This window comes from Mammaliicoccus sp. P-M58 (assembly GCF_022386165.1).
GTDB classification, from domain to species: Bacteria; Bacillota; Bacilli; order Staphylococcales; family Staphylococcaceae; genus Mammaliicoccus; species Mammaliicoccus sciuri.
Genome location: NZ_JAJNJI010000003.1, coordinates 115,343 through 230,685, shown reverse-complemented (window position 1 = coordinate 230,685; position 115,343 = coordinate 115,343). Strand labels below are relative to the sequence as shown.

The window sequence follows — 115,343 nt, the reverse complement described above, 5'->3', positions numbered from 1 at the left end:
TTTGAAGTCTTTAGCTGAGTTTTCCATGATTTTTCTACCAGTTGGACCTGAACCCGTAAATGACATCATACGTACATCAGGATGTGAACTTAATGGATCACCAACACTTTGGCCATCACCATTTACTAAGTTAAACACACCTTTAGGCACGCCAGCTTTTTCAAATATTTCAGCTAAAATAATCGCAGCAAATGGTGTTTCTTCAGATGGTTTTAAGACTACAGGTGAACCTGCAGCAAATGCACCAGCTAATTTTAATGATGTTTGGTTAGTTGGGAAGTTCCATGGCGTTACTAATCCAGAAACACCGATAGCTTCTTTAATAACTAAATCATCACCACGACGTTCTTCAAATTGAATTGAATCGATCGCTTTACTTGCTTCTCTAAAATGATTTAAGCCCATTTGAAAATGAACAGATTCTGATTTTTCAATTGGTGAGCCAAGCTCATCCGTCATAACATCTATTAAATCTTTTTTTCTATTTTCGTATTCATCTGCAATTCTTTCTAGTAAAGCTTTTCTTTCTTCTAAAGAAGTATTTCTAAATTTCACGTACACTTTTTTAGCGGCAGCTACAGCGTCATCAACATCTTGTTTGTTACCTGCAGCGATTTTACCCATTACTTCTTCTGTAGCAGGGTTTATAACATCTAATGTTTGTCCACTATGACTTTCAACCCATTCGCCATTTATATATTGCTTGATATCTTGTCTCATGAATTATCTACTCCTTTATATATGTTACATTGGTTATTATAGTATGGATGATAGTCATAATTAAAATAATCTGTTTGGGAATTGAATAATTTAAATTTTAAACAAATAAAATACCCGCCAACGAAATGAGTTTAATCGCATTGACGGGTACTTTATAATATTCAATTCGTTTAGGAATGATTTTCTTGCAATTCCACATTTTTTTGTGCCCACTCTTCTAATGGTACAAGCGCTTGTGCTAATTCGTATCCTTTAGTTGTTAAATGATATTCAACTGATAGAGGCGTTGTTGTAACAACTTTCTTCTCAACTAATCCCCAATCACTTAATTCAGTTAATTTAAGAGATAATGCTCTAGGTGTAATACGTCTTAAGTCTCTTTTCATATCAGAAAAATGAGCCGAACGTTCATCACAACGTGACAAATAATTAAGTATTAAACCATTCCAACTGCGTCCTATTACTTTAAAAGTTTCTTCCAAATAAGGACATACTTCCATGTTACTCACCTCTTTAACTTCTATATTGCCATTATACTACACTTTATATACAAAGTATATATTTTATACTTGTTATACGGTTTCAGTCCAAATATCAGCACCGAGTGCTTTTAATTTTTCAACAATACCGCTATATCCTCTATAAATATGCTTAACATTGTAAACAGTTGTGACACCTTCAGAGATTAAACCAGCAATTAATAAAGATGCACCTGCTCTTAAATCACTTGCTGCTACACTTGCGCCTGTCAATTTAGATGGGTAATAAATAGCTGTGCCGTTTTCTAAATTCACATTAGCACCCATTCTAATCAATTCATCAACATGTTTAAATCTTGCTGGATAAATCGTTTCTGTTATTTTACTTTGACCATTTGCTTTTAATAATAAAGGTGTAAATGGTTGTTGTAAATCTGTTGCAAATCCAGGATAAACAGCAGTTTGTATATCAACTGGTTTATATTCATCTTTACCTTTAATGACAACTGAATCTTCACCTAAATCGATTTCAGTACCCATTTCTCTTAATTTAGCGATTAATGGTTCTAAATGTAATGGAATGATATTTTCGATGTACACTTCTTCACCCATGGCTGCTGCTGCACACATGTATGTACCTGCTTCTATTCTATCAGGAATAATTGTATGTTTTGTACCGTGCAAGGATTCTACACCTTCAATTTTCAATGTATCTGTACCTGCACCTCTAATTTTAGCGCCCATATTATTTAATAATGTCGCAACATCAACAATTTCTGGTTCTTTCGCTGCGTTTTCTATTACTGTTTTACCTTTTGCTAAAGAAGCTGCCAACATTATATTGATCGTTGCACCAACACTCACAACATCCATAAATATTTTAGCGCCAACTAATTCTTCAGCAATTAAATACATTGCACCTTGTTCGTTTGTTACTTTTGCACCGAGTGCTTCAAAACCTTTAATATGTTGGTCAATTGGTCTAGGGCCTAAAGGACAACCACCTGGTAAACCAATCACACATTTTTTAAAACGTCCGAGCATAGCACCCATCATATAATAAGATGCTCTTAAAGATTGTACTTTATTGTTAGGTAAAGGTAGATTCACTGCATCGCTTGAATCAACGACAAGCTGATCACCATTTAATTCTGTTTTTATATTTAAATCACCAAGTAGGCTCATTAAAGTTTTGACATCTGAAATATCTGGTAGTCCATCTAATGTCACAACATCATTCGCCATTAAACTTGCTGGAATAAGTGCAACCGCACTATTTTTAGCACCGCTTATTTGCACTTTACCATTTAATTTTTTGCCACCATTTATTTTTATAACTTCTTGAGACATATGTTTACTCCTTTACTTCATCGTCTTAGAGAATGCATACTCTCTCAACATGAATAGATAATTATTTCCATTATATACTATTCAATAAGATAAACGCAAAAACATAAAAAGTAAATAGAAATAACATAATTTACTACAAAAGAAGTATCAAATTTTAAATTTTTGTCATTAAAATTAATTGAATAAACGGATTGAATAAATATTCAATTTTTCTCCAAAAACAGAAAAAACTACTACAAGCACGATGCTTGTAGTAGTTTGAATTTAATTAAATTAAGCTTGGTTAGAAGTACCAAATTCTTGGATTTTACCTTTAACTGTTGCTTTAATTGCTTCACGAGCAGGTCCTAAATATTTACGTGGATCGTAAACTTCGCTGTCGTTGTTTAACACTTCACGAACTGCTTTAGCAGATGCGATTTGGTTTTCAGTGTTAACGTTGATTTTAGCTGTACCGTAAGTAATAGCTTTTTTGATATCGTGAGTTGGGATACCAGTACCACCGTGTAATACTAATGGTAAACCAGTTGAAGCACCGATTTCTTCCATTTCTTTGAAACCTAAGTTTGGTTCACCTTTGTAAGGTCCGTGCACTGAACCTAATGCAGGTGCTAAAGTATCAATACCGGTTCTTTCAACTAATTCTTGACATTCTTTAGGATCAGCATAGATAACGCCTTCTGCAACTACGTCATCTTCTTGTCCACCAACAGTTCCTAATTCAGCTTCAACAGAAACACCGTTAGCATGAGCATATTCAACTACTTTAGAAGTAATTTCGATGTTTTCTTCGAATGGGTGGTGAGATGCATCGATCATTACTGAAGTGAATCCAGCATCGATAGCTTCTTTACATTTTTCGAAACTTGAACCGTGGTCAAGGTGAATAGCAACTGGAATTGTAATGTTGTAATCTTCAATTAAACCTTCAACGATTTTAACGACAGTTTTGAAACCACCGATATAACGTCCAGCTCCTTCAGATACACCAAGGATAACAGGAGCATTTTCTTCTTGTGAAGCTTGAAGAATAGCTTGTGTAAATTCTAAGTTATTGATGTTGTATTGACCAACAGCATAACCATTTTCTTTTGCTTTAATTAACATTTCTTTCATTGAAACTAAAGGCATTGAGTTTCCTCCTAATGTGCAAGGCACGAATTATTTACAAAATTATTATATCAAACTTTGTGAACATATGCACCTTTTGAAAGCCCTATCCTAAATGTTTTCTTACAATTTTCATAACTTCTTCAATTGTAAACGGCTTCATTAGCACGCCTGTAATATTTCCTTTTTTTAAAACTTCTAACTCGGTAGTTGATTGAAATGCTGAAATGATATAAACTGGTATATTTTTATCAGATTTTCTAATTTCAGCAAACACTTCTTCCCCAGAAATTCCAGGCATTCTTTTATCTATAAAAATCAGTTTATAAGTATTTTTATGAAATAATTCAATGCCATCCGCTCCATTTTTAGCAGTATCTACATTAAAATGATTTAATTCCATAATTTCTTTTAATAATTGTCTAATATTCTTTTCATCATCTATAATAAGTACATCCATTGAAGATACCCCACATTTTCTATAAAATAAATTTAATGACGTTAATAAGGAGAATACAAATTGCTTAAAATATTTAATACACAATTAAACGGCATATTTAGTAAAATAGATGCCCAAATTGAAGAAATTGAAATTGCATCACAACTGCTTATGCAAGCAGCAAACGGTGAAGGCAAAATACGCATTAAAACTTTCGACGAAATCAATTATTTTCAAGCATTTATGACTGTCAGTAACGAAAGCTTACCACATTCAGAAACACTCAATACTTTAGATGAAATCAAAAAGATCGACTCAACTGACCGTGTATTATTAGCCGGAACTTCCTTTACTGAAGAACTCAACGAATGGATTACAAAATTAAACGAATATGATATAGATTTTGTCGTAATAGCTAATAAAGATAAAGACAATAAAACACATGAAGCACTTATGCATTATATTGACTTATCAACACCAAGAGCAATCGTTCCAACCGCTGATTACAGTAAAATTATTACCCCACATCTTATGGCTTTAAATTATATATATTATATCATGTTTGCTGAAATGCACGAGATTACACAAGATTTAAATGAAGAAATCTAGTAATAGCTAAATAGGTTGTGATAATGGGAGTAGTTGGATAATTTTTGAATAACGGGGCTCTTAGTTACAATTCGACAGAGTTTTGTAATTAACGCGCCTGTTATAAACAAGTTTGGCTGAAAGTGTTCACAACGTACCCTTTATAAACAAGTTTACCCAAAAGTGTTCACAACACACTCGTTACGAACAAGTTTACCCAAAAATGTTCACAACGCAGCACTTAATATCCCACACACATATATTCATACAAAAAAGTGCCCTCTATCTTAAATACTTGAAAAAGTATTAGGATAAAGGGCGCTTTATATATATTATTTATTTTGAATACTTGCTTCTACAAATCCTCTGAATAATTTTTGTGGACGTGTTGGTCTAGATAAGAATTCTGGATGGAATTGACATGCTACAAACCATGGGTGATTTTCTAATTCTACGATTTCTACTAATCTACCATCTGGGCTTGTTCCTGAGAATTTCATACCTTTTTCTTCTAATCTTTCGCGATATTCATTATTAAATTCATAACGGTGACGGTGTCTTTCGTCTACTTCTAATTCACCATAGACTTTATGTGCAATTGTACCTTCTTCAATTTTACATGGGTAAACACCTAATCTTAATGTTCCGCCTAAATCTTCGATGTCTTTTTGTTCTGGTAATAAATCGATAATTGGGTATGGTGTGTTTGGATCTAATTCAGCTGAATGTGCATCGTTTAATCCAACTACGTTTCTAGCAAATTCTACTGTTGCTAATTGCATACCTAAACAAATACCTAAGTATGGTACGTTATTTTCACGTGCATATTGAATTGCTAATATCTTACCTTCTACACCTCTATCTCCGAATCCACCAGGTACTAAAATACCATCTACATCTGCAAGTTCTTTTTGATAGTTTGTTTCGTTTAATTTTTCAGAGTCAATCCATTTAATTTCAACATCTGATTTAAAATCATAACCAGCATGTTTTAATGCTTCTGCAACTGATAAGTATGCATCTTGTAAACTAACATATTTACCTACTAAACCAATTTTCACTGAACCTTCTAAATTACGAACAGTGTCTAATAATTGGTTCCACTCTGTTAATTCCGCTTCTGGTGCAGCTTCTAAGTCTAATCTTTCAATGACGATATCATCCATATGTTGTTCTTTTAATGCTAATGGAATTTGATATAACGTATCAGCATCTCTACATTCAATGACTGCACGTTTGTTAATATCACAGAATAATGCAATTTTATCTCTTAAATCTTGAGTCATTTCATATTCAGTACGTACCACAATTAAATCTGGTTGAATACCTAAACCTCTTAATTCTTTAACACTATGTTGTGTTGGTTTAGTCTTCATTTCACCAGCAGCTTTAATGTATGGAAGTAACGTACAATGGATGTACATAACGTTTTCACGACCAAGATCACTCTTGATTTGTCTAATTGCTTCTATAAATGGTAAAGATTCAATATCACCAGTTGTACCACCAATTTCAGTAATGACAACATCAGCATTTGTACTTTCGCCAGCCATTAATAATCTTGATTTAATTTCATTTGTAATATGTGGAATAACTTGGACAGTACCACCTAAGAAATCGCCACGTCTTTCTTTTTTAAGTACGTGAGAATAAACTTTACCTGCTGTTACATTTGAATATTTATTAAGATTAATATCAATAAATCTTTCATAATGTCCTAAATCTAAGTCTGTTTCTGCTCCATCTTCAGTTACAAAAACTTCACCATGTTGATATGGACTCATTGTACCTGGATCAACATTTAAGTATGGGTCAAATTTTTGAATCGTTACATTTAATCCTCTATTTTTAAGTAATCTCCCTAGTGATGCTGCTGTAATACCTTTACCAAGAGACGATACTACGCCACCTGTTACGAATATGAACTTTGTCATGTTTGTACCTCCATTTATTTTTTAAAAAATAAAAAACGCTCCCACTTACATTGTTAAAAATGTAAGGAGGGAGCGCTATATTTATACGATTGTCCTATTTAAAGGAGCCCAAATAAAATATTACCATCTTTTAAAGAAAAGTCAATTAAAATTCGTCTTCTTCGTCTTCCTCATCTTCGTCTTCTTCATCTACAACAAGACCAGCTTCATCTAATTCATCTTCTACTTCTTCATCTTCAGGGTCTTCAGGATCATTTAAACCTTCTTCATCATCTTGATCAATTGTAATATCAAGTTCTTTAGTTTTGTCTTCTTCCCCTAATAATGAAATTTCTGAATCAGCTTCATCGTCTTCATCTAGAACATTGAATTTTTGAATTGTTGGTGCGATTTTTTCTTCGATATCGTCAACTGAATACCAGTCACGAAGTCCCCAAATATTCTCACCCACACTTAAGAAGCGTCCATCAGTATTTAAGTCCGTATAAAATTGTAAAATACGATTCTCAATTTCTGAATCAGTGTAATTACCTAAGCTTTTGAATTCGTCTATCATATCATATAAGTTTGTTTCTTTACCGTTCTCTGTTAATAAAATATAAGCCATTTCGATAAATGAATGCTCATCTACCATTTCTTTTGTGAAATCTTTTAATTTCATGCTTTACTCTTCCTTTCAACAATCGAACTATTGTCGCACATTAATATTTATAATCATAACAGTTTACGATTATAATTGACAAGATGATTTTTAGCAAATGTTAGTTAATACTTAATATATTTCATGAGTTTAATATAGTCCTCTGATTTTTGTATTTCTACAAATCGTGCTTTCTCACATAACGGTTTCAATTTATTGTTTGAACCGAATAAAGTGATGTGTATTTCTTTCTTATCTTCAAACCTTCTTCTAACAAAAGTACTTAACTGTCTTAAAGCACTCTCTGCGATACCTTCTTTTCTTTCATCTTCTTCAACTTCTATACTACGAATATCAAAATAGTTATCTTTATCTTCTAATACGATAATACCTACTTTTTGATTATCTTTCATTAAATGTATATCGACAAATTCATTATCTAAATCATCTTCATTTAATACAAGTTTCAATGAAGATACATATTTTGAATCTAAATCTAAATAATATAATCGTTCTTTACCTAATGGACCTTCTTCTTTTGTAGCCGTATGCATAAAGCCAGCTCTTTCATATAAATTCCATGCTGCCTCATTTTCAGCATCTACTACTAAATATAAATGATCAAAATCAGGGAACACATGTTGAACATACTCAGGTAAATTCATCATTATAGTCGTGCCATACCCATTTCCTTGATACTTTTCATTGATTGATAATGAACGTATATAAACAACATTATGCGGTGTATCATAACCTTCGTGTTGATAATACTTATGCAATACAAAGAAACCAACTATGTCGTCTTGTTCGTTTACAACAACATTAGGTCTTCTATCAGGATCCTCGATAGCATCATCCAACACTTCTTTAGGTAATGAAGAATAAATTTGTTGTCGTTCATTTAATTCAAAATCATATAGTGCCGTTCTCATATGTTCTTCAAATGGTTTAATGACGATTTCACCGAATGATTTAGCTTTCATGATTGATATCCCCCCGTTTGTTTATATATATCATAACGAATTTTACATTCATTGCGCAATTAAGAACCTTATAAAACGTAATTATCGTACACATGTTAGTTTGATTTGGATGAGGGTAATAGAATTAAGACTGCATAATTTAAAGGGGGATATTAATGAAACAGTCAAAAGAAAATACAGACAGGCATAATAATAAGACAACATTAGTATTTTGGGTATCCATGTCTATCATATTATTAGTGACTTTAATTGCTGGAATTTTTCCAAATGGTTTTGGTAAATACGCTAATATATTATATACATTTATATCGAACAGTACAGGATGGTTATTCTTAATCATCGTATTCGTTTTAGATATTTTTTTAATTGGGTTAGCCATAACAAGGTTTGGTCGATTTAAACTCGGTAGAGACGACGAAGAACCAGAATTCTCATTTATATCATGGGTCGGCATGTTATTCTCTGCTGGTCTCGGTGTCGGGATTGTATTCTGGGGTGTAGCTGAACCAATGACACATTACTTAAAATCACCACTTCCAAATGAAGTAGATGGCTCTACATTAGAATCAGCTCGACTTGCAATGGGTTATACATTTTTCCATTGGGGCATTTCACAATGGTCTATCTTTGCAATGGCAGGGCTTATAGTAGCTTACTTCCAATTTAGAAAAAGAAGAGACGGTTTAATATCTACAGCAATGGAACCTGTATTTGGTGAAACTTATAAAAAACCATTCAGAAATGTTATCGATATCCTAGCGATAGTCGCAACAGTCATGGGTATTGCGACTTCAATTGGTCTCGGTATAATGCAAATTGGCGGCGGACTTCATCATGTTTTTGATATTCCTAATAATAATTGGACTAAAATTATCATCACCGTCATTATGACCGTACTATTTCTTGGATCAGCAGCATCAGGTCTTAATAAAGGTGTTAAATGGCTAAGTAATGCTAACATATTTATTTGTTTTGCTTTACTTATATTTATACTTATTTTAGGACCGACACAATTTATATTTGAAACATTTACAGTTGCTATAGGTGACTATATTACAAACTTTGTACAATATAGTTTAAGATTAAATCCTTATGAAGGCGACAATTCTTGGATTCAACAATGGACTGTGTTCTATTGGGCATGGGTTATTGCTTGGTCTCCATTTATCGGAGGATTTGTAGCCAGAGTATCAAGAGGTAGAACGATAAGAGAATTTGTAATTGGCGTGTTAATTATTCCACCACTTATTTCATTTAGTTGGATTGCCACTTTTGGTGGAACGGCCATGTATTTAGTTATTAATAAAGGTGCTTCTATTGCGGAAGATGTCAAAGGAGATTATACAGTTGCACTATTCTCTCTATTATCTAACTTCCCATTTTACGAAGCAACAAGTATTCTAGCAATAATATTAATCTTCTTGTTCCTTGTTACAAGTGCGGATTCAACTACTTTTATCTTATCAAGTATGTCTGATAAAGGTTCAATCGTACCGCCATTCAAGTATAAATTAGTTTGGGGAATATTAATTGGTGCAATTTCAGTTGCCATGACATTAGCAGGTGGTTTAGAAAGTTTACAAACCGCTTCTGTCGTAGCCGGACTGCCATTCGCATTTATACTATTCTTGATGATGTTCTCTATTATGAAAGCATTACGTAGAGAACCATCTAAACATTTCAAAATGACTTATATAGATGATGACACAGATTTCTCTAAGTCATTAGAAGAACGTGAAGAAGAAGAAAAATAATTAAAAAATGCACCATTCATTGTTTAAATCAATGAATGGTGCATTTTTTGATTGTCGTAACTTCATAATTTAAAACGAATGGATTGAAAAATATACCCAATAGACGATTATCCATACGATTAACCATAGTAATATTTTGATATATCGATTAACATTTTTAAACACAATATGACTGAGTACATATGCTAGGTAGCTCGTTAATATAAATCTTAATAGTCTTGCAATGAAACTTACGAGTATAAATACAATAAATGATATACCTTCGTGGTAGCTCATCATTGCATAAAGTTTATATGGAACCCCAAACAAAGGTGCTTCTATTAATCCGAGCACTCCTTTATCTTCTAATGAATGTATCACATGTTCTATCATATAAGGATGAATACCAGGAATCTTAATCATGATCATTTCAACAAAGTTCAAATGTTGAATTGAAATAATGTAAACGATGATACCACCTAGAACTGCACCTATAATTGCAATCAAATTTGCACATAATAATTTAAATTTACTTTTTTGCATGATTGCATAATAAGTTAAAGCAACATCAGGGATAATAAAGAAAACAATTGCTTCAAGAAAAGCCCATATAAATATGATTACCATTCTTTAAAATCACCTTCATTTCTGAGTTCATTCATTCGTTCATTAAGCTCATCCATAAATGCTTTTCTATTCTCATTAAATAAAAATGGACGCCCTACAAAAATATCAACAAAGAATGGTACAAATAGTTTTGAGCCTTTTGGTAATGATTTTCCTAAACCATGTAGAAACAAAGGTTGTATAGGAATGTTTGGTCGTTCTCTCATTAAATAATAAATGCCCGATTTATACTTTGATAACTTTTCAGGTTCTCCTCTACTTCCCTCCGGATATAAGATAATAATACTACCTTCATCTAAAGCATCAACAATTGGTTCAAATAATCCTTTAATATCTCTCGTCATTTTTCGCTCTATTGGTATGATTCTCATAATATTCACGGAAAACCATTTTAATAGTTTGTTTTTTAGAAAATAATCACCTGCTGCTACAGGTCGTGCTTTCTTAAACCCTTCTCCTTGAAACAATGAAAGTAGTACAAGTGTATCTAAATGTGAATTATGATTGGCAATAATCACAATAGGACCTTTTTTAGGTAACCATTCTCGTCTACGTATATTTAATCCTAAAACAATTAAAATAATTGGCTTAATGATACATGTAAATATAATGAGTCTTAACATATCGGTTCACCCCTTAAAAGTAAAAGAACCTTACAAAGTGGAAGAAGAGTGGTGCTGTGTACGTTAGAGAATCTACTCTATCCAAAATACCGCCATGACCAGGTATTGTTTGAGAAGTATCTTTAATATTTAAATCTCTTTTTAAAGCTGAAATATTCACATCTCCCACAAATCCCATTATACTAATATATAAACCTGCTACAATCATGCCTAATAATGTGAATGGCGTAAGTAATGGTGCTAAACATAACGATAGAATTGTCGTTGAAATAATCCCTCCAACCAAACCTTCCCAAGTCTTATTGGGACTCACTTTAGGTACGATTTTGTGTTTACCAAATGCTTTACCAAACAGAAATTGAAACACATCATTTGCTTGCGTTAATATAACTAAAAATAAAACAAGGCTCGCACCGGGTACTGAACTTTTTTCGCCAGGTAAGACAATTAAGTATGCTAAATGACTTAAACTAAACACCATCAACATCATGCCCCATTGTACAGATCCCATTGATTGTAAAAACCCTTTTGTTTCACCTATCAATATAGCTTGTATCGGTATAAATAAGAACATATATACCGGTATAAAAATAATAAACATGCCATAAAACCCAAAATAGATAAATGTAAATTGAATCGGTATAGATAAGTACGCCCAGAATAATACAGCTCTATGACTACGATTCGTAGGTATTAGAGAAAAATACTCTTTCAAAGCTAAAAAACAAAGTAAGCCAAGAAAAATCAATGACACAGTAGAGTGAATGACTAAGGCGATTGTAAAGATAATACACATACTCCACCATGATTTAATTCTTAATCTAATTTCAGTGAAGTCTTTTTCAGGATATCGTTTCGTTAAATAAATACTAATCAAACTGGATAATACGAGTACGATAAATACCCCAATCATAACAATCAGCATTTCTGAAGATATCTTCCCTAAGTTCATGATTTAACCTCCTTCAACCCATTTATTATTCGATTATAAATATTGATTAACATGAGTATTGAACAAATATAAAACACAAAATGTAAATAAGGTATGATATTTAAATGAACAAAAATCAAGAAACTGATGAAACCTACAATAAATGCTCGGTCACTTTTACCCATCGGACCGTCATATCTTCTTGAACTACCTATCACTTGAACAGTTACACCAGCCATTTCACTAATGATTGATAAACTGATAAACAACATAATACCTATTCCATAATCTTCAGCAATAAACACGAATGGTATAAAAAGAAATAAATCACTTATAACATCCCCTAATTCATTCAACAATAACCCTAAATGAGATTTCATTTGATATTTTTTTGCCATTACACCATCAATTGCATTTAAAGCCATTCTCACAAACATCACAATGGGCATTAAAATAAATATCCATTTGTTATCATGAAATATACTTAAAATAATCCCGGTTATAATAGAAAGCAGTAGTGCTAAAATTGTAACTTGATTTGGTGTCATCCCAATTTTTCGCATCCAGTCAACGATAGGCATTAACAGTTGCTGAAATTTCGGCTTTATTTCGTACATGCTAATCAAAAAATAACCTCCCTCATTTATACTTGGTATCATCTTATCATGTAATTATACAATTTTTACAATATATTTCTAAAAACCATTAATTTATCATATACAATTTTTTATAGTATAATAACGATAATTATTTACTTTTCTAGATGAGGTGTTCGTGTGAAAATTGGTATTGATGCCGGTGGTACTTTAATTAAAGTCGTGACCGAATTAAATAATGAAAGAACGTATCAAAAATGGTTAGCAACTGACATTGATCAAGTTGCAGATTGGTTAAATCAATTAGATGATATTGAAGTATCGATTACAGGTGGTAAAGCACAATACTTAGACTCATGCATTAAACATCAAGCAAAACGTAGTATTGAATTTGATGCGACTTATAAAGGAATTCAAATATTTTTAAAAGAAAACAATATAGACCTTGAAACATATATATTCTCAAATGTCGGTACAGGTACGTCTATTCATTACGCTACTACTGATCATCAAGAACGTGCAGGTGGTACCGGAGCTGGTGGCGGTATGATACAAGGTTTAAGTTATTTACTGACTCAAATTAGTGATTATGACGAGCTTGTTCAAACTGCTTTAAATGGAAATCGAGATAAAATAGATTTAAAAGTTAAACATATTTATAAAGGTGATAACACCCCTATTTCTGGAGAATTAACTGCCGCTAACTTTGGACATGTATTACAACATTTGAATGATGCATTTCCCAATGCTGATCGCTTAGCCGCTGTAATGGGTATCGTGGGAGAAACAGTCACAACTGTATCCATTCATGCCGCAAAACAGTACAATACAGAAAACGTTGTGTTTATTGGATCTTCATTTGTTAAAAATGAACTACTCAAAAATATCGTCGTTGATTACACGATTTTAAGAGGTCTAAAACCATACTTCATTGAAAACGGTGAATTTTCAGGGGCACTCGGTTCAATATATTGTTAAACATTAAGGAGCATTAATATGAAAATTATAGAACCTAAACTACACAATGAATTTGAATATGAAGAAGAAAAAGACGTAACACTCTATCAATCTTCGTATGACTTGTACTTTGATAAAGCATTAATTCAATTAGATGAAGAAACGAGTCAAATCGATACAATGTATTTCAATCAATGTACATTTGAATCTGTTGATTTCACTAAAATTCACGGATTAGATATTATATTTAAAGGATGCGACCTTTCAAACTGTATATTCAGCGAAGCCTCTCTTAATAGAGTACACTTCAAAGATTGTCGTATGATCGGTGCTAACTTTACGGACATTAAACTGAAGCATGTACAATTTTCTAATTGTCAGTTGAAAATGAGTCAATTTCAAAATTGTAACTTAGATCACGTTTTATTTAGCGATAATCAAATGTCAGAAACTTACCTTTCATTCTGTACTCAAAAATCTGTCGCAATTGAAAGATGTGCATTAGAATCTCTTGAAGTTGTTGAAACAACATTAAAAGACATTGATTTATCGTCCAATACAATCGAACAACTTGTTGTACAACCTAATGACTTAAAAGGTGCAACAGTTTCTGAATATCAAGCATATGATATACTTCCGTTATTCGGGGTTAACGTAACATCAAACTAGAAGGTGACAATATGAATCAAATGATAGACATTTTAAAACGCTTTGGATTAAGTGAATATGGCTCAAAGGCTTATATCGCCCTTGTTCAAAATCCAGGCATAACAGCTTATAAACTAAGTGAAATATCAAGCGTACCACGATCAAAAATTTATGAAGCACTCAATAAACTTGATGAACAAGGACTCGCTTATTTCAATTTACAAGACCAAAAGAAATACTACTATGCCCTATCACCAAAACAAACCATTCAACTATTTGAAAAAAAGCAAAACGAAGAACTCCTTCAACTTGAACAAGAAATCAATAAATTAAATATCGTAACAGACAATGCGCCAATTCAAATAGAAGTCTTAACAAATGAATCAACAATCATCGATGCCGTAACATCTGCTATTAAACAAGCAAAAAGACAAATAACCGTTTCAATATGGCCAGACTTATATGACATCTTAACAAACCATGTCTCAGATGATATCCATATTCAAGGAATCACATTCCAAGTCGACCAACCCGGCTATGATCTCATTAATCATCGTTATACAAACTACGTCAAAAGTTCATTAGCTCTTAAACCATTTGTCGTAATCGTCGACGATGAACACATGATTTATGGACAAACAGCCGAAACAAACATGCGCGCTTATATCAGTTATGACCACACACAAATAAAAATGATGAAAGACTACATTTGGCATGACGTCCTAGTCAATAAATATATTAGTAAATTTGAAGAAGATATAGAAGACGAAATAACCCTTAAGAGAAAAACCTTTTTCTCTTAAGGGTTATTATTTGGGATAAATGATTTTACTACGTTGGGATGTAGTAACTACCTTAGTAGTTACTAATAATGTATCAAACAATCTTCCCACCGTCAACACGAATCGGTAAATATAATTTCTTCAACTTATGACCATTACGGTCGAGGTACGCAAGTTCTAAATCATTTTCTCCATCAGGATCTATTGGTGTATATCTAAATGTAACCTGCCCCTCATAAATATTATGCTTATCAAAGTATGGTCGATCCGGCATAAGTCTTTTCCCTTTTTTCGTTTTAAAGTCACCAGACTGTTGCAAGATTTCATCATTAACACGTAAAAATAAACTTGCATCAATATTATTATAATATTTATCTGGATAGTCATTCTTTTTAACTATTTTGATATCAGCACTTAGAAATATTTCTTTATCTTTAACTTTATAACTCAAATTACTAAATTGCATCGTTCCAAAAGTTATATTATGCGGTTGATTGAGTTTAATTTTCTCTTCCTTAAATTCATAATCTTGAAATTCTGAGTTTACTTTATGATACTGATTGAATCCTAATATAACGAGAACCACAAATACAATTAAGGAAGATAATAGAATTACTTTATTTTTCATTCTAATGCACCCGCTTCTATATGAACAACCTCATCTACAACACTTTCTATGTCTTCAAATTGATGCGAAGCAATCAGTATTGTACATCCTTGCTGTTTTAATCTTTCAAGGATTTGAACAAGTTTCTCAATACTCTTTCTATCCAAAGCATTGGTAGGCTCATCTAATACAATTAACTCTGGCTCTCCCATTAGCGTTTGAGCGATACCTACTTTTTGTTTCATGCCTAGTGAATATTTTCTAACTTTTCTTTTATCTTTATAATCTAATCCAAGTTCTACTAAATATTTAGTCATTACATTGATATCTGTTATACCTTTTAATGCAGCAACTAACTTAAGATTTTTTAAAGCTGTAAATTCAGTTATGATACTTGGTTTTTCGATAAATACACCAACTTTAAGTGGATATTTTGCTCCAAATTTAAGTGGTTTATTATTAATAATGACTTGCCCATCAACTTTAATTAATCCTAAAATTGCTCTTAAAAGCATCGTCTTACCAGATCCATTACGCCCTTTAAATCCATAAACTTTCCCACGTTCGATTTCTAAATTAATATTATTCAGCAATAGATTACGCTGATGTTCTTTTGAAACATTTACTAATTTAATCATTCTTCATCATCACCTCTTTGGAATTTAATGTGATGATCACGTCCTAATTCAATAAACAACAACATATTCACCACAACAATAGATAGCACACAACACAATAAATTTGTGTAAGATACACCTTGTAATCTTGAAAACAAAGATGCATTTAATATATTAATATCCAAATCAAACCTTGTTGTGGCAATTATCCACAATAACGATATCATAAAGCTTATATAAAATTTATAAGCAATGTAAGTCCAAATAAATACAATCATTAAGAAATAAACACTCACTATTAAATATGATAAATGTATAGCATTAATAGTAAATTCGCCTTCGATAAGAGAAATGAGCAACCATATACTTATAATATAAATGATACTTAAAATAAACGGGACTATAAGAAGAACCATCCATTTTCCAGCAATATTTAATTGCATTTGCCACTCTACAATATAATATTGATAAATAACGTGTATAAATCGATAAATGAAGATAATAGCAAGTACCATAATCAATATATATAACCCAGGTATTCTATATAAATGCATACTCAATTCAATGTCATTGTTACCTCGAAAAATAATTTCCCATAAACCAACTCTTATATATGGCTTAAATAACAATAAAAACAAAATAAATATACCATTTATAATAATGAATATTTTCCATAAACTTTGAATGATACCACCTATAAATTTTAAAATATTCATCGCATTATTTCCTTCTTACTAATAATCCACTCTACAACTAAATATAGGAATATTATGAGAACCAATTCATACATAATCCACGGCCAAGAAAGTGAAAATAATCTCTTTGAATCAATAATCAACCAATTCCTGTTTCCACCTTGCATTATGATGAAATCTAAATACATTAAAATATTTGCTATTATTATAGAAATACCTCGATTTAAAAACTTAAAATATAATGTTATTGACACTAAAGAGATCGTAAAATTACCTACCATCAACAAACAAGCTGTTACAAAAAATATCATATTAAATCTAACTTGAAAATTCATTGCAATCATGCTTCCAAATATCAATAGTAAGCTTATTATTAAGGATATAAAGCTTACATATAGTATTACATCAATTTTTAATTTCTTCCTATATTCAATAAATGTATTATGGATATATTCGTCTCGATAAAACACAATAGTGCTGATAATTAAAATAGGTAATACAACGTAAGTAAGCGTAAAATTACTCAACAATAAATTTGTAAATTGAAATTCATCAGAAGGGAAATAATCAACATTCCCCTTCTGATACAAAACTATTAACACAAAGAACAATATATTCCAAATTAGAAATTTTATATTAATCATTGAAACAACTCTATATTTAATCAAGTTCATATTTGCGCATACCTCTTATATAGAAATAAATTGATAAACTGACATATAAAATAAAAGTCAACAAAATCGGCAAAACATTTATATACATAAATCCTGTTTTTACTAGCAAAAAGTATATCGGTGGCGCTATATATGGTTCATCAGTAAAATTAGTCAATATAATTAGTATAATTTGAAAGATAAATGACCCTATAATTGCATATATCCTCTTATTCGTATATAAAGAAAGAGTTATCGATAATACATTCATAGTGGCAGCCCACATACCAACTAATAGAATATATAATAAAATATATAATATCGGCATAGCATAATAAAGAGAAGCATTTAATGTATAAGTTGTAAAAAAACCTAATGGTTTATTAGTAAATCTTTCTGGTAATATATTCGGCAGTATTAAAAATTCACCAATAAAATTCATTATCAAAGGTGTAATTACAAGTAACGCAGCAACAACACTAGAATATAAAATGACTTTTAAGTCAACATTCTTCCTTAATTGATACATATAGGCATAATGTAACAAATTTTGTTTACGATCTTGTATATATATGTCACTAACACCTACAGATACAGCTAAAGGCATTATTAGTAAATATATTAATGGTACGCCACTAAAGCTATCAAATAATAAAGATTGCGTATATGGAGTGTTTTCTAAAAGTCCAAAAGTACCGTAAGACCTATAAGCTTCATATAAATGCAACATAGAAATACTTGTTAAAATTAAAAATGCTATAACAAATTGTAGTCTTATTATGCGTAAATTCATATATTTTAACATTGATAACCCTCTCTTTTACAATCATTATTTGAGTTTTTATTAGTAACTATCGGGACTCCATACACCATCAAGATACCCATTAGCATATGTTTTCGCATCTATTCTAACAGCAACGCCTGGTGCATATCTTTCAACGGCTAAATTATATAATTTCGTTACTGATCCTCTAGTAGCCCAATAATAATGACCATTGGATACATCTCTTCCGTCATATAAAGCCGCCCAAATAGTCATACCTCTTACTCTCCTTGAATTCTCGCCTACCCAGCCAAAATTCTTATTATAATAAGCTGATGTATTTAATTTACTTCTAGCTGGAGTATGATCATATGGACTCCACATTCTAAATTCATTATGCCAATAAGTATCAGTCGTGTTTCCTTTTGCATTAGCGACAGATTGGCATGTTAGCAATAAAATGAAACAAGTTATGATTAAAACTAATCTTTTCATAAAAATCACTTCCTATCCTAATTTTTTCCATCATGATGTTAAAAGTATTATAATACCTTGAAAGCGCTTTTACAACAATCGAATAATATTATATTATTAATTAATTGCAATTAATTCAAAAGACAAAAAAAGACGCTTGCTTTATAGCGAGCGTCTTTTTTAATTACAATTATTTAACAAGGCATTGCGTTTAAAATGGCTTTTGGATCTGTTACTGTACCGATCATGCCTGATTTTAAGTTGATTCCTAATGCGATGTCTTCTTGTTTCAAGTCTTCTAACCATTCTTCAAAGACTTCTGTTTCTACTTCAATAATATCGTATTCTTCAAAGTCATCACGATGTACTTTTTCTGCTAATTTGCGTGTACTCCATACTGTCATCATGTTTGGTAGACTTGCATCTTCTTCTGATACGATAATAAATTGTTTTTGTCCTTTAACTGTTAACCCGTATACATAGCTTTCGTTGCAAATGTCTTCTGCAAATTCATCTATTCGGATATCATCTAGTTCACTCATGATTTCTTCTATGAATGGAATTGCTTCTATTTTTATTCCGTTATCTTCTGCTGATTTGTCCACAATGAATTGATCGCCTTCATCAAGGATATCATCCATTTCATATGTAACAAATCTATCTAAATCTAACTCCATAATTTTATCGTATTTAGTAATTTCATACGATTTTAAATATGATTCTGCACTTTCTTTCGTTGACCAAATCAGACGAAAATCAGTATCGCCGTCTCTTAAGATTTTACGGTCATTCAGCACAACATAAAATTTTTCTTTTGTTAATATTTGTTTAAATTTAGACATATCCTGGATAGCCATTCTACCACCCTTTTCTTTATATTTAATCCCAATAAAATATATTATACGTATAAGGTATAAGTCAATATAAATTAAGTTAAATTGTAAAAAATTTTTTATTTATTTTGACTACTTAATATATCTAGAAAAAGTTGCTCTTGCTCTAATGCTTTTTCTTCAGTTTCTGCATGCCAAATTCCAACAAATCTTGATTTTACGTTGTCTTTTCCGAAATAGTCACCATCATAGTATGCAAGTGGATAGAGGTAGCCATTTTTGATGAATTGTTCTATTGTATTGATGAAATGCGTGTTATCTCCTGTGGAATGATAACTTAGAAATTTATGAAAACCTTCATGCAAGCGATCTTTAAGTAATAACATGCTTGTTGAACCATTTTGTCTGAAGTTTAAATCAATCGCATATACGTCATGGTTTTTATCTACTAGAAGATCAAAGCCCGACACTCCTTTATAACCATATTCAACACCGTTTTTCATCATTTCGTATCCAGCCTCAATCACGCTTTGTGGTACATGATTCGAATTAACATTACCATTGTAGAAGCCATATTCATCTGTAAGCTGTTTTACAGCACCTATATATTGTATACCCGTCTTTTCACTATATACGTATTGAACACAATAATTCTCAATTTCTTCGATAAATTGTTCGATGATAATGTATTTTGTATCAGATGCTTCTTTAATTCGATTTGTTGCTTTCTTTAAATCCGCTTCATTATAACAAATCATTACACCATACCCACCTGCTGTAGGTAATTCGTCTCCCGGTTTAATGACCAATGGTAAATCCCAGTTTTGAATAGCTGCTTCAAATTCTTCTGCTTTCACAATTTCACGTTTCGGTAAATATTTACCACCCGTCCATTGTTCAATTTTCGATTTATTATTTAAATCTATAAATTTAGGTTTATAAACTGCATATTCTTCATCTTTACATAAATGTTGACCATGTATATATTGGAAGAATATTTTTTTATTTTCAGCAGTTAGCTGTTGTAGTAAATGTTCATATTGCGTTCTATCTTTGAAAGTATATATATTGCTCGGAATATCCACATTTACTAATTTTAAAATTCTTTTAACATTATCAGTTAAACATGCTTCATGAACGATCATGGGCATGTTACTAATAATCATTTCTCTTGCTGTTAAAAAATTAGATTGTGCTTCTTCAGCTTTTAACCAAGGATTATCTTCATAAGAAGGTCTCGCATTATATACAATATCTTCTTCATATAAATCTCTTAACGTTAAATTGAGTGGTTTCCTATATTCTTTTTTCATAACAAGTTCTCCCTTAATGTTTGATGATGCTCAATGATTTCATTTCTAAGGGATACATTCTCTATAAGTTCTAATCCCATTGAAGCCAATATTTTCGCACCATTAATTAATGCCTTATCACCCTTTGTACTTGCAGCAGCTTGGCAAAATTCTTTCGTATGGCCGACTAAATTAGATGGTCCAATTTTAATGTGTGGGTGTATAGTCGGTACGATATGACTTACATTCCCCGTATCTGTAGAACCAAAACCAAAATCGTCATCAATGACTTCTTCGCCAACTTGTTCAGCGTGCTTTCTAAATAATTCGTCTAGAGGCTTATTAATAACGAATTCATTTACACCATTTTGGATTGGTCTTAATTCGTATGTACCACCCGTTTGTATAGCTGCACCTTCAGCTATTTTCCTCACTTTATCAGTAAGGATATCTAATTCTTTACGTGAAGTGGCACGTGTGTAGAAACGTGCATGTGTAAAATCAGGAATAATATTCGCTGCTTCACCTCCATTTAGAATAACGCCGTGTACTTTATCTGTCTTTTTAATTTGTTGTCTTAACATGCTCACGCCATTAAAGAAAGATAACATAGCATCTAACGCATTAACCGCTTCAAAAGCATTTTCAGAGGCATGAGCGCTTCGTCCATAGAATTTAACATCAAATACATCTACAGCTAATGAAGGCACTGTCACGTACGTCTCATGGCCAGGATGAACCATTAGTGCAATATCAATATTATCGATAATCCCAGCTTTTACATAAGTTGCTTTAGCACTACCATTAATACCTCCTTCTTCAGCAGGACAACCTAACACAATAACTTTGCCACCGATTTGATCAATCACTTTAGACAAACTGATACCTGCTAACACACTTGAGGTTCCAATAATATTATGACCACACGCATGACCAAGACCAGGTAATGCATCATATTCTGCTAAATATGCAATAGTTGGACCTTCTTTTCCTGAGTCATACGTTGCAATGAAACCTGTCGGATGTTTCGCAATATTCTTCTCTATCTTAAAATGATGATTCTTTAATTGGTCGCTTAATAAACGTGATGCAAATACTTCTTCATTACCTAACTCAGGACGTTCATGAATTTGATGACTCATTGATAAATATAAATGTCTATTTTGTTCTATATAATTAATAATATTTTGCGATAAGTTACTCATTAATGATTCACCTTTCCAATATAAAAGCGCACTACTTTGTAAGGAGTGCGCCAATCGTTCTTTTATCTTCCAGTAACAAACTGTAGGAATTGGCACCTTTCCATTATGGGAGGTTGCTGGACTTCATCGGGCCCTTCCCTCAGTCTCTCTTGATAATTCGTATGAAATTTGAATTTAATTCTAACTGTCTTACTCGGATATGTCAATGATTTGTTGCAATATCATTGGAATTTAAGTACCATTTTTCTGCTTTTTTCTCAAATTCTTTAATCATGCTGTCTTTGCCTTTATAGTACTGTTCACTATCATCAGGAAATTCAATCACTAAGTCGTGCTTTAGTCGACTATATCTTTCTCTTTCACCATTGAATGTTCTTAAATAATCTCTAAAGGATAATAATCTTAAAATATGTGGGCTACCTTCATCATAAATATGTAAATGGTGAGAAACTGCACCGTATTGATCATATTTTTTGAAATATCGATTACCGATAACACCACGTTCTCCTTTAGATTCATATCCTAAACCTGATAATTCATGTGTAAATTCATCAATCGATTTACTATCTTTTACAACTATTAATATATCTATAATCGGCTTCGCAGATAATCCAGGAATAGCCGTTGATCCTATATGTTCAATGTTGATACTATGTTCTTTCAATAACGACTGTAAATATTTTTTCTCTTCAAGAAAAAGGTGTTGCCATATACTGTCGTATGGGACTACACGTAATCGCTCCATCTCATCACCTAATTTCAGAATAATTTATTAATATTATCTTATAAAGTAACATAGAAAGAAAGTAAAAGAAATCTGAATTGATTGTTTTTTCAAAATTAACTTGATATAATGATGCCGAAATCAAAGGAGGAATCTTCATGACAAAAATGAATGTAGAAAGTTTTAATTTAGATCATACGATAGTAGACGCACCATTTGTGAGACTTGCGGGAATCAAAGAAGGACAAAATGGTGATGTTATTCATAAATATGATATTCGATTTAAACAACCTAACAAAGAACATATGGAAATGCCTGCATTACATTCCTTAGAACATTTAATGGCTGAGAACATTAGAAACCATACAGATAAAGTGGTAGATGTTAGTCCAATGGGATGTCAAACAGGATTTTATGCTTCATTCATCAATCATGACGATTATGATGACGTACTTGCTATATTAGAAGCAACACTTAAAGACGTAGAACAAGCAACAGAAGTCCCAGCATGTAACGAAGTACAATGCGGTTGGGCAGCAAGTCATTCATTAGAAGGTGCACAACAATTAGCAACTGAATTTTTAGCAGAACGCGATAATTGGAAAAATATCTTTAAAGAAGATTAATGAGGAACGTCCAGGATACATGTCCTGGGCTTTTTTATGTTGAAATCGCGGTGCGTTGCGGACACTTCTGAGCAAACTTGTTTATAATGGGGGCGTTGTGAACACTTCTCGCCAAACTTGTTTATAACGGGGGCGTTGTGAACACTTTTCGCCAAACTTATTTATAACGGGGCTGTTGTGAACACTTCTGCCCAAACTTGTTTATAATGGGGGCGTTAATTACAAATCTCGGTCGAAGTGTTACTATGGACCGCCTTAGTTACAAATCTCGGTTGAATTGTAAACAAGGAGTTCCTTATTTGCACTTCTCACCAAACTTGCTAATAACGACACCAGTATTTGCACCTTCAGCCAAAACTGCTAATAACGGCACCCAACTCCCCAACATTATATTCAACTAATCCATACATCACACTTACCCTCACAAAAAAAAGAGTTTGGGATACGATATCCCAAACTCTCTATATAAAAATTACATTTTTCGTACTAGTTTAATCATCACATATTGTAGTGGTAATCTACCCCACAACGCCCATTTTGGTAATTGTTTACCGTTTAATGGGATGTTCTTTTGCGCCATATAAACATTTGCTGGAAATACAGCTAGTAAGAACCATTCGATTAATTTTTTCATTAAGTTACTTGGCTTTTTGATGATTAACATGACACCAAATACGATTTCCATCACACCTGTTATCCAAACAATTGCTTTTTTAAATGGTAAATAGTTTGGAACGATTGCTTCAAAACCTTCTGACCTTACAAAATGCATCACACCTGCAAATGAAAATCCTATTCCAAATAATCGTCTAACTATATTCATTACTTAATCACCATCTCATTTAAATAACTTTTACCGAATTCAGGTAACGTCACATTAAAGTTATCTGCTATTGTTGCACCAATTGAACTGAATGTATCATCACCTGATAGTCCATGATATTCTTTGATACTTGGACTATACATTAATAATGGTACATATTCACGTGTATGATCTGTTCCTGGAGCAGTTGGATCGTTACCGTGGTCAGCTGTAATAATGACTAAGTCATCTTCATTTAATACTGCTTGTAAGTCTTCTAATCGGTTATCAAAGTCTTTAATTGCATTTGCATAACCTTCTTTATCTCTTCTATGACCATATAATGCATCGAAGTCAACTAAGTTTAAGAAACTGATTCCAGTGAAATCACTTTTCACAACATCGATTAATTGGTCCATACCATCCATGTTGTCTTTTGTTCTTATAGCTTTTGTAACACCTTCACCATCGTAAATATCATTAATTTTACCGATTGCAATGACATCGTAATCAGCATCTTTTAAAGTATTCATAACTGTTTTACCAAATGGTTTCAATGCATAATCATGTCTGTTTGATGTTCTAGTGAAGTTACCTGGTTCGCCAACGTATGGACGTGCAATAATTCTTCCTATTAGATATTTAGGATCTTTCGTAAGCTCTCTTACTTTCTCACAAATATCATATAATTCTTCTAAAGGAATGATATCTTCATGTGCTGCAATTTGTAGCACTGGATCTGCAGATGTGTATACAATTAAATCTCCAGTTTCCATTTGATGCTTGCCATATTCATCGATAATTGCAGTACCTGATGCTGGTTTATTTGCAACAACTTTTCTACCAGTAATTGATTCAATTTCTTCCACCAATTCTTCTGGGAAGCCTTCTGGATAGACTTTAAAAGGTTTATCAATATTTAGACCCATGATTTCCCAATGTCCAGTCATTGTATCTTTACCAACTGAAGCTTCACTTAATTTAGTATAGAATGCTTCTGGATTTGATACTTTTTGAACTACTGGTAAGTCTGCTATATTGCCTAAGCCTAACTTTTCTAAGTTTGGTAATGTTTCATTAAAACCTTCAAGTGTATGTTTTAATGTATGAGAACCTTCGTCACCAAATGCTTTAGCGTCTGGTGCTTCACCAATACCTACTGAATCCATTACGATTAAATGAATACGTTTAAATCGGTTTGTCATTTGACACACTCCTAATCTGTAATCACTTTATGAATTAATGTTGGTTTAACTTGTTCGTCAGAAATTGTGATGTTTTCTAAAATTTTAGCTTCTACATCTTTAACATCTTCTTGATTTGCGTAAATCGTTACTAACGATTCACCCGCTTCAACTTTATCGCCAACTTTTTTATTTAATACTAAACCAACTGCCAAGTCAATTATATCATCCTTTGTTGCTCTACCTGCACCTAAAAGCATTGAAGCAACACCAATTTCATCTGCAACGATGTGTGATACATAACCTGAAGTTTCAGCTTTAACTTCAAAAGTATATTGAGCTTGTGGTAATTTCGTAACGTCATCTACCACAGAACCGTCTCCACCTTGATTTTCAAGGAAAACTTTGAATTTTTCTAATGCTTTACCGTTATGAATCACTTCTAAAAGTTTTTCTCTCGCTTCATCTAAAGTTTCAGCTTTCTTAGCTAATACAACCATTTGAGAACCTAAAGTTAATACAAGTTCAGTTAAATCTTCTGGACCTTCGCCTTTTAATGTTTCAATCGCTTCTTTCACTTCTAAGCCGTTACCAATTGCTCTTCCTAAAGGTTGGCTCATATCAGAAATAATCGCCATTGTATTTCTACCTACATTATTCCCGATTTTAACCATTGCATGCGCAAGTAACTCAGAATCTTCAATCGTCTTCATAAATGCACCTGCACCAGTCTTAACATCTAAGACAATCGCATCAGCACCTGCTGCAATTTTCTTACTCATAATTGAAGATGCAATTAATGGAATTGAATTAACTGTACCTGTTACATCTCGTAAGCCGTATAGCTTTTTATCTGCAGGTGTTAAGTTACCAGTTTGACCGATTACGGCTACTTTATCTTTATTCACTAAATCAATAAATTCTTGTTCACTAATTTCAACATGGAACCCTTCAACTGCTTCAAGTTTATCAATTGTACCACCTGTATGACCTAAACCACGTCCACTCATTTTTGCGACTGGTACGTCTAATGCTGCTACTAAAGGTGCAAGTACAAGTGTTGTTGTATCACCTACACCACCTGTAGAATGCTTATCAACTTTAATACCTTCAATTTCAGATAAATCAATTTGATCCCCTGATTCAACCATAGCCATTGTTAAGTTTGCACGTTCTTCATCTGTCATATCTTGAAAATATATAGCCATTGCTAAACTAGACGCTTGGTAATCCGGAATATCGCCTGCAGTATATCCTTTAACAAAAAATTCAATTTCTTCTTTCGTTAATTCTTTCCCGTCACGTTTCTTTGCAATTACATCAACCATTCTCATCGTTAATACCCTCCAATTTTTGTATGAATACGCTTACCTTAATTTGAAAAATTAAAGGTACTATTTCAAGTACCATTAATTTTAGTAATCTGAATCTGACGCTTCACCTTTTAAAATTTTAACACCTGCTGAAGCACCAATACGTGTTGCACCATTATCTATCATTGTTTTAACATCTTCGTATGAACGGATACCGCCTGATGCTTTTACGCCTAAATCAGGACCAACTGTTTCACGCATTAATTTAATATCTTCTGCAGTTGCACCACCAGTTGAAAATCCTGTTGAAGTTTTAACAAAATCAGCACCAGCTGCAACAGCAAGTTCACATGCTCTCACTTTTTCAGCATCTGTTAATAATGAAGTTTCAATGATAACTTTAGTTGTTACACCGTTAGCTGCTGAAACAACACTTTCGATATCTTTTTTAACATCTTCATCTCTGCCGTCTTTTAATGCACCAATGTTGATAACCATATCTACTTCTGAAGCACCTTTTTTAATTGCATCTTCTGTTTCAAATGCTTTAACTTCACTTGTGTTAGCTCCAAGAGGGAATCCGATTACTGTACATACAAGTACATCTGTCCCTTCTAACGCTTTCTTGGCATGTGCAACGTGTGTAGGATTGACACATACTGATTTGAACCCATATTCTTTCGCTTCACTTAATAAAGCGTCAATTTGTTCCAAAGTCGTATCTGGTTTTAATGCTGTGTGATCGATATATTTAGCTAATGACATGTTGAATCCTCCTAATATTTTTTTGATTAACTCTATTATATAACGTTGTTGAACATTTGTAAAACGATAACTGAAATATTGTTCACTAATCTAATAACGCCTGTGCTGTGTATTGATCCGTAATTAAAATATTACTCAATTTACCTTCGAGTGCACCTCTAATAGAAGCGATTTTATGCTCACCTCCAGCAACTAATACTGAATGTTCTATACCTTTTAACGCATCAAGTTCAATACCTATCGTTCGATTATTAATAGCTTCGTCTGCTACTTCTCCTTTGCTATTATAAAATCTTGAACAAATATCACCTACTGCTGATTTTTTAAGCCTTTCTTTTTCTTCTTCACTCAAAAATCCAAGTTTAAATAATAGGGAAGAATCTCTTACAGTTCCTACAGTAAAAATCGCAACGTCAACTTGTCTACCTTGATCGAGTATTGATTTAATATGTCTGTCTTTTTCAACCATATCTTTAACTTCTTTTACATCAAAAATAACGGGTAACGGTAAATCTCTCGGTGTCGCATTATAAGCTTGAGCAAATCTTTCTAAAATTTGATGACTTCTCGTATCAACATCAGAAAAACTAATGCCGCCTTTCAACTGAATAATACCAATATCTTTAAAATGACTTTGTTCTAAATATTGAGAGACTTGATACATCGTTTTACCCCAACTTATACCAATATTATCCCCGCTTTTCACAATTTTATTTAAATATTCAGCAGTCTTTTTACCAATTGCCGTTTGAATATTTGAATAATCGTTATAAGATGCATGTTCAACAACACAATCTTTTAAATTGTATTTCGCTTTTAAAAGTGAAGCTAAACTTTCTGCATCTTGATAAGGGTCATCAATTTTAATCGTAACAAAGCCTTGATTTTTAGCATGATTTAATAATCTTGATATAGTTGGTCTTGAAATATTTAACTTTTTCGCAATCGCTTCTTGACTCAAACCTTCTTGATAATATAACTTTGCAATCTTGATACTATCCTTGTTCTTTTGTAAATCCATCCCTATTCACCACTTTCTTTCACTCTTATCGTACAAAAATTCGCAAAAAATTTAAACAAATGTTATCTTTAAGATGAAAAAACTTTTATTTTATTTAAAGGAGAAGATAGTTATGACACAAGGGACACCACATATTCAACCAAATGGTGTAAAAATCGCAAAAACAGTACTAATGCCGGGGGATCCATTACGTGCTAAATTTATAGCTGAAAACTTTTTAGAAAATGTAGAACAATTCAACGATGTAAGAAATATGTTAGGTTACACAGGAACTTATAAAGGTAAAGAAGTTTCTGTTATGGGTTCAGGTATGGGTATCGCTTCAATCGGTATTTATTCTTATGAACTTTATAATTTCTTTGACGTAGACACAATTATTCGTATCGGATCATGTGGTGCTATGCAAGAAGATATCAACTTATACGATATTATTATCGCTCAAGGTGCATCTACAAACTCTCGTTATGTTGATCAATTCAACGTGCCAGGTTACTTCGCACCAATCGCAGACTTCGGCTTAGTAGCAAGCGCTAAAAACAAAGCAGACGAAATCGGCGCAACATCACACGTAGGTAATATCTTCTCAAGTGATATTTTCTATAATGCAGATTCAGAAGTAACAAGTAAATGGGCAAGATTAGGTATTTTAGGCGTTGAAATGGAATCAGCTGGATTATATGTAAATGCCGCTGCAGCTGGTAAAAAAGCATTAGGTATCTTCACAGTAAGTGACCACTTATTAAGAGATGAAGCAACAACAGCAGAAGAAAGACAAAATTCATTTACACAAATGATGGAAATTGCATTAGAAATCGCAGAATAATTATAAAAAGAGAGCTGAGACGATGATTACCGTCTCAGCTCTCTTTTCATTTGTGATAGTTAAGGAGTTATATAGATTGCGTTAGGTTCCAGAATTTAGATAATTAGAGGTCGCTAAATTCCATTATTCTGAATTGTGGTAATTAGAGTCGGCTAACTTCCATTATTCTGAATTGTGGTAGTTAGAATACGCTAACTATCATTATTTCGAATTCTGGTAATTAGAGGGTACTCATTAAGGGACATTTCTCAGAATTCTGTCCCTAACACGCTCATCTCTCGCCAATCATCTCTCAACATACTCATTATTCTATACCACATGCTTCTGCTACGACTTCTACGATATGTTTGACTTGTATTTTATCTTCTAATCCTTCATTTTTAACACCTAACAACATTTGCAAGTGACAGCCTGGATTTGACGTGATGATTAATTGCGGCTCTATTTCTTTTACGTGACTCATTTTTCGATTTAAGATTTCCATCGATGCATCATAATTCACGATATTATATATACCTGCTGAACCGCAACAGATGTCTTTTTCAGGTAATACTTTATATGTTAGTCCTTTTATTTGGTTGATTACTTTTTCAGGTTCATGGAATACATGTTGTACGTTTTGCAAGTGACATGATGGCTGATATGTGGCTTGTATATTGATCGGGTGTTCTAAGTTTAAGTCAATGTCTTCTAATATAACTGATATGTCTCTCACTTTATCGACAAACTGTTCTGCTCTATCTTTCCACTCCGCTTCATTTCTCAATAAATGATCATATTCTATTAACGAAGCGCCACAACCGCCAATAGCATTGACATAATAATCTACATCGTATTTTTCTAGCGCTTCAATATTTAGTTTGGCTAATTTTCTTGCTTTATCCATTTCTCCTGCGTGATGTTGAAGTGCGCCACAACATGTTTGTTGTTTAATTTCTACAACTTGAATATTATGAGCTTCTAAAATTTTTATCGCAAGATCGTTTATATGTGAGAAAAATGAGTCCATCATGCAACCTCTGAAAAAGCCAATTGTTGTTTTTTTCTTTCTAAATGGTGTTTGGTAAGGTCGCTTATCTTTTTGAACTGGTGGCAAAATCATCGCCATATTGCCTAATCTTTCTGGTAGTAATTTTAATGCATTTGTCTTATTTAAAATGCTTGAAACAAATGACGTATGATAGAGCTTCAAGCCTTTATACATCACATCTAACATATATTGACGTTCTAAAAATACAGACATGATTTGTGTGTCTAATTTTTTATTGCGCTTTTCTCGTAATACTTCGACTGCCGATTCATAAATGTCTCCATATTGAACATTCGTTGGACAAACTGTTTCACATTGTCTACAGCCTAAACATAAATCAATCGCTTCTTCTAAATCTTTAAGTTCTGCTTTACCTTCAACTGCATATTTAACAAGATTGATTCTACCTCGTGGAGAATGCTTTTCTTCTTTCATCGTTAAATATGTAGGGCAAGACGGTAAACAAAAGCCACATTGAACACAATCAAAAGTTGCATCATAAGCTAATTTTTCGATTAGATTATTCGTCATGGACTAACACAAACCTTTCATGCTCGTCTGGAAAGATTTTACCTGGATTCAGACGATTATTAGGGTCCAATGCTTGTTTTACATCTTTCATAAATTTCATGCCCGCTTCATCAAATTCGTTAAACATAAATGGCTTTTTAAACAATCCAATACCATGTTCACCGCTTAATGTACCACCTAATTTCAGTGAAGCTTTAAAAATTTCAGCAACTGCTTCTTCTGCTCGTTTCATTTCTTCTGGCTTACGTTTATCCGTAATAATATTAGGATGTAAATTGCCATCTCCAGCATGCCCAAACACAACTAGATTTAATTGATAAGTTTGTCGAATTCTTTCGATTTCTTCAAAGAAAGCTGGAATTTGACTGACCGGCATACTTGTATCTTCGCTTATCTTTGTCGGTCCAAATTTCACGATAGCTGGTGACACAAGTTTACGTACTTCCCATAGTTCAGATGCTTGTTTTTCATCTTCAGCAATGATGACTTTACAGCCAGGTAGCGCAGCACATGTTTCTTCGATGATTTTCATTTCTGCTTCAAGTGCTAAAGGATGACCATCTAATTCGACTAACAATACTGACTCAGCATCAGCCGTCACATTCTCAATTGGATGTGTCGACAATACAGCATCAACACAATATTTATCCATGATTTCGATTTTAGAAGGTAATATACCTGATCTTAAAATTTTAGATACCGCTTCACCTGATGTAATGAAATCATCAAATTGCAACATTGCCGTCTTTGTATCAATCGGTTTAGGTATCAATTGTAAAGTAGCTTTTGTAATAATACCGAGCGTACCTTCTGACCCTACAATTAATTTCGTCATATCATAGCCTGTAACATTTTTTACTGTGCGTCCACCACAGTGAATCACATCACCATTGGCCGTTACGACTTCTAACCCAACAACATAGTCTTTCGTGACGCCATACTTTAAGCATCTTGGTCCACCTGCATTTTCAGCTAAGTTACCCCCAATTGTTGAAACACGAGAACTGGATGGATCAGGTGGATACATCAATCCATATGATTCAGCAATTTTATGAATTTTCTCAGTGATAACGCCTGGTGAAACTTCCATCATTAAATCATTTTCGTAAACTGTGATTTCATTGTCCCATCTTGAAAAGTCCAATACTATGCCACCATGAACTGCAAGTGGTCCCCCACTTAAACTTGTACCACTACCTCTTGGATAAATTGGTACGTCATATTGATTACTTAACTTTACAATATGCACAACTTCTTCAGTAGACACTGGCTGACAAATAATATCAGGCATGTATTCACCGAAAGAAGCATCAAAACTATAACTTGAAAGATCCGCTACTTCTTTAGAAACGCGTCCATTATCTAAATGTTTCTTTATAGCATGATAGAGTTCTTCCATGTTATCCCCCCTCAATATGAAATTATATTCATGATAGCACTGTTTACTTTAATTTTCATTTCAAGTGAATGCGTTTACATTTATGGATTAAAAAAACCTAATCCACTACGTTCATGGATTAGGTTTTCTTAATTCAATATTATTTTAAGAATGATTTTAACATCCAGTTGTGTTTTTCAAGACTTGTTACCATTGCTAATAACATATCACCAGTCATATCGTCGTTAACTTTTTCTGCTAATTGAATACCTTCTTCTAATTGAGCAATTACAGTTGTGAAGTCTTTAGATAATTGTTCAACCATTTGGTTTGCAGTTAAGTTTTTCTCAGCTTCTTCAATAACTGACCATTCTAATGCTTCTCTTAAAGTAGCGATTGGGTTACCTTCAATTGCTAAAATACGTTCAGCTAAATCGTCAACATACACACTTGCTTCATTGTAAAGTTCTTCAAATTTCTCATGTAGTGAGAAGAAGTTTGGTCCTTTAACATACCAGTGATAGTTGTGTAATTTAGTATATAATACTGTCCACTCTGCTACTTGTTTATTTAACGCTTCGATTACTTCTTTATTATTTGTCATTTATTTTACACTCCTCTGTAGTTATCTTTTCTTGATTACATTAATTATTATATTATAATCATTCTAATCTGTCAACTATATTTAGTGATTTATTTATAATAATTATAAATAAGAGTTTAAATCTACATAAAAAGAAGGTAAAGCCTACATTAGACTTATACCTTCTTTATCGTTTTATAAACATTTATTTTGCTTTCTCAAGCTTAAGTGGAATCTTAATTTCTTTCTCAAGTTTCTTACCGTCCATCAATTTAATGATAGAGTCTACTGAAGCTTTACCCATCATATCAGGTTGTTGAGCGACAGTTGCATCTAGTTTGCCGCTTTTAATTGCTTTCATTGCATCTTCATTACCATCAAATCCAACTACGATTACATCTTTATCACCAATTGCTTCGATAGCACCGAGTGCCATTTCATCATTGTGTGAGAATATCGCTTCTACTTCTGGATGTGCTTGTAAAATATTTTGTGTCACGTTTAATCCTTCTGCTCGATCAAACTTAGCACTTTGTTTAGCAATGACATCAAGTGATTTGTCGGCAACTTTATGGAAACCTTCTCCTCTTTCTCTTGTTGCACTTGCACCTGGAACACCTTCTAATTCGGCAACTTTCGCATTTTTACTTAATTTATCTAAAATAAACTGTCCGCCCATTTTACCGCCTTCAACGTTATCTGAAGCGATAAATGTAGCAACATCACCTTTATCAACTGATCTATCTAATGTAATAACAGGTATACCTTCATTATTTGCTGACTGAACCGCACTAGAAATTGCACTAGAATCTGTTGGATTGACAACTAAATAATCAACTTGTTGTTGAACTAAATCTTCTATATCATTTGTTTGTTTAGCTGAATCATCTCTTGCATCGACTACTTTCACTTTCATACCTTGTTTCTCAGCTTCTTTTTCAATGCCTTCTTTAATTGAAACGAAGAATGGATTATTTAATGTTGAAACACTGACACCAATTGTTATATCAGATTTTTTCTTATTTGTTTTACCTTCATTATCTTTTTTCAAAGGCGATTCAAGTGAACATGCCGCTAAAAATAACACAGTTGTCATTATTAGTATTAATAATTTCTTCATTTGTTTTCCCCTCAATCTAATTGATTATTTTTTTCTATCTATTAATACAGCAATTAAAATAACAATACCTTTTACGACTTGTTGGTAGAATGATGATACACCTAATAAATTCAATCCGTTATTAAGTACACCTATAATAAGTACACCAATAAACGTTCCAACAATTCTACCTTTACCGCCTGTTAAAGAAGTTCCGCCTAATACAACTGCAGCGATAGCATCTAACTCATATGATGTACCGGCTGTAGGTTGAGCTGAGTTTAAACGTGATGTTAAAATTGCACCTGCTAATGCAGACATTAAACCAGAAATACCATAAATTAAAATTTTCACTCTGTTTACTTTAATACCAGAAATTTTTGAAGCTACTTCATTACCACCGATAGCATATGTATGTCTACCAAATGTTGTTTTTTGTAAAATAATCGCCAATATAATAAATACAATAATCATTGTGACTGCTGGTACTGGAATACCAAAGAAATAACCTTTACCAAATAGTTGGAACATATAACTATCACCTAAATTAGTAATAGGGTTACCATCTGTAACAACGAGTGTTAAACCTCTAAATATTGTCATCGTTGCAAGTGTTGCGATGAATGGTGCCATACTCCCGAATGTTACTAATACACCGTTAAATACACCTAATAAGAAGCCACCAAGTACTCCGACAATCAATGCTACGATTGGATCTAAACCACTTGTAATTAATATTGCAGTAAATGCACTTGATAATGCGAGTATCGAACCGACTGATAAGTCTATGCCGCCAGTTAAAATAACAAATGTCATACCAAAAGCAATTAACCCGTTAATTGAAACTTGCCTTAATAAGTTTAATAAATTCGATAAATCTAGAAATGCAGAGTTCATAATACTAATCACGACGATTAATAATATAAGTCCTATAAATGGAATAATTTTTTCGACTAATGAAGTCTTAGCTGTTAGTTGTTGCATGTAATTCCCCTCCTGTAGCTAATGTCATAATATTTTCTTCTGTTATATTTTCGCCTTCAACTTCACCTTTAATATTGCCTTCTTGAACAACAATAACGCGATCACTCATGCCGATAACTTCAGGTAACTCTGAAGAAATCATAATAATCGATACACCACGTTCAGTTAGCTCATTCATCAACTGATAAATTTCTCTCTTAGCACCAACATCTATCCCTCTTGTCGGTTCATCTAAAATCAAGATTTGAGCACCTGTACCAATCCATTTTGCCAACACTACTTTTTGTTGGTTACCGCCTGAAAGTGAGGATACTAGTGCTTTTCGTGGTGTCTTAATATTGAGCCTTTTGCTCATTTGATCCGCAAACACATGCGTCGCTTGTTCTTTAATAAACCCTTTATTCGAAAAGCTTTCAAGAGATGGTAGAACCATATTATGTTCGATTGAGAAATCGAGAATGAGTCCTTCATCTTTTCTATTTTCAGTAATTAAGCCTAAACCATGTTTCATTGCATCTTCCGGTGACTTAATCAATACGGATTTACCATTAATGTCTATATCTTTATGACCTTTATCAATTCCGAACAGACTTCTCATAATCTCAGTTCTACCTGCACCCATTAAACCACTAAATCCTAATATTTCACCTTTTCTTAATGAGAATGAAATATCTTTGATGCCTTGTTCATCATTATTAAGAGATTTAACATGCATCAATGTTTCACCTGGGTTGACTGTTCTTTCTGGGAATTGCTCTGTTAAGTCTCTACCTACCATCGATTTAACAATTTCATCATAATTGGTTTCACTTGTTGGTTTATACAATACAGTTTTACCATCTCTCATAACGGTAATTTCATCAGAAATCTCAAAAATCTCAGCCATTCTATGTGAAATATAAACAAATGAAACGCCTTGATTTTGAAGATTTTTAATGAGTTTAAACAACTGTGTGATTTCTTTATCTGTAAGTGCTGCAGTTGGTTCATCCATGATGATAATTTTTGCATTGGTCATTAAAGCTTTAGCAATTTCTATCATTTGTTGTTCACCGATTGAACATTTTCCTGCAACTTTCTTCAATGAGATATTAAAGTTTAATTTTCCAAAGACTTTTAATGCTTCTTGTTTCATTTTCTTCTCATTTAATATACCAAATTTATTTCGCATTTCTTTCCCAATAAATAAATTTTCAAGTACTGTTAACTCTGGCCAAATATTAAGCTCTTGATGTATAAACGTAATACCTGCTTCTTCTGACATTTGAGCATCTTTAAAGACAACTTCTTGATTGTGATAATTAATTTGACCTGCATCTTTTTCATGAATACCAACAAGAATCTTCATTAAAGTAGATTTCCCTGCACCATTTTCTCCCATAAGTGCATGAACTGAAGCTTCTTTTAATTTAAAATCTACGCCTGTTAACACTTTATTTTGGCCAAACGCTTTATGTACACCAGACATTTCTAGCATGAAATCCCTCCTTAAAATAAAACATCACTTTCTAATATGACGTTTGCATATGGTGTTGCTTCCCCTGTTCTTATAATAGCGACAGTATCTTGTGTTAATTTTTTAAATGCTTCATGTGATACAAATTCTCTTTCAACATCTGTTTCTTTAATCTTTTCATAAAGTGGTGAATTATCAGTCTTAATTTCTTCTGCAAAAATCATTTTCTGTACAGACATATGTTCTAACAAAATATCGTAAACGCTTTCAAAACTTGGTACACCAAAAGTCAGTGCTAAATCAATTTTTCGCACGCCTTTTGGTACTGGTAAACCACAATCTGCGATCACAATACGATCTGTATGACCAAGATCGCTTAATACTTTAGAAATTTCACTGTTTAATATCCCTGTCTTATACATCCCATTCTCCTTTAATATCTTGTAATGTTGGCATTCCACCTTGTGCACCTAATCCAGTTACTGAATGACTTGCTGCTAAATTAGCAAATGCTAATGATTGATCTAAGCTGTATTCTTTTTGAAGCGCTACTGCAAATGCACCATTAAATGTATCTCCAGCACCTGTCGTATCTTTCACTTCACGTTTATAACCTGGTACTTGAACTTTTTCTTTACCATTATGATAAGCTGCACCTTTATCGCCTAAAGTTACAATCAATTTCATTGGATAAGCTGCTAACGCTTCATCTAATTCACCTTTAAACATCTCATCACTTTCTGTTTCATTTGGTGTTAAATAATCGACTTTTTCAATAACAGTGTTGCTTACTTCTCTATACGGTGCGGGATTCAGAATAGAAATCAAACCGTGTTCTGAACAATATTCAACCGCAAATTCAACAGTTTCACTTGGAATTTCTTGTTGTAATAAGACGATATCTCCTTCTGACAATGCTTCTAGATGTTTTTTAACATAGTCTGGTGTCACTTCATTGTTAGCTGAAGGTACGACAATAATACTATTATCTTGTTCAGATAATGTTATATGTGCTGTTCCAGATGGCATTTGTGTAACGGGTTCCACACCATCCACAATAACGTGATTATTTTGAAGATTTTCGTATATTTCTTTACCAAAATCATCATCGCCAACTCTACCAATCATATGTACATTATCGCCTAATCTTGCAGCTGCGACTGCTTGGTTCGCACCTTTCCCACCAGGTGTTGTAAAGAAATCGTCCCCAAGAATTGTTTCTCCTTTACCTGGTCTTTTAGACGCTGATACAACTAAATCTATAGACATACTTCCGATAACTGTAATTTTATTCATATTAATCTCTCCTTGTTGATTGTCGTTCTACTAAAGTAACATCTAATATTTGATGATGTTCTCTTTGTTTACCTTCCAACTGTTTAATCAATTGTTGACAAGCTTTTTGACCAATTAAATAAGCAGGTTGATGAATCGTTGTTAAACTTGGTGAATATGTACGTGATAACGGAATATCATCATATCCAACAACTTGTATATCATCTGGTACTTTATATTGATGATTATAAAGAATACTCATGACGTTAAATGCACCTACATCATTACTACAAATAATACTATCAATGTCGTGTTCTTTAATTAAGTTGAGAAAATCATCTTCTGATAAAGATAATTCATTAGCTGAGATATACTTGATACCCGCTTCATCTAACATTAACTTCGCACCATTGAATCGCTCTCTAAATGATTTGTAATTTAAGTCTTGTTCTAAAATAAGAACAGATTGTGCTTTACCATTTATCACTGCTTGAGCTTGAAGTTGTCCACCTTTATAATGATTTGTTTCAACAAATTCATGATCCTCGTACACACGGTCTAACAGAACAAAAGGCATATTATAAGATTTAAATGAATCAAAAGTTTCCTTACTCGATAATTGTGAAGCAATAATACCACTACAATTATGTACGTTAAATGTATTTAAATAAGCAAGTTCTTTCTCATCATTGCCATCACCATTTCCAATAATGATATGATAGCCCATCGCCATCGCTTCATCTTCAACACCTCTAGCAACTACTGTAAAAAAAGGGTTACTCATATCTGGTAACAATAGTCCTATCATTCTAGATTGTCGTTTATATAAAGTTCTTGCTGTTTCGTTAGGTCGATAATTTAATTCTTGAATTGCTTTATCAATTTTATCTTGTGTTTCCTTCTTAACATAACCACTTTTATTAAGCGCTCTAGATACAGTAGCAACAGATACTCCCGCATGTTGCGCAACTTGTTTAATTGTTGCCATACTTCAACTCCCTTTTATGTAACCGTTTACACAAAAGGATATCACGCAATCTTTATTTATGCAATATTAATTTAAAAAATATTTTCTTTCTTCAGGTGTCGGTATCTTACATTCGTTTTTCAAAATCACTTTATGTCTGATTTTGGCAAATACATCGTAACCAACATCTCGAACACATCTCGGTATCCATTTCAAAGCCCATCCCAATAGTTGATAGCCTTTTATTTGATATAATAAATGAATAATCGCACTTGATTTAATCAATACTTTGTCACCATCTACAACGATAATACTATCAATTTTTTGCAAGTCAGGTCGAACATCAATTAAATGATCACCATATGAAGATTCAAGTTGAGCAAATTGAAAACGAGTCGAAATCTTATGATGAATTAACCACATCACAGCACGATTACAGTATCCACAATCCCCATCATAATAAACAATAGCGATAACAATCACTCCAATCATTATTTTCTTTAACGTAACACGACAGTATGATAAATAAAAGTTTTACGAACACAATTACGAATAATGTCCCTAAAAATAAAAAGTGCTAAGACACTTCTGTCCTAGCACCTCTTCATTTCTATTATTAAGTAGCTTGTTTTTTAAATGCTTTATATTCTTCTTCATTAATTTTGATAATTTTAAATCCTACATATCCAAAGATGACGGATATAATTGGTACTGTATAATTAAAGATTGCATAAATGCCATATTCTAATACATTCACATTCAATGTTTGGGCGATAAATACCCCACATGTATTCCACAAGAAGAATACGGATGTTACTGTACCGCCGTCTTCAAGTGCACGTGATAAGTTTTTCGGATGTAGCCTTCTTTCCAAAAATGTATTAATGTACATTCTTGAAGGTACTACAATCGATATGTATTGTTCTGAACATGAAGCGTTTGTACCTATACATGAGATAATAACAGATGCTATTAAACCACCAGTACCTTTTGCGATTTTTAAAATTTTTGTAATGATAGCTTTCAGCATGCCTGAGTATTCTAGAATGCCTCCAAATGTCATAGCAACTATAGTCATTGAAATTGTATAGAACATGGATTCTAATCCACCTCTGTTGAACAACTCTTTAACTAAGTCGTTTTTTGTTTCTAGTACAAAACCAGTTTGTAATGTTTTCACACTGTCATGAAGACTACCACCTTGAATAAATATTTGTGATAAGAATCCTAAGACAATACCGACGACTAAAGCTGGGATTGCTGGCACTTTAAATGCTACTAATATTATAACAATTACGGGTACGAGCAGCAGCCACGGTGAAATTGTAAATTTATTTAGCATTTCACTATTGATAGCATCTATTTTTGCTTGATCCATATTACCAGCTGAAAATTGTTGTCCTAAAATAAAAAATACAATTAGTGAAATGATAACGGCAGGTACAGTCGTATAGAACATGTGTTTAATATGATCAAATAAATCTGTACCTGTTAGTCCTGCTGCTAAGTTTGTCGTATCTGATAATGGACTCATCTTATCACCAAAGTATGATCCTGATATAATAGCTCCGGCTATCATGCCAGCTGGAATATCCATACTTAATCCAATTCCCATACCTGCTACACCAACTGTTGCCATTGTTGACCAACTACTACCAATTGCTAATGATACGATTGCACAAATAACTGCGATGGTTACTAAAAATAATGATGGCGTTATTAATTTCAAGCCATAGTAAATCATTGTGGCTACTATGCCTCCACCTATCCAAGCACCAATGATCAGTCCAACTAAAATGATAATAACGATTGCTGGTAAGGCTAGCCTAATACCTTTATACATCATTTCTTCAATGTCTTGCCAGCTATACCCATGATAGTACGCTACAATTGCAGCAATTGCTGTTCCTATCATTAACGGTATGTGCGGAGCTTGTTCTAAAACGACTACCGTAAATAACATACTGATAATCATAAATAAAAATGGCACAACGGCCCAAAAGAAACTAATCTCTTTCTTAGATGTACTATTCTTCTCCATAGATAACCTCCTAAAATAAAGCGCTTACATTTATAATTTTAATATTTCATGCTACATATTACAATGCCATAATTACAAAGCCTGGACAAATATTTATGTGCCAGGCTCATACTTATAACTCATATAATTATTCATTAAGCATATATATAACTTCTTGCATAATTTCATTGAATTCTTCTTTATATTCATTGTTAAAACGTAAAATTACTGCTCGTTCGTCTGATTTTAAGCGATTTTTTAATATGTATCTTTTCTCAAATAAACGTTTGATCGCTCTCGCTGATTTATTTTGTTTAATATAGCCTTTTTCAATAGCATCTTTAAGATGTACTTCTTCCACTTCATTTAATTTCATTAAAAAGAAAAATTCATGCTTCTTTAGACCATACTTTTGTTCAATAACTAAAAAGATATTATCAATTTTATTTTGCTGATCGAAAAACGCTGAACATGTTGAAATTGCTTCTGAATAAGATTGAGTCTTCATAGTCTGACCTCCTGTTTTTTCCATTAATTAGATTTTCTTAAAATAATTTTAACACAAAATTAAATAACATCAATATGGAATTTAAATATATATTTGACAATTTATGTATTTTTATAGCAGTTAATTATCAAACCGAATTGACTAACTCACAAAGTGCATAGAAGTACTATAATTTTACAAATAAAAAAAGATTATAACTGTAATCGTTATAATCTTTTTCTTGTATTCAATTAATTGTAGATACTTACTTTTTAGTTTTATCTTTTAAATAGAATTCTTTTCCAGTAAAGAATTCTGTTGTTAAACTTTTAACTTTAGGCGCTAACATCACGACTGCGATAATATTTGGAATCAATATACATGCAAGTGCAATGTCTAATAAATTCCAGAGTTGTGTACCAGCACCGAATGCACCAAGTGCGATTGATAGTACATAAACAATCTTCATAATAAATCCTGCCGTTAAGCCAAATAAATATTCTGCCATTCTTGAACCATAGTATATAACAACAATGATTGTCGAGAATACGAAGAAGACCATAGAGATAGAAACAATCCAGCTTCCAAATGTTCCAAATGCATTGTAAAATGCACGAGCTGTAAGTGCAGCAGATTGTTCTTTAGCATCATTATCTTTCCAAACATCAGATACTAAAACGACAAATGCTGTCGTACTACATATGATTAATGTATCTACAACAATTTCACTTACACTCCAGAAAGCTTGTCTTACAGGATGATCTGTCTTTGCAGCCGCATGTGCAATTGGTGACGTACCAAGACCTGCTTCATTCGAATAAATACCACGTGCAAATCCCCAACGTACTGTTGTGGCTAAAGCAGCACCGAAACTACCACCTAATGCCGCATCTGGATTAAAAGCCTTCTCAACAACTAAAGCAATTACGCTAGGCACATGTTGAATATTCAGTATAATAATCAAGAAGCCCATAATACAATATAAGCCTACCATAACCGGTACGATCATTTCGGTAAATGTTGCAATACGCTGAATACCACCAAATACAACTAAAGCTGCAATAACAGCTAGTACAATTCCTGTTATACCCATGTGAATATCGAATGTATCTTGTACAGTACTTGCTGCTGAATTCCCTTGTACCATAATACTTGGGATAAGTTCAATCATTAAAGCAAATGCAAATACAAACGAGAATACTAGTCCGACTTTTTTATTTTTGAAACCTTTTTTCATATAATATGTAGGACCACCAACAAATTCTCCTTTATCGTTTTTCTCACGATAATATATACCTAGTACATTTTCGGAATATTTTAATGCCATTCCTAGAAACGCAATCACTAACATCCAAAATACTGCACCAGGTCCACCCATCATAATGGCTGTAGGTACACCGACAATGTTTGCCGCACCTACTGTTGATGATAAAGCAGAAGTTAACGCTTGTCTCGGAGTAATCGTACCTTCTCCTTTAGGTTCTTTATTAATACTTCCAAAAGTTTGTTTCATCATGTAACCAAAATGTCTGAATTGAATTAAACCTAAATACAATGTTAAAAATAAGCTTGATACTAATAAAAGTGTGACGATTGGATACCCCCATAACCAATCTGAGAATGCTACGATTTTCTCCATAAAATGACCCCTTTGCTATTTTATTTGTGAAATATAAACCAAGCATAATTCTATATTACAGAATATTCTGCAATTTATAAACCTTTAAAAATATAAAAACGGAATAAAATCTTAAGTGTTAAGATTTTATTCCGTCTATTTTATCCTACATGTAATACTCTACAATGTTTTAAAAATTGATGTGAGTATTGTTCTTTAATTTCTTCAATCGAACCATAACATAAACCAATCATGCGCCATTTAGGATTATGACGATAGAATGAGTCTTTTTCTAAACTCCACTTCACCATTTTACCTTCGTGATTATATCTTGGTAATGTCATTTCGTATCCATCAAGCACATTTAAGAATAATTGAAAGATTTCTGGATCTATTCTTTCAAACTGGTCAATCACTAGCCATTCTCTTTCTGAGTTCGTAATATGTCCTGTAATGAAACCTTCTCTATAATATAAAGCGCCACTTTCATTTGGTAAATATCGACCATATAACATTTCTTCTGAGAAATCAGGATGACCTACTGTATATATACCTTTAGCAAGTTCACGTTCAACATAATGTTTCGCTTTTTTCAAACCGTCTTCCTTATTGTCACAAAGCATTAAAATAATAGGTTTATCTTTTTTAGGTTCATTTTCCTGTTCACGTTGAACAGACATCTCATATTGATTACTAGAACTTTCTTTGTAAGTTCCGTTACTCATATCTATCATGGCATCATATTGTGCTTTTGTTAAATTAGCAATAGATTGTTTTGAACTATCTTGCAAGAAATATAATTTCTTTAAAGTTTGATGTCTATTTAATTCGCCAATATTCACAGGATTAATATCTTCATGGTATTTAACTTCAATACACGTAGAATCTGTTCTACCTGGTTGTGGTGGCAACTTATGTATACTATCTGACACTTCCCCAGTTCCTATTATAGACTGATTAGCATTTCTACTTAAAAATATAATCTGGTCTCCTATTTCTAACTGAGTATAGTACGTATAACCATTTCTCTTTATACCATTTACAGTATGTGTAAATATTGTATATGTTTGATCTGATTCAAATTGAATTTCTTCTGTTAACAAGAAATACCTAGGAATTTTTATAGCGCCTTGTCCTAACCCTATAATTAAATCGAATTCTTCTTTCGTAATTCGATTAAACAATTGTTCTGTCATCTGTTTAATTCTAGATTCTAATTGTTCACTTCTCTTTAAATATTCAATAGATAACATTGTTAAAGATTGCTCAAACTTAAATTGGATACTTACTTTTTGATTACCACCCGTTTGAACTTGTAAGATCTCACCGAACCCAAGTAAGCCGACTTGATTTTGTACTTGATAATAAATCACTTTATCTCCTGGTTTGGCTGTCTTAAATGCATGATAGCCTTGCGTTGGATTAAAGCTTGCACCTGATTCAAACACTGCAGTTTGGCCTTCTAATGGTTCCGTATGACGCCACCTATTATATCCACAATTTAACCAAAAGTAGTTTCTTTCTTCAGACATATGTATACTCCTTAATATCTATAATGATCGATTTTCATAATGATGTTTACTTTGATATCTTAATTTTATTTTCATATAAAAATTACGCTTAAAATTTACTTTTTTAACAACACATTAATATTAACATTGTATAAGACATTCACACTCATGTCTATGTTTACAATTATAAAAAAAGAGCCGTGGACACATCATAATGTCCAAGACTCTTCAATGATTAATGTATAAAATTATAACTTGAAACTTGAGAAGCTGGTACCGTTCTGTAAGTTAGTACACCTGGTGATGAACTAAAGTTCATTTCAGATACTTGTATGCTTCCGTTTGAATTAATTCTTTCAACAAATGATACATGACCATAGTATCCAGCTGATGATTGAAGGATTGATCCAACTGATGGTGTGTGATTTACAACATAACCATCTTTAGCAGCTGCACTTGCCCAGTTGTTTGCATTCCACCAATAAGTACTAATTGGTTTACCTATAGCTTGACGACGGTTAAATACGTGCCAAGTACATTGACCCCAGTCGTATAAATTTTGATGATTGAATGTCGGTGATGTGTATCCACTGTTGCTATTTGAATTAGAAGTAGAACCTGAACTTGAAGTTGTTCCACTCACTTTTAATTTTTGTCCCGGATAAATGATGAAGTTTGACAAACCATTTAATGACATAATTTTTTGGTATGTCGTTCCATATCTAGCTGCAATCGCTGATAGTGAATCTCCTGACTTAACTGTATAAGTAGAAGTGCTACCTGAAGCATTAGACGCTCCACTGTTACTAGAGCTACCCGTGTTACTACTAGAAGTTGCTGTACCATTAACTTTTAATTTTTGTCCCGGATAAATAATTGTGTTGCTTAACCCATTCAATGACATAATTTTTTGATACGTTGTACCATATTTACCAGCAATAACCCCTAATGTATCTCCCGATTTTACTGTGTAATATGTCGTTGATGAAGTTGAAGTATTACTTGAGCTCGTGTTTGATGTACTTGATGAATTTGAAGTTCCAGGAACTTGCAATACTTGATTAGGAAAAATAAGGTTTGAACTTAATTTATTTAAGCTTTTAATTTTCGCAATCGTTGTATTATGTTTATCAGCAATCAGCCATAAAGAATCTCCACTTTTAACTTTATAAGTTGCTGCTTCCGCTTGATGAGAAGATACTGCAACTGCCACTGAAGCACCAACAAATGCCGCTATTGTCTTTTTCTTCAAAATAACTTACCTCCATCTTCTTACAGTTTTTTTATGAATTCTTATTAATTATACACCGTAATCTTTACCGTTTATATTACAGTTTTATTTCATTTTCATTAATCCTATAATAGTATATTACTTTTAATGATTAATTAGAAAATGAACAAATATAATAAATCGCATATTATAAATAGCGCAAGGTAAATTGAGGAGGAAGATAATATGTGTGAGTGTTATAATGCTGTACCTTATTTACAAAACTCGGCTGAACTGTTACTAACGGCCCCCTTATTTACAAAACTCGCCTGAACTGTTACTAACGCCCCCCATATTTACAAAACTCACCTGAACTGTTACTTAAAATACAAAAAATAGCACGAGACATATATTATGCCCCGTGCTATTTTAAATGCTTTATACGATCAGCGATAACCCTGCTAAGCATGGCATAAGATTGACTAATATACCGCCTATTTTGAGTCCTACAGATATGTCTTTGTCTTTTAATGTAGAGATTGCAAGTATTAAACCAATTAACGCAATGATAAATGGTATGACTGGCGTTGGATACTTAGGCATTCCGAAAAATAAACCTAATCCTGCAATGACTGCACATACTAATGATAAATATAGAAATTTTTTCATATGATAGACCCCAATCTACACATAACTAATGATGACTTCTAATTCACCATTTATGTGATTATCTAAATCATCTGCTGTCATGATTAAATGATCGCCTTTTTCTACTTCAAATACATTACCATCTGTAATAATTTCTCCGCTTCCAGCTATCACACTTACTAAGCAATAGTCTCTAGGTTTTCTGAAATTAAACGTCCCACTAATTTCCCACTTAGCAACAGTAAAGAAGTCGCTTTCGATTAATAATGTTCCTTTTTGGTCTTCATCATCAATCTTTTTAGGTGGTACATTTGGACTTTGTGCACCTACTGTTATAACGTCGATACTCTTATCTAAATGAAGTTCTCTCTTCTTGCCGTCTTTATCAATTCTGTCATAATCATAAATTCTATATGTTGTATCAGAATTTTGTTGTGTTTCTAGAATCATAATACCGCTACCTATTGCGTGAACTGTTCCACTAGGTACATAGAAGAAGTCTCCTTTTTCTACTTTTACGCGTTTAAATAAATGATTCCAATCTTCATTCTGTATAAACTCTTCTAATTGTTGTTTTGTGTTTGCGTATGTGCCATATATAATTTCTGCATCTTCTTTAGCATCTATAATATACCAACATTCTGTCTTACCAAATTCACCGTTTTCATGTTCATGTGCATATGTATCATCAGGATGTACTTGTACAGATAGTTGATCATTTGCATCAAGAATCTTAGTTAATAATGGGAACTTTTCTTCTGTAGGATTACCGAAAAGTTCTGGGTGATTTAACCAAACTTCATCTAAAGTTTGTCCTTTATATGGTCCGTTTGCGATTTCGTTTGGCCCATTTACATGTGCAGATATTCCCCAACATTCACCGATTCGTCCTTCAGGCAGGTTATATCCCATATTTTCTAAATTTCTACCACCCCATATACGTTCTTTGAATACAGGCTTTAAAATTAATGGAGACATTCAATCATCCTTTTCTTATTGTTGTTATATATTGTATACCGCTTATTTTTATAATCATTTTAATGTACCAATGGTGATTGTACCATAACGACACTATATTGTGGAATACTCATAACACAGATAGATCGAATTTATAACTATTATTAATTTTATAATTATTAAAATGCATAATACTATTTATTAAAATAAATATCTCCTCCTGGTCCTAGAGGTATACCAAGTAAGTACCATATAATCATAAATAATGGCCAAACGATTCCTAACACAATTGAATATGGCATTAAACTAGATATTAATGTACCTAGTTTCATATTTTTATCATATTTTTGAGCATATGAAAGTAATAATGGTAAATATGGCATCATCGGTGTAATCGGATTTGTAATGGAGTCTCCGATACGATAAACCATTTGTGTAAATGCTGGATGATAGCCTAATAACATAAACATTGGTATAAAGATTGGTGCTAATATTGCCCATTTAGCCGAGGCACTTCCAATTAATAGATTGATCAAACTACTTAGAATGATAAATCCAATAATCAAGATGACGCCATTTTGACCTTGCAATAATTCTGCACCTTTTACAGAGATCACAATACCTAAATTACTCCATTCTAAATATGCTAAAAGTTGAGCAGCAAAAAATACAATAACGATAAAGCTACCCATTGTGGACATGGAATCTGATAACATTTTTCCTAAATCTTTTGTATTTGAGATTTTCCCGGAAAGAATACCATATACAAATCCAGGCACAAAAAAGATAACTAAAATAATGATACCTACACCATCCATCAATGGTGCTTTATCAATTAAACTACCTGTCTTTGGATTTCTTAACCAACCATTTTCAGGAATCGCTAAAGCAAGTAATAACGCCACAACAACAAAGAAACTAATATTGGCATACTTTAATGCTTTACTTTCTTTTGCACTAATTTCATTATCATCACTTTGAGCCTCATAACCTTCATCAGGTTTGTATGTACCTAAACGTGGAATAACGACTTTCATACTGACGTAATAAATAGCTGGTAATAAGATGATTGTTGATGCTGCAATAAAATACCAGTTCATCGCGACATTTAAATTGATATCTTTATCAATTATTTCAGCTGCTGGTTTCGTAAATGCATATACTAACGCATCACTCATACCTAATGTAACGTTTGCAGCAAATGCACCTAGTGCTGAGGCATAAGCCATCGCAAGTCCAGCAATCGGATGATAACCTAACTTTATAAAGACTAATGCTGTTAATGGTGGTAACACGACTGGCGCTGCATCTCCTGCAGCATTACCAATAATACCTACAAATATAATAATGGGTACAATGATTTTTCTAGGTGCTTTCTGAACAACTTGTATCATTAACTTATCAAAATACCCCGTCTTTTCAGCAACACCTATCCCTAACATAACTGCTAGTACTAAGCCTAATGCGGGAAATTCCGAAAAATTCGTGATAGATTCACTGATAATCTTTCCAAAACCTTCTCTAGAAATTAAATTTGTAACTTCTACAGTCTTCCCAGTTGCAGGACTTTCAACTTTTATGTGAAATAATGAAATAAACCAAGACAGAAATATTAACGCTGCACATAAGAAGAAAAACAGTATACTTGGATCTGGTAATCTATTACCTGCCCTTTCTATTAAATTAAGAAATCTATTAATGATTGAAACCTTTTCTTTTGTTTGATTCATATATAATCCTCCAATCAGTAAATTAAAAACAGTATATCAAACTGTATTTATTTTTTGAAGGTTCTGATAATTTTATAATTATTTTTATATCAAGTCTTTATATAAATTTTTAAATCACTTTTAAGTGTAAATTTGGCATCTTTTTTTAAGAATTAACATTGATAAAGTGCACCGTTGACCTTATACTAAGTATACAGATGATAAGTTGTAATAAATGTACTTCATTTTCGAATAGACATCATGCAATTTATTATTAACTGTAAGAAGTCTTTATATATGATTATGAAATGGAACGGATGGGGTTACATACCCTAAAGCGATAAGCCTCCTGAAGCTTATCGCTTTTAATTTTGCATAAAATAAAAAACTGCTATCATGTCTATGTAAGACATCAATAGCAGTTATCATCATCAAGTATTATTGATCTATTTTTTTAATATTACTAAGTACAACTTTCTCTACTTCTTCTAAATGAAAAGCCATCTTATGTTGCGCACGCTCTGCATTTTGAGATTTAATAGCTTCAAAAATTTCTTTATGCTCATTATATAACTTCTCGATTGATTTACTTTTCGTATATAAATAAATCCTTCTCGTTTCTTTCATTGTATGTCTCATAATTTCAGATACATTTAACAATAATTGTTTAAGCATATCATTTTTAGCCGCTTCTACTACAGCTAAATGAAATTTCAAATCAGAAGCTTCTCCTAATTCATTGTCTTGAATGGCTTGTTTCATATCTTTTAATGCAGATTCAATAGCATGTAAGTCATCATCCGTTCTTTTTTCTGCTGCTAGTCTTGATACACCGACTTCAACAATTTTACGAACCTCTAGTAGATTTTCAATATCATTGACGTCTCCATTGATTGCTTCGATATTAAAATAAACTTCTTCTCTTTCAACGATGAAAGTACCTTGCCCGTGTTTAATTTCTACATAGCCCATTGCTCTTAACGCATTCAATGCTTCTCTTATCGTTGCTTGTCCTACCCCAAAACTTTCAGATAAAGCCTTTATAGATGGTAAGCGGTCTCCTATTTTCAAACGACCTTCATTAATATCTAATATGATGACATCTGCAACTTTTTCGTATAATTTCTTGTTCGATATCTTCATTCTTCTTTCTCCACCTTGTTAAAATCATTAGTAGAGCAATTATATCATTTAAAATATATTTCATCTTAAAGAATTTAAATTATTGATGAAATTCTCTTTTAATACTTTCCATTGCTTCTTCTAATGTTGCACCTGTTGATAAAGATACACTTGCTAAAAATGCACCTTCTACAATTGGACCGTCTACTTTGTACAATTTATATTCACCATCATATAAGTCTAACGCCATTTCTAAATTCATTTCAGATGAACCAATATCGTAAAATAACAAAGCATCTTCAGTTAATGCATCAATCACTTCATTAACCGTATCAATACTTGTGCCGATTTCACCTTCATTTGTCCCGCCTTTAGCGATAACTGTAACACTCGGAGACATTTGCTCCAATAATGCTTTTACACCTTGTGCGATATCATTGCTATGACTAATAATACCTATTGTCGCCATGTTTACACATCCTCACTTAAAGCTTTTAATACATATACCATACTTTGAGCACCAGGATCTATATGACCAATTGAATCCTTTTTGAAATAGGCTGCTCTACCCTTAGTTGCTTCTAAATCTTTAGTATCTTCAGCGAACTGTTGCAACACCTCTTCAGATAATGAATCCCCATTTGATAAATGATCTGAGGCTTTTAATAACACATCATACATTGTTTTTTCGCCACCTGTTACTTTACCTCTAGCAGCAACAGCATCTTTAAAAGTATTTATATATTCTAATAAATTATCAGAAGTGATTTCATCATAATTTAGACCTGCCATTTTAACAAAGCTAAATCCATACAGTGGACCTGATGCACCACCTACAGAACTCATTAACGTCATGCCTGTTGATTTCAATACATCACTCACTGTATCTCCTGTAACTTTCTCATCCACAGCTTTAAATCCACGCAACATATTAACACCATGGTCGCCATCACCAATTGCTCTGTCTAATTGTGTTAAATTTTGTTCTTCTTGTTCAAACGTATGACTTAAATCTTTAAGTTTGTTTAACAATGTTTCTGCGTTCATTTAAAATGCCTCCTATTTAAAATATTTACTTTCTGTCGGTGCGTTAAATGCTTCTTCTACTTCTTGTTGATAGGGCACTAATGTAATAGAAAATCCTTGCATATCTAGTGCAGTCATATAATTGCCAACAAAATATTTTTTAACATCTAATTCATTTTGTTCTGCATATTCATTAAAATAATGCGCGATGATTGCAAGTTCTGAATCTGGTGTCGCACCCATACCATTAATCATAGCGATTAATGATTTATCAGAAACTTCCTTTTCAAGTTCATGCATTAAACGGTTAATGATTTTATCGATTGTTTCAATATTTTCTTGATAAATACCACGTTCACCATGAATACCAATACCAATCTCCATTTTATTATCATCTAAATCAAATCCGTATTGACCAGTTGTTGGTACTAAACAAGGATAAATGGCCATTCCAATCGTTCTAATATTTTCAATAAATGATTCTACTTTTTCTTTAATAGTTGCTAAATTATATCCATTATCAGAGAGATAGCCGGCATACTTATGAACAAGAACTGTACCTGCTACACCTCTTCTATCTTGTTCATTTTCAATAGAAATATCATCACGTACGATAACTGATTGGCAAGATATACCTTCCATTTCTGCCATCTCTTGCGCCATTTCAAAGTTCATAACATCTCCGGCATAATTCTTAATGATTAATAAGACACCTTCATCAGTCGCGACATGTTTAATCGCTTCGAGAATTTTATCTGGTGTAGGAGAAGTAAAGACTTCACCACATACAGCTGCATCTAACATACCTTCAGCAACATATCCAGCATGTGCAGGTTCATGACCAGATCCACCACCAGAAACTAAAGCAACACCACTCTTTTTAACATTTTTACGAACGACAACATTGTCACTAATAATTTCAACTGAGTTATCCGTTACTTCGATTCCCTTAAGCATATCCGCTACAAAGTTTGTTTTTTCATTCATTAATTTCTTCATACAATGACCTCCCGTCTAAATTCTATGTTTTCTATTCCATTATAAAACGTTTAGATAGGTAAGCGTTAACAATATGAGTTAATAAGAAATGACAATTTAAGTTTGAGCGTGTATAGTGCTTGGGGACAGAACTCTGAGAAATGTCTCTAACGAGGGGGCTTACGGACAGAATTTTAAATAATGTCCCTAACGAGGGTGCCCATCTTATTACCATTATTCTGAATTATGGTAGTTACAGCATTCTTATTACCACTTTTCTGAATTATGGTAGTTACAGCATTCTTATTACCTCTTTTCTGAATTATGGTAGTTAGCGCGTTCTTATTACCACTATTCCGAATTTTGGTAGATACATTCCCACACATAAATAAAAAATCCGAGACAATAGGCTTTGTCTCGGATCCCCACTATTATTCTTCTATTCGATAGACTCTAGTTTCAAATGGTTCTAATTCGTTGTTATCTTCTATCGTTATATAGTTGTGCAATAATAATTTACTTTTTTCTATATTAAGTGGATATGTGATAGTAGCTTTTTCGCCTGTTAAGTTACTCATAATAATAACTTCTTCGTTATCTAATATGCGCTTATACGTATAGATTTGTTTATGATCTTTATCGACTAGTTCGTATTTACCGTAATTAAATACGTCGTAATCTTTTTTCAATTGAACCAAACGCTTATAATAATTTAATACAGAATGCTCATCTTCTAACTGATCTGCTACGTTGATTGTTTTGTAATTTGGATTTACGTGGAACCATGGTTCTGTTGTAGAAAATCCTGCATACGCACGATTATCCCACTGCATCATTGTTCGAGAATTATCTCTATTTACTTTACTCAAATTATTTAATAAAGATGATGTATCTTTTCCATTTTGTTCTTTCAATTTAATTTCATTTTTAACAGAAACGTCATTAAAATCTTCTAATGATTCAAACGGATAATTCGTCATCCCTATTTCTTGTCCTTGGTATATAAATGGTGTGCCTTTTTGTAAGAAATAATTTGTAGCATGACTAGTTGCACTTTCATACCAATAATGCTCATCATCTCCCCAAGTTGAAACGAGTCTTGGTTGATCATGATTTTCGATAAATAGCGCATTCCAACCAATGCCTTCAAGTTGGTCTTGCCATTTAGACATAATATTTTTATATTGTATAACATCAAATCCACTATCTTCAGTATTCCATAATCCTAAATGTTCGAACTGAAAAATCATATTAAATATACCATTATCAAATCCTACCCAATCATTCGCATCATCAGGACTGACACCGTTTGCTTCTCCTACTGTCATAATGTCATATTTATTGAATGTTTCATCTCTCAATTCACGTAAATGATTTAATATACCTGGTCTATTCGTATAGCGTTCAAACGCTGCTTTATACTGTTCATCACCTGGTTCGACTGGTATGTCGCCATCTTCAAATGATTTCTGAATATGTGTAATCGCATCTACACGGAAACCATCAATGCCTTTATCAAACCACCAGTTAATCATATTATATAATTCAGAGCGGACCGCTTCATTCTCCCAATTTAAATCTGGTTGTTTTTTACTGAAAATGTGCAAGTAGTATTCATCTGTTTCTTTAGTTCTTTCCCAAGCTGAACCATTGAAAATACTTCCCCAGTTATTAGGTTCTTTGCCGTCTTTTCCTTCTTGCCATATGTACCAATCTCTCTTAGGATTGTCTTTACTCGATTTAGACTCGATAAACCATGGATGTTCATCTGATGTATGATTGATGACTAAATCCAATATGAGTTTCATACCTTTATCATGTGTCTCTTTTAAAAGTAATTCAAAGTCTTCCATCGTACCAAACTCATCCATAATATCTTGATAATCACTAATATCATAGCCATTATCATCATTAGGTGATTTAAATATTGGCGAAACCCAAATCACATCTATACCTAGATCTTTCAAATAATCTAACTTTTCTCTAATACCATTTATGTCACCAATACCATCATTGTTAGAATCATTAAAACTCCTAGGATAAACTTGATAACATACCGCTTCTTTCCACCAAATTCGTTCCTCCATCATTTAGTCACCTCTTATTTTATCGTTGATTTTCTCTCTATTATATCTGTTGGAATAATCGTATTTTTTCTTAAAATATTAGGATTCTCAATCAGTTTAATTAAAGCTATACCTGCTTCCTCACCTAAATGTTCAGGATAAATATTAACGACCGTTTGAGGTGGTGAAGCAAAAGTATTAATAAATGAATCATTAAAAGTTGCTGTCATCACTTCATCTGGCACTCTTATATTAAGTTCATATAATGCGCTTAATAAATTAATATTGATCATGCTATCTGATGTAATAATCGCTGTAGGGAAAGTCGCAGTTTCTTTCATTTCTTTAATGATTGCAAATATTTCATCTCTGTTAGGATTTGCATGGTAAATTTCATATTGCTTTATACCATGTTTATCGCAAGCTTTCTTAAAGCCTTCTACCCTATCTATTGCAACAGCATATGAATCTGGTTCAGCTATAAAAGCTATATGCTCATGGCCTTTTTGAATCATAAATTCAGTTATCATTTGACTTGCTTCGACATTATCATTGTCGATATGAATAATTTCTCTTTCGCCTAGTTGTTTACCTACAACTACAAACGGAAATTGATATTTTTTGAGTAGTTGTGTAACGGAATCATTTTCTTTTGAATAAAGCATAATAAAGCCATCAATTGATTTAGATTTAATGAGATTTTCAACTTCCACTAATAAGTCAGCTTGTTCAACTGACGTAGTCATAATCGTTGAATATTCTCTTTGTTTACAAGCTATTGATATCCCCATCAGAACATCTGTAAAGAATGGATTTTGCGTCATTTCTTTAGAAGCTGATTTTAAAATTAAACCAATCGTTTTAGATTTTTGTGTTACAAGTGTTCTCGCGGCAATATTAGGTTGATAGCCCAATTGCTTCATCACAGCTTTAACTTTCTTTGATGTCTTATCACTTATACTTTTATGTCCACTTATCACTCTTGATACTGTTGATGGTGCAACATTTGCTTCTTTCGCAACATCTTTTATTGTAACCACGAGATCACTCCTTTATTATCCTTTTGTAGCACCTGCCGTTAAACCAGTTACTAAGTATCTTTGTAATAATAAGAATACGATAGAAATTGGTATTGCAATCATCATTGCCCCAGCAGCAAATACTGTAAAGTTGTTTCCGAATTTATCATTTATAAAATTAAATAATCCGACTGCTAGTGTGTATTTTTCAGGACTTCTTAATAATATTCTTGGCAGAATAAAGTCCATAAATGGTCCCATAAAATTAAATAATGCAACAACTGCTAGAATCGGTTTAGCTAACGGTAACATAATTGTGAAAAATATTCTCATATGTCCTGCACCATCTATTTTAGCAGATTCATCTAATTCTTTAGGGATTGTATCGAAATATCCTTTTACTAAGAATGCATTCATCGGAATGGAACCACCTATATAAATTAAAGTAAGACCAAATAGTGAATCTAATAAGCCTATTGTATTTAATAAGATATAAATTGCTACCATTGCCATCAATACAGGGAACATTTGTAAAATTAAAAATGCAATCAGTCCGTATTTTCTACCGACAAAACGATATCTTGAAAATGCGTATGACGTTAAACCAACAAAGATCACTGAGAATAATGCATTAGCCGTCGCCACGATTAAAGTATTCTTATACCAAGTGAGGTAGTCACTTGATGGATCAGTTAGTAAATAAATATAATTTTTCAAAGATGCATCTTTCGGAATCATCGAAGAACCATAAAGATTAGAACCTGAGTTGAGAGATAATCCTAAAGTCCACAGTAATGGATAAATAATGATAATAAACATAATAATCAAAATGCCATACATGATAATCGCTCTTAATATATTTTTATTCTTCTTATTCATTAAATATCCCCCTCATCTTTAAAAGTACTCGTCTTTCTAAATTGTAAGAATGCAATAATGGCAATAAACACGCCAATAATTAATGAAATCGTTGCAGCCATATTATAATTTTGCATATCAAATGTTAATCGATAAACCCATGAAATTAAGATATCTGTACTACCTGCATTCTGACCTGAAACAGGTGGACCACCTTTATTAAATAAGTAAATTAAATTAAAGTTATTAAAGTTTCCTGCGTATTGCATAATTAATAATGGAGCAGTCGCAAATAAAATATGTGGAAACGTAATATTTCTAAATTTTTGCCAACTTGATGCGCCGTCCATATCTGCCGCTTCATACCAGTCTGATGAAATACTTTGTAGAACACCTGTGAATAAAGCAAATACGAATGGGAATCCAAGCCATACTTGAATTAATATTAAAGCAACCTTTGCCCAGAACGGATCATTTAACCAAGCTGGTGCAATACCGAATAATGGTTGTAAGATATCATTATTAATCGAACCAAAATCATCATTAAAAATGGCAGCAAAGATTAATATTGTCACAAACGATGGCACTGCCCAAGGTAAGATTAATACTGTTCTAATTAGCTTTTTAAATCTAATAAGTGGATGATTAACAATAATAGCGAGTAATAACGCTAACGCGATTTGTAAAGTAGTCGCTACTAAAGTCCAAACAATCGTCCAAGTTAATACGTTAAAGAATGTTGTCTTCCAAATAGGTACCGTAACTAATGATTTAAAGTTATCAAATCCTACCCATTCTAATAAATGTCTAGGTGGTGCATTATATAAATTGTAGTTTGTAAAAGCTAAAAAACACATGAATAAAAGTGGAAATACGACAACAAATATTAATAAAAAGATACCCGGTGATATTAATAAATATGGGAAAGTCTTATCCCATGTCGCCGTCATTCGACCTTTACGATCTTTAATTTCAAATCCTTTATTATATTGATCTGCATTACGATAAGCATCTATGATATTCACGATATATAAAGTGATCGCAAATGCAATTAATAATAACGAAATGATACCTTGTGCTAATAGAACCCTTGAATCATCTAATTTAGGCACTGTACCTAAAGTGAATAATCCCCAGAATCCAATATTCATAAATTGATAAAATACTGAAATAAAACTAATAAAAAATACGATAAATATACTACCTTTTATATATCTTTTATTATAGAATTGGCCAACACCTGGAATAATCGATAGTATGGCAGCTAATTTTGGATTTCTCATTTTCACACCTTCTTTTATTTTTTAGATGCATTCATAATTTCTACTTGTTCGTCAATACCGTTTTTCGCTTCATCAAGTGCTTCTTTAGGGTCTTTACCGTTGGACATAAATACTGCTGCATTTCCCATCGGATCCCATACTTGACTCATCTCTGGAATATTTGGCATTGGAATAGCATTTTGAGCTTGTTCTTCATATGGCTTTAATAATTTATTTTTAGAAGAAACGTCTGTACGACCTGTAATTTCTTGCATTTCATCTGTATATTTCTGCATATTATCTTTATTTGTTAAATACAGCATTAAGTTTTTAGCCCAGTATTTCTCTTCACTATATTCGGATATAAACCAACCTCTTACCCCTAGGAATGGTTTCATTTCTTTACCATTATCAGTTGGGAAAGTTGCTGTTCCGAAATCATCGCCAAGTGCTTCTTTAAACTCATTCGTTTGCCAAGGTCCTGTAACAAACATGCCTACTTTGCCTTCTTTAAACAGTCCAACAATAACATCTTGATTAGCTGACTTCGTAATATAACCTTTGTCATACCAAGATTGTAATCTCTCTCCATTTTTCACGACAGATGGATCATTTACTGTAACATCATTTGTATTAAATCCATCTTTTTCTTCTTTAAATATGTATCCGCCTTGTGAGAATAAAAATGGATAATTAAAGTAGAAGTTCTTTGCATCAAACATAAATCCATATTGCTTTTTATCTTTGTCAGTTACATCTTTTGCGATTTTTTCAACATCATTCATCGTCTTTGGTGGTGTCTTAACGAGTTTCTTGTTATAGACAACAGCCGTTGATTCCACGATAACGGGTAATGCTAACTGTTTACCTTCATAATTTAAAGCTTGCAATGCTTCTTTGGAATAACCTTTCAATTCTTCATCTGTAAAATCAATTTCTGCTGCTAATCCTTGTAAATAAGCGTCTCCTGCACGGTCATGCGGTTGAAAGAATAAGTCAGGTCCATTACCTGAAGGACCATCAAGTGACAAGTTATCTACTTGATCATCTTGAGCTGTATTTTTAAGAATGACTTTAATACCTGTCTTTTTTGTATAATCTTCCGTTACTTTCTTATAAAAAGCCATTTGTCTATCGCCATCTACCCACATCGTAAGTGACTTAGGTTTGGCCGTTTTTTCATCATCATTTAATGCTTTATCAATATCTTCTTGCGTTCGATTAGGACCACAACTTGCAAGCAATAATGTCACGAGTAATATTGAGCAAATTTTTATTAAATGTTTCATCTAATCCCCTTCTTTCATTTATTGTTGATTCACTCAATAAATTAATTTTTTATTTTTTCTCCAGTTTCTTTATCAAAGAAGTGACATTTATTTAAATCTAAAGCGAGCTCAATTTCATCATTTGGATGAATAACTGTTCTAGCATCTAACTTGGCGCATATTTCTTCATCGTTAAATAATCCGTGAATCATAATTTCAGAACCTAATAATTCACTAACTAGTACTTTAGTCTTGAAAGTTACATCTTTATTAGCATTAATAAATACAGGTTCATCATGAATGTCTTCTGGTCGAATACCGAATCGTATCGTCTTGCCATCATAGCCGTTATGATTTAACATGCGTGCTTTACTTTCATTTAATTTAATCACTTGATTGCCAATTACTAACTCGTCTTTATTAACCTTTGCGTCAAAGATATTCATTGCAGGTGAGCCAATAAATTGTGCAACAAACTCATTCTCAGGTGCGTCATATACTTCACGAGGTGTTCCTATTTGCATAATATCTCCATCTTTAAGGACAACGATTCGTGTTGCCATCGTTAAAGCTTCTGTTTGATCATGTGTGACATAAATCGTTGTAGTTTGTAATCGTTCATGCAACTTTAATATTTCTGTTCTCATTTGAACTCTTAATTTCGCGTCTAAATTAGATAAAGGTTCATCCATTAAGAATACTTTCGCATCTCTTACAATCGCTCGACCTAATGCAACCCTTTGTCTTTGACCACCTGATAAAGCTTTAGGTTTTCTTGGTAAATATTCCTTCAATCCAAGAATTTCAGCTGCGTATTGAACCCTTTTATCTATTTCTTTTTTATTCATTTTTCGTAGTTTAAGTCCAAATGCCATATTGTCATAGACTGTCATATGTGGGTATAAAGCATAATTTTGAAAGACCATTGCGATATCTCTATCTTTCGGTGCGACATCATTCATTCTTCTATCATCAATAAAAAAATTTCCTGATGTAATGTCTTCTAATCCTGCGATCATTCTCAAAGTTGTTGACTTTCCACACCCTGATGGACCAACGAAAACAATAAACTCTTTATCTTTAATATGTAAGTTAAAATCATGTACTACAGTATTACCTTTGTCGTAAGTCTTCTTTATATTCTCTAATTTCATTTCAGCCATAGATAAACCCTCCATAATTGTAATCGCTTTCAAAATTTAATATAGATTTATCATATGTGTAAAAAGTTAAAAAGTCAACAATTTTATGCAAACGATTGCATTAATAATTTACGACAATATAAGCCATATATTTTCAAAAGAAAGCCTTTACATGCAAACGATTGTATTTTTTTAAGTTAAACCTCTTGCAATTATAGTACATAGGGTGTACTATACTCTTTGTATTAAGTACAGGAGGTGTACTAATTATGGAAGAAGAATTAAAAAAAGCTTTTAACCTATTCCAAGAATCCATCATTAATATACACAGTGAAGTTGCAAAGATTTTAAATAATTCTGGGTTAGATGAAGTAGTTTCTAAAGAACAATATCAAACTTTAAAAATTATTAAAGATTTTCCTAGGTGCACTTACAGTTTTATTGCAGCTAAACAAGGCGTCTTTAAGACCGCTATATCAAACAGAATTAATAAATTGAAGAATCTAGATCTTATTGCAATTCAGCAAGGCGAAGATAAGAGAGAGAAGTCTGTTTTACTAACGGATAAAGGTTTAGAACTTGTAAAGCGTACTGAAGATGTTATTTACGAAACATTTAATCGTAAACTGTCTTCTCACTTTTCAGACGAAGAGATTATAACGTTTGTTAAACAATTAGAGAAAGCTAATAAACTTATAACAGGAAAGGACAATGTTAATCATGTTTGATGATATAAAAAATTTATGGACACATAAGTTTCTACTCGTATCACTTATCGCAATTATGCTTATTCCACTTATTTATAGTTCAGTATTTGTAGGTTCTTTATGGGATCCATACGGAAAGACGGATTCATTAAAGATATCTGTAGTGAATAGCGATAACGGTGGAAAAATCAATGGTGAAAAGGCAGACATCGGTAAAGACGTAGTAGATAAATTAAAAGACAATGATAAATTTAAATGGGAATTTGTTTCTCAAAAAACTGCTGACAAACATTTAGAACATGGTGAATCATATGCTGTCATTTCTATACCAGCTGAAACGACTAAAAATGCAGGTTCTATGTTAGACAAAAATCCTAAAAAAATCGACTTAAATGTCAAAACGAACCCTGGTTATAGTTACACTGGTTCACAAATCGCATCTAAAGCTATTACAGCTGTTGAAGATAACTTAAGTGAATCTGTTCGTGAGAAATATATTTCAGAATCATTTAAAGGTATGAATAAATTAACAGATGGTTATAAAGATACTTCTAAAGCACTTGGACAAATGTCAGATGCAGAATCTCAACTCATTGATGGTAATAAACAAGTTGAGTCTGGATTAGAACAACTTGCTCCAATGGCTGGCGCAGAAGGACAACAACTTTTACAAGGCAGTATGAAAGTATCTCAAGGTTTAAATGATTTACAAGCTAATAACGATAAATTAAAAGCAAATATTGATAAAGCTATTAAACAATCAGATGATAAATACTTTGAAGACAAAAATGTTAAAGCAATCAATAATCCAGTCGTATCAAACGAGGATGATTTAACAGAAGTTAATAACTATGGTCAAAGCTTTGCGCCATATATCCTATCATTAAGTCTATATGTAGGTGCAGTTGCATTCTCAGCAGTTTACCCTATTGATAAGCGAATTGGTGATTCTACAGGATTCAAATGGTGGTTAAGTAAGTTTGCAATATTCATGATGCAAGCTTTAGGTTCAGCATTAGCACTAGCGGTACTATGTTTATACGGATTTGAAATTGATATCGCCAATCCAGGACACTTCACTTTAACACTTATCTTATGGAGTATTGCAGCATATATGATTGTGACATTCCTAACAGTAGTATTAGGTAATATCGGTAAATTCTTAGCGATTATACTATTAATCTTACAATTAGGATCAAGTGAAGGTACATTCCCAATAGAATTATCAGGTAAGTTCTTCCAAGACTTACACCCATTCTCTCCAATGAGTTATGTAATTAAAGCATTAAGAGAAAATATCTTTAACTTCACAAGCGACGTAACTTATGGACAATCAATGCTTATAATAGGACTTATCGCAATCGTATTCGCAGCACTTACATTACTTGTATATGTAATACGTTCTAAATATCCACACTTAAGACGTATCGCAAACGAAAACGACTATTAAGATGTAGAAAAGCACAACCTCGTGTGAGGTTGTGCTTTTTTGTAGTTTATTTTAAGTAGTGACGGCTCCGTTAGTTACACTTCTGCTGACTTTTGTTGCTATGGCCCTCCTTAGTTACATTTCGGCAGACTTTTGTAATTAAAACACCCGTTATGAACAAGTTTGACCAGAAATGTTCGTAACGACATCTCTATTAGTACTGTTAATATTCTATAACTATTTTACCAATACTTCTTCCTTCTTCTATTAAACGATGTGCTTCTGTAATTGTTTCTACACTTAATCCTTTTAGTGTCTTATTTACTGTCGTTTTAATCGTACCTCTATCTAATAAATATGTTAACTTTCTCAAATATTCATGATGTGCGATCATGTCGTCTGTTTCGTATTTTGGTCTTGTAAACATAAACTCAAATGAGAATATTACGCTTTTATCTTTTAATAAATTTAAATCTACTTTATCCATAAAATTAACAAGTGCTACGATTTTTCCTCTTGGCTTTATCATTTCTGCCATTACATTAAAGTAAGCATCACTACTATGTGTATTAAAGATATAATCTACTTGATTAATTTTATGTGCTCTTAATTCATCTGGTAAATGGTGTTTATGATTGAGTACTATATCAGCACCCATTTTCTCTGACCATCTTCTTGTTTCTTTACGTGATGCAGTCGTGATAACTGTTAGCCCCAAATGTTTCGCAATTTGAGTTGCGACAGAACCTACGCCACCTGCACCATTGATAATCAGTAACTTCTTATCTTTATTATCTTCAGGGTTAGATGAAATATTTAGGCCTTCTAATAACGCTTCAAATGATGTTAGTGCTGTTAAAGGTAAAGCTGCTGATTCAACGTAAGATAAGTGTTCTGGTTTAATGCCCACAAGTCGTTCATCAACTAATTGATACTCTGCATTCGACCCTTGTTTCGTATTTGTGCCAGAATAATATACTTCATCACCTACGTGGAATAATTCTACTTCTTCTCCAACCGCTTCTACAACACCTACTGCATCATACCCTAATATTTTAAATTCCCCATCTGATGTATTTCTTGATTTCGTATCTATAGGATTTATACTCGCAGCTTTCACATTTACTAAAATATTTCTTCCTTTAGCTTCTGGAACTGGTATATCTCTTTCTTCAAATTCGTTTGATACTTTCAAATCAAAACTGTTACTAAACCCAATTGCTTTCATCTAAAAGTCACCTCTTGTTTATAAATGTTTATGATAATAGTTATGTTCATCATCAATTTGCATACCTAATTTTTGATATAAACGATTACCAGCTATATTTGATTTTTCGGTTTCTAAATATATTGTCTCATATCCATTTTCTTTCCCATAAGTAAATGCTTGATTCATTAATTGCTCACCAATTCGTTGACCTCTCGCATCTGCAGTTAAAAATAAATCATTAATAATAAGTAGGTTTGACATTTTCATTGATGACAACATCTTGTATAGTTGTACAAATCCTATCACTTGCTCATTCGCTTCAGCTATAAATATAACAGCATCTTCACGAGAAACATTTCTATATATAAATTCATACGTCGTCTTTATATCTGATTGATGACCAAAATGAACACGATAGTCATCAAATACAGAAATAACTTGCTCTATCTCATTGAGTTGTAATCTTCGAATATTCAATCCATCACCTCATTTATCATTAACGGTCTCCCATTACAGTTTTAGTATCAGCTTTTGCTTTCGGACGAACAACAAGTTCACCATTACATTCTGGACATACATAATATAAATTTTCAGCGCATTCTCTGCAGTATGTTGTTTCTTGAACACATATAAAAGCATTACTTTTCTTATGAAATTCATATCCGCATTTTTCGCAATTCGGTTTCATCTCTAAAGCCATTTCAATCACTCCATAAAAATATGTTAGTATATACATAATTATCATATCACTTTTAAGTACATAAAATGAATTTTAAGGTGTGATACTATGGAAAAAGAATTCGTTGGTAAATGTGCAAAATGCCAAACAGATATTTATTGTAATAGCGGCTTTATAGAAGGTGTCGTGCAAGAAGATAAAACATTATTATGCTTTGACTGTTCTAACGAAAAAGAGAGAAAGGAAACATAATCGTTTCTTTTCTCTCTATATTTTTATACGCCTTGATCTAATTTATCTAACATTGATTTCATCAACTTAATTTGGCCAGTATGATAATTCGTATGCAATATGCCAAATGAAATTGTTTCTGCAAATGTTTCCATATTCGCTATCGGTGCTTTTCTAGATTTGTCCATTTGTTCATCAAGTGCATTTAATATTCTTTCTAGTTGTTGATTTAATATGCCTTTTAATTCTTGGAAAGTTGGTTCTACACCTGTAAAATCTTGTGGTGAAGTACCTGGTGAGAATGATTTCCTAATTTTTCACCGAGTATATTACCTTCTTCAGTTGTACCAAAGACAAATGATTCATTTGCCACAATTACGTGACCAAGTTGCCATTTAATATTATTTTTTGCTAACTCCAGTTGAAAATCCGCTTGTTTCTCATCTATATCTTTGACCACATCAGATAACATACTATAAGAAATTCGGAACTGCGCTTCTATCATTTCAATTCCCTCCGTTTTTACTCAGTAATCGCAAAATAATTACCTTGTTTATCATGAAAATTAAATACTCTACCCTCAGGCATTTCTATAATATCATGACCAGTTAATCCTTGTTCTTTTAACGACTTATATAATTCATCAAAATTCGAAGCTTTAAACATTAAAGAAGGTGTTTCTAAACTCACTTCAGGACTGTACTTTTCAATAAAAGCTTTATCAAATAATACAAATGACGTTTCAGCATCTTCACTAGGCGCAATTTCTACAGATTTGAAACCTTCAGGCAACCCATCTTCAGACTTCACAACAAAGTTCATTACATCTTTCCAAAATTCAACAGCCTTTTCTTGATCATCAACATATAACATGACTTGATGTAACTTTTCAATCATATATATCACCTTCATTCATTTATTACATTTAGAATACGCTATATACGATTCAAGTGCAAAAATAACAAAGTTTAACTTCACTCTGCATCCTTTTCATAAACCATGATGTCACCAGGCTGACAATCCAAGTATTCACATATTGCTTCTAGCGTACTAAACCTAACAGCTTTAGCTTTTCCAGTCTTTAAAATAGATAAATTTGCAATCGTAATATCTACCTCTTGAGCAAGTTCAGTCAGAGAAACATGTCTCTCTTTTAATATTTCATCTAATTTAATTTTTATCATCTTGTCACCCTTAAACAGTCAAATCATTTTCTTTTTTTATTGATTTAGATTCATTATAAATCGTAAGGAAATTTAACATCATTAAAGAAATATTCAACAATAATACCGTTGTAAATGGTGCAGTATTTAATAACTCTTTATATGTTACATCCACACCAATATTATTTTTCATAGTATTTAACGTAGCATATATCATAATAATGATTGAAGAATAGAATATTTTATTGTAATTCCCAGAATTAAAGAAGTCCTTTTCATTGATATTTTTTAGAAAACTTAGAACAAATATAAAGAAAACTACTGTTAACAACGATTGAATAGTAAAGCACATTAAGTAATAGAATACGCCATCCTTTAAATTAAATGCTGTACTTACAGGTACTTTGATAAAGAAACGTACAAGAACAAGACCCAGCATCAAAGTATTAATGATCATTGTAATTATCGTAATCATATAAGTACGTTTTTCAGTTTTGCTAATTTTATTCATTGAAATCTCTCCCTTTTATCGTTTTTCAATAAAAGTTTAACACCTTTTTTATTGTTTATCAATAAAAATTATCGTTTTTCGATAAAATAAGCATAAAACAGTCTGACTGCTTTATGCTCGAATAAATTTTTATTTACATATATCCTTTAACGCTTCTAATTGATTTATAACATATGTCGCAAGATCGCCGTTGCCAAGATTTTGATAGTCAAAGTAACATGAATCAATTCCATATTCATGCGCACCAGCAATATCAGAGGTTAACGTATCTCCTATCATTAAATAATGTGACACATCATCATCTTTAACACCACTTAAACAATAATCAAAAAATTGTTTATGAGGCTTTTCAAATCCAATTTTCTCAGAAATAAAATGATCATCAAAATAATCAAAAATACCTGCATCACGCATTCTTTTCATCTGAGTTTCATAAACACCATTAGAAGCACTATAAAGATGATAACCCGCTTCTTTCAAATAATTTAATATATCTTTCGCACCATCAACCAGCTCATGATTATCATTCAATGTCTTTCTAAAAATAGCCTCTTTAGCACGCGCATCAACATTTAAATCAAATAGCTCAAAGAACTCTTTAAAGCGAGTCGTTAACACATCATCCTTAGAAACCTTGCCCTGCTCAAGCTCTATCCATAAACGCTTATTAATATCCTGATACTGTTTAAAATTCAAATCATTAAACACAATACCCTCAGATTCAAAAACCGCCCTAATCGCTTCCCTTTCACCAGCATTAAAATCTAATAACGTATTGTCCAAGTCAAATAAAATATGTTTGTACATCGAAAAGTCTCCTTTTAGTCTGTAAGGTTATGGAATATATTATACCATTACATAAAAAAACACTCCTCGAAGTTGTTCGAGAAGTGTTTTAAAGTTATACAATTTATATTACAAGTTAATCCATTCATTATTTCCAGCTATTAAAATTTCTTCATCTTTATTCATTCCAATAGTATAGTCTGATCCTGCACTTACACAAATGATATTTTCCCATTCAGTTATATCACATTGTCCATTATCATTCTTACCGGTTGCTACTACGTTTCCTGATTGAGTTAACCCTACAGAATGATAGCTACCTGCAGAAATATACACGATATTCTTCCAGTATTCTATATCACAAGTAGCATATTTATTATCTCCTGTTGCTATAACTGTTCCATCTTGTTTTAATCCTAATGAATGAAGATATCCTGCTGAAATTTGTTTTATATGGTTCCAATCTGAAACGTTAATCTGTCCTCTTGTGTTATTACCAGTACCAACAACTGTACCATTTATAGACAGACCTAATGTATGCCAATCTCCAGCAGAAACTTGAATGATATTATTCCAAGAAGATACATTACATTGACCTTCAGTATTTCTCCCGATTGCTTGCACGCTGCCATTTTTCAATATACCTACTGTATGCATCCGACCACAATCGATATCTATTACATTTTGCCAATCATGTACGTCAATTTGTCCATGCTGATTATTCCCGCTTCCAATAACTGAACCACTATGCATTAATCCTACTGAATGTGTATTACCAGTATTTCTTGCTTTATTTACATTCCCAGCACTAAGTAGCTTAATATTACGCCATAAATCAACATTGCATTGGCCATTTTTATTATTACCTTTAGTTATTACTTTATTATCCTTCTCACGAATAAGCACGTGTCTTGAACCTGCAGAAAGGCGTTTATATTGATCTATCAATACATTCATAATATCTCCTTAATTGAACTTTTATTAAGAATAAACTTACTTGAAATCATTATAACTTCTATAATTATGACAAACTCAATACAACTAGTCCATAAAATCAAAAAAACACTCCTCGAAGTTGTTCGAGAAGTGTTGAAACCTTGATATATTCGACATATATTAACGTTTTGAGAATTGTGGTGAACGACGAGCACCTTTAAGACCAGGTTTCTTACGTTCTTTCATACGTGGGTCACGTGTAAGTAATCCAGCGCGTTTTAATGATCCACGGTATTCTGGATCTGCTTCTAACAATGCACGTGCAATTCCGTGACGGATAGCTTGTGCTTGTCCAGTGAAACCTCCACCTTGAACGTTTACTAAAACATCGTAGTTACCTTTTGTTTCAGTTACATCAAATGGTTGGTTTAAATCTAAAATTAATGATTCAAATGGTAAGTAGTCACGTACGTCACGTTTGTTAATTGTTACGTTACCTTCACCAGGTACTAAACGTACACGTGCTACTGAATGTTTACGACGACCTGTGCCTTTATATTCAACTTGTGCCAATGTAGTATCCTCCTCTTAATTAACCACGTAACTCGTAGTTTTCAGGTTGTTGTGCAGCATGTGGATGCTCTGCACCAGCATATACGAATAATTTTTTACCTTGTTTTTCACCAAGTTTGCTCTTAGGTAACATACCTTTGATAGATGTTTCTAATAAACGAACTGGGTTTTTCTCTTTTAATTCACCAGCAGATACTGATTTTAATCCACCTGGGTGATTTGAGTGACGGTAGTAAATTTTATCTTGTTCTTTATTACCTGATAAGTAGATTTTTTCAGCGTTAATGATGATAACGTTATCTCCTGTATCAACGTGTGGTGTGTAAGTTACTTTATGTTTACCGCGTAAGATTGATGCGATTTCTGATGATAAACGACCTAACGTTTGTCCTTCAGCATCAACAACGTACCATTTGCGATCGATGTTTGCTTCATTAGCCATAAATGTTTGACGCATTATAGTGTCCTCCTAAATTTTAAAAAAGTTCTGGGTTAAGATGTATATATTAACCTGTACCAAAGCTTCATACATACATCTTATTTCCTTAGTCTGATTCCTGCTTCTATATCTTAAAACACAATAAGATTCCGGGGCTTATCGTGGTGGTGATATAAAACAATACCGTTGTCTATAATATAATTTATTTGTCTTTTTGTCAATTGGTTTTAAACATTTTCTGAAGACTTTTTATTATATATTTTGATATCATTTCCAAACTCTTCAATAAGTTCTGCTTTATCTAAATAAATTTTTTCTAAATATAGCCCATGTGCTGGTGCTGTATGTGGTACTTTGTTTCGATCTTTTTCTTCAAGAAGCTGATGAATATCATCACCGCTTCTCTTCCCTTCACCGACGAGTATTAAATAAGCGACCATTACTCTTACCATATTGTATAAAAATCCTGATCCTGTAACGATAAATTCAAATCCGTCATCTGTTTCAACGACTTCACTTTGATAAATTGTACGTTCTTTATTTAGTACTTCAGTCTTTTGTGAACAGAAACTTGTAAAGTCATGTGTACCTATAAAATGTTGTGCAGCTTGATTCATCAAATCAATATCAACAGGTTTCTTTTGTTGTACTTTTGTGTCATGTTCAAATACATGTCTTTCTGGATCGATATAAACTTTATAACGATATTTTTTACCTACACAATCATACCTACAGTGAAAGTCTTCATCAATTTGTTCTACACTTTGTACATGTATATCTTTTGGCAATGCTGAATTAAAAGCATACTCCCATTTATCTGGTTTAATATTTAATGGTGTATCAAAATGAAAATATTGCTCAATAGCATGCACGCCTTTATCAGTTCTGCTTGAAGGATGTATTCTTACAAATGTTTGATGCATTCTTTTTAGAATTCTCTCAAATTCATATTGCACAGTTCGTTCATGATGTTGAATTTGAAATCCCATAAACTGTCCACCGTGATATGAAATTTTCACTAACATTCTCAAAGTCTGCACCTCAATTCCTTAATAAATATAATGCTATCGCAACCACAATAATTGTTGCGAATCCAATACTATCTCTTAGTTTCCATTTTAATTTACGATAGGTTGTTCGTTGATTTGAAGCATTATAACCTCTAGCTTCCATAGCCACTGCTAAATCATCTGCTCGTTTAAACGCCGATATAAACATCGGAATGAGTAGTGGAATAATAGCCTTTAATCTGTTAAATATACTACCAGCAGTAACGTCAGATCCTCTTGATGTTTGTGCTTTTATGATTCTATCTAATTCATCCATTAATGTTGGGATAAATCTAAGAGATATAGACATCATCATTGCAAGTTCATGTACTGGGAACTTAACCTTTTTTAATGGTCTTAACATTGATTCTATTGCATCTGTTAAGCTTATCGGACTTGTTGTTAACGTCATTATTGTAGAAATCATCACTAAAAGCGCAAGTCTTAAAACAATAAATGCACCTTGTACAACACCATTTTGTTCAATTGTAAATAGCTTTAAATCAATAATGACTGGTCCACCTTTAGTTACAATTAAATGCATGATGAACGTAAAAATAAACAGCAGCATAACAGGTGTAAGTCCTTTAATTAAGAACCAGAACCTTATTTGTGCTAAATACATGATGATTAACACGGTTAACACCATAAAGCCATAAGAAGCCCATGAATTACAAAAGAATATTAATATCATAAATATAAATACATACAGCATTTTCATGCGTGAATCTAATCGATGGATAATTGTATTACCAGGTATGTATCGCCCGATTATTAACTTATCAGTCATAAGGCTTCACCTGCTTTTCATACATATCTTTAAACATCTCTTCACTTGTCGCGATTTGATCAAACTTCATATTATATTTAGTCTCAACTGCTTGTTGAAGTTTAATAATATTAGGTGGTTCAAGATGCGTTTGATTCAGAAGTTCTTTATTTGTAAAAATATTAACTGGCTTATCTTCTGCAACGATTTCACCAGCTTTAATGACTTTAACTTCATCCGCATATTTAAGTACGATATCCATTTGGTGTGAAATTAAGATAACCGTAATACCGAGATTTTCATGGATGTCATTGAAGAGTTCCATCATATCATGTTGGCCTTTCGGATCTAAGCCCACTGTAGGCTCGTCAAGGACAAGTATTTCAGGTTCCATAGCTAATACACCGGCAATGGCTATACGTCGTTTCTGACCACCTGAGAGCTCAAATGGCGATTTCTTTAATAAGCTACGATCCATGCTTAACAAATCCATAAGAGATTCTGCTTTTTGAATAGCTGCTTCTTTATCCGTACCGTAATTAAGCGGTCCAAAAATAATATCTTTTTCAACTGTATCTTCAAATAATTGATGTTCTGCAAATTGAAAGACGATACCTACTTTTTTACGCACTGGCGCTAATTTCTTTGATTTCGTCTTCTTCGTAATATTCGTATCGCCGATTTTCAATTGTCCTTCAGTCGGCTTTAATATAGCGTTTAAGTGCTGAATTAATGTTGATTTACCAGAACCTGTTTGGCCTACAATGGCATAAAATTTAGATTCTATGAATGTCGTCGAAACTTGATTTAAAGCTCTATATTGATATGGTGTCTTTATACTGTAGTCATAGGTGACTTGATCAAATGTTATTTTCATATTCGATTCACCAACTGTTCGAATGTTGTATATTTATAATTATGATTGAGCAAGTAGTTCATTCTCATAGCAAAAGGTAAGTCTAAACCAATTTCAGTTAAATAGGCACCTTGCTTAAATATTTCTTCAGGTATGTCTTGTTTATAAACTTCACCTTTATTCATAACAATAATCTCATCAGCATTAACAGCTTCTTCTAAATCATGTGTAATAGAGATAACTGTTAAGAGGTGTTCACTTTGAATAGATTTAATTAAGTTCATAATACTCTCTTTACCTTCAGGATCAAGCATAGCTGTCGCTTCATCTAAAATCATAATATCTGGTGACATTGCTAATATGCCTGCAATAGCGACACGTTGTTTCTGTCCACCTGAAAGATGACTTGGTTCGAATGTTTTCATGTTTGACATGCCAACTTCTGTTAATACTTCATCAACTATTTCATGCATAACGTGATAGTCTATACTTTGATTTTCCATACCAAATGCTACATCATACTCTACAGTTGAACCAATAAATTGATTATCAGGATTTTGAAATACAATACCTACATGTCTTCTCACTTCATCAATTGTATCGTTCGACAGTAAGATGCCATCAACTACGATTTCACCTTCATAATTTTGGTTAATACCCATCATTAATTTAGCAATTGTAGACTTTCCTGAACCATTATGTCCGACAATAGATGTCCACTTGCCTTTTCGTATATTAAACGAAACATCGCGAAGTGCAGCTGGTTCATTTTCATCATATTTAAATGTAACGTTCGAGAACCTAATCAAATTTTCCTGCACCATAACATTCATCCTTCAACAAGTTAATTACTATATATTTTACAGTATACATACGAAATTGTAAGCATTAATTACTTTAAACATACTACCTATTATAAAATAAAATGCAATAAAAAAAATCCGTATAAACGGATTTAAAATAAAAAAGCGCGCACTCCACCATAGACGAGTTCACGCGATAAGTCATTCAAATGTGGTGGAGTACTCTGAGCTAGACAATATCTATGTGTGGTAAACATTATCATTGCACTCATTTGCTTTGTGTGTGTTAAATAAATTGTATTTATATAGAAATGATTGAAGTGACTTTCGTCACTCCAATAAAGAATAGATTATACTAATTCAATAATTACTGATTCAGCACCGTCACCGCGACGTGGACCAACTTTCATGATACGAGTATATCCACCTTGACGCTCTTCATAGCGTGGCGCAACATCATTGAATAATTTTTGTAATGCAGTAATTGTTTTGTCATCTTCTAAGATTTTAACGTCACGAATCGTTTGAGCAGCTCTACGACGTGAAGCTAGATCACCTTTTTTACCTAAAGTAATTAAGTTATCAACAACTTTACGAACTTCTTTAGCACGAGCTTCTGTAGTCTCGATACGTTCAGAAACGATAAGTTGAGTAGCTAAGTCACGTAACATTGCTTTACGTTGATCAGAAGTACGACCTAATTTTCTGTAACCCATGAATTAACCTCCTTTATTAGTCTTCTTTTCTTAAACCAAGACCAAGATCTTCTAATTTATATTTAACTTCTTCAAGAGACTTACGACCTAAGTTTCGAACTTTCATCATATCTGCCTCAGATTTGTCTGCTAATTCTTGTACAGAATTAATTCCTGCACGTTTTAGACAGTTATAAGAACGTACTGATAAGTCTAATTCTTCGATAGACATTTCAAGTACTTTTTCTTTTTGATCTTCTTCTTTTTCAATCATGATTTCAGCATTTTGTGCTTCATCAGTTAAATTAACAAAAATATTTAAGTGTTCAGTCATGATTTTAGCACCTAAAGAAACAGCTTCTTGAGGAGATAACGAACCATCTGTCCAAACATCGATTGTTAATTTATCATAATCACTACTTTGCCCTACACGTGTATTTTCAACTGTATAGTTCACACGATTTACTGGAGAATAAAGTGAGTCGATTGGAATGACACCAATTGGCAAATCACTTGTGTTATTTTGTTCAGCTAAAGCATATCCGCGACCTTTATTAGCAATTAAGCGCATCTTAAGGTGTCCACCTTTAGAAACTGTTGCAATTTTTAAATCTGGATTTAAAATTTCAACATCACTGTCATGCATGATATCTTTCGCAGTAACTTCACCTTCATCTTTAATATCGATTTCAAGTGTTTTATCTTCTTCAGAGTAGATTTTTATAGCTAATTTCTTGATGTTCATAATGATAGTAGTAACATCCTCAACTACATTTTCAACTGCTGAGAATTCGTGAAGTACACCTTCAATTTCGATATTTTTAACTGCCGCACCTGGTAATGAAGATAATAGGATACGACGTAAGGAGTTGCCTAGTGTTGTACCATAACCACGTTCTAGCGGTTCAACAACGAACTTACCGAATGTAGAATCATCACTAACTTCTATTGTTTCAATTCTAGGTTTTTCGATTTCAATCATTTAAATATATCCTCCTTATAAACGTCGATTAAACTTTATTAATTTCTATCCAGTGACTCTTGAACATTAGAACTAACAAAAATTATACACGACGACGTTTTGGTGGACGACATCCGTTATGTGGAACTGGTGTTACGTCTTTAATTGCTGTGATTTCTAATCCAGCTGATTGTAACGCACGGATCGCTGATTCACGACCTGGGCCAGGACCTTTAACTGTTACTTCTACAGTTTTCAAACCGTGTTCCATAGCAGCTTTTGAAGCTGTTTCTGAAGCCATTTGAGCTGCAAAAGGTGTTGATTTTTTAGAACCTTTAAATCCTAACGCACCTGCTGAAGACCATGATAATGCATTACCGAAATCATCAGTGATCGTTACGATTGTATTGTTGAATGTTGAACGGATGTGAGCTACACCACTTTCAATATTCTTTTTAACTCTACGTTTACGAGAAACTTGTTTACGTGCCATTTATATGTGCCTCCTTTACTTATTATTTTTTCTTGTTCGCTACTGTTTTAACTGGTCCTTTACGCGTACGCGCATTGTTCTTAGTGTTTTGACCACGAACTGGTAAACCACGACGGTGGCGAATTCCACGGTATGAAGCGATTTCCATTAAACGTTTAATGTTTAAGTTTCTTTCACGACGAAGGTCACCTTCAACTTTGTAACCATCTACAACTTCACGGATACGACCTAATTCGTCATCAGTTAAATCGCGAACACGTGTGTCTTCAGATACGTTTGCTTCTTTAAGAATTTTTTGTGCTGTTGTTTTTCCGATACCATATACGTAAGTTAACGAGATTACTACGCGTTTCTCACGTGGTACGTCAATACCTGCAATACGAGCCATTTATTTACACCTCTCTTTTATTAGCCTTGTTTTTGTTTGTGTTTTGGATTTTCACAAATCACCATTACTTTACCTTTACGACGAATAACTTTACATTTTTCGCAAATTGGTTTTACTGATGGTCTTACTTTCATCTTTGTATACCTCCTTGTATTTGGAGTGACGATTATTTATAACGATAAGTGATTCTTCCGCGTGTTAGGTCATACGGAGACATTTCAACTGTTACTTTGTCGCCAGGTAGAATTCTAATATAGTTCATACGGATTTTACCACTAACGTGTGCTAAAATTTCATGTCCATTTTCTAATTCTACTTTAAACATAGCGTTTGGTAAAGTATCTAATACTGTACCTTCTAATTCGATTACATCTTGTTTAGCCATGATCATTTCCCCCTTTTTCTATTCATTCTCGTGAAATAAAAACGTATTTCATGTTTTAAAACCTGGTCCAAAATTAGAGACATACTTTAGGTGATTAAATCACATAGAATAAGCACAGGTTTATAAAATTGGGATGATTTAATACTTAAGATTTGCATTCGACAACACTTCAAATACTTATCGCTTCTTGTAATCACTCCGATTGTATTCCAAAAACCTAAATACTATCTTGATTCTTAAAATTGAACGCATTCACGCGTTCAAGAATCACCTAAAGCTAGGCGAATTCGGGGTGAAAGCGTCATTACTATAATGATTCAAGAATTTGAATAACATCTTCAGTAACATTATCAATTTGTCTAGAACCATCGATGTTTTTAAGGACACCTTGATTTTCATAGAAATCTAAAAGTGGTTTAGTTTGTTTAACATTAACACTTAAACGATTTGCTACTGTTTCAGGGTTATCGTCTTCACGTTGATATAATTTACCACCGTCAAGATCACAAACACCTTCAACTTTTGGTGGATTAAATACTAAATGATAAGTTGTTCCACATACTTCACAAATTCTTCTACCAGTTAAACGATTCATAAGTTCTTCTTCCGCAACTTCGATGTTGATAACAGCATCTACTTTACGATCTAAGTCACTTAAAATTTCATTTAATGCATCAGCTTGTTCAACTGTACGAGGAAAACCATCTAGTAAAAATCCTTTTTTCGCATCTTCTTCAGCTAGTCTTTCTCTAACGATACCTATAGTCACTTCATCTGGTACAAGTTCCCCGCGATCCATATAAGATTTAGCCTCTTTACCAAGGTCAGTCTCTTCTTTGATCGCTTTACGGAACATATCACCAGTTGAGATATGAGGAATAGGGTATTTCTTAACAATTTCACTCGCTTGAGTACCTTTACCTGCTCCAGGTAAACCCATTAAAATGATGTTCATAAAAACCCTCCTACTTGCTTATCGTCTTCTAAAGCCTCTATATTCACGTTGATTGAGTTGAGCTTCTAAAGTTTTCATTGTTTCAATTGCAACACCGATAACGATTAGTAAGCTAGTACCACCAACTTGTATTGCTTGAGGTAAATTCATTAACTTAATTGCTAGAATTGGAATAATAGCAATAAATGCTAAGAAAATTGATCCCACAAACGTTAAACGATAAAGCACTTTAGTGATGTATTTTTTAGTTTGTTCACCAGGTCTAATACCTGGAACATAACTACCTTGTTTTTGTAAGTTTTCAGCCATCTTATCAGGGTTAACCTGAACAAATGCATAAAAGTATGCGAAAGCTATAATTAAAACAACGTATACGATCATACCAATATTATGAGATGGATCAGCATAATTTGTAACTGTTTGCGCCCATTCTTGATCAGGGAAGAATAATGTTAATGTCTTCGGAAGCATGAAGAATGCCATCGCAAAGATTACAGGGATTACACCAGCTGAGTTAACTTTTAAAGGTAAATATGTTGCATTTGCAGATAATGAACCACCTGCGCCTTGAGTTTGACGTTTAGCATATTGGATAGGAATTTTACGAATTGCTTGTAGTACATAAACTGCACCAACAGTAAGTAAAATCATACCTAAGAATAAGCCAATCGCTTTTAACCAAGCCATAGTTGTATCATCTGCACCAACAAAACTTTGTTGGTAAAACTGTATTAATGAGTTTGGCATTGAAGATAAAATACCAGCGAAGATAATAATAGAAATACCATTACCAACACCAAATTGTGTTATCTGTTCACCTAACCACATTAAGAAAGCTGTTCCTGCAGTTAAAACAAGTGCAATTAACACATAATTTAAGACTGAAGTATTTTGAATTAAATTACCACCAAGCATATTATTAAATGAATACGACATACCTAAGCCTTGAACAAAGGCTAATACAATTGTGAAGTAACGTGTAAATTGATTAATCTTTTTACGACCAACTTCACCTTGTTTAGACCACTCTGTAAACTTAGGTACAACATCCATTTGTAATAATTGCATTACGATTGAAGCAGTAATGTAAGGCATAATACCCATTGCTAAAATTGAGAAGTTCTGCAAGGCACCTCCACCGAATGTGTTAAACAAATCGGTAATACCTTGCGAACCTTTATTTTGATTAAAAGCATCTGGATTAACACCAGGAGCTGGAATATAAGTTCCAACTTTAAATATAACGAGCATTGCTAGTGTGAATAATATCTTGTTACGAATATCTTTAGTCTTCAAAAAACTAATGATCGTTTCAAACATTAGATCACCTCATGCGTTCCGCCCTTACCTTCGATTGCTTCAATTGCTGAAGCTGAGAATTTATGAGCTTTTATTGTTAATTTCTTTTCTAATGAACCGTTTCCTAAAACTTTAACGCCAGATTTTTCAGATTTAACAACACCTGATTCTACTAATAACGCTGGTGTAACTTCAGTTCCTTCTTCGAAACGATTTAATTGATTAAGATTAACAATTGCATATTCTTTACGGTTGATGTTAGTGAATCCACGTTTTGGTAAACGACGGAATAATGGTAATTGACCACCTTCGAAACCTAAACGAACACCGCCACCTGAACGTGCTTTTTGACCTTTAGTACCACGGCCACTTGTTTTACCGTTACCTGTAGCCATACCACGACCGACACGGTTACGTTCTTTACGAGCACCTTTAACTGGTTTCAATTCATGTAATTTCATTTTGGCACCTCCTTAATACTTTAGATAAATTTATTTTTCAGTAACTTTTACTAAGTGACTTACTTTGTCGATTTGCCCACGAATCGCAGGATTATCTTCAACTACTACAGTTGAGTTTGTTTTTTTAAGTCCTAGCGCTTGAACTGTCTTACGTTGAGTTTCAGGACGACCAATAACGCTACGAGTGAGGGTGATTTCTAATTTAGCCATAGTGTTTGTTCCCTCCTTAATTTAATAATTCTTCTACTGATTTACCGCGTAGACTAGCTACTTCTTCGGCATTTTTAAGTTCTTTAAGTCCTTCAATTGTAGCACGAACCATGTTGATTGGTGTGTTAGAACCTAATGATTTACTTAAGATATCAGTGATACCAGCAAGTTCTAATACGGCACGAACTGGTCCACCTGCAATAACACCTGTACCAGGTGCTGCTGGTTTAATTAAAACACGACCTGCACCAAAACGTCCAATAACTTGGTGAGGAGTTGTTCCTTCAACACGTGGAACTGTTACTAAGTCTTTCTTAGCATCTTCTACTGCTTTTTTAATTGCTTCAGGTACCTCTTGAGCTTTACCAGTACCGAAACCTACGCGACCATTTTTATCTCCAACAACTACTAAAGCTGTAAAACGGAAACGACGACCACCTTTAACTACTTTAGCTACACGGTTAATCGTAACTACGCGCTCTTCAAATTCTTTAACTTCTTGTTCTTTACGACGCATGAGTGTCCCTCCTTTAAATTAAAATTGAAGTCCGTTTTCACGAGCTGCATCAGCTAATGCTTTGATACGTCCGTGGTATAAATATCCTCCACGATCAAATACTACAGCGTCAACGCCTTTTTCAGCGGCACGTTTTGCAACGATTTCGCCTACTTTAGCAGCTGCTTCTACATTACCTGATTGCTCTAGGTTAAATTCTTTATCTACAGTTGATGCTTGAGCGATTGTTACACCGTTTAAGTCATCAATTACTTGAGCATAAATATGTTTGTTTGAACGATATACGTTTAAACGTGGCTTTTCGCTAGTTCCAGCTAATTTAGCACGTACGCGAGCATGTCTTTTCAAACGAACTTTATTTTTGTCGATTTTAGCGATCATGTTAGTGCTCCTTTCTTATCTTAATGATTACTTACCAGTTTTACCTTCTTTACGACGAACATATTCGCCTTCGTAACGAATACCTTTACCTTTGTAAGGTTCTGGTGGACGGATTGAACGGATATAAGATGCAATTGCACCAACACGTTCTTTTGAAATACCTTCTACTTTAACTTTAGTGTTTTTCTCTACTGATAATGTGATTCCATCTTCAGCAACGATTTCTACAGGGTGAGAATAACCAACGTTTAAGATGATATTTTTACCTTGCATTTGGGCACGGTAACCAACACCAATAAGTTCTAAGTTTTTCTCGAAACCTTTAGATACACCTTCAATCATGTTAGCGATTAAAGCACGAGTTGTACCATGGATTGTTTTATGTTCTTTAGAGTCAGATGGACGTACAACTTCTAAGCTGTTGTCCTCTTGTTTATATGTCATTTCTTCATTAAAAGTACTAGTTAATTCACCTTTAGATCCTTTAACTGTTACTGTGTTACCTTCGATAGTAACAGTAACGTCTGAAGGGATCTCAATAATTTTCTTACCAACACGGCTCATTATGTGGGCACCTCCTTATAATTTTATAATTACCAGATATAAGCTAATACTTCTCCACCGATTCCACGTTGTCTAGCATCTTTATCAGTTAAAACACCTTCAGATGTAGAAACAAGTGCAATACCTAAACCGTTAAGAACTTTTGGAAGTTCATCAGCTTTAGCATAAACACGTAAACCTGGTTTAGAAATACGTTTTAATCCTGTGATAACGCGCTCGTTGTTTTGACCATATTTAAGGAACATACGGATAACACCTTGCTTATCATCTTCGATATATTCTACGCTTTTTACGAATCCTTCTTTTTTAAGGATTTCAGCGATTTCTTTTTTAATGTTTGATGCAGGTAACTCTAATTTTTCGTGACGTACCATGTTTGCGTTACGCACGCGAGTTAACATATCTGCAATTGGATCTGACATTGTCATTTGTGTTTCCTCCTTTCATTCTTTTGAGTTTACCAGCTAGCTTTACGTACGCCAGGGATTTGGCCTTTGTATGCTAGTTCACGGAAACAAATACGGCAAAGTTTGAATTTACGATATACTGAGTGTGGACGTCCACAACGTTCACAACGAGTGTATTCACGAACTCCGAATTTTTGTTTACGTTGTTGTTTAGCGATCATTGATTTTTTAGCCACTTAATTAGCCTCCTTTATAATTAGAGATTACTTTTGAAATGGCATACCGAATTGTGTTAACAATTCACGAGCTTCCTCGTCAGTGTTAGCAGTTGTAACGATAACGATATCCATTCCTCGTACTTTACTTACTTTATCATAGTCGATTTCAGGGAAAATTAATTGTTCCTTAACACCTAAAGTGTAATTTCCACGACCGTCGAATGCTTTTTTAGAGATACCACGGAAGTCACGTACACGTGGTAATGAAACTGAGATTAATTTATCAAAGAATTCATACATTCTTTCTCCACGTAATGTAACTTTTGCACCGATTGGCATACCTTCACGAAGACGGAAAGTCGCAATAGATTTTTTAGCTTTAGTTACTAATGGTTTTTGACCAGTGATTGCTTGAAGTTCTTCAACTGCAGAGTCTAAAACTTTAGAGTTTTGAACTGCATCACCGATACCCATGTTTACAACTATTTTTTCGATTTTTGGTACTTCCATAACTGAACTATAGTTAAATTTCTTAACTAACTCAGCAGAAATTTCATTATTAAACTTTTCTTTTAAACGTGTCAAAGTGGATCCTCCTTTCACTTAATAATTATTCATTTGATGATTTGATTTCTTCGCCAGATTTTTTAGCGATACGAACTTTTTTACCATCTACTACTTTGAATCCAACACGAGTTGGTTCGTTTGTCTTAGGATCAAGTAATTGAACGTTTGATACGTGGATAGTACCTTCTGTTTCTAAGATACCACCTTCTGGATTGAACTGAGTTGGTTTTTGGTGTTTTTTAATGATGTTAACACCTTCTACAACTACGCGTTCTTTCTTAGGTAATGCTTCTAAAACTTTACCAGTTTTACCTTTATCTTTACCTGAGATAACGATTACGTTGTCACCTTTACGTACGTGCATGTGTAGGCACCTCCTTAGGAATTTTGTTTTTTATCATTATAGATTAAAGTACCTCTGGCGCTAGAGAAACGATTTTCATGAAGTTACCTTCACGTAATTCACGCGCTACAGGACCGAATATACGTGTACCACGTGGACCTTTGTCATCACGGATGATTACACATGCATTTTCGTCAAATTTGATGTAAGAGCCATCTTCACGACGTACACCTGATTTAGTACGTACAACAACAGCTTTAACAACTTCACCTTTTTTAACAACGCCACCTGGTGTAGCATTTTTAACAGTAACGACGATTACATCACCAATGTTAGCTGTCTTACGACCAGATCCGCCTAAAACTTTGATTGTTAATACTTCACGAGCACCAGAGTTGTCTGCTACTTTTAAACGTGTTTCTTGTTGGATCATCTTTGTTTGACCTCCCTTATCTTTATACTTCTATTAAATAATTACTGATTCTTCAACGATTTCAACTAGACGGAAACGCTTAGTTGATGATAAAGGACGTGTTTCTGCAATCTTAACGATATCGCCCATTTTTGCTGAATTGTTTTCATCATGCGTTTTATATTTTTTTGAATATTTTACGCGTTTACCATATAATTTATGAGTTTTGTATGTTTCAACAACTACTGTAATAGTTTTATCCATTTTATCTGAAACTACTTTACCAACGTAAACTTTGCGGTCATTTCTTTCACTCACAGTAATGAACCTCCTCTACTTGATTATTTATTATCTGCTGCTTTCTCTTCTTCGATTTCTCTTTCGCGAACGATTGTTTTTAGACGTGCAATCGTCTTTTTAACTTTTCGAATGTTAGCAGTCTCTTCAAGTTGACCAGTTGCTAACTGAAAGCGTAAGTTGAATAATTGCTCTTTAGCTTCTTTGATTTCTTTTTCAATTTCAGTAGTGGTTAAATTTCTGATATCCTTAGCTTTCATTTGTGTCACCACCCAATTCTTCACGTTTTACAAACTTAGATTTAACTGGAAGTTTGTGTGCTGCAAGACGTAATGCTTCACGTGCAACTTCTTCTTGAACACCTGCAACTTCGAACAAGATACGTCCTGGTTTAACTACTGCTACCCATCCTTCAACTGCACCTTTACCTGAACCCATACGTACTTCTAAAGGTTTTTTAGTATAAGGTGTATGTGGGAATATTTTGATCCATACTTTTCCGCCACGTTTCATGTAACGTGTCATTGCGATACGAGCTGATTCGATTTGACGAGAAGTAATCCAAGCTGCTGTTTGAGCTTGTAAACCGTACTCACCAAATGTTACTTCATTTCCGCCTTTTGAACGACCAGTTGTTTTTGGACGATGTTGACGACGGAATTTAACACGCTTTGGTAATAACATTATTATTTTCCTCCTTCACTAGACTTCTTTGTAGGAAGAACTTCTCCACGGTAGATCCATACTTTAACACCTAATTTACCGTAAGTAGTGTCGGCTTCTTCATGTGCGAAATCAATGTCTGCACGTAATGTATGAAGTGGAACAGTTCCTTCTGAATATTGTTCTGCACGAGCGATATCTGCGCCACCTAAACGACCAGATACTTGAGTTTTGATACCTTTAGCTCCCAATTTCATTGCGCGTTGGATAGCTTGTTTTTGAGCACGACGGAAAGATACACGGTTTTCTAATTGACGAGCAATGTTATTTGCTACCAATGTTGCATCTAAATCAACTTTTTTGATTTCGATAACGTTGATGTGTACTTTTTTGTTAGTCAATGCGTTTAATTTGTTACGTAATTTTTCAATTTCTGAACCGCCTTTACCAATAACCATACCTGGTTTACCAGTGTGGATAGCGATATTGATACGGTTTGCTGCACGTTCAATTTCAACACTTGAAACTGAAGCTTCTTTTAATGCTTCTGCGATATATTTACGAACTTTTAAGTCTTCATGTAAAAGTGTTGCGAAGTCTTTACCTGCATACCACTTTGCTTCCCAGTCACGAATTACACCGACACGAAGTCCGATTGGATTAATTTTTTGACCCACTATATTCCCTCCTTAATGATTTAGTTAATTATGCTTCTTTAACTTCTTTAGCTTCTTTTTCGCCAACTACGATTGTAATATGGCTAGTACGTTTGTTAATCGCACTTGCACGACCTTGTGCACGTGGACGGAAACGTTTCAATGTAGGTCCTTCATTAGCGTAAGCTTCTTTTACTACTAATGTGTCAGGATTTAAATCATAGTTATGTTCTGCATTTGCTAATGCTGACATTAATAATTTTTCAACAACAGGTGATGTTGCTTTGTTTGTTAATTTTAAGATGGCAATTGCTTCTGCCACTTCTTTACCTCTAATAAGATCTAAAACTAATCTCACTTTACGAGGTGCGATTCTTATTGTTCTAGCAACCGCTTTTGCTTCCATTGTGACTTCCTCCTCTTTTTAGAAATTAGCGTTTAGTCTTTTTGTCGTCTGCAGCATGACCTTTATAAGTACGTGTAGGTGCAAACTCTCCTAATTTATGTCCAACCATATCTTCAGTAATGAAAACTGGCACATGTTTACGACCATCATATACTGCTATTGTATGTCCGATGAAGTTAGGAAATACTGTTGAACGACGAGACCATGTTTTAATAACTGATTTTTTTTCACCTTCGTTTTGAGCTTCAACTTTTTTCATTAAATGATCATCAACGAAAGGTCCTTTTTTAAGACTACGAGCCATTATGGCGCCTCCCTTCTTATTTAATGCGCGCGGCATCTAAGCCGCACACGTAAATAAGGTATTATTATTTTTTCTTACGACCACGAACGATAAATTTAGATGAACGTTGGTTTTGTTTACGAGTTTTCTTACCAAGTGTTGGTTTGCCCCATGGAGACATTGGTGATTTAAGACCGATTGGTGTACGACCTTCACCACCACCATGTGGGTGATCGTTAGGGTTCATTACAGAACCACGAACTGTAGGACGTTTACCCATCCATCTAGAACGACCAGCTTTACCAATTGTGATTAATTCGTGTTGTTCATTACCAACTTGACCGATTGTTGCACGACAAGTAGATAAGATCATACGAACTTCACCTGATTTAAGACGAACTAGAACGTATTTACCTTCTTTACCAAGTACTTGAGCACTTGTGCCAGCTGAACGGACTAATTGTCCACCTTTACCTGGTTTTAATTCGATGTTGTGAATTGTAGTACCAACTGGGATATCAGTTAATGCTAATGCATTACCTACTTTGATATCTGCATCTGGACCATTGAATACTTCTTGTCCTACTTTTAATCCTTTAGGAGCAATGATATATCTTTTTTCACCATCTGCGTATACTAATAATGCGATATTAGCTGAACGGTTTGGATCATACTCGATAGTTGCTACTTTAGCAGGAATTCCATCTTTGTTACGTTTGAAATCAATTACACGGTATTGACGTTTATGACCGCCACCTCTGTGACGAACTGTCAATTTACCTTGGTTGTTACGTCCCGCTTTTCTCGGAAGCGGTTGTAATAAAGACTTTTCAGGAGTCGTTGATGTAATTTCAGCGAAGTCTGAAGATGTCATATTACGACGACCATTTGTAATTGGCTTATATTTTTTAAGAGCCATTGTCGTTTTACCTCCTTAATGGTAATTGTTTTTAGTTAAATAGGTCTATTGAAGAACCTTCTTTTAGAGTTACGATTGCTTTACGACGTTTGTTAGTGAAACCATTGTAACGACCAACACGTTTAGCTTTTGCTTTAACGTTCATGATATTTACTGTATCAACTTTCACGTCGAAAATTTCTTCGATTGCGATTTTTACTTGTGTTTTGTTTGCACGTGTATCTACATCAAATGTGTATTTATCTAAAGCCATATCTGATGAAGATTTTTCTGTGATTACGGGGCGCTTAATAACATCTCTTGCTTCCATTATGCGAGCACCTCCTCTACTTTATCCACTGCTGCTTTAGTTATTACGACTTTACTAGAATCTAAGATATCTAATACGTTTAAGCTTTGAGCGTCGATAACTTTAACACCTGGAATGTTACGAGCTGATAATTCAACGTTGCTGTCTACAGTATCAACGATGAATAAAACTTTCTTAGAAAGTTCTAAGTTGCTCATTACATTTTTGAATTCTTTTGTTTTAGGTGCATCAAAGTTGAATGCTTCTAAAACTGTTAATTCGTTACCACTTACTTTTGAAGATAATGCAGAACGTAATGCTAAACGACGCATTTTCTTAGGCATTTTGTAAGAATAACTTCTTGGTGTAGGACCGAATACGATACCACCACCACGCCATTGTGGCGCACGGATTGTACCTTGACGAGCACGACCTGTACCTTTTTGTTTCCAAGGTTTACGTCCACCACCACGAACTGCTGAACGATTTTTAACTGCGTGAGTACCTTGGCGTAATGAAGCACGTTGTAAGTTGACTGCTTCGAATAATACGTGTTGGTTTGGTTCGATACCAAATACACTATCATTTAATTCGATAGAACCTGATTTTGATCCATCTACTTTTAATACATCAATATTAGCCATAATGTTGTTTCCTCCTTTCACCTAAATAATTATTTATTACCTTTTTTAATTGAAGTTGTAAGTTTTACTAAACCTTTTTTAGGACCTGGCACGTTACCTTTAACTAAAATTACGTTATTTTCTGCATCAACTTTAACTACTTCTAAGTTTTGCATAGTAACTGTGTTTCCGCCCATACGGCCTGGTAATTCTTTACCTTTAAATACTTTAGAAGCATCTGAAGCCATACCCATTGAACCAGAGCCTCTGTGGTAACGAGAACCGTGACTCATTGGTCCACGAGAGAATCCGTGACGTTTAATTGAGCCTTGGAAACCTTTACCTTTTGAAACGCCTGTTGCATCAATAATGTCTCCTGCTTGGAAAGTATCTACAGTGACTTCTTGACCTACCTCGTATGCTGAAACATCAATGTTTCTGAATTCACGAGTGAAGCGCTTAGGTGCTGTACCTGCTTTTTTAGCATGGCCTTCAGCAGCTTTAGTAGCATATTTGTTAGATTTACGATCTTTTTTATATGCTTGTTTGTCTTCAAAACCGATTTGAACAGCGTTGTAGCCGTCTACTTCTTCAGTTTTAGTTTGTAATACTACGTTTTGACTAGCTTCTACTACAGTAACTGGTATTAATTCACCGTTTTCTGCGAATACTTGAGTCATTCCAATTTTTCTTCCTAAGATTCCTTTGGTCATCGAAAGTCGCACCTCCTGTTATTTTAATGAATTATAATTTGATTTCGATGTCTACACCTGATGGTAAGTTTAAGCCCATAAGAGCATCAACTGTTTTTGGTGTAGGGTTAAGAATGTCGATTAAACGTTTATGCGTACGTTGTTCGAATTGTTCACGTGAGTCTTTGTACTTATGAACGGCACGGATTACAGTATAAACTGATTTCTCAGTTGGTAATGGAATCGGACCAGACACTTGAGCTCCTGAACGTTTAGCTGTTTCAACAATTTTCTCTGCTGATTGATCGATCATGCGGTGATCATACGCTTTTAAACGGATACGAATTTTTTGTTTTGCCATAATTTTCCCTCCTTGTTCGTCTACTTTATAGTGATAGACTTCTCCACGAAAACTCTCTTACACACCGCCATGGCAAAGCGGCCGGGTGTGTCAGTAACCTCTCGCTTCATCGCTTCTTAAAGTCCAACATTAGATATGATACATGATTTATTTCTATTAATCAATAGATAACCATATATTTTTTCTAATTTCATCTAACACATACCCAAGTATTATAACGGATTATTCGTTCTTTTTCAATAGGTAAAATTTAAATAGATAATTTGTAATCTAAATGTTATAATATAACAAGCAATTTTAACTAGGTGGTGAAATCATGAAAAGAGGAATTAAATCAGTTTTGCTAGTTCTTTCTATTATATTAGTTGTATCTGAGTTATTATTAGCCATACCTTTTCTAGGTGGAGGAATCGTTCTTTCAACTGGTTATAATGCTTTGGTACTTAATGGAACGTTATACTTTATTACGACTCTCATCCTATTAATAGATAACCAGAATTCTGTTAAAGTAATATTTATCATTCCATTAATCGGACTAATCGCTAGCTTTGTTGCAATCATTCCTATTATTGGCTGGTTATTACATATCGTAATGGTCGTATTAATGATCATCTTCTTATTTACGATTATAATTGCGCCAGTATATATCCCATCTAAATATTACAAGACTACTTATAAAAGTTAATATATAAATAAAAATCCACGAGACTTCATTAAATGAAATCTCGTGGATTTTTTATTATGCATGTACAAATACAAAGTAAGCGACAAAGACGAAGAATAAACCGTACATAATTGGGTGAATTTCTTTATGTCTTTTTGCTACGATCATTGTAATTGGGTAGAATATAAATCCACACGCGATACCTGTTGCAATTGAATATGTTAAAGGCATCATAATCATTGTTAAGAAAGCTGGTACTGCTATCTCAAATTTTTGCCAATCAATTTTACCTAAGTTACTAACCATCAACACTCCTACTATAACAAGCGCTGGTGCTGTAACCGCACTTGTAACAACTGCCATTAATGGAGAGAATAATAATGCTGCTAAGAAACAAATACCTGTTACAACGCTTGCGAACCCTGTACGTGCACCAACTGCAACACCTGCACTAGATTCTATATAACTTGTTGTAGTTGAAGTACCAAATATTGCACCTACAATCGTTGCTAATGAATCAGAGAATAATGCTTTACCTGCTCTAGGTAATTTATTATCTTTCATTAATCCAGCTTGGTTTGCAACCGCAACTAACGTTCCTGCAGTATCAAAGAAATCTATAAATAAGAAAGTTAAAACGACAATTAAGAATTGTACATTAAATATAGTAGATAAATCACCAAACGCTTCGAATGCTGCACCAAATGTTGGTGACACACTTGGTACTTTCCCTACTATACTATCTGGCATTGCAATTAAACCTGTAATTAATCCTGCAATAGCTGTTAAGACCATTCCGATGAAAATTGCTCCTGGTAATTTTTTAGCCATTAATATAATAGTAATGATTATACCGAATACTGCTAATAGTACCTCTGGATTATGCATTGTTCCAAGTGTAACTAAAGTTGAATCTTCTTTTTTAACAATACCTGCTCCTTGTAAACCTACAAAGGTAATAAACAACCCTATACCGGCAGACACAGCCATCTTTAATTCAAATGGTATTGCATTGATAATAACCTCTCGTAAACCACTCATCGTTAATATCGCAAATATAACACCAGAGAATAACACGCCTGTTAAACCAGTTTGCCATGGAATACCCATTGTTAGTACAACTGTAAACGCGAAAAACGCATTTAATCCCATACCTGGTGCTAAAGCTATCGGGTATTTCGCAATGATACCCATAAATAAACAACCAACTAGTGCTGCTAAAGCTGTAGCAACAAACACAGAACCTTGGTCCATTCTCATTGAATCAGGTACATTTTCAACACTTGCCAAACTCAACATAGATGGGTTAACTGCTAATATGTATGCCATAGATAAGAATGTCGTTAAACCACCAAGAATTTCTCTTTTATAATTTGTCCCCAATTCATCAAACTTAAAGTAACGTTTCATCATAAGACTCCTTTATTAATTTCAACACTGTACATTGTATTACTGGGAACACTAAAAATCAATACTTTTTACGAACATTTATATAATTTAATTTATTTATGTTCGTGTTGCAGTTCAGTTTTTACGCTTTATAATCCGTGACAGTACGCCTCTAGCCAACTCAATTAAATATATAAACAAAAAACTGAGACATCACATGATGTCCCAGCCTTTATTCAGATTAAGTTAGAACTTCAACCCTTTTAAAGCGTCTTTAAATGGATTGTTTTCTACTTCTTCAGTTTGCATATATTTCTTCATTTCTTTTTTGCCTATTTTACCTGATTTTCTATTTTTAAGTCTTTCGTCCATATGCTCTTGTGTTTCTGTATGACCACATACACATCTATAAGTCGCTTTTTTTCCTGTACCATAAAGTGTAAGTTTTTTCTTACAGTTTGGACATCTGGCATTCGTTTGTCTTTGTTGATTCTTTTTAGTCTTACATGTTGGATCTTGACACACAAGCATTTGACCATTTTTCGTTTTAACTTTAAGCATAAATTTTCCACAAGTTGGACACTCAGTCGTTGTGATATTATCATGCTTGAATTTGTCATCACTTTCTTTAATATCTGTGATGATTTCTCTCGTGAAGTTTCTCATTTCATCCATGAATTTATTTTTAGAATAATTTCCCTTTTCGATTTGAGTTAACTTCATTTCCCAATCTGCTGTTAATTCTGGTGATGTCAGTTGTTCAGGTGCTAAGTTTAATAATTGTTTACCTTTTGGCGTAATCTTAATTTTACCTTGTACCGATTCTATAACATTAGAACTATATAACTTCTCAATGATATCTGCTCTAGTTGCAACTGTTCCGATACCACCTGTTTCATTTAAAGTTTGAGCCAATTTCTTATCTTTAAGTTTAAAGAAATGATGTGGTGATTCCATCGCTTTAAGTAAAGTTCCTTCATTGAAGTATGCAGGTGGTTCTGTATTTTTACTAACGACATTCACTTTTTGTATATTCACGTGCTGTTGTTCTTCAAAAGGTAAAACTTTTACATGCGTCTTTTCTTCATATAATTCCTTAAAGCCTAATTCAACTGCTACTTCTTGTGTCAGTTTAAAAGTTTCTCCTTCACATGTTAATGTCACAGTTGTTTCTTCATATTGATATGGTGGTAATAATACTTCTAAAAATCTCTCAGCTACAAGCATATATATTTTTTGTTCTCTAGGAGATAACTGATCAAAGTTAGGTCTCACTTCTGTTGGTACAATCGCATGATGGTCTGATACTTTTTTATTATCAACAAAATGTTTACCCGCTTTAATTGGTTTCTTAAGCAATGGTATAGCATGAGATTTAAGTGGCGTAGCACTTAATGATGATACTCGTTCTTTCATAGATGAAACCATATCATCTGTTAAGTAGTTAGAATCTGTTCTAGGATAAGTCAGTACTTTATGCTGTTCGTACAATGCTTGCATTGTATTCAACGTTTCTTTCGCACTCATTTTATATCGTTGATATGCTGTTTGTTGCAAACTTGTAAGATCGTATAACTTTTGAGGGTACTTTGTTTTTTTCTTCTTCGAAATATTTTGGATAATACCCTTTTTATTTTGAACTTTTTGTTTAACTTGTTCTATTAAATCAGAATCAAATGTTTTATCCCCACTATTACTCAACCATTTAAATTTATATCCTTCAACTTCAATATTCATTTGATAATACTTTTCAGGTTTAAATGATTGAATTTCTTGTTGTCTCATTTGTACAAGATTTAAAGTTGGTGTTTGAACACGACCACAAGATAATTGCGCGTCATATTTCGTTGTTAAAGCTCTAGTCGCATTTATACCGACAATCCAATCCGCTTCACTTCTACATAATGCTGCTTGATATAGATTGTTATATGCTTCACCGGGTTTTAAATTTTGAAAACCAACTTTAATTGCTTTTTCAGTAACCGAACTGATCCATAGTCGTTTAATTTGCTTTTTGACTTTTGCTTTTTCAATAATTAATCTTGCAACAAGTTCTCCTTCCCTACCAGCATCTGTCGCAATAATAATTGAATTCACATCGTCTCGCTTCATCAAATGTTGAACTGTGTTAAATTGGCTTCTTGTTTTCTTAATTACAACATGTTTCATATAATCAGGAATAATTGGTAAAACATTTAAATTCCATTCTTTAAATTTTTTGTCGTATTCTTCAGGCGTAGCATTCGTTACAAGATGTCCTAATGCCCAAGTAACGATATAATTTTTATTTTCAAAGTAACCTTTTTTCTGATCATGAATACCTAATGCTTTAGCGATGTCACGACCTACTGAAGGTTTTTCTGCAAGAACTAATGCTTTCATTTCTTTTCACCCATTCTTTTTTACATTCGTACTATTATAACATGAATAAAAAGTGTTCTAAAGGCATGAAAAACTTTTATAAATTTTCGATTAATCGTATAATGGAATAAAATAATCGTTGAATATTAAAGGAGTGACTATCATGCAAATACTGCCTCTTAAAGAAATCGATCCGATTGCTTCTTATTTACACGAAAAAAACAAGCAAGAAACAAACTACGTGGCACATATACCTCAGTCAATAGAAGATATAAAGAATGACTTAAGCCATAAATTTGATGAGAATACCTTCTACTATATAGAAGATCATGACACAATTATCGGGATATTAGGATTTGAAAGCGTAGATGATGAAACTGCAAATGTATGGGGACCAATCGTTAATGATACAAGTGAAGAAACGTTAAGCGCGTTAAAAGAAATATGGGAAACACTTTTAAACGATCATCCATACATTAAATATTGTCACATTTCACTACATAAAGATCACATTTTAAATAACAGTAAACTGAAGAGACTACATGCGGGATATGTAGAAACGCAATATACGTTAGAAATTCAACAACCACCTTTACCAATTGATAAGCAACACCAAATGACGTCATACAGCAAACCATATTACTATGCATTTAATAAATTACATTCCAATAGTTTCAAACATAGTGATATCAGTGCTGACGATATAATAGACTCACTAGATGATAATCATGCGCTTTATTTATATATAGCTGAAGGGCTCGTTAAAGGCTACATATATCTATCCATAGATATACCTGAGAAATTAGCCACAATTCCTAATTTAGCTTCTCACCATGATTACAGAAAACAAGGCATCGCGTTTCAAATGATTCATTTCGCGACGACAGAAGCATTTAATCATCAAGATGTCGAAACAGTTCGTATCTATGTAGATAGTAAAAAACATGAACAAATTCAATTATTATATGAAAAAGTCGGTTTCCACATCGTCAATGAAACACATCATTTCAAATATGTTAGACCATACGATGTTTAACATTTAAACTAAGACCCACGAATGCTTAATGAATATTCATGGGTCTATTTTTAATAGTAAAATTACATTGTGAGCTATATGTTTTACATTAAAAAAGTTTCGGGCGTATAATACTTGGGTAGTTCAAATAATACAAATAATATAGAGAAAGCGAGTCTTGTGTATGGAATACCTTATAGCGCTATTACCAGCATTGTTCTGGGGAAGCGTCGTATTAATCAATGTTAAAGTTGGTGGAGGTCCTTATAACCAAATCTTAGGTACAACAATCGGGGCTTTCATCATCGGTTTATGTTTATTCTTCTTTGGTGATGTACACTTTACATTCACTACAGTTATTATCGGTATGATTTCTGGTGCTTTTTGGGCACTTGGACAAGGATTTCAACTTAGAAGTGTAGACTTAATTGGGGTTTCAATTACGATGCCTATATCTACAGGCTTACAATTACTTGGAACAACATTATTCAGTGCTGCATTTTTAGGAGAATGGTCAACAGGTACGCAAGTTGCACTTGGCCTATCAGGTTTAGTGTTACTAATTATCGGTGTTATATTTACATCTGTTCAGAAAAAAGGTTCTGGCAATAGCGGAAATACTAAAAAGCTTGGTAAAGCTATTCCAATATTACTCATCTCTACAGTCGGTTATGTCGTATACGTTGTAATCGGCCAAGTATTCGGTGTTGAAGGTTGGGATGCGCTATTTCCACAATCTATAGGTATGGTAATTGGTGGTATCATTTTATCATTCAAACATAAACCTACAGTTAAACATACGTCACTCAACTTATTGCCAGGGATTGTATGGGCATTAGGTAATATGTTCTTATTCATTTCACAACCAAAAGTCGGTGTCGGAACGAGCTTTTCATTTTCACAAATGTTAGTAATCGTATCTACTCTAGGTGGTATTTACCTATTAGGTGAACAAAAAACAAAACGTCAAATGACATTTATTTGGATAGGTATCGTGTTAATCATTATTGCCGCATTTATTATTGGTGCAGCTAAAGGGTAAACTCAATATATAAAAATAGGAGTGTTTAATATGTATGAAGATTTAAAAGATAAAGTTGTGATTGTCACTGGAGGTAACAGTGGTATTGGTAAAGCAACTGCTGAACGATTTGGTAAAGAAGGATCAAAAGTTGTCATTGGATATTTAGATCACGTTGAAGAAGCTGAAAAAATCGTTCAATCTATTAAAAATTCTGGTGCTGACGCGGTTGCTATTAAAGCAGACGTTTCAGTAGAAGCAGATATCAAAAACTTGATTCAACAAACACATGAAACATTTGGTCGTATAGATGTGTTGATCAATAATGCTGGTTTCGAAAAACCAATTCCATCTCATGAAATGAGTTTAGAAGAATGGTCTAAAGTTATCGATATCAACTTAACAGGTGCTTTTATTGGTAGTAGAGAAGTCATTAATTACTACTTAGAGCATGATATTAAAGGTCAAATCATCAATACTGCAAGTGTGCACGATGTTATTCCTTGGCCAAACTACGTCAATTACGCAGCAAGTAAAGGCGGCTTAAAATTGATGATGGAAACTTTATCTATGGAATACGGTAAAAATGGTATAAGAATTAATAATGTTTCTCCAGGGGCTATTGTTACAGAACATACTCGCGAAAAATTCTCTGACCCTGCAACACGTGAAGAAACATTAGAAATGATTCCATTACATGAAATTGGTGAAGCGGATCAAGTTGCAAATATTAATGCATTCCTAGCTTCAGCACAAGCAAGTTACATTCACGGTACAACAATATATGTTGATGGCGGAATGACAAACTACCCTGCATTCATGGGCGGTAAAGGTTAATATATAACAAAAAGCGTTTGGATGCGAAATCCAAACGCTTTTTTAATGTTTAATTAAACAAAGAAAAATTGATATACATATAATATGACGATTGATATGACAATACTTAAATTAGTAGCCATGCCGACTATAGGTAAGGTCTTATATTTAAATGTAATAGCATAAGACAATACTGAAACACCTATAGGTAATAACCAACCAATAAGTAACGTCGTTTTGATCATTGGATCATCAACAGGTAAGAAGAAATGAACAATTAAGCCCATTAATAAACCAAAGCCATAATGAAATGCTAAGTATTTAACAACAATTGGTAAGTATGCTTTTTCAATTTTAAAATTCAAGAATAAACCTAATAAGATCATGGATAATGGCATATTGGCATTTGCAATAATTTCAAAGAAATCTATCGCTTTATCAGGTACTTTAATGCTCATTATATTTAAGATAAACATAATCATATATGTCATAAGTGGTACGGTCTTTAATAAATTTAAACCCATTCGTTTAAAGTCAAACTGATCGCCACCATCATTGAAGTAACTACCAACAAAATAAGTTACACCAAACATAATGATAGCTGTACCAATGTCTAACATACCAAAGTATAATAAACCATTTTTAGGCCAAATTTGTGCGACTAATGGATATGCAAACAGTCCAATATTAACTGAAGCGGCCATCATACCAACAGTACCTCTTATTTGATTATTATATTTTTTCTTGAATAACCATATGATTAGTAGCTTTGCTATAATGCCGTATAATAGCATTAATATAGGTAGCCATCCTAAAGATAAATCTAAATCAGATCCATTTAAATTTACAATCACTAATGAAGGCAAAGTAACATTTAGTACAAGTGTTGCAAGTACATTACCATCAGAAGCTTTAAAGAATTTAAGCTTCTTTAGAACGTATCCTAAAGCAATTAATAAAATAATCATTATAAATTTTTCTGTCACTTTATCACTTCTCTCATTAAACTCACATTTATCTATATTAACAACAGTTTAACTTCTATGCACACTTTTTGTTTGAAATATTAATAAATTATACTAAAATTAGTTTAGTTATATTTAATAATATCATCAAATCTTACATCAATGACTTTGGCTAAATCTGCTGGATCAAGTTCAATTTGATAACCACGTTTACCTGCACTTACGATAAACGTAGTTAATGAATCTGCATTGATATCAATTACAGTTTGATATGTTTTTTTCATACCAATTGGAGAACAACCACCTCTGACATACCCTGTAACTTTGGTGAGTTGATCAAGTGGTAAGAGTTCTAATTTTTTCTGACCAACAGCTTTACTAGCTTTTTTCATATCAAGATGTTCAACGACTGGAATAACAAAGACGAAATATTCACGATTCCCATTTGTTAATACAAGCGTCTTATACACTTGATGTTCTGGTTTCTGAATTAATTGCGCAACTTCATGACCATCTAAATGATCTTTTCCTATTTTAAATTCATGAGTATGATAAAATATATTATATTGATCTAAGATGCGCATAGCATTGGTTTTTACTTTTTTCAATTTATCACCTACTTCATAGCTATTTTATAAAAAGGAGTGTTTAAAATGGATTTAAACCAACAACTTTCTGAACTTAAATATGATTACATACGTATACAAAATGACCTAGAAAAGAGAGAATCTACTGGTCAAGCAACCGACTTACTTGAAAAACAACTTGTCAAAATCGAAGAAGAAATCAGTAAAGTTCGCGCTCAACTTGATCAAGATTAACGAAAGGAAATGACTATGTTAATTCTCATACTTTTATTATTTACCATTATTTATCTTATTATTAGTTACTTAAGTATATACCAACTACATACGATGCTTACGCAAGCTTTAAGATTTATAATGGGGCTTATGCTTATTGTCTTTTTAGGCAGTATTGTATTTAGTTTTGCAATGCAAACTTGGTGGATATTAGCTGTATTGGTTTGTCTCGTTATCAATGTTGAAATCACAGCATTTAAATATCGTATTAAAGACCAAAAAGCGATTCAACTACTCAATTATATGTCGATCTTTATATTAATCATATTTGCGATTTTATTATTTATAGTGTTTTAATTCCCTAAAGCATATCATCAAAATCTCATTTATGTGAAAAAGCTGAGAATAATTATTTCTCAGCTCTTTTTATTTGTATAAGTGAGCTAGACCTTGTAACCTCTTAGCACCTTCCAATAGTTCATCATCACTTAACGCTAATGAGATTCTAACGTAATTTTGACCATTATCGCCAAACGGTATACCTGGTGCCACTAAAATAGACACCTCTTGTAATAAATATTCTACAAATGCTTCTCCATCATATTCTGGAGGTGTTTGTAACCAAAGGAATATACCACCTTTCATTGGCTCAAATGGTATACCTACTTCTCTCAATGACGCTTCAAATTGATCTCTTCTCGTCTTAAATATTTCATTTTGTTTAATAAGAAAATCATCGCATTCATTTAATGCGACAGTACTCGCATCTTGTAATGCACCAAACATACCGGCATGTGTGTGCGTTTGATATTTCTTTAAAGCGGCAATCATTTCTTTGTTACCGACTGCAAAGCCTACCCTGTATCCAGACATGTTATACCCTTTCGATAAGGAAAATATTTCTACAGCTGTTTCTTTAGCACCTTCCGATTGGAGAATACTTGGATTCTTCTGATCAAATCCAAAAGCACTGTATGCAAAGTCATGTATAATATTTGTTTTCGTATCTTTAAATTTAGCAATCGTTTCATCAAAAAATTCAGTATTTGCAACAGATCCAGTTGGATTATTTGGATAAGTTAAGTAAATTAATTTTGTCTTATCTAAGATTTCAGGTTCTATCTCATCCCACTGTGGTAAGTATTGATGTTCAGGCGCTAATTCTAAAGAATATGGCTTAGCACGAGCAAGTAGAACACCTGCTAAATAATCTGTATAGCCTGGATTCGGTAATAACACATAGTCTTTAGGTTCTACGACACAAATCGGTAAACCTACCAAACCATTTTTTGTACCATATAAAATACAAACTTCCTCTTCTTTATCTAAATCCACATCATATTGTCTCTTATAAAAATCTACAATCGCTTGTTTAAATGTGTCTTTACCATGAAAAGCACCATATTTCTGGTTTTCTGGCTTTTGTACGGCATTTATAAATTCATCTACAATAACTTTTGGCGTCTCACCATCTGGGACACCAACCGCCATATTAATTAACGGTAACGGACCATGTTCAACCTTACGACCCATTGTCTTTCCAAAGTAACTGTCTGGTATCTCTGATAATAGTTTTGATATTGGCACAATAACGACTCCTCGAAATAAAATTCTTCAGACTATTTTTTTGTATATGAATATATTTTATCAAAGTATGAAACACGAACAAGTATTTTCTTATTAAATTACTAAGAAATAAATCATAATAGGTGTTATGAATGGTTATGCTGGATGCTTTTGTTAGTATGGATATGGTCGGCCTTAGTTACACTTCTCTCGACTTTTGTTACTAACGGCCTCCTTAGTTACATTTCCTTCGACTTTTGTTACTATAGGTGCCCTTAGTTACAATTCTCACGACTTTTGTCACTATGACCGCCCTTAGTCACAATTCCCACGACTTTTGTTACTAACAACACCAATATATATATAACATACAAAAAACCCCTCCTTGTCTCACTGACATGGAGGGGTTAATCATCTATTCTATACTTTCTTTTGGTCTTTTAAATATTGCTCGTTTAAATTTCATAATGATTTCATATGAAATTGGCACAACTAATAGTGTTAATATCGTTGAAGAAATTAATCCTCCTATTACTGTAATTGCTAATGCTTTAGAAATAAGGACAGAACTTCCGCCACCAAATAATAGTGGTACTAATGCCCCGATTGTCGCAATAGCTGTCATTAAGATAGGTCTTAAACGCGTGCCTGCTGCTTCTATTAATGCTTCTCTTGTAGACATGCCCGCTTCTTCCATATTAATCACTCTATCTATTAATACAATCGCATTCGTTACAACAATACCAATCAACATTAACATACCTATCATGCTTGGTACGGATATCGTTTCTTGTGTAAGTAACAGTCCTGCGATTACACCAATAATAGATACTGGTAATGAGAATAATATTGCAAATGGTGCTAATCCACCTTTGAATGTTAATACGATTACTAAATATACGATTAGAATTGCTGCACCCATCGCAAGCAACAGCTGTTCTATTGCTTCGTTGATGTCATCGTTTGTACCGCCAACATTTAATTCAACATCTGTTGGTGTATCAATTTTAGAAACTTTTTGATTAACATCTGTTGTCACTTTAGCAACATCGTCTGCAGTGATTTTCGCATCTACAGAAACAGATATTTTGTCATTTTCTCTTGTGATTGTATCTGGTGAAGTTGTTTTCTTCAATGTCGCAATATCACTTAGTTTCACATCTTTACCTAATGGAGATGTAATCTTAGTATCTTCTAATTTCTTCTCTGACCAATCTGTTTCTTCTTTCTTAGTCAGTTTGACATCGATAGATTTACCATCATCATTCAATTTAGTAACAACTTTTTCTTGTGTAGTTTGATTAAGCGTCATAGCAATTTGACCTGCTGAAAGTCCTAATTTGCTCGCTTTATTTTGATCGACTTTCACATCATATTGCTCATAAGATTTAGAAAGGTTCGAACTTACGTTTTCTACACCTTTAACTTTCTTCATTTCTTTCTCTACGTCTTTAACTGTACCTTCTATTGCTTCAGTTGATGGACCTGATACTTTTACAGATACCTCGTTCGCTGTACCGCCAGTAGAGAAATCTTGTTGTTTCCATTCACCTTTATGGTTGAATTTACCGATATGATCCATAACTTCTTTACCGACATTATCCCAGTTAGGTGTATCTTTATCGTATTTAACCATTAAAGCCATGTCATTTTTGGCAGATGGATTGAATGGATTTTCGCCACCTACACTATATTGAACGAATTCTACGTTTTTATCTTTTGATAAATATTTCTCAGCTTGTTCACCGTTTTTAACAACTTGATCTTCTTTTTCACCTGGTGAAGGTTTATAAGTTAGTGCTAACATCTTATCTTCACCTGTATCGATAAACGATTTACCGATATATGGCGTAAATACAAGTGCAATACTTGCGATAACAAGCACGATACTTAATACAATAACAAGCCATTTATGATTTAAATTCCATTTTAAAATGCCTTTGTATTTATTTGCTAACCAATGTCCTCTTTCTTTCTTAGCTTTCTTAATACCATTTCTAAAGAAGATATGTGAAAGTACTGGCACGATTGTTAATGCTATGAGTAGTGAAGCTAATAAGCTAAATGCTACTGCTAAAGCAAATGGTCTAAACATTTCTCCAATTTGTCCAGTTACAAAAGCTAACGGTAAGAATACGACAATTGTAACAATTGTTGAAGACATGATTGGAATAAACATTTCTTTCGTTGCACTTGTAATCAGTTTACTACCTTTCAGTTCTTCACCTTTATCCGACATGCGTCGATAAATATTCTCTATTACAACAATGGAGTCATCAATAACACGTCCAATTGCGACTGTTAATGCCCCTAAAGTTAAAATATTTAATGAAACATCCATCGCTTTTAAACCGATGAGTGCCATTAATAATGACATCGGAATAGATACCATCGCGATAATAGTTGATTTAATATCTCTTAAGAAGAACATAATGATAATCACTGCAACGATAGAACCGATTAAAGCTTTCTCAACCATTGTCGATACTGAGTCTTTAATTGTTGATGCTGTTTCCATCAATTGTACAGATTCAATGTTGTTATGATCTTTCTTATAAGCTTCAAGTTCTTTGTCTACATTATCAACGACATCTACTAAGTTGGCATCTGTAGATTTCGTAACTTGAAGCGCTAAAGCATCTTTACCATTTGTTTTAGAAATTGAATCTCGTTTCTTCTCTTGTTTAACATCTGCGATATCAGATAATTTTACAGATGGGATACTTTGAGATGCACTACTATCACTTGATTCAGAACCTTGTTGAGCTTGTTGTGCTTGCTGGCCTTGTTGTGATTGACTTGCAGCACTTTGCTCTCCACCACTTGAAGCACCACCTGTCATAGGTATTTCTAAGTCTTTCAGTGCTTTTATTGAAGTGAATCTTCCATCTACGACAATTGATTTCAAATCATCACCAAATGTATATAAACCTAAAGGTGATTCTTTCGTAGCACCGTCGATATATTGAAGTACTTCATCTTCACTCATACCACGTTTCGTTAATTCATTTTGGTCAAATTCTAAATTGACTTCTTCTAATGTTTGACCTGACAATGATACATTTTGTACGCCGTCTACTTTTTCAAGTTTAGGTATTAAATCTGATTGCATTTGCTTTGTGACTTTTTCAAGATCGTCATCTTTATCAGAAATTGAATAACTCACAACTGGGAATGAGTACATAGACATTCTACTCATATCCGGATCTTGAACACCATCAGGTAAATCTAACGCTTCTAGTTTCTTTCTTAATTCAGTTTCAGCTTCATCCATGTCTGTTTGATATGTATATTCTAATGTAATTGCTGAAGCATTTTCTAAAGACTGACTCGTTACATTTTGTACGCCTTCTAGATTTTGAACTTCTTTTTCAACTGGTTCTGTTACGTTTTCTAGAACACTTTCAGGTGTTGCACCTGGATATGGTGTCGTAATTGTAATAACAGGCGTTGTAATATCCGGTAATAACTCTAGTTTCATTTTGAACGCTGAATATATGCCGCCAAGCAAAATAATAATCGTCATAAGCAAAATAGCAAATTTATTATTCAGCGAGAACTTGATCATTTTTTGAACCACTCAATTTCCCCCTAATTTATGATTTGTAAATAATTGTATAATATTTTTACGGTGAAACATACCTTATACATAAAGAAAGCACTAAAATTTTAATAATTTAAATTTTTAGTGCCTTAATCTTATGTCTAGTTTCTTTTGATTTTCTTTTCGATTTTTCTTTTATAAGTGACTATTGCTGGCTTAACTTTCTCGATTGCAGTATAAAGTGGTTTATTTAATACATAATCAAATTCGCCGATTTTCTCACTTAAATAAGTGCCCCAAACTCTCTTGAATGCCCATAATCCATAATGTTCATGGTCTTGGTCTGGGTTATTATCCGTACCACCGAAGTCAAACTTAGTAGCGCCTTTTTCTTTAGCAAAACGCATCATTTCAATAATCATGCGATGATTCGGTAAAAATTCACGATATTCATTTGATGACGCACCATATAAATAATATGATTTCTTACCTGAGAAGATTAAGATACCACCTGATAAATACACGCCATCTGGTTTTTTACTTTTTAATTCTTCCATTTCTTGAATACGTTTTTCAAAGTTACCTAATTTTTCATCAGCATCATTTAACTGATTAACAACTTTTTTAGTTTGTCTTCTATTCGCTAATTTTTCTTTTTCTTCTAATAGTGCATCACGTTCTTTGAATAAGTCTTTTAGAACTGTATCTGGCACTACTTTGACTAAGAATAATTCACAATCCCCATCTGGATGTAAATGATCATAAATATTCTCAAAGTATGAAACATCTCTTGTTAAGAAATTATCTCGCTCGCCTGTTTCTTCCATGATTTTCGCAAAGATTTTTAAGTCATCACGGTTACCGATGACTAATTCAGTGCCTCTTTTTAGAGAGTTTCTCACACGTGAACGGTTTCGTTTATCAAAGCTTTGCATTAAGTCTTCTTCAGGTTGATCGATTTTAGTGATCATCGTCATTCTAGGTTGGATATATTTCTTACTTAATCCATCTTCAAAACCTTTATGTTCAAATCCTAATGAAGTTAAATATTCAAGAACACCTTCAGATTGATCCACTTCTATATCTGGGTCAATTTTAATGGCATAACTGTTCTCATTACGTGCAATTTCTTTAGATAATTCAAAAAGTACTTTAACAGATGTTTCGTCTTTATAATCAACAACAAAACCTCTAGATATGTAACATAATGTATATGGTAGCTTTGGCACTTTCTTAAATAAAAGTTGTGCTACACCTGTTATTTTTTCACCATCGCCCACTGCTATACGACGAGAATACCAACCTGTAAGCTTTTTGGATTCTGCCCACTTTGTAAGTTGCAACATATCACCATTTGGATGTTGCTTTACAAATTCATCATGTTGCTCATGAGTGATATTCATTTTCTTTATCGTCATTTATAAATCTCCTTTTTATCAATTCGTCTTTTAATTATACAATGAAACGTACTATAATTTCACGCAAAAGACCAATATTTGTTATACTTGTCATACAAAACATACAGTTAGGATTGAAATATATGAGACAACTTGTTCTAACGCTTTTTATTATTATAAATATCATACTGATTGCGGTCAGTCTAAATTTTGATAGCACGATTAATTATTTAAGTTATCGAATCATAACTGTTGCCTTCACCTTGCTACTGAGCATCGTCTTTATTCTCGAGAATGCTCGTAAATCTATATTATTTATAGCCATTATAAGCGCCTTGATTGCACTCGTGCATTTAGGTATTATTATTCAAAGTGTCTATCTCAATGTTTATGCGAATTAGTTTTGAATTCGTAACACGCGCCTTTATATAAAATGCGCGTGTCTTTTTTTATATTTGTTGATGAGAGTATTAATGTTGTGTATTTCTCTTCTGCATCCTCTGTAAGTTTAATGACAACATCATCTTCTTTGAAGCCTAACTTAACAAATTCTTCGTTTGTTTCAATCACTTTCAATCCATACCATGATTGCCAATTTTGACTCGATTCTTGAAGATTACCGACTTGAATCGTCACTTCATCAATTGATAAGTTATAATGAAAATTATCTTCTAATGAAGCTTCTCTTTCTTCATCACTTTCGCCCCACTGAATGATGAATGGTAAATTTAACTCTTGCTTATCATCTAAATATAGTAATTGCCATTGTATCGTTGTGCCGTCAGGTTTCGTTCTCGACATTTCAATTGGACCTATAATATCTAAATCAAATTGCTCTAGATGAGTCTTAACGCTATCGATATTTTGTGTTCTAAGACAGATCCTTTTAAATCCTTCTTGTACATGCTCATCTTTAAACGTATTCGCAAAGCTTAATCTACCTTCTTCCGTTTGAGCATACGAACGCGCTAAAGCTGCATCAAAGACATCAATCCACTCTATATAATGTAAATCTATATAACTTAATTGATTGTACGTTCCTAATTGTGTATGTTTACCACCTTGGATGGCTTGAATATATTGATGTGGAAATTCAATTGATTCTATACCGTCTACGTAATGAATAATATGATCAAATTTTAAATTCATGTACATACCTCCTACTTTTAAGCTGCTCTTTTAAACACTTTACTATTAATGAAAAATAAAATAATCAGCAATATTGAAACGATAATAATCGTAAGGACATATGGATATACTTCGTGTTCTCCTTTTATACCCACTAACGGTGAAACGATACCACCGAATAGAAATTGAGATAGTCCTAATAAACTTGCCGCACTTCCAGCGCCACCTTTATTGTTAGCCATCGCAATAGAAAAACCAGTCGTACCAATTGCAGATACTGGACTAACAAGTATGAAGAATCCAATCATTAATATCCAAATGGATAAGCCATTCATTAATGTGATTGAAACGATAATCACACCTATAATTTGAATCATTCCGAATAAACGCATAAGTACATGTTCGTCATAATAGTCGACTAATTTATTAATAATTTGACCTGATAATATTAATCCAAGACCATTAAAAGCAAACATACAACTAAAAGCTAATGGTGAAATATGATAGACAGATTGCGTTATGAATGATGAAGCGGATATGTAACTAAATAACAATGCGTATGTACATCCTTGTATAAATAAAGGCATTAAAAATTTTGGACTTTTGAGTAAATTTTTAAAGTCTGTTAGCACTTCACTGATTCTACCTGATGAACGTTCTGCTTCTGGTAATGATTCTGTTAATTTTAATGAAGATAAACCAAACATAATAAAGCCGAATATCGTTAATAAAATAAAGACCACTTTCCAAGTTGAAAATGATAATATAATACCACCCAATACAGGTGCTAAAATAGGGGCTACACCATTAACAAGCATTAATATCGCTAAGAATTTCGTTAAAGCTTTACCTTTATATAAGTCACTGGAAATTGCCCGGGAAATAACTGCCCCTGCCCCACCAGTAAAACCTTGTACAAAGCGTAATGCCATCATGACGTATATATTAGGTGCAAATACACATAGTATTGAAGCAACTGTATATACAATCAGTGCTACCATGAGTGGTCGCTTACGTCCTATAAAGTCAGATAGTGGACCGACAAATACTTGTCCAACTGCTAAACCAACCATAAAGAGTGTAAGCGTTAATTGCGTGTTTGACGTTGTTGTATCAAAATCACGACTGATTTCTGGTAATGCTGGTAAATACATATCTATTGAAAATGGTCCAAATGCGGTTAATAAACCGAGAATCACGATTAAAAATATTGAAGGCTTAGCCATCTTTTGTTCGTTCATGAAATACGCTCCTTTTATATCTATTACCTAATATTATTGCTTAACAAATTTCAAATAGCAATGTTATATGTGAACACTTATTAAAATACTTTACTTTCAGATAGTCATCATTCAAAATATAGTCAGAAACTTAGAATCGGAGTGGAAACATGAACATTTTTTTAACAGGTGCTACGGGATTTGTAGGTGCAGAGTTAATACAATCACTTGCAAAAGATGCACAAAAGCAATTTTATGTATTATACAGGAGTGAGCAGAAGAAAGATCAATTGCTCAATAAATTAAATCCATCGTATCATTCAAGAATTCACTTTATTAATGGTGACATTACAGAAACATTATGTGGTGTGTCTGAAAATGATATTGAAACGATACCTCAAATAGATAAATTTTATCATTTAGCTGCACTCGTCAAATTTAATTTCGAACTTGCAGATGATCTTTATCAAATCAATTATATCGGCACACAACATGCTTTGGATTTAGCAGAACAAATACATACAAAGCATTTTTTATATGTATCAACAGCCTATACAGTTGGTGAGCAAGAACGTGGTAATGAAGTACTACATTCAATCGATTCACCAACAAACAATCCTTATGAAGCGACTAAAATTAGAGCTGAACATATCGTGATGCAAAGAAAAACAATGGCAACTTCAATCATTCGTCCAGCAATTATAATAGGCGATTCTGTAACAGGAGAAGCTGATTCAAACTTTACACTGTATGGCTTTATGAAAGCATTAAAAGTCTTCAAAAGACGTGTAGAAAAAAAGAAAGATCATGCAATATATAGACTATTTGGAGATGCCAGTCATACGTCGAATTTCGTACCAGTTGATTATGTTGTACAAGTACTCACAGTAGCATGTGATTATGCAGAAAATCATAAAATTTATCACGCAACCAATCAGAATCCACCATCAAATGACTTTATATTTGCGACAATTAAGAAACACCTAGACTTCCATCAATTAGAAGTTGCTCCAATGAGTGAGATAAACACAATAACAGATGAAGAAAGAGTACTGAATAGTTTTATCGATGTATTTGCACCTTACTTCTCTAAATCTATCAAATTTAATGATGAAAATACTGAAGAAATGCTCAAAAAAGCAAACGAACAGACACTCGTACTTTCAAAAGAAACATTGGATATGATTATTGGAAAATATTTTATGAAATAGTAAAACAAGCTAGGACATTTGTAGTGTCCTAGCTTGTTTTAGTTGTATTAGAAGGTGCTATCTTCCATTATTCCGAATTGTGGTAATTAGATGGGCGCTCATTTAGAGACATTTCTCAGAATTCTGTCCCTAACTTCTAATCTAACCACCTATATAGTTCATATTAATTTTATTTTTCTTTCGTCTAGCTACTGTAGCTGCTGTTCGTTCATCTGAGTATCTGTCATCTCTTATATTCCATAAATATTTTAATATGGTTAATAATTCTTCGTCCGTCTTACCGCTTCTTAGCTCTGATTTTATATCATAGCCATTCTTTTCAGCAAATAAGCAACCATAAAATTTACCATCAGATGAAATTCTTGCTCGTGTACATGATGAACAAAACGATGCTGATACACTCGTGATCAAACCAAATTGTGCGCCGTTATCTTTATGGCGATAGTATGTTGCCACTTCTCCAAAATAATTGGCTTCTACTGGTTCTACATCATAGGCTGAAGAAATGATATTTAACATTTCTTTCTTAGTGACGACTTTATCAAAATTCCACCCATTATCATTACCTACATCCATAAATTCTATAAATCTTACGATAATGTTTTTCTCTTTAAAATGCTCAACAAGTGGTAGTATTTCTTGGTCGTTCACCCCTTTTTGGATTACGACATTCACTTTAACTTTTAAACCTATGCTCACTGCATAATCTATTTGATCGAGTATTTGAGAAGCGGATATTTGACGATTATTAATCGATTTAAATAATTCATCATCCATTGCATCTATACTTACATTCACTCTACGTAGTCCTGCATTGTATAAATTCAATCCATGTTTTTTTAACAACATACCATTTGTTGTTAGTCCGATGTCTTCGATACCTTCTATTTTGTTCAAAGCTTCTACAAGCTCATATAGATTTCGTCTTAGAAGCGGCTCTCCGCCTGTAATTCTAATTTTCTTTACACCAAGTGAGCTGTATAACTTAGATAATCTCGTAATTTCTTCAAAACTCAACAATTCTTCTTTAGGTAAGAAGACGTAATCATCTCCAAAAATTTCTTTTGGCATACAGTAATCACAGCGAAAATTACATCGGTCGGTAACGGATATTCTTAAATCTCTAATTGGTCTTCCTAATTTATCTTTGATAGGTTGATGCATCGTAACGCCCCCTCTACCTATACAATCGTTAAGACTCAGCTTTTTCTAAATCTTCAATGTAATTTATGTTTTGGTACCAATTAGTTGAATCATTCACATTTGATACATCTAACCATTGTGAAGGTTTCTTTTCGTATATTTCTTTCATTCTAAAGGCTTCATGGTCTAACGCTTCTTTAATGTCCGCTTCGACACGATGACTATAAAATGCTAACGTCGGCATTTTTTTACCATTTGCTTCGTATCCAGCAATGTCTAGCTGTTCTTCCATTACACGCGAAATAAAAAATTGATATAAATGACTAATCGCTTTTTCGGTAATTTTAGGTGTATCGCAAGCAATCACAAAATAACATTCCGAATCATGTTTTTGCATCACGCTATATATCCCACCTAAAGGACCATTATTTTTGTACTTTGATAAATCTACGACAACATTATGGTGATTGAATGAATCTTTCAATTCTTCATTCGTACTAATCACAACTTTTTCAAATAAATTCGTTTGATTTAAAGTTTGAATGATTTTTTCATAAAAAACTTCTCCATTAATTGTCGCTAACGCTTTTGGTGAACCAAATCTACTGGACTTACCGCCAGCTAGAACTATTGCTATCATTTTCTCTTTACCCTCCACTAACTGGTGGAATCAATGCAACAACATCTTGGTCTGTTATAACACTCGATTCTTGCACAAATTCCTCATTTACAGCAACTTGAAAAGTTTCATCCTTTAACTCTGGATACTTCTCAACTAAATATTGCTTAAAGTTTAACACAGAGTAGTCTTGGTTAAGAGTTATTTGCTCTTCATTTATGTTTATTATTTCTTTTAAATGAGCAAAATACAATACTTTCATTATTCACCCTCCATTTGAATAGAAGAATGGTATTGTTTTTGACTACCTTGCCATTCTTCTCCATCTTCCCATATTTCTTTTTTCCAGATTGGTACGATTTCTTTAATCCTTTCAATTGCATATTCATTCGCCTTATAAGCATCTTGCCTATGCGGTGAAGATACACTGATAACAACAGCTATATCTGATATTTGTAATTCACCAATTCTATGTGCAATTGCAACTATTGTACCTGGCCATTTTTCTTTAATTTCATCACCAATTTGAGCTAATTTCTTCTCTGCCATAGGGATGTATGCCTCATAAGCTAAGTACTCTGTTTTAATGCCTTTTGTCCATTCTCTAACATGTCCTGTAAAGACAACAACTGCACCTTGCTTTTCATTGAGTGTCCAGTTTCTGTATAGCTCAGGATTTATTGGATCATTGACGATTTCAAATTGTTTCACTTCTACACCTACTTTTTCAACCAATTTTCAAACCAAACTTTAAAGTTTTTCTTTTCTTCAAGATTAAACGCATCAAACTGATATACAATATTTTGTAACGTTTGTTCCAAATCTTGAGATTGCTTCGTTAAAAGTACTTTTGGAAAATGATCATGCTTAAATCCTTCAATTAGTAGTACATCAGGCTCAATAGACAAATCTTCATCTATTATTTGCTGCAACGGCTTCTCTTCATACGTTACTCTCTCTATTAAATGTTTACCCAACACGATACTTTCTTTAGCACCGCTATTAATAAACGTTAAACTGTCTACTTCTTTATGATTAAAAGAAATTTCGTCTGCACCATGCCCATGATGTTTAATTGTAGATACTGTTAATTGCTGACTGCGACATTCTTTAATTAATTCATTTATTAATGTTGTTTTACCACTATTTTTATAACCAACTATTTGTAATATCTTCATAGTGTTAATTGACTTTCATATGACTGATGATCCGTTAATAGAACTTTCACATCGTCACCTTTTTGATAACCTCTTGTTCCACTAGGTAAAATAATCATACCATTACTTTTAGCAATTGCTACGACCGCATTTGATTTATTAAACCCTGAAGGTTCAGCATAAACACCTTGTGAAGTGAAGGATAATTTCCCTCTAATAAATCTCGTAAATGGGTTAGCTTTTTTAAAGTCTTCATTCAACTTCGCATCTATAATGACTGGATAAATAGCATTTGCAGACATCATTTTTTGAATGGTTGGCTTTGTAAACAAATAAAATCCTGAGTAACAAGCTGATGGATTGCCTGATAAACCAAACAACACCTTCTCATCTTTGTATGCAACCGTTGTTACGCTACCCGGTCTCATTTGCACTTTATTAAAGAGTACTGTTGCTCCAATTGCATCATACACTTTCGGTAAATAGTCGAAGTCTCCAACTGATACGCCACCAGTTGTAATCACGATATCATGTTCTGACATTGCTTTTTCAACTATATCAATACAACCTTGGAGATTATCTTCTTGAATGTTATATGTAGTAGCTTCGATATCAACTTCTTTGCATAACGATTCAATCATTGGACCATTTGAATTTCTAATCTTGCCTGGTTCTAATGGGTCATTTGGTCCTACTAACTCGCTACCTGTTGCGATGACAGCAACGGTTGGCTTTTTGGATACTTTTACAGTTTCGTAGCCAAATGTTGCCAACGCAGCAATAACACCACTGTTAATACGTTGACCTTTATGTAAGACGTATTCATTTTCTTTACATTCTTCTCCTTGAAAAGCGACATTTTCACCTTCCGTAAATGGTTTACGAATAGTAAATCCTGTTTCTGTTTCCACTGTTTGTTCAAACATTACAACTGCATCTGCACCTTCAGGTATAGGTGCGCCAGTCATAATACGTACCGCTTCTCCGCTATTTAAAGTGACGTTTGAAGCTGTTCCAGCCCCGATATGATCTACAACTTTAAATGATATTCTATTATCTCCTGATGCCCCTTTAGAATCAGCACTTTTAATTGCAAATCCATCATAAGGTGATTTATCAAATCGAGGAATATCGTAAGTTGCATTAATATCTTCAGCAAGTATATAGTTTAAACTTTCATTTATTGATACTGTTTCTGTCTCTAACTGCTTTACTACTTTAATAACATGTTCAATTGCTTCTTTCACTGGTATAGGTGTTCTCATTTCAACTGCCAATTGTCTACACTCCCTATCAATTTATTTAAACTTACATGTTATAATATCTTTAGAAAGGATGATGATTTTGTCTGAATTTACACATTTTAACGAGCAAGGCCATGCAAAAATGGTCGATGTCTCAGATAAAGAAACAAGCACACGTATCGCAATTGCAAACTCAAGTATTAAAGTAAATCAAACAATCTATGATCAAATAAAAAATGCAACAAATAAAAAAGGCGATGTACTTGGCACAGCACAAATTGCAGGCATTATGGCCGCAAAGAATACAAGCCAATTGATACCTATGTGTCACCCTCTTCAATTAACAGGCATCGATATCTCTTACGAATGGGATAAAGATCAACCATACACAATAAACATTTCAGCAACCGTTAAGACGAAAGGTCAAACGGGTGTAGAAATGGAAGCTTTAACTGCTGCAAGTGTTACAGCTTTAACAATATATGATATGTGTAAAGCTGTTGATAAAGGCATGGTTATTGGTGAAACATATTTATCTTATAAGACTGGTGGCAAAAATGGCGACTTCAAACGCCAATAGTTATTTATTAAGCTCATGTACTAAATGATTCAATTCTTTAGTTATGAGCTTTTCCATTGCTAATTTGACTGCACCTGTAGAACCCGGTATTGAAATAATAACTTGATGCCCTACTGTACCTGCAATTGCTCTAGAAAGTATCGCTCTCGTACCTACATCTTCTGTATAACTTAAATATCTAAATATCTCACCGAATCCTTCTATTTCTTTATCTAGTAAAGGCTTAATCGCCTCAATCGTAACATCTCTTTGACTAATACCTGTACCGCCAGTTGTAATAATGGCGTCAACATCATTATTAAGCCACTCATTCACTTGCGTTTGAATTTCAGTGACATCATCTTTAACAATTTGATAATGCCCCTCTCTAATTTCAACATTGAGATCTTTCAAATATTGTTGAACAAGTTGTCCACCTTTATCTGTTTCTTTCGTTCTCGTATCACTTACGGTTAAAACTGCCACATTTATAAGACGATCTATTCTATTAACTACACTCATCGATTTAACTCCTATCCAAACATATTCTCAACAAACTGTCTACCTTCTTCTACAGAATCCAAATCATGAATTAATAACCTACCATTATTAAATGCTACGACACGATGGTCATTGTATAAATACTGAATCATATACGCATTAGAACGATGCAATAATCCATTTTGAGCAACAAACTTTTCAATAGCTGGTCGATTAAGCTTCTCGTTTATATATTGAACAGTATGTCGGCCACATAATTCCGTTAGTTGGTTGTCTGAATTTGATAATTTTGAATAAGTTGGTTCTGCTCCACAGGACTCACAATCGTCTCGTTTCATTTGTTCAAATCCAAATGATTGATGTTCACCGAACCAAACATCACCGTACGTAATTTTAGGCGTAAATGAATAACCAGCCAATATTTTAAGTGCATCTGCAACTTGTAAACTTGCTGCCATTGTTACTGCCGGATTTATCACGCCTACTGTGTCACAAGTTCTATTAATCACTGGCAATTGTGGTAATACACAGTTCAAGCAAGGTGTTTCTTTAGGCACAAAAGCCGCTTGAACATAAGTAGATTCTAAGCATGCGCCATATATCCACGGAATATTCATCTTGTACGCAAAATCATTAATAATTTGTCTCGTATTAAAATTATCTGTCGCATCAATAATAATGTTTGAGTAACGCGCTACTTCATGTAATAACTTTGCATCACATTGCGCAATATAAGATTTTATTGTAATGTCTTCACGAATTTTCTTTAAATGTCTTTCTGCTGCTACAACTTTAGGTAACATTTCTTTAATATCATTCTCTATAAATAATGTTTGTCTTTGTAAGTTTGACGATTCAACATAATCTCGATCAATAATATTGAGTCTCTTTATACCCGACCTAGTCAACTGTTCAGCAACATGAGTACCAAGTGCACCCATGCCTACAATAGTGACACTCGCTTGTTCAATTCTTCCTTGACCTTGTTCTCCAATTTTATCGAATAAAATTTGACGAGAATAACGTTCGTTCATTTATATCAACCTTTCACGAATCTCTTTAACTCTATTATAGAGTTAAACGCTTTTATCCTCAATTAATTGTAAGGCTGAGACAAAACATTGCCTCAGCCTTATTATTATCTTGGCAGTAGATGACTGAATTGAAAATGCGCTTGAATCAAGCTTGTTTCAACTCTAGTCATCCTTGCCGGGGCGGGACTACGAAATCTTTTTATACAAATTAGATTTCTGTCCCGCTCCCTATACATGCTTTCTTTCTATTTTAGTCATATGCATCATTGTAACGAGTGCAATCACACCAAATATAGCGAGCATAAAGAATGCTAAATGATTTGAACCAGTCAAACTCGTTACTAACGTTATAATTAATGGTGGGAAGAATCCGCCGAGTCCACCCATCATAGATACGATTCCGTTTACAACACCCGCTTCTTTTGTGAAGTATGTCGGCACAAGTTTAAATACAAGTCCATTACCAATACCTGCACAAACACTTACCGTCAAACATCCAATCGTAAACAAAATGAGATGATGTGATATTGAAAGTACGATTGCACCTGCTATTAAACCGATAAAGAATACTTTCAATACGTTTAAAGCATTAAATTTATCTCCTAACATACCACCTATTGGTCTAAGTAATGTTGCGATTGCAATAAAGATACCTGTTCTAATACCAGCATCTACTTTATCAATTTCAAAATGACTCACTAAAAAGTTTGGCAAGAACAAACCAAATGCAACAAATGCACCAAACGTAATAAAATACCAGAAACTAAAATAGTAAAGTTTATAGTTATTGATGACTTGTTTCGTTTGTGAAATCATTGGAATTTTGACTTTATGTTCTTCCTTATCTCCAAAGATAAACATTAATACTGCGAAGATAAGTAATACGATTAAATAAAGTTGAACAGTATGTTGCCATCCGATAATGCCTGCTATTGGAGGCGCTAAAAATGATGATACGGCTGTCCCTAAATTACCCATTCCATAAATACCATTCGCAAAACCATGTTTTTCTTTTGGAAAATATTTAGGAATAGATGTAACACCTACTGAAAAGATTGCACCACCAAGACCAATAAAGAATCCTGCAATCATCAATCCTGTAGTTGAATGTGCTTGACTTAAATAAAATACTGGAAACAATAAAATAATAAAACTCGCTAAAAATACCAATCTAGAACCTAACAAGTTCGTATAATAGCCAATCGGTATTCTTAATATTGATCCTAAAATAACGGGGATTGCTAAAATAATAGCTTTCTGACCTTCTTCAACACTTATATCTTGTGTAATATAAGGCATTAAAGGTGCGAGTATACTCCAAACCATAAATCCTGCCATTAAACTAAAGGTTTGGAGTGGTAGTTGAACTTTTCCTAAGTTATTTCTCATGTTTTTCACCCTTCGAAATTAATCTTTATGTATAATCTTTCCAATATTATTGTAGGTTATTTGTGAAAAAGTGCACATAAGGATATCCCCTTATTGAAACATGGAAAATCCCTATATTCATTTATAAATTCAATACACTAAAAAAACATAAAAAGACCTGATAAATTGAGGCTTTTGAGCCAAATATTTATCAGGTCAATTTCATTTTAGAAGTCCAATAATTTTTTCTTCATAGCATATTCAACTAATTCTGGGCGCGATTTTAAACCAAGTTTATCCATAATTCTCGCTTTATGTGCTTCAATTGTTTTGACAGAAACAAATAATTTCTCCGCAATTTCTTTATTACCATAGCCCTTTGCAATTAAAGGTAAGATTTCTAGTTCTCTTTGAGATAATATTTTAAATGGATCAGAATTACTTTGATCACTGTTATCTTGATGATTAAAAAGTTCATTCACAAGTGAACTCGTGACTTTAGAATCAATATACATATCGCCTCTATATATTGTTCTTACAGCATGTATTAATTCTTCATCTGGTGCATTTTTCAAGATATATCCTTTAGCACCACTTCTTAATACATGAAATAAATATTCTTCATCATCATACATTGTTAATATTAATATTTTAGTTTGCTTAAAGTCATCTGATATTTTACCAGTTGCGATTAATCCCGATTCACCAGGTGGCATACTTAAATCCATGATCAATACATCTGGTGAATGTTTTGCAACCATTTGATATGCTTCTATACCATCTGCAGCTGTCGCAACAACTTCCATGTCTTCTTGATAATTTAAAATCATTGAAAAGCCTGTTCTCACCACTGCATGATCATCTGCTATTACGATTTTCATATATACCACCCACCATTTATGCTATTGGTACATTCAATTTAATATTTGTACCTTTTTTAAGTTTACTTTCGATATTGATTTTACCGCCAACGATTTCAGCCCGTTCTTTCATACCATATATACCTAATCCTGAACCTTTTGGCTGACTACCTAATACAAATCCATTCCCTTGGTCAGCAATTTCAACTTCTATTTCATTTCCATCACAAGACATATGTACATCAACACTATCCACATTAGCATACTTTAATGCATTAAACACTGCTTCTTGTACAATTCTATAAACGACTGTTTCTATTTCCGTATTAAAACGTTTAATAGACGAATCATAATGATAGTGAACATGGAAACCGAAATTTTTCTCAAGCTGTTTAAAATATGATTTGAATGCTGCGTCTAATCCAAGATCATCTAATGATGAAGGTCTTAGTTCTAAAGATAAGTTTCTAATATCATCGATTAATCGAGACATTAACGTTTCAATATGTTGAGATTGTTGCTTCAATTCGTCAATATCATTCTGATATTTCAATAATCTAAGTTCAACACTGACATTAAGCAATTCTTGAACAACACCATCGTGTAATTCTCTAGAAATTCTTTTACGCTCGTTTTCTTGTGCGGATATTGTTTTTTGGATCATCGTTTGCTGATGTAATTTCTGTTGTCTTTCAATTTGTGGTGATACATTTTGTAATGTATACACTTTAACATCGTCTTCTTGACTAATCGTTTGATAAGTCGCTGTAAAAGGTTCAACAGTCCCGCTATTCGTCTGCATAAACACTTGAAAGCTAGTGTTGCCAATCTTTGAAGACTCTAAAAAACAGTCTCTACATGATTGTAAGGCATATTCATTTGAATAACCTTCACACCTACTACAAATGGCATGTGTCAATGATGATTGATTGTCTTCAGAGATTACTTTTCGGGCAGCTTCATTCATATTAATAACCTGTCCTTTACTATTTAAAAACACAATCATTTCGCTCGTTTTTTCATAGTATTGTTTTAATATATCCATTAATATTGAAGCATCTTCTGAACTCATACATTCATCATGTCCTTTCCATAAAATGGTCCAAAGCGATTAAAATCATTCATATCTATTTCAGGAAATAATTTATCATCTCGCTGTCCTAATAAGAGCACTCCATAAACTCGATACTTTTTCCATAATGGAATCGCAAGTAATGATGTTAATTGTTCACTTTGAACAATTGGATAGTTAAAGAGTTGATCATGATAAGGGCTTTCTTTCAAGTCACGAATTTCAATAGGTTTCCCACTTTTGATAACAATTCCTGCTATTCCTCTTCCGCTTCTTAATACGATGTTTTGATATCTATGATTTAAATTTCCAGATACATACTGCCATTTTATATGAAAGTGAGCAGAGTTTTCAGAAGTCAT

At 33.2% G+C, this 115,343-nt stretch carries 138 protein-coding genes and 1 riboswitch (2 of these 139 running past the window's edge); of the genes, 18 read left to right on the top strand and 120 right to left on the bottom strand.

The window, feature by feature from the left end:
- The 5 genes from LQ694_RS04935 to LQ694_RS04915 all read right to left on the bottom strand — a co-directional run.
- Positions 1 to 720 carry the 5' portion of an aldehyde dehydrogenase family protein gene (locus LQ694_RS04935; RefSeq protein ID WP_065381667.1) on the bottom strand. 711 nt of this gene lie to the left of the window's left edge, so the window shows 720 of its 1,431 coding nt (coding positions 1-720); the start codon lies at positions 718 to 720; the stop codon falls past the left edge of the window.
- Between the two features lie 170 nt (positions 721 to 890).
- Positions 891 to 1,220 carry a winged helix-turn-helix transcriptional regulator gene (locus LQ694_RS04930; RefSeq protein WP_025904464.1) on the bottom strand — a complete coding sequence of 110 codons (330 nt, stop codon included), beginning with the start codon at positions 1,218 to 1,220 and terminating at the stop codon, positions 891 to 893.
- 72 nt (positions 1,221 to 1,292) lie between these two features.
- A complete protein-coding gene (locus LQ694_RS04925; protein WP_058612677.1) occupies positions 1,293 to 2,549 on the bottom strand; it encodes a UDP-N-acetylglucosamine 1-carboxyvinyltransferase in 1,257 nt (418 codons plus the stop codon).
- Between the two features lie 273 nt (positions 2,550 to 2,822).
- On the bottom strand, positions 2,823 to 3,680 hold the full coding sequence (gene fdaB, locus LQ694_RS04920) for a class IIb fructose-bisphosphate aldolase FdaB (RefSeq protein ID WP_049320091.1): 858 nt from the start codon (positions 3,678 to 3,680) through the stop codon (positions 2,823 to 2,825).
- A gap of 85 nt (positions 3,681 to 3,765) precedes the next feature.
- Positions 3,766 to 4,119 carry a response regulator gene (locus LQ694_RS04915; protein WP_058612678.1) on the bottom strand — a complete coding sequence of 118 codons (354 nt, stop codon included), beginning with the start codon at positions 4,117 to 4,119 and terminating at the stop codon, positions 3,766 to 3,768.
- Positions 4,120 to 4,179: 60 nt separating this feature from the next.
- On the opposite strand from LQ694_RS04915, the gene LQ694_RS04910 reads away from it, so the two are divergent.
- Positions 4,180 to 4,707: a DUF2529 family protein gene (locus tag LQ694_RS04910; RefSeq protein WP_070369145.1), complete on the top strand. Its 528-nt coding sequence runs from the start codon at positions 4,180 to 4,182 to the stop codon at positions 4,705 to 4,707.
- Positions 4,708 to 5,018: 311 nt separating this feature from the next.
- Here the strand turns inward: LQ694_RS04910 and LQ694_RS04905 are convergent, their stop codons facing one another.
- From LQ694_RS04905 to LQ694_RS04895, 3 genes are all read right to left on the bottom strand, one after another.
- Positions 5,019 to 6,620 carry a CTP synthase gene (locus tag LQ694_RS04905; protein ID WP_025904459.1) on the bottom strand — a complete coding sequence of 534 codons (1,602 nt, stop codon included), beginning with the start codon at positions 6,618 to 6,620 and terminating at the stop codon, positions 5,019 to 5,021.
- Between the two features lie 145 nt (positions 6,621 to 6,765).
- On the bottom strand, positions 6,766 to 7,281 hold the full coding sequence (gene rpoE / locus LQ694_RS04900) for a DNA-directed RNA polymerase subunit delta (RefSeq protein WP_048540943.1): 516 nt from the start codon (positions 7,279 to 7,281) through the stop codon (positions 6,766 to 6,768).
- A gap of 104 nt (positions 7,282 to 7,385) precedes the next feature.
- A complete protein-coding gene (locus tag LQ694_RS04895) occupies positions 7,386 to 8,246 on the bottom strand; it encodes a GNAT family N-acetyltransferase (RefSeq protein WP_167811953.1) in 861 nt (286 codons plus the stop codon).
- A gap of 152 nt (positions 8,247 to 8,398) precedes the next feature.
- Between LQ694_RS04895 and LQ694_RS04890 the strand changes: the two genes are divergently transcribed.
- Positions 8,399 to 9,997 carry a BCCT family transporter gene (locus LQ694_RS04890; protein ID WP_058612682.1) on the top strand — a complete coding sequence of 533 codons (1,599 nt, stop codon included), beginning with the start codon at positions 8,399 to 8,401 and terminating at the stop codon, positions 9,995 to 9,997.
- Positions 9,998 to 10,066: 69 nt separating this feature from the next.
- On the opposite strand, the gene LQ694_RS04885 is transcribed toward LQ694_RS04890, so the two are convergent.
- The 4 genes from LQ694_RS04885 to LQ694_RS04870 are packed head-to-tail and all read right to left on the bottom strand — an operon-like array spanning position 10,067 to position 12,774.
- Positions 10,067 to 10,603 carry a YqaA family protein gene (locus LQ694_RS04885; RefSeq protein ID WP_058612683.1) on the bottom strand — a complete coding sequence of 179 codons (537 nt, stop codon included), beginning with the start codon at positions 10,601 to 10,603 and terminating at the stop codon, positions 10,067 to 10,069.
- Positions 10,597 to 11,226, bottom strand: coding sequence for a lysophospholipid acyltransferase family protein (locus LQ694_RS04880; protein ID WP_058612684.1), 630 nt, complete (start codon positions 11,224 to 11,226; stop codon positions 10,597 to 10,599). Before LQ694_RS04880 ends, LQ694_RS04885 begins: the two co-directional genes overlap by 7 nt.
- Before the next feature lie 13 nt (positions 11,227 to 11,239).
- On the bottom strand, positions 11,240 to 12,178 hold the full coding sequence (locus LQ694_RS04875; protein WP_096792032.1) for a phosphatidate cytidylyltransferase: 939 nt from the start codon (positions 12,176 to 12,178) through the stop codon (positions 11,240 to 11,242).
- Positions 12,175 to 12,774: a CDP-alcohol phosphatidyltransferase family protein gene (locus LQ694_RS04870; RefSeq protein ID WP_201277906.1), complete on the bottom strand. Its 600-nt coding sequence runs from the start codon at positions 12,772 to 12,774 to the stop codon at positions 12,175 to 12,177. Before LQ694_RS04870 ends, LQ694_RS04875 begins: the two co-directional genes overlap by 4 nt.
- A gap of 159 nt (positions 12,775 to 12,933) precedes the next feature.
- Between LQ694_RS04870 and coaW the strand changes: the two genes are divergently transcribed.
- Genes coaW through LQ694_RS04855 form a run of 3 tightly spaced genes read left to right on the top strand, consistent with a single transcriptional unit; the run spans position 12,934 to position 15,161 of the window.
- Positions 12,934 to 13,731 (top strand): type II pantothenate kinase, encoded by a 798-nt coding sequence (coaW, locus tag LQ694_RS04865; protein ID WP_065381669.1) that lies wholly within the window; start codon positions 12,934 to 12,936, stop codon positions 13,729 to 13,731.
- Between the two features lie 18 nt (positions 13,732 to 13,749).
- Complete coding sequence (locus tag LQ694_RS04860; protein ID WP_058612687.1) at positions 13,750 to 14,379, top strand: pentapeptide repeat-containing protein; 630 nt, start codon at positions 13,750 to 13,752, stop codon at positions 14,377 to 14,379.
- An 11-nt stretch (positions 14,380 to 14,390) separates the two neighbouring features.
- Complete coding sequence (locus tag LQ694_RS04855; protein ID WP_198054544.1) at positions 14,391 to 15,161, top strand: TrmB family transcriptional regulator; 771 nt, start codon at positions 14,391 to 14,393, stop codon at positions 15,159 to 15,161.
- Positions 15,162 to 15,234: 73 nt separating this feature from the next.
- Here the strand turns inward: LQ694_RS04855 and LQ694_RS04850 are convergent, their stop codons facing one another.
- The 9 genes from LQ694_RS04850 to LQ694_RS04810 all read right to left on the bottom strand — a co-directional run bounded on the left by LQ694_RS04850 (position 15,235) and on the right by LQ694_RS04810 (position 23,024).
- A complete protein-coding gene (locus LQ694_RS04850) occupies positions 15,235 to 15,768 on the bottom strand; it encodes a hypothetical protein (protein ID WP_218697243.1) in 534 nt (177 codons plus the stop codon).
- Entirely contained in the window at positions 15,765 to 16,385 is a 621-nt protein-coding gene (locus LQ694_RS04845) for an ATP-binding cassette domain-containing protein (RefSeq protein ID WP_218697241.1), read from the bottom strand. The genes LQ694_RS04850 and LQ694_RS04845 overlap by 4 nt, the downstream gene beginning before the upstream one ends.
- The gene (locus LQ694_RS04840; protein ID WP_218697240.1) at positions 16,382 to 17,080 is read right to left on the bottom strand and encodes a hypothetical protein; all 699 of its coding nucleotides are present in this window, start codon (positions 17,078 to 17,080) and stop codon (positions 16,382 to 16,384) included. The genes LQ694_RS04845 and LQ694_RS04840 overlap by 4 nt, the downstream gene beginning before the upstream one ends.
- A gap of 639 nt (positions 17,081 to 17,719) precedes the next feature.
- Positions 17,720 to 18,517 carry a hypothetical protein gene (locus tag LQ694_RS04835; protein ID WP_218697239.1) on the bottom strand — a complete coding sequence of 266 codons (798 nt, stop codon included), beginning with the start codon at positions 18,515 to 18,517 and terminating at the stop codon, positions 17,720 to 17,722.
- Positions 18,518 to 18,556: 39 nt separating this feature from the next.
- Positions 18,557 to 18,970, bottom strand: a complete 414-nt coding sequence (locus tag LQ694_RS04830; RefSeq protein WP_218697238.1) for a hypothetical protein — start codon at positions 18,968 to 18,970, stop codon at positions 18,557 to 18,559.
- Between the two features lie 173 nt (positions 18,971 to 19,143).
- Positions 19,144 to 19,806, bottom strand: a complete 663-nt coding sequence (locus LQ694_RS04825; RefSeq protein WP_096792029.1) for a DUF2750 domain-containing protein — start codon at positions 19,804 to 19,806, stop codon at positions 19,144 to 19,146.
- A gap of 95 nt (positions 19,807 to 19,901) precedes the next feature.
- Complete coding sequence (ldmS, locus tag LQ694_RS04820) at positions 19,902 to 21,095, bottom strand: L-aspartate--L-methionine ligase LdmS (protein ID WP_218697236.1); 1,194 nt, start codon at positions 21,093 to 21,095, stop codon at positions 19,902 to 19,904.
- Positions 21,092 to 22,279 carry a M20 family metallopeptidase gene (locus tag LQ694_RS04815; RefSeq protein ID WP_065381726.1) on the bottom strand — a complete coding sequence of 396 codons (1,188 nt, stop codon included), beginning with the start codon at positions 22,277 to 22,279 and terminating at the stop codon, positions 21,092 to 21,094. Before LQ694_RS04815 ends, ldmS begins: the two co-directional genes overlap by 4 nt.
- A gap of 59 nt (positions 22,280 to 22,338) precedes the next feature.
- A riboswitch (SAM riboswitch) is annotated at positions 22,339 to 22,438 on the bottom strand.
- A 43-nt stretch (positions 22,439 to 22,481) separates the two neighbouring features.
- Positions 22,482 to 23,024, bottom strand: coding sequence for a GrpB family protein (locus LQ694_RS04810; RefSeq protein WP_058611930.1), 543 nt, complete (start codon positions 23,022 to 23,024; stop codon positions 22,482 to 22,484).
- Between the two features lie 137 nt (positions 23,025 to 23,161).
- Here LQ694_RS04810 and LQ694_RS04805 point away from each other — a divergent pair, with 137 nt between their 5' ends.
- Positions 23,162 to 23,629: an S-ribosylhomocysteine lyase gene (locus tag LQ694_RS04805; RefSeq protein ID WP_048540976.1), complete on the top strand. Its 468-nt coding sequence runs from the start codon at positions 23,162 to 23,164 to the stop codon at positions 23,627 to 23,629.
- Between the two features lie 472 nt (positions 23,630 to 24,101).
- Here LQ694_RS04805 and LQ694_RS04800 read toward each other — a convergent pair whose 3' ends face one another.
- The 5 genes from LQ694_RS04800 to LQ694_RS04780 form a co-directional block, all read right to left on the bottom strand.
- The gene (locus LQ694_RS04800; RefSeq protein ID WP_049320069.1) at positions 24,102 to 24,452 is read right to left on the bottom strand and encodes a DoxX family protein; all 351 of its coding nucleotides are present in this window, start codon (positions 24,450 to 24,452) and stop codon (positions 24,102 to 24,104) included.
- Positions 24,452 to 25,636: a phosphopentomutase gene (deoB, locus tag LQ694_RS04795; protein WP_218697235.1), complete on the bottom strand. Its 1,185-nt coding sequence runs from the start codon at positions 25,634 to 25,636 to the stop codon at positions 24,452 to 24,454. The genes LQ694_RS04800 and deoB overlap by 1 nt, the downstream gene beginning before the upstream one ends.
- 11 nt (positions 25,637 to 25,647) lie before the next feature.
- The gene (locus LQ694_RS04790) at positions 25,648 to 26,949 is read right to left on the bottom strand and encodes a pyrimidine-nucleoside phosphorylase (RefSeq protein ID WP_065381673.1); all 1,302 of its coding nucleotides are present in this window, start codon (positions 26,947 to 26,949) and stop codon (positions 25,648 to 25,650) included.
- A gap of 81 nt (positions 26,950 to 27,030) precedes the next feature.
- A complete protein-coding gene (deoC, locus tag LQ694_RS04785; RefSeq protein ID WP_058611928.1) occupies positions 27,031 to 27,693 on the bottom strand; it encodes a deoxyribose-phosphate aldolase in 663 nt (220 codons plus the stop codon).
- Positions 27,694 to 27,778: 85 nt separating this feature from the next.
- Positions 27,779 to 28,714 (bottom strand): sugar-binding transcriptional regulator, encoded by a 936-nt coding sequence (locus LQ694_RS04780; RefSeq protein ID WP_058591117.1) that lies wholly within the window; start codon positions 28,712 to 28,714, stop codon positions 27,779 to 27,781.
- Positions 28,715 to 28,826: 112 nt separating this feature from the next.
- Between LQ694_RS04780 and deoD the strand changes: the two genes are divergently transcribed.
- Positions 28,827 to 29,537 carry a purine-nucleoside phosphorylase gene (gene deoD, locus LQ694_RS04775; protein ID WP_025906394.1) on the top strand — a complete coding sequence of 237 codons (711 nt, stop codon included), beginning with the start codon at positions 28,827 to 28,829 and terminating at the stop codon, positions 29,535 to 29,537.
- Positions 29,538 to 29,841: 304 nt separating this feature from the next.
- Here deoD and LQ694_RS04770 read toward each other — a convergent pair whose 3' ends face one another.
- The 28 genes from LQ694_RS04770 to LQ694_RS04635 all read right to left on the bottom strand — a co-directional run bounded on the left by LQ694_RS04770 (position 29,842) and on the right by LQ694_RS04635 (position 59,762).
- On the bottom strand, positions 29,842 to 31,098 hold the full coding sequence (locus LQ694_RS04770; protein WP_096792027.1) for a (Fe-S)-binding protein: 1,257 nt from the start codon (positions 31,096 to 31,098) through the stop codon (positions 29,842 to 29,844).
- Positions 31,088 to 32,497, bottom strand: a complete 1,410-nt coding sequence (locus tag LQ694_RS04765) for an FAD-binding oxidoreductase (RefSeq protein WP_239771829.1) — start codon at positions 32,495 to 32,497, stop codon at positions 31,088 to 31,090. The genes LQ694_RS04770 and LQ694_RS04765 overlap by 11 nt, the downstream gene beginning before the upstream one ends.
- A gap of 139 nt (positions 32,498 to 32,636) precedes the next feature.
- Entirely contained in the window at positions 32,637 to 33,080 is a 444-nt protein-coding gene (locus LQ694_RS04760; RefSeq protein WP_025906400.1) for a Dps family protein, read from the bottom strand.
- Between the two features lie 184 nt (positions 33,081 to 33,264).
- The gene (locus tag LQ694_RS04755) at positions 33,265 to 34,179 is read right to left on the bottom strand and encodes a D-ribose ABC transporter substrate-binding protein (protein WP_058611923.1); all 915 of its coding nucleotides are present in this window, start codon (positions 34,177 to 34,179) and stop codon (positions 33,265 to 33,267) included.
- A gap of 24 nt (positions 34,180 to 34,203) precedes the next feature.
- Positions 34,204 to 35,142 carry an ABC transporter permease gene (locus LQ694_RS04750; protein WP_025906404.1) on the bottom strand — a complete coding sequence of 313 codons (939 nt, stop codon included), beginning with the start codon at positions 35,140 to 35,142 and terminating at the stop codon, positions 34,204 to 34,206.
- Positions 35,123 to 36,619 (bottom strand): sugar ABC transporter ATP-binding protein, encoded by a 1,497-nt coding sequence (locus LQ694_RS04745; RefSeq protein ID WP_196968400.1) that lies wholly within the window; start codon positions 36,617 to 36,619, stop codon positions 35,123 to 35,125. Before LQ694_RS04745 ends, LQ694_RS04750 begins: the two co-directional genes overlap by 20 nt.
- An 11-nt stretch (positions 36,620 to 36,630) precedes the next feature.
- Positions 36,631 to 37,020 carry a D-ribose pyranase gene (rbsD, locus tag LQ694_RS04740; RefSeq protein ID WP_048540998.1) on the bottom strand — a complete coding sequence of 130 codons (390 nt, stop codon included), beginning with the start codon at positions 37,018 to 37,020 and terminating at the stop codon, positions 36,631 to 36,633.
- A complete protein-coding gene (gene rbsK, locus LQ694_RS04735) occupies positions 37,013 to 37,894 on the bottom strand; it encodes a ribokinase (RefSeq protein WP_096792025.1) in 882 nt (293 codons plus the stop codon). Before rbsK ends, rbsD begins: the two co-directional genes overlap by 8 nt.
- Position 37,895: 1 nt before the next feature.
- Positions 37,896 to 38,861: a LacI family DNA-binding transcriptional regulator gene (locus tag LQ694_RS04730; RefSeq protein ID WP_058611920.1), complete on the bottom strand. Its 966-nt coding sequence runs from the start codon at positions 38,859 to 38,861 to the stop codon at positions 37,896 to 37,898.
- 66 nt (positions 38,862 to 38,927) lie between these two features.
- A complete protein-coding gene (locus tag LQ694_RS04725; protein ID WP_201277786.1) occupies positions 38,928 to 39,332 on the bottom strand; it encodes a thiol-disulfide oxidoreductase DCC family protein in 405 nt (134 codons plus the stop codon).
- Positions 39,333 to 39,456: 124 nt separating this feature from the next.
- Positions 39,457 to 40,881 carry a Na+/H+ antiporter NhaC gene (gene nhaC, locus LQ694_RS04720; RefSeq protein WP_196968399.1) on the bottom strand — a complete coding sequence of 475 codons (1,425 nt, stop codon included), beginning with the start codon at positions 40,879 to 40,881 and terminating at the stop codon, positions 39,457 to 39,459.
- A 127-nt stretch (positions 40,882 to 41,008) separates the two neighbouring features.
- Positions 41,009 to 41,368 carry a transcriptional regulator, SarA/Rot family gene (locus LQ694_RS04715; protein ID WP_048541006.1) on the bottom strand — a complete coding sequence of 120 codons (360 nt, stop codon included), beginning with the start codon at positions 41,366 to 41,368 and terminating at the stop codon, positions 41,009 to 41,011.
- A gap of 244 nt (positions 41,369 to 41,612) precedes the next feature.
- Entirely contained in the window at positions 41,613 to 42,986 is a 1,374-nt protein-coding gene (locus LQ694_RS04710) for an alanine/glycine:cation symporter family protein (RefSeq protein WP_048541009.1), read from the bottom strand.
- A 140-nt stretch (positions 42,987 to 43,126) separates the two neighbouring features.
- On the bottom strand, positions 43,127 to 44,497 hold the full coding sequence (locus LQ694_RS04705) for an EVE domain-containing protein (RefSeq protein WP_096792024.1): 1,371 nt from the start codon (positions 44,495 to 44,497) through the stop codon (positions 43,127 to 43,129).
- 214 nt (positions 44,498 to 44,711) lie between these two features.
- Entirely contained in the window at positions 44,712 to 45,728 is a 1,017-nt protein-coding gene (locus LQ694_RS04700) for a LysM peptidoglycan-binding domain-containing protein (RefSeq protein WP_049320055.1), read from the bottom strand.
- Positions 45,729 to 46,124: 396 nt separating this feature from the next.
- A complete protein-coding gene (locus LQ694_RS04695) occupies positions 46,125 to 46,355 on the bottom strand; it encodes a hypothetical protein (protein WP_058611915.1) in 231 nt (76 codons plus the stop codon).
- A 15-nt stretch (positions 46,356 to 46,370) separates the two neighbouring features.
- Positions 46,371 to 47,312 carry a mannose-6-phosphate isomerase, class I gene (gene manA, locus LQ694_RS04690; RefSeq protein ID WP_218697231.1) on the bottom strand — a complete coding sequence of 314 codons (942 nt, stop codon included), beginning with the start codon at positions 47,310 to 47,312 and terminating at the stop codon, positions 46,371 to 46,373.
- Between the two features lie 173 nt (positions 47,313 to 47,485).
- Complete coding sequence (locus LQ694_RS04685) at positions 47,486 to 49,021, bottom strand: AbgT family transporter (protein ID WP_058611913.1); 1,536 nt, start codon at positions 49,019 to 49,021, stop codon at positions 47,486 to 47,488.
- 417 nt (positions 49,022 to 49,438) lie between these two features.
- On the bottom strand, positions 49,439 to 50,143 hold the full coding sequence (locus LQ694_RS04680) for a FadR/GntR family transcriptional regulator (RefSeq protein ID WP_049320052.1): 705 nt from the start codon (positions 50,141 to 50,143) through the stop codon (positions 49,439 to 49,441).
- A 79-nt stretch (positions 50,144 to 50,222) separates the two neighbouring features.
- Positions 50,223 to 50,591 carry a dihydroxyacetone kinase phosphoryl donor subunit DhaM gene (gene dhaM, locus LQ694_RS04675; protein ID WP_049320051.1) on the bottom strand — a complete coding sequence of 123 codons (369 nt, stop codon included), beginning with the start codon at positions 50,589 to 50,591 and terminating at the stop codon, positions 50,223 to 50,225.
- 2 nt (positions 50,592 to 50,593) lie between these two features.
- Positions 50,594 to 51,169 carry a dihydroxyacetone kinase subunit DhaL gene (dhaL, locus tag LQ694_RS04670; RefSeq protein ID WP_096792021.1) on the bottom strand — a complete coding sequence of 192 codons (576 nt, stop codon included), beginning with the start codon at positions 51,167 to 51,169 and terminating at the stop codon, positions 50,594 to 50,596.
- A gap of 12 nt (positions 51,170 to 51,181) precedes the next feature.
- The gene (dhaK, locus tag LQ694_RS04665; RefSeq protein WP_096792020.1) at positions 51,182 to 52,147 is read right to left on the bottom strand and encodes a dihydroxyacetone kinase subunit DhaK; all 966 of its coding nucleotides are present in this window, start codon (positions 52,145 to 52,147) and stop codon (positions 51,182 to 51,184) included.
- A 410-nt stretch (positions 52,148 to 52,557) separates the two neighbouring features.
- On the bottom strand, positions 52,558 to 54,213 hold the full coding sequence (locus tag LQ694_RS04660) for an alpha-glucosidase (RefSeq protein WP_096792052.1): 1,656 nt from the start codon (positions 54,211 to 54,213) through the stop codon (positions 52,558 to 52,560).
- A 14-nt stretch (positions 54,214 to 54,227) separates the two neighbouring features.
- Complete coding sequence (locus tag LQ694_RS04655; RefSeq protein WP_065381677.1) at positions 54,228 to 55,232, bottom strand: LacI family DNA-binding transcriptional regulator; 1,005 nt, start codon at positions 55,230 to 55,232, stop codon at positions 54,228 to 54,230.
- Positions 55,233 to 55,247: 15 nt separating this feature from the next.
- Positions 55,248 to 56,090 carry a sugar ABC transporter permease gene (locus LQ694_RS04650; RefSeq protein ID WP_025906438.1) on the bottom strand — a complete coding sequence of 281 codons (843 nt, stop codon included), beginning with the start codon at positions 56,088 to 56,090 and terminating at the stop codon, positions 55,248 to 55,250.
- The gene (locus LQ694_RS04645) at positions 56,090 to 57,358 is read right to left on the bottom strand and encodes a sugar ABC transporter permease (protein ID WP_096792018.1); all 1,269 of its coding nucleotides are present in this window, start codon (positions 57,356 to 57,358) and stop codon (positions 56,090 to 56,092) included. The genes LQ694_RS04650 and LQ694_RS04645 overlap by 1 nt, the downstream gene beginning before the upstream one ends.
- Before the next feature lie 8 nt (positions 57,359 to 57,366).
- Positions 57,367 to 58,620 (bottom strand): extracellular solute-binding protein, encoded by a 1,254-nt coding sequence (locus LQ694_RS04640; RefSeq protein WP_058611908.1) that lies wholly within the window; start codon positions 58,618 to 58,620, stop codon positions 57,367 to 57,369.
- A gap of 41 nt (positions 58,621 to 58,661) precedes the next feature.
- On the bottom strand, positions 58,662 to 59,762 hold the full coding sequence (locus LQ694_RS04635; protein ID WP_058611907.1) for an ABC transporter ATP-binding protein: 1,101 nt from the start codon (positions 59,760 to 59,762) through the stop codon (positions 58,662 to 58,664).
- Positions 59,763 to 60,010: 248 nt separating this feature from the next.
- On the opposite strand from LQ694_RS04635, the gene LQ694_RS04630 reads away from it, so the two are divergent.
- Both LQ694_RS04630 and LQ694_RS04625 read left to right on the top strand, forming a co-directional pair.
- The gene (locus LQ694_RS04630; protein ID WP_049320043.1) at positions 60,011 to 60,469 is read left to right on the top strand and encodes a MarR family winged helix-turn-helix transcriptional regulator; all 459 of its coding nucleotides are present in this window, start codon (positions 60,011 to 60,013) and stop codon (positions 60,467 to 60,469) included.
- Positions 60,462 to 61,898 (top strand): YhgE/Pip domain-containing protein, encoded by a 1,437-nt coding sequence (locus tag LQ694_RS04625; RefSeq protein ID WP_058611939.1) that lies wholly within the window; start codon positions 60,462 to 60,464, stop codon positions 61,896 to 61,898. The genes LQ694_RS04630 and LQ694_RS04625 overlap by 8 nt, the downstream gene beginning before the upstream one ends.
- Positions 61,899 to 62,100: 202 nt before the next feature.
- On the opposite strand, the gene LQ694_RS04620 is transcribed toward LQ694_RS04625, so the two are convergent.
- The 3 genes from LQ694_RS04620 to LQ694_RS04610 are packed head-to-tail and all read right to left on the bottom strand — an operon-like array spanning position 62,101 to position 63,787.
- Entirely contained in the window at positions 62,101 to 63,105 is a 1,005-nt protein-coding gene (locus LQ694_RS04620; RefSeq protein ID WP_218697230.1) for a zinc-binding alcohol dehydrogenase family protein, read from the bottom strand.
- 18 nt (positions 63,106 to 63,123) lie between these two features.
- Positions 63,124 to 63,564: a GNAT family N-acetyltransferase gene (locus LQ694_RS04615; RefSeq protein ID WP_218697229.1), complete on the bottom strand. Its 441-nt coding sequence runs from the start codon at positions 63,562 to 63,564 to the stop codon at positions 63,124 to 63,126.
- Between the two features lie 19 nt (positions 63,565 to 63,583).
- The gene (locus LQ694_RS04610; protein ID WP_037589002.1) at positions 63,584 to 63,787 is read right to left on the bottom strand and encodes a DUF1272 domain-containing protein; all 204 of its coding nucleotides are present in this window, start codon (positions 63,785 to 63,787) and stop codon (positions 63,584 to 63,586) included.
- Between the two features lie 87 nt (positions 63,788 to 63,874).
- Here LQ694_RS04610 and LQ694_RS04605 point away from each other — a divergent pair, with 87 nt between their 5' ends.
- Entirely contained in the window at positions 63,875 to 64,018 is a 144-nt protein-coding gene (locus tag LQ694_RS04605) for a hypothetical protein (RefSeq protein ID WP_167739975.1), read from the top strand.
- Between the two features lie 23 nt (positions 64,019 to 64,041).
- Here the strand turns inward: LQ694_RS04605 and LQ694_RS04600 are convergent, their stop codons facing one another.
- The 42 genes from LQ694_RS04600 to rpsJ all read right to left on the bottom strand — a co-directional run bounded on the left by LQ694_RS04600 (position 64,042) and on the right by rpsJ (position 86,327).
- Positions 64,042 to 64,185 carry a hypothetical protein gene (locus LQ694_RS04600; protein WP_231493101.1) on the bottom strand — a complete coding sequence of 48 codons (144 nt, stop codon included), beginning with the start codon at positions 64,183 to 64,185 and terminating at the stop codon, positions 64,042 to 64,044.
- 74 nt (positions 64,186 to 64,259) lie between these two features.
- The gene (locus LQ694_RS04595) at positions 64,260 to 64,502 is read right to left on the bottom strand and encodes a DinB family protein (protein ID WP_231493100.1); all 243 of its coding nucleotides are present in this window, start codon (positions 64,500 to 64,502) and stop codon (positions 64,260 to 64,262) included.
- Between the two features lie 17 nt (positions 64,503 to 64,519).
- Positions 64,520 to 64,891 carry a VOC family protein gene (locus tag LQ694_RS04590; RefSeq protein WP_096792051.1) on the bottom strand — a complete coding sequence of 124 codons (372 nt, stop codon included), beginning with the start codon at positions 64,889 to 64,891 and terminating at the stop codon, positions 64,520 to 64,522.
- A gap of 80 nt (positions 64,892 to 64,971) precedes the next feature.
- Entirely contained in the window at positions 64,972 to 65,181 is a 210-nt protein-coding gene (locus tag LQ694_RS04585) for a helix-turn-helix domain-containing protein (protein WP_025906456.1), read from the bottom strand.
- A 10-nt stretch (positions 65,182 to 65,191) separates the two neighbouring features.
- Complete coding sequence (locus LQ694_RS04580) at positions 65,192 to 65,671, bottom strand: hypothetical protein (RefSeq protein ID WP_096792012.1); 480 nt, start codon at positions 65,669 to 65,671, stop codon at positions 65,192 to 65,194.
- A 129-nt stretch (positions 65,672 to 65,800) separates the two neighbouring features.
- Positions 65,801 to 66,478 carry a YjjG family noncanonical pyrimidine nucleotidase gene (locus LQ694_RS04575; protein ID WP_096792011.1) on the bottom strand — a complete coding sequence of 226 codons (678 nt, stop codon included), beginning with the start codon at positions 66,476 to 66,478 and terminating at the stop codon, positions 65,801 to 65,803.
- 108 nt (positions 66,479 to 66,586) lie between these two features.
- Entirely contained in the window at positions 66,587 to 67,414 is an 828-nt protein-coding gene (locus tag LQ694_RS04570; RefSeq protein ID WP_096792010.1) for an RCC1 domain-containing protein, read from the bottom strand.
- A 159-nt stretch (positions 67,415 to 67,573) separates the two neighbouring features.
- Complete coding sequence (gene rpsI, locus LQ694_RS04565) at positions 67,574 to 67,966, bottom strand: 30S ribosomal protein S9 (protein ID WP_025906473.1); 393 nt, start codon at positions 67,964 to 67,966, stop codon at positions 67,574 to 67,576.
- Between the two features lie 19 nt (positions 67,967 to 67,985).
- On the bottom strand, positions 67,986 to 68,423 hold the full coding sequence (rplM, locus tag LQ694_RS04560; RefSeq protein ID WP_025906474.1) for a 50S ribosomal protein L13: 438 nt from the start codon (positions 68,421 to 68,423) through the stop codon (positions 67,986 to 67,988).
- 209 nt (positions 68,424 to 68,632) lie between these two features.
- Positions 68,633 to 69,436 (bottom strand): tRNA pseudouridine(38-40) synthase TruA, encoded by an 804-nt coding sequence (gene truA / locus LQ694_RS04555; RefSeq protein ID WP_065381683.1) that lies wholly within the window; start codon positions 69,434 to 69,436, stop codon positions 68,633 to 68,635.
- A 10-nt stretch (positions 69,437 to 69,446) separates the two neighbouring features.
- Entirely contained in the window at positions 69,447 to 70,244 is a 798-nt protein-coding gene (locus LQ694_RS04550; protein WP_096792001.1) for an energy-coupling factor transporter transmembrane component T family protein, read from the bottom strand.
- Positions 70,237 to 71,100, bottom strand: a complete 864-nt coding sequence (locus LQ694_RS04545) for an energy-coupling factor transporter ATPase (protein WP_218697228.1) — start codon at positions 71,098 to 71,100, stop codon at positions 70,237 to 70,239. The genes LQ694_RS04550 and LQ694_RS04545 overlap by 8 nt, the downstream gene beginning before the upstream one ends.
- Positions 71,097 to 71,903 (bottom strand): energy-coupling factor transporter ATPase, encoded by an 807-nt coding sequence (locus tag LQ694_RS04540; RefSeq protein ID WP_096791999.1) that lies wholly within the window; start codon positions 71,901 to 71,903, stop codon positions 71,097 to 71,099. Before LQ694_RS04540 ends, LQ694_RS04545 begins: the two co-directional genes overlap by 4 nt.
- A gap of 329 nt (positions 71,904 to 72,232) precedes the next feature.
- Entirely contained in the window at positions 72,233 to 72,598 is a 366-nt protein-coding gene (rplQ, locus tag LQ694_RS04535; RefSeq protein ID WP_025906481.1) for a 50S ribosomal protein L17, read from the bottom strand.
- A 16-nt stretch (positions 72,599 to 72,614) separates the two neighbouring features.
- Entirely contained in the window at positions 72,615 to 73,559 is a 945-nt protein-coding gene (locus LQ694_RS04530) for a DNA-directed RNA polymerase subunit alpha (RefSeq protein ID WP_025906483.1), read from the bottom strand.
- Between the two features lie 82 nt (positions 73,560 to 73,641).
- Positions 73,642 to 74,031 (bottom strand): 30S ribosomal protein S11, encoded by a 390-nt coding sequence (rpsK, locus tag LQ694_RS04525; protein WP_025906484.1) that lies wholly within the window; start codon positions 74,029 to 74,031, stop codon positions 73,642 to 73,644.
- Between the two features lie 22 nt (positions 74,032 to 74,053).
- Complete coding sequence (rpsM, locus tag LQ694_RS04520; RefSeq protein WP_048541062.1) at positions 74,054 to 74,419, bottom strand: 30S ribosomal protein S13; 366 nt, start codon at positions 74,417 to 74,419, stop codon at positions 74,054 to 74,056.
- A gap of 20 nt (positions 74,420 to 74,439) precedes the next feature.
- On the bottom strand, positions 74,440 to 74,553 hold the full coding sequence (gene rpmJ, locus LQ694_RS04515) for a 50S ribosomal protein L36 (RefSeq protein ID WP_003156543.1): 114 nt from the start codon (positions 74,551 to 74,553) through the stop codon (positions 74,440 to 74,442).
- A gap of 32 nt (positions 74,554 to 74,585) precedes the next feature.
- Positions 74,586 to 74,804, bottom strand: a complete 219-nt coding sequence (gene infA, locus LQ694_RS04510) for a translation initiation factor IF-1 (protein ID WP_001118443.1) — start codon at positions 74,802 to 74,804, stop codon at positions 74,586 to 74,588.
- 307 nt (positions 74,805 to 75,111) lie between these two features.
- A complete protein-coding gene (locus LQ694_RS04505; protein ID WP_025906780.1) occupies positions 75,112 to 75,759 on the bottom strand; it encodes an adenylate kinase in 648 nt (215 codons plus the stop codon).
- A gap of 18 nt (positions 75,760 to 75,777) precedes the next feature.
- The gene (gene secY / locus LQ694_RS04500) at positions 75,778 to 77,079 is read right to left on the bottom strand and encodes a preprotein translocase subunit SecY (RefSeq protein ID WP_058611897.1); all 1,302 of its coding nucleotides are present in this window, start codon (positions 77,077 to 77,079) and stop codon (positions 75,778 to 75,780) included.
- Entirely contained in the window at positions 77,079 to 77,519 is a 441-nt protein-coding gene (gene rplO, locus LQ694_RS04495) for a 50S ribosomal protein L15 (RefSeq protein ID WP_218697226.1), read from the bottom strand. The genes secY and rplO overlap by 1 nt, the downstream gene beginning before the upstream one ends.
- Before the next feature lie 30 nt (positions 77,520 to 77,549).
- A complete protein-coding gene (rpmD, locus tag LQ694_RS04490; RefSeq protein ID WP_025906783.1) occupies positions 77,550 to 77,729 on the bottom strand; it encodes a 50S ribosomal protein L30 in 180 nt (59 codons plus the stop codon).
- 16 nt (positions 77,730 to 77,745) lie between these two features.
- On the bottom strand, positions 77,746 to 78,246 hold the full coding sequence (gene rpsE, locus LQ694_RS04485; protein WP_025906784.1) for a 30S ribosomal protein S5: 501 nt from the start codon (positions 78,244 to 78,246) through the stop codon (positions 77,746 to 77,748).
- An 18-nt stretch (positions 78,247 to 78,264) separates the two neighbouring features.
- A complete protein-coding gene (gene rplR / locus LQ694_RS04480) occupies positions 78,265 to 78,627 on the bottom strand; it encodes a 50S ribosomal protein L18 (protein WP_037589017.1) in 363 nt (120 codons plus the stop codon).
- A gap of 27 nt (positions 78,628 to 78,654) precedes the next feature.
- Positions 78,655 to 79,191 (bottom strand): 50S ribosomal protein L6, encoded by a 537-nt coding sequence (rplF, locus tag LQ694_RS04475; protein WP_025906786.1) that lies wholly within the window; start codon positions 79,189 to 79,191, stop codon positions 78,655 to 78,657.
- Between the two features lie 29 nt (positions 79,192 to 79,220).
- Entirely contained in the window at positions 79,221 to 79,619 is a 399-nt protein-coding gene (gene rpsH, locus LQ694_RS04470) for a 30S ribosomal protein S8 (RefSeq protein WP_025906787.1), read from the bottom strand.
- Between the two features lie 29 nt (positions 79,620 to 79,648).
- Positions 79,649 to 79,834, bottom strand: a complete 186-nt coding sequence (locus tag LQ694_RS04465) for a type Z 30S ribosomal protein S14 (RefSeq protein ID WP_016998812.1) — start codon at positions 79,832 to 79,834, stop codon at positions 79,649 to 79,651.
- A 27-nt stretch (positions 79,835 to 79,861) separates the two neighbouring features.
- Entirely contained in the window at positions 79,862 to 80,401 is a 540-nt protein-coding gene (gene rplE / locus LQ694_RS04460; RefSeq protein WP_025906788.1) for a 50S ribosomal protein L5, read from the bottom strand.
- 25 nt (positions 80,402 to 80,426) lie between these two features.
- Positions 80,427 to 80,747: a 50S ribosomal protein L24 gene (gene rplX / locus LQ694_RS04455; RefSeq protein ID WP_048541067.1), complete on the bottom strand. Its 321-nt coding sequence runs from the start codon at positions 80,745 to 80,747 to the stop codon at positions 80,427 to 80,429.
- Between the two features lie 43 nt (positions 80,748 to 80,790).
- Positions 80,791 to 81,159, bottom strand: coding sequence for a 50S ribosomal protein L14 (rplN, locus tag LQ694_RS04450; RefSeq protein ID WP_016911102.1), 369 nt, complete (start codon positions 81,157 to 81,159; stop codon positions 80,791 to 80,793).
- 33 nt (positions 81,160 to 81,192) lie between these two features.
- Positions 81,193 to 81,456: a 30S ribosomal protein S17 gene (gene rpsQ / locus LQ694_RS04445; RefSeq protein WP_016911101.1), complete on the bottom strand. Its 264-nt coding sequence runs from the start codon at positions 81,454 to 81,456 to the stop codon at positions 81,193 to 81,195.
- Between the two features lie 23 nt (positions 81,457 to 81,479).
- The gene (rpmC, locus tag LQ694_RS04440) at positions 81,480 to 81,695 is read right to left on the bottom strand and encodes a 50S ribosomal protein L29 (protein ID WP_016998808.1); all 216 of its coding nucleotides are present in this window, start codon (positions 81,693 to 81,695) and stop codon (positions 81,480 to 81,482) included.
- Positions 81,685 to 82,119, bottom strand: a complete 435-nt coding sequence (rplP, locus tag LQ694_RS04435; protein ID WP_016998807.1) for a 50S ribosomal protein L16 — start codon at positions 82,117 to 82,119, stop codon at positions 81,685 to 81,687. The genes rpmC and rplP overlap by 11 nt, the downstream gene beginning before the upstream one ends.
- 2 nt (positions 82,120 to 82,121) lie before the next feature.
- Positions 82,122 to 82,775 (bottom strand): 30S ribosomal protein S3, encoded by a 654-nt coding sequence (gene rpsC, locus LQ694_RS04430; protein WP_025906790.1) that lies wholly within the window; start codon positions 82,773 to 82,775, stop codon positions 82,122 to 82,124.
- Positions 82,776 to 82,803: 28 nt separating this feature from the next.
- Positions 82,804 to 83,160: a 50S ribosomal protein L22 gene (gene rplV, locus LQ694_RS04425; RefSeq protein WP_025906791.1), complete on the bottom strand. Its 357-nt coding sequence runs from the start codon at positions 83,158 to 83,160 to the stop codon at positions 82,804 to 82,806.
- Positions 83,161 to 83,185: 25 nt separating this feature from the next.
- Positions 83,186 to 83,464, bottom strand: a complete 279-nt coding sequence (gene rpsS, locus LQ694_RS04420) for a 30S ribosomal protein S19 (RefSeq protein ID WP_025906792.1) — start codon at positions 83,462 to 83,464, stop codon at positions 83,186 to 83,188.
- Between the two features lie 64 nt (positions 83,465 to 83,528).
- Positions 83,529 to 84,362: a 50S ribosomal protein L2 gene (gene rplB, locus LQ694_RS04415; protein ID WP_025906793.1), complete on the bottom strand. Its 834-nt coding sequence runs from the start codon at positions 84,360 to 84,362 to the stop codon at positions 83,529 to 83,531.
- A 31-nt stretch (positions 84,363 to 84,393) separates the two neighbouring features.
- A complete protein-coding gene (gene rplW, locus LQ694_RS04410; protein WP_025906794.1) occupies positions 84,394 to 84,672 on the bottom strand; it encodes a 50S ribosomal protein L23 in 279 nt (92 codons plus the stop codon).
- Positions 84,672 to 85,295, bottom strand: a complete 624-nt coding sequence (gene rplD, locus LQ694_RS04405) for a 50S ribosomal protein L4 (RefSeq protein ID WP_025906795.1) — start codon at positions 85,293 to 85,295, stop codon at positions 84,672 to 84,674. Before rplD ends, rplW begins: the two co-directional genes overlap by 1 nt.
- A 29-nt stretch (positions 85,296 to 85,324) precedes the next feature.
- A complete protein-coding gene (rplC, locus tag LQ694_RS04400; RefSeq protein ID WP_025906796.1) occupies positions 85,325 to 85,987 on the bottom strand; it encodes a 50S ribosomal protein L3 in 663 nt (220 codons plus the stop codon).
- A 31-nt stretch (positions 85,988 to 86,018) separates the two neighbouring features.
- Positions 86,019 to 86,327: a 30S ribosomal protein S10 gene (rpsJ, locus tag LQ694_RS04395; protein WP_016998799.1), complete on the bottom strand. Its 309-nt coding sequence runs from the start codon at positions 86,325 to 86,327 to the stop codon at positions 86,019 to 86,021.
- A 316-nt stretch (positions 86,328 to 86,643) separates the two neighbouring features.
- On the opposite strand from rpsJ, the gene LQ694_RS04390 reads away from it, so the two are divergent.
- Positions 86,644 to 87,012 carry a hypothetical protein gene (locus tag LQ694_RS04390; RefSeq protein ID WP_048541070.1) on the top strand — a complete coding sequence of 123 codons (369 nt, stop codon included), beginning with the start codon at positions 86,644 to 86,646 and terminating at the stop codon, positions 87,010 to 87,012.
- Between the two features lie 54 nt (positions 87,013 to 87,066).
- Here the strand turns inward: LQ694_RS04390 and LQ694_RS04385 are convergent, their stop codons facing one another.
- Together LQ694_RS04385 and LQ694_RS04380 are read right to left on the bottom strand one after the other, a co-directional pair.
- Positions 87,067 to 88,401 carry an NCS2 family permease gene (locus LQ694_RS04385; protein ID WP_025906798.1) on the bottom strand — a complete coding sequence of 445 codons (1,335 nt, stop codon included), beginning with the start codon at positions 88,399 to 88,401 and terminating at the stop codon, positions 87,067 to 87,069.
- Positions 88,402 to 88,626: 225 nt separating this feature from the next.
- Positions 88,627 to 90,762: a DNA topoisomerase III gene (locus LQ694_RS04380; protein WP_058611895.1), complete on the bottom strand. Its 2,136-nt coding sequence runs from the start codon at positions 90,760 to 90,762 to the stop codon at positions 88,627 to 88,629.
- 142 nt (positions 90,763 to 90,904) lie between these two features.
- Here LQ694_RS04380 and LQ694_RS04375 point away from each other — a divergent pair, with 142 nt between their 5' ends.
- From LQ694_RS04375 to LQ694_RS04365, 3 genes are all read left to right on the top strand, one after another.
- Entirely contained in the window at positions 90,905 to 91,777 is an 873-nt protein-coding gene (locus tag LQ694_RS04375; RefSeq protein ID WP_218697224.1) for a GNAT family N-acetyltransferase, read from the top strand.
- A gap of 163 nt (positions 91,778 to 91,940) precedes the next feature.
- Entirely contained in the window at positions 91,941 to 92,798 is an 858-nt protein-coding gene (locus tag LQ694_RS04370; RefSeq protein ID WP_048541076.1) for a GRP family sugar transporter, read from the top strand.
- Between the two features lie 30 nt (positions 92,799 to 92,828).
- A complete protein-coding gene (locus LQ694_RS04365; RefSeq protein WP_218697222.1) occupies positions 92,829 to 93,614 on the top strand; it encodes a glucose 1-dehydrogenase in 786 nt (261 codons plus the stop codon).
- 53 nt (positions 93,615 to 93,667) lie between these two features.
- On the opposite strand, the gene LQ694_RS04360 is transcribed toward LQ694_RS04365, so the two are convergent.
- A complete protein-coding gene (locus tag LQ694_RS04360) occupies positions 93,668 to 94,579 on the bottom strand; it encodes an AEC family transporter (protein ID WP_037589023.1) in 912 nt (303 codons plus the stop codon).
- A 104-nt stretch (positions 94,580 to 94,683) separates the two neighbouring features.
- Positions 94,684 to 95,166, bottom strand: a complete 483-nt coding sequence (gene ybaK / locus LQ694_RS04355; protein ID WP_179296657.1) for a Cys-tRNA(Pro) deacylase — start codon at positions 95,164 to 95,166, stop codon at positions 94,684 to 94,686.
- 45 nt (positions 95,167 to 95,211) lie between these two features.
- On the opposite strand from ybaK, the gene LQ694_RS04350 reads away from it, so the two are divergent.
- Together LQ694_RS04350 and mspA are read left to right on the top strand one after the other, a co-directional pair.
- Positions 95,212 to 95,379, top strand: a complete 168-nt coding sequence (locus tag LQ694_RS04350; protein WP_049320027.1) for an SE1832 family protein — start codon at positions 95,212 to 95,214, stop codon at positions 95,377 to 95,379.
- Between the two features lie 15 nt (positions 95,380 to 95,394).
- Positions 95,395 to 95,715, top strand: a complete 321-nt coding sequence (gene mspA / locus LQ694_RS04345; protein ID WP_058611893.1) for a membrane stabilizing protein MspA — start codon at positions 95,395 to 95,397, stop codon at positions 95,713 to 95,715.
- 69 nt (positions 95,716 to 95,784) lie between these two features.
- Here the strand turns inward: mspA and LQ694_RS04340 are convergent, their stop codons facing one another.
- The 5 genes from LQ694_RS04340 to LQ694_RS04320 all read right to left on the bottom strand — a co-directional run bounded on the left by LQ694_RS04340 (position 95,785) and on the right by LQ694_RS04320 (position 104,234).
- The gene (locus LQ694_RS04340; protein ID WP_070369152.1) at positions 95,785 to 96,945 is read right to left on the bottom strand and encodes an aminotransferase class I/II-fold pyridoxal phosphate-dependent enzyme; all 1,161 of its coding nucleotides are present in this window, start codon (positions 96,943 to 96,945) and stop codon (positions 95,785 to 95,787) included.
- A gap of 394 nt (positions 96,946 to 97,339) precedes the next feature.
- Positions 97,340 to 100,504 carry an efflux RND transporter permease subunit gene (locus tag LQ694_RS04335; RefSeq protein WP_282579071.1) on the bottom strand — a complete coding sequence of 1,055 codons (3,165 nt, stop codon included), beginning with the start codon at positions 100,502 to 100,504 and terminating at the stop codon, positions 97,340 to 97,342.
- 125 nt (positions 100,505 to 100,629) lie between these two features.
- Positions 100,630 to 101,880 carry a lipid II:glycine glycyltransferase FemX gene (locus tag LQ694_RS04330; protein WP_179296658.1) on the bottom strand — a complete coding sequence of 417 codons (1,251 nt, stop codon included), beginning with the start codon at positions 101,878 to 101,880 and terminating at the stop codon, positions 100,630 to 100,632.
- A gap of 366 nt (positions 101,881 to 102,246) precedes the next feature.
- On the bottom strand, positions 102,247 to 103,014 hold the full coding sequence (locus LQ694_RS04325) for a VOC family protein (protein WP_218697220.1): 768 nt from the start codon (positions 103,012 to 103,014) through the stop codon (positions 102,247 to 102,249).
- A 17-nt stretch (positions 103,015 to 103,031) separates the two neighbouring features.
- Positions 103,032 to 104,234, bottom strand: coding sequence for a putative multidrug effflux MFS transporter TcaB (locus LQ694_RS04320; RefSeq protein ID WP_058611889.1), 1,203 nt, complete (start codon positions 104,232 to 104,234; stop codon positions 103,032 to 103,034).
- A 149-nt stretch (positions 104,235 to 104,383) separates the two neighbouring features.
- Between LQ694_RS04320 and LQ694_RS04315 the strand changes: the two genes are divergently transcribed.
- A complete protein-coding gene (locus LQ694_RS04315) occupies positions 104,384 to 105,424 on the top strand; it encodes an SDR family oxidoreductase (RefSeq protein ID WP_096791990.1) in 1,041 nt (346 codons plus the stop codon).
- A 141-nt stretch (positions 105,425 to 105,565) separates the two neighbouring features.
- Here LQ694_RS04315 and moaA read toward each other — a convergent pair whose 3' ends face one another.
- The 6 genes from moaA to LQ694_RS04285 are packed head-to-tail and all read right to left on the bottom strand — an operon-like array spanning position 105,566 to position 109,620.
- On the bottom strand, positions 105,566 to 106,588 hold the full coding sequence (gene moaA / locus LQ694_RS04310; protein WP_058611887.1) for a GTP 3',8-cyclase MoaA: 1,023 nt from the start codon (positions 106,586 to 106,588) through the stop codon (positions 105,566 to 105,568).
- Between the two features lie 28 nt (positions 106,589 to 106,616).
- Positions 106,617 to 107,207, bottom strand: coding sequence for a molybdenum cofactor guanylyltransferase MobA (mobA, locus tag LQ694_RS04305; RefSeq protein ID WP_058611886.1), 591 nt, complete (start codon positions 107,205 to 107,207; stop codon positions 106,617 to 106,619).
- 7 nt (positions 107,208 to 107,214) lie between these two features.
- On the bottom strand, positions 107,215 to 107,448 hold the full coding sequence (gene moaD / locus LQ694_RS04300) for a molybdopterin converting factor subunit 1 (RefSeq protein ID WP_058611885.1): 234 nt from the start codon (positions 107,446 to 107,448) through the stop codon (positions 107,215 to 107,217).
- The gene (locus tag LQ694_RS04295) at positions 107,448 to 107,897 is read right to left on the bottom strand and encodes a molybdenum cofactor biosynthesis protein MoaE (RefSeq protein ID WP_065381728.1); all 450 of its coding nucleotides are present in this window, start codon (positions 107,895 to 107,897) and stop codon (positions 107,448 to 107,450) included. The genes moaD and LQ694_RS04295 overlap by 1 nt, the downstream gene beginning before the upstream one ends.
- A gap of 8 nt (positions 107,898 to 107,905) precedes the next feature.
- Positions 107,906 to 108,364, bottom strand: a complete 459-nt coding sequence (gene mobB, locus LQ694_RS04290; protein ID WP_218697218.1) for a molybdopterin-guanine dinucleotide biosynthesis protein B — start codon at positions 108,362 to 108,364, stop codon at positions 107,906 to 107,908.
- The gene (locus LQ694_RS04285; RefSeq protein WP_218697216.1) at positions 108,361 to 109,620 is read right to left on the bottom strand and encodes a molybdopterin molybdotransferase MoeA; all 1,260 of its coding nucleotides are present in this window, start codon (positions 109,618 to 109,620) and stop codon (positions 108,361 to 108,363) included. The genes mobB and LQ694_RS04285 overlap by 4 nt, the downstream gene beginning before the upstream one ends.
- A gap of 67 nt (positions 109,621 to 109,687) precedes the next feature.
- Here LQ694_RS04285 and moaC point away from each other — a divergent pair, with 67 nt between their 5' ends.
- Complete coding sequence (gene moaC / locus LQ694_RS04280) at positions 109,688 to 110,167, top strand: cyclic pyranopterin monophosphate synthase MoaC (protein ID WP_048541103.1); 480 nt, start codon at positions 109,688 to 109,690, stop codon at positions 110,165 to 110,167.
- Here the strand turns inward: moaC and LQ694_RS04275 are convergent, their stop codons facing one another.
- The 6 genes from LQ694_RS04275 to nreA all read right to left on the bottom strand — a co-directional run.
- The gene (locus LQ694_RS04275; protein WP_058611882.1) at positions 110,168 to 110,668 is read right to left on the bottom strand and encodes a MogA/MoaB family molybdenum cofactor biosynthesis protein; all 501 of its coding nucleotides are present in this window, start codon (positions 110,666 to 110,668) and stop codon (positions 110,168 to 110,170) included. It lies immediately after the preceding gene.
- Positions 110,669 to 110,679: 11 nt separating this feature from the next.
- Positions 110,680 to 111,681, bottom strand: a complete 1,002-nt coding sequence (locus LQ694_RS04270; protein ID WP_218697214.1) for a ThiF family adenylyltransferase — start codon at positions 111,679 to 111,681, stop codon at positions 110,680 to 110,682.
- Between the two features lie 228 nt (positions 111,682 to 111,909).
- Positions 111,910 to 113,070, bottom strand: coding sequence for a nitrate/nitrite transporter (locus tag LQ694_RS04265; RefSeq protein WP_231493099.1), 1,161 nt, complete (start codon positions 113,068 to 113,070; stop codon positions 111,910 to 111,912).
- Between the two features lie 206 nt (positions 113,071 to 113,276).
- Entirely contained in the window at positions 113,277 to 113,930 is a 654-nt protein-coding gene (gene nreC / locus LQ694_RS04260) for a nitrate respiration regulation response regulator NreC (protein ID WP_058612380.1), read from the bottom strand.
- Between the two features lie 16 nt (positions 113,931 to 113,946).
- Positions 113,947 to 114,981, bottom strand: coding sequence for a sensor histidine kinase (locus LQ694_RS04255; RefSeq protein ID WP_048541111.1), 1,035 nt, complete (start codon positions 114,979 to 114,981; stop codon positions 113,947 to 113,949).
- Positions 114,978 to 115,343, bottom strand: the 3' portion of a protein-coding gene (gene nreA, locus LQ694_RS04250; protein WP_058612381.1) for a nitrate respiration regulation accessory nitrate sensor NreA. 78 nt of this gene lie beyond the right edge of the window; 366 of the gene's 444 nt are visible here — the last part of the coding sequence; its start codon lies beyond the right edge, outside the window; its stop codon occupies positions 114,978 to 114,980. Before nreA ends, LQ694_RS04255 begins: the two co-directional genes overlap by 4 nt.

Excerpts from the sequence above, each read along its gene's own strand:
- rbsD (WP_048540998.1), bottom strand. The coding sequence starts at position 37,020 with ATGTATAAGACAGGGATATTAAACAGTGAAATTTCTAAAGTATTAAGC.
- LQ694_RS04625 (WP_058611939.1), top strand. The coding sequence starts at position 60,462 with ATGTTTGATGATATAAAAAATTTATGGACACATAAGTTTCTACTCGTA.
- rplC (WP_025906796.1), bottom strand. The coding sequence starts at position 85,987 with ATGACCAAAGGAATCTTAGGAAGAAAAATTGGAATGACTCAAGTATTC.
- LQ694_RS04365 (WP_218697222.1), top strand. The coding sequence starts at position 92,829 with ATGTATGAAGATTTAAAAGATAAAGTTGTGATTGTCACTGGAGGTAAC.
- rplO (WP_218697226.1), bottom strand. The coding sequence starts at position 77,519 with ATGAAATTACATGAATTGAAACCAGTTAAAGGTGCTCGTAAAGAACGT.
- LQ694_RS04640 (WP_058611908.1), bottom strand. The coding sequence starts at position 58,620 with ATGAAACATTTAATAAAAATTTGCTCAATATTACTCGTGACATTATTG.
- rplV (WP_025906791.1), bottom strand. The coding sequence starts at position 83,160 with ATGGAAGCAAAAGCGGTTGCTAGAACAATAAGAATCGCACCTCGTAAA.
- nreC (WP_058612380.1), bottom strand. The coding sequence starts at position 113,930 with ATGAAAATCGTAATAGCAGATGATCATGCAGTGGTGAGAACAGGCTTT.
- LQ694_RS04930 (WP_025904464.1), bottom strand. The coding sequence starts at position 1,220 with ATGGAAGTATGTCCTTATTTGGAAGAAACTTTTAAAGTAATAGGACGC.
- LQ694_RS04650 (WP_025906438.1), bottom strand. The coding sequence starts at position 56,090 with ATGAATAAGAAGAATAAAAATATATTAAGAGCGATTATCATGTATGGC.
- LQ694_RS04660 (WP_096792052.1), bottom strand. The coding sequence starts at position 54,213 with ATGGAGGAACGAATTTGGTGGAAAGAAGCGGTATGTTATCAAGTTTAT.
- LQ694_RS04845 (WP_218697241.1), bottom strand. The coding sequence starts at position 16,385 with ATGATTAAATTAGTAAATGTTTCAAAAGAACATCAGCGTAATCTATTG.
- fdaB (WP_049320091.1), bottom strand. The coding sequence starts at position 3,680 with ATGCCTTTAGTTTCAATGAAAGAAATGTTAATTAAAGCAAAAGAAAAT.
- LQ694_RS04680 (WP_049320052.1), bottom strand. The coding sequence starts at position 50,143 with ATGAAGATATCGAACAAGAAATTATACGAAAAAGTTGCAGATGTCATC.
- LQ694_RS04635 (WP_058611907.1), bottom strand. The coding sequence starts at position 59,762 with ATGGCTGAAATGAAATTAGAGAATATAAAGAAGACTTACGACAAAGGT.
- rplF (WP_025906786.1), bottom strand. The coding sequence starts at position 79,191 with ATGAGCCGTGTTGGTAAGAAAATTATTGAGATCCCTTCAGACGTTACT.
- moaD (WP_058611885.1), bottom strand. The coding sequence starts at position 107,448 with ATGAAAGTATTGTATTTTGCTCATTTAAAAGAAATAATAAACATAAAT.
- LQ694_RS04385 (WP_025906798.1), bottom strand. The coding sequence starts at position 88,401 with ATGAAACGTTACTTTAAGTTTGATGAATTGGGGACAAATTATAAAAGA.
- LQ694_RS04790 (WP_065381673.1), bottom strand. The coding sequence starts at position 26,949 with ATGAGAATGGTTGATGTAATTGCAAAGAAACGTGACGGGAAAGAATTA.
- LQ694_RS04765 (WP_239771829.1), bottom strand. The coding sequence starts at position 32,497 with ATGGAAGAACTCTATCATGCTATAAAGAAACATTTAGATAATGGACGC.
- LQ694_RS04540 (WP_096791999.1), bottom strand. The coding sequence starts at position 71,903 with ATGGTGCAGGAAAATTTGATTAGGTTCTCGAACGTTACATTTAAATAT.
- deoC (WP_058611928.1), bottom strand. The coding sequence starts at position 27,693 with ATGTCATTAGCTAAATATATCGATCACACAGCATTAAAACCAGATACG.
- LQ694_RS04695 (WP_058611915.1), bottom strand. The coding sequence starts at position 46,355 with ATGAAAAAATTTCTATATTTATCATTAGTATGTGCAGTCATTGCAGGA.
- LQ694_RS04505 (WP_025906780.1), bottom strand. The coding sequence starts at position 75,759 with ATGAACATCATTTTAATGGGTTTACCTGGAGCAGGTAAAGGTACTCAA.
- LQ694_RS04860 (WP_058612687.1), top strand. The coding sequence starts at position 13,750 with ATGAAAATTATAGAACCTAAACTACACAATGAATTTGAATATGAAGAA.
- LQ694_RS04875 (WP_096792032.1), bottom strand. The coding sequence starts at position 12,178 with ATGAACTTAGGGAAGATATCTTCAGAAATGCTGATTGTTATGATTGGG.
- LQ694_RS04600 (WP_231493101.1), bottom strand. The coding sequence starts at position 64,185 with ATGGACAAATCTAGAAAAGCACCGATAGCGAATATGGAAACATTTGCA.
- rplX (WP_048541067.1), bottom strand. The coding sequence starts at position 80,747 with ATGCACGTACGTAAAGGTGACAACGTAATCGTTATCTCAGGTAAAGAT.
- mobA (WP_058611886.1), bottom strand. The coding sequence starts at position 107,207 with ATGATAGCAATAGTTCTAGCTGGCGGTAAGTCCAGTAGATTTGGTTCA.
- LQ694_RS04685 (WP_058611913.1), bottom strand. The coding sequence starts at position 49,021 with ATGAATCAAACAAAAGAAAAGGTTTCAATCATTAATAGATTTCTTAAT.
- LQ694_RS04725 (WP_201277786.1), bottom strand. The coding sequence starts at position 39,332 with ATGATTGGAGTGATTGTTATCGCTATTGTTTATTATGATGGGGATTGT.
- dhaK (WP_096792020.1), bottom strand. The coding sequence starts at position 52,147 with ATGAAGAAATTAATGAATGAAAAAACAAACTTTGTAGCGGATATGCTT.
- dhaM (WP_049320051.1), bottom strand. The coding sequence starts at position 50,591 with ATGGCGACAATAGGTATTATTAGTCATAGCAATGATATCGCACAAGGT.
- LQ694_RS04830 (WP_218697238.1), bottom strand. The coding sequence starts at position 18,970 with ATGAAAAGATTAGTTTTAATCATAACTTGTTTCATTTTATTGCTAACA.
- LQ694_RS04840 (WP_218697240.1), bottom strand. The coding sequence starts at position 17,080 with ATGAATATTTTAAAATTTATAGGTGGTATCATTCAAAGTTTATGGAAA.
- mobB (WP_218697218.1), bottom strand. The coding sequence starts at position 108,364 with ATGAAGATATTACAAATAGTTGGTTATAAAAATAGTGGTAAAACAACA.
- rpsH (WP_025906787.1), bottom strand. The coding sequence starts at position 79,619 with ATGACAATGTCAGATCCAATTGCAGATATGTTAACTCGCGTGCGTAAC.
- LQ694_RS04370 (WP_048541076.1), top strand. The coding sequence starts at position 91,941 with ATGGAATACCTTATAGCGCTATTACCAGCATTGTTCTGGGGAAGCGTC.
- deoD (WP_025906394.1), top strand. The coding sequence starts at position 28,827 with ATGACACAAGGGACACCACATATTCAACCAAATGGTGTAAAAATCGCA.
- mspA (WP_058611893.1), top strand. The coding sequence starts at position 95,395 with ATGTTAATTCTCATACTTTTATTATTTACCATTATTTATCTTATTATT.
- LQ694_RS04550 (WP_096792001.1), bottom strand. The coding sequence starts at position 70,244 with ATGACTGATAAGTTAATAATCGGGCGATACATACCTGGTAATACAATT.
- LQ694_RS04380 (WP_058611895.1), bottom strand. The coding sequence starts at position 90,762 with ATGAAAGCATTAGTTCTTGCAGAAAAACCTTCAGTAGGTCGTGACATC.
- LQ694_RS04545 (WP_218697228.1), bottom strand. The coding sequence starts at position 71,100 with ATGAAAATAACATTTGATCAAGTCACCTATGACTACAGTATAAAGACA.
- LQ694_RS04885 (WP_058612683.1), bottom strand. The coding sequence starts at position 10,603 with ATGGTAATCATATTTATATGGGCTTTTCTTGAAGCAATTGTTTTCTTT.
- LQ694_RS04715 (WP_048541006.1), bottom strand. The coding sequence starts at position 41,368 with ATGAAGACTCAATCTTATTCAGAAGCAATTTCAACATGTTCAGCGTTT.
- deoB (WP_218697235.1), bottom strand. The coding sequence starts at position 25,636 with ATGACAAACCGATTTAAACGTATTCATTTAATCGTAATGGATTCAGTA.
- LQ694_RS04270 (WP_218697214.1), bottom strand. The coding sequence starts at position 111,681 with ATGAACGAACGTTATTCTCGTCAAATTTTATTCGATAAAATTGGAGAA.
- LQ694_RS04315 (WP_096791990.1), top strand. The coding sequence starts at position 104,384 with ATGAACATTTTTTTAACAGGTGCTACGGGATTTGTAGGTGCAGAGTTA.
- LQ694_RS04375 (WP_218697224.1), top strand. The coding sequence starts at position 90,905 with ATGCAAATACTGCCTCTTAAAGAAATCGATCCGATTGCTTCTTATTTA.
- rplR (WP_037589017.1), bottom strand. The coding sequence starts at position 78,627 with ATGATCGCTAAAATCGACAAAAATAAAGTTCGTTTGAAAAGACATGCT.
- LQ694_RS04770 (WP_096792027.1), bottom strand. The coding sequence starts at position 31,098 with ATGACGAATAATCTAATCGAAAAATTAGCTTATGATGCAACTTTTGAT.
- LQ694_RS04320 (WP_058611889.1), bottom strand. The coding sequence starts at position 104,234 with ATGAACGAACAAAAGATGGCTAAGCCTTCAATATTTTTAATCGTGATT.
- rpsE (WP_025906784.1), bottom strand. The coding sequence starts at position 78,246 with ATGCGTCGTAAAGAACAAGAAGTTAAAGAATTTGAAGAGCGCGTAGTT.
- LQ694_RS04620 (WP_218697230.1), bottom strand. The coding sequence starts at position 63,105 with ATGAAAGCAATTGGGTTTAGTAACAGTTTTGATTTGAAAGTATCAAAC.
- LQ694_RS04815 (WP_065381726.1), bottom strand. The coding sequence starts at position 22,279 with ATGAGTAACTTATCGCAAAATATTATTAATTATATAGAACAAAATAGA.
- LQ694_RS04730 (WP_058611920.1), bottom strand. The coding sequence starts at position 38,861 with ATGGCAACAATTAAACAAGTTGCGCAACATGCGGGAGTATCTGTTGCT.
- nhaC (WP_196968399.1), bottom strand. The coding sequence starts at position 40,881 with ATGGAGAAGAATAGTACATCTAAGAAAGAGATTAGTTTCTTTTGGGCC.
- LQ694_RS04390 (WP_048541070.1), top strand. The coding sequence starts at position 86,644 with ATGAAAAGAGGAATTAAATCAGTTTTGCTAGTTCTTTCTATTATATTA.
- rpsJ (WP_016998799.1), bottom strand. The coding sequence starts at position 86,327 with ATGGCAAAACAAAAAATTCGTATCCGTTTAAAAGCGTATGATCACCGC.
- LQ694_RS04870 (WP_201277906.1), bottom strand. The coding sequence starts at position 12,774 with ATGTACGAAATAAAGCCGAAATTTCAGCAACTGTTAATGCCTATCGTT.
- LQ694_RS04570 (WP_096792010.1), bottom strand. The coding sequence starts at position 67,414 with ATGAATGTATTGATAGATCAATATAAACGCCTTTCTGCAGGTTCAAGA.
- secY (WP_058611897.1), bottom strand. The coding sequence starts at position 77,079 with ATGTTTGAAACGATCATTAGTTTTTTGAAGACTAAAGATATTCGTAAC.
- LQ694_RS04760 (WP_025906400.1), bottom strand. The coding sequence starts at position 33,080 with ATGACAAATAATAAAGAAGTAATCGAAGCGTTAAATAAACAAGTAGCA.
- LQ694_RS04595 (WP_231493100.1), bottom strand. The coding sequence starts at position 64,502 with ATGATAGAAGCGCAGTTCCGAATTTCTTATAGTATGTTATCTGATGTG.
- LQ694_RS04325 (WP_218697220.1), bottom strand. The coding sequence starts at position 103,014 with ATGAATTTAAAATTTGATCATATTATTCATTACGTAGACGGTATAGAA.
- dhaL (WP_096792021.1), bottom strand. The coding sequence starts at position 51,169 with ATGAACGCAGAAACATTGTTAAACAAACTTAAAGATTTAAGTCATACG.
- LQ694_RS04265 (WP_231493099.1), bottom strand. The coding sequence starts at position 113,070 with ATGAGAAATAACTTAGGAAAAGTTCAACTACCACTCCAAACCTTTAGT.
- LQ694_RS04275 (WP_058611882.1), bottom strand. The coding sequence starts at position 110,668 with ATGAGTGTAGTTAATAGAATAGATCGTCTTATAAATGTGGCAGTTTTA.
- LQ694_RS04575 (WP_096792011.1), bottom strand. The coding sequence starts at position 66,478 with ATGTACAAACATATTTTATTTGACTTGGACAATACGTTATTAGATTTT.
- LQ694_RS04805 (WP_048540976.1), top strand. The coding sequence starts at position 23,162 with ATGACAAAAATGAATGTAGAAAGTTTTAATTTAGATCATACGATAGTA.
- ldmS (WP_218697236.1), bottom strand. The coding sequence starts at position 21,095 with ATGAAAAAAGAATATAGGAAACCACTCAATTTAACGTTAAGAGATTTA.
- rplW (WP_025906794.1), bottom strand. The coding sequence starts at position 84,672 with ATGGAAGCAAGAGATGTTATTAAGCGCCCCGTAATCACAGAAAAATCT.
- rplN (WP_016911102.1), bottom strand. The coding sequence starts at position 81,159 with ATGATCCAACAAGAAACACGTTTAAAAGTAGCAGACAACTCTGGTGCT.
- rpoE (WP_048540943.1), bottom strand. The coding sequence starts at position 7,281 with ATGAAATTAAAAGATTTCACAAAAGAAATGGTAGATGAGCATTCATTT.
- moaA (WP_058611887.1), bottom strand. The coding sequence starts at position 106,588 with ATGCATCAACCTATCAAAGATAAATTAGGAAGACCAATTAGAGATTTA.
- LQ694_RS04855 (WP_198054544.1), top strand. The coding sequence starts at position 14,391 with ATGAATCAAATGATAGACATTTTAAAACGCTTTGGATTAAGTGAATAT.
- LQ694_RS04835 (WP_218697239.1), bottom strand. The coding sequence starts at position 18,517 with ATGTTAAAATATATGAATTTACGCATAATAAGACTACAATTTGTTATA.
- rplP (WP_016998807.1), bottom strand. The coding sequence starts at position 82,119 with ATGTTATTACCAAAGCGTGTTAAATTCCGTCGTCAACATCGTCCAAAA.
- LQ694_RS04580 (WP_096792012.1), bottom strand. The coding sequence starts at position 65,671 with ATGAATAAAATTAGCAAAACTGAAAAACGTACTTATATGATTACGATA.
- rplB (WP_025906793.1), bottom strand. The coding sequence starts at position 84,362 with ATGGCTCTTAAAAAATATAAGCCAATTACAAATGGTCGTCGTAATATG.
- LQ694_RS04890 (WP_058612682.1), top strand. The coding sequence starts at position 8,399 with ATGAAACAGTCAAAAGAAAATACAGACAGGCATAATAATAAGACAACA.
- rpmC (WP_016998808.1), bottom strand. The coding sequence starts at position 81,695 with ATGAAAGCTAAGGATATCAGAAATTTAACCACTACTGAAATTGAAAAA.
- rpsS (WP_025906792.1), bottom strand. The coding sequence starts at position 83,464 with ATGGCTCGTAGTCTTAAAAAAGGACCTTTCGTTGATGATCATTTAATG.
- rbsK (WP_096792025.1), bottom strand. The coding sequence starts at position 37,894 with ATGAATAAAATTACAGTTATCGGAAGTATGTCTATAGATTTAGTTGTA.
- LQ694_RS04705 (WP_096792024.1), bottom strand. The coding sequence starts at position 44,497 with ATGTCTGAAGAAAGAAACTACTTTTGGTTAAATTGTGGATATAATAGG.
- LQ694_RS04255 (WP_048541111.1), bottom strand. The coding sequence starts at position 114,981 with ATGAGTTCAGAAGATGCTTCAATATTAATGGATATATTAAAACAATAC.
- LQ694_RS04915 (WP_058612678.1), bottom strand. The coding sequence starts at position 4,119 with ATGGATGTACTTATTATAGATGATGAAAAGAATATTAGACAATTATTA.
- LQ694_RS04800 (WP_049320069.1), bottom strand. The coding sequence starts at position 24,452 with ATGAATATAGTTAGACGATTATTTGGAATAGGATTTTCATTTGCAGGT.
- LQ694_RS04350 (WP_049320027.1), top strand. The coding sequence starts at position 95,212 with ATGGATTTAAACCAACAACTTTCTGAACTTAAATATGATTACATACGT.
- LQ694_RS04780 (WP_058591117.1), bottom strand. The coding sequence starts at position 28,714 with ATGGATTTACAAAAGAACAAGGATAGTATCAAGATTGCAAAGTTATAT.
- LQ694_RS04610 (WP_037589002.1), bottom strand. The coding sequence starts at position 63,787 with ATGGCTTTAGAGATGAAACCGAATTGCGAAAAATGCGGATATGAATTT.
- LQ694_RS04750 (WP_025906404.1), bottom strand. The coding sequence starts at position 35,142 with ATGCAACAACTAACAGCTAAGACTTCATTAGTCGAAAAAATTATTCCA.
- manA (WP_218697231.1), bottom strand. The coding sequence starts at position 47,312 with ATGTCTCCATTAATTTTAAAGCCTGTATTCAAAGAACGTATATGGGGT.
- LQ694_RS04530 (WP_025906483.1), bottom strand. The coding sequence starts at position 73,559 with ATGATTGAAATCGAAAAACCTAGAATTGAAACAATAGAAGTTAGTGAT.
- rplQ (WP_025906481.1), bottom strand. The coding sequence starts at position 72,598 with ATGGGTTACAGAAAATTAGGTCGTACTTCTGATCAACGTAAAGCAATG.
- LQ694_RS04710 (WP_048541009.1), bottom strand. The coding sequence starts at position 42,986 with ATGGAGAAAATCGTAGCATTCTCAGATTGGTTATGGGGGTATCCAATC.
- LQ694_RS04630 (WP_049320043.1), top strand. The coding sequence starts at position 60,011 with ATGGAAGAAGAATTAAAAAAAGCTTTTAACCTATTCCAAGAATCCATC.
- LQ694_RS04880 (WP_058612684.1), bottom strand. The coding sequence starts at position 11,226 with ATGTTAAGACTCATTATATTTACATGTATCATTAAGCCAATTATTTTA.
- rpmJ (WP_003156543.1), bottom strand. The coding sequence starts at position 74,553 with ATGAAAGTAAGACCATCAGTAAAACCAATTTGCGAAAAATGTAAAGTT.
- LQ694_RS04745 (WP_196968400.1), bottom strand. The coding sequence starts at position 36,619 with ATGCTAGAAATGTCTGGTGTACATAAAGCGTTTGGCCAAAATAAAGTG.
- LQ694_RS04850 (WP_218697243.1), bottom strand. The coding sequence starts at position 15,768 with ATGAAAAATAAAGTAATTCTATTATCTTCCTTAATTGTATTTGTGGTT.
- rpsK (WP_025906484.1), bottom strand. The coding sequence starts at position 74,031 with ATGGCACGTAAACAAGTTTCTCGTAAACGTAGAGTTAAAAAGAATATT.
- LQ694_RS04755 (WP_058611923.1), bottom strand. The coding sequence starts at position 34,179 with ATGAAGAAATTATTAATACTAATAATGACAACTGTGTTATTTTTAGCG.
- LQ694_RS04605 (WP_167739975.1), top strand. The coding sequence starts at position 63,875 with ATGGAAAAAGAATTCGTTGGTAAATGTGCAAAATGCCAAACAGATATT.
- LQ694_RS04905 (WP_025904459.1), bottom strand. The coding sequence starts at position 6,620 with ATGACAAAGTTCATATTCGTAACAGGTGGCGTAGTATCGTCTCTTGGT.
- rplD (WP_025906795.1), bottom strand. The coding sequence starts at position 85,295 with ATGGCTAATATTGATGTATTAAAAGTAGATGGATCAAAATCAGGTTCT.
- rpmD (WP_025906783.1), bottom strand. The coding sequence starts at position 77,729 with ATGGCTAAATTAGAAATCACCCTCACTCGTAGCGTTATTGGTCGTCCT.
- rplM (WP_025906474.1), bottom strand. The coding sequence starts at position 68,423 with ATGCGTCAAACATTTATGGCTAATGAAGCAAACATCGATCGCAAATGG.
- LQ694_RS04925 (WP_058612677.1), bottom strand. The coding sequence starts at position 2,549 with ATGTCTCAAGAAGTTATAAAAATAAATGGTGGCAAAAAATTAAATGGT.
- infA (WP_001118443.1), bottom strand. The coding sequence starts at position 74,804 with ATGGCTAAACAAGATGTAATCGAATTAGAAGGTACAGTATTAGATACT.
- LQ694_RS04810 (WP_058611930.1), bottom strand. The coding sequence starts at position 23,024 with ATGGAGCGATTACGTGTAGTCCCATACGACAGTATATGGCAACACCTT.
- rpsM (WP_048541062.1), bottom strand. The coding sequence starts at position 74,419 with ATGGCTCGTATTGCAGGTATTGACGTACCACGTGAGAAACGCGTAGTA.
- LQ694_RS04825 (WP_096792029.1), bottom strand. The coding sequence starts at position 19,806 with ATGGCTATCCAGGATATGTCTAAATTTAAACAAATATTAACAAAAGAA.
- LQ694_RS04585 (WP_025906456.1), bottom strand. The coding sequence starts at position 65,181 with ATGATAAAAATTAAATTAGATGAAATATTAAAAGAGAGACATGTTTCT.